At 35.6% G+C, this 115,343-nt stretch carries 107 protein-coding genes, 2 tRNA genes and 1 other RNA gene (1 of these 110 running past the window's edge); 53 read left to right on the forward strand and 57 right to left on the reverse strand.

Features of this window, described 5'->3' with window-relative positions:
* Positions 1 to 2: 2 nt before the first annotated feature.
* The 4 genes from ACMA47_RS19945 to rpsU all read right to left on the reverse strand — a co-directional run bounded on the left by ACMA47_RS19945 (position 3) and on the right by rpsU (position 1,636).
* Positions 3 to 76, reverse strand: a tRNA-Thr gene (locus ACMA47_RS19945).
* A gap of 109 nt (positions 77 to 185) precedes the next feature.
* The gene (locus tag ACMA47_RS19950; protein WP_047435429.1) at positions 186 to 476 is read right to left on the reverse strand and encodes an HPF/RaiA family ribosome-associated protein; all 291 of its coding nucleotides are present in this window, start codon (positions 474 to 476) and stop codon (positions 186 to 188) included.
* The gene (locus ACMA47_RS19955) at positions 473 to 1,360 is read right to left on the reverse strand and encodes a tyrosine-type recombinase/integrase (protein WP_413931310.1); all 888 of its coding nucleotides are present in this window, start codon (positions 1,358 to 1,360) and stop codon (positions 473 to 475) included. Before ACMA47_RS19955 ends, ACMA47_RS19950 begins: the two co-directional genes overlap by 4 nt.
* Before the next feature lie 78 nt (positions 1,361 to 1,438).
* The gene (rpsU, locus tag ACMA47_RS19960; protein ID WP_034693154.1) at positions 1,439 to 1,636 is read right to left on the reverse strand and encodes a 30S ribosomal protein S21; all 198 of its coding nucleotides are present in this window, start codon (positions 1,634 to 1,636) and stop codon (positions 1,439 to 1,441) included.
* 269 nt (positions 1,637 to 1,905) lie between these two features.
* Between rpsU and ssrA the strand changes: the two genes are divergently transcribed.
* The 7 genes from ssrA to pyk all read left to right on the forward strand — a co-directional run bounded on the left by ssrA (position 1,906) and on the right by pyk (position 7,802).
* Positions 1,906 to 2,307: a transfer-messenger RNA gene (ssrA, locus tag ACMA47_RS19965) on the forward strand.
* 369 nt (positions 2,308 to 2,676) lie between these two features.
* Positions 2,677 to 3,132 carry a hypothetical protein gene (locus ACMA47_RS19970; protein WP_413931190.1) on the forward strand — a complete coding sequence of 152 codons (456 nt, stop codon included), beginning with the start codon at positions 2,677 to 2,679 and terminating at the stop codon, positions 3,130 to 3,132.
* Positions 3,133 to 3,620: 488 nt separating this feature from the next.
* Positions 3,621 to 3,860 (forward strand): acyl carrier protein, encoded by a 240-nt coding sequence (locus ACMA47_RS19975; protein ID WP_002976354.1) that lies wholly within the window; start codon positions 3,621 to 3,623, stop codon positions 3,858 to 3,860.
* Between the two features lie 34 nt (positions 3,861 to 3,894).
* The gene (gene fabF / locus ACMA47_RS19980; RefSeq protein ID WP_034693118.1) at positions 3,895 to 5,139 is read left to right on the forward strand and encodes a beta-ketoacyl-ACP synthase II; all 1,245 of its coding nucleotides are present in this window, start codon (positions 3,895 to 3,897) and stop codon (positions 5,137 to 5,139) included.
* Between the two features lie 9 nt (positions 5,140 to 5,148).
* Positions 5,149 to 5,913 (forward strand): ribonuclease III, encoded by a 765-nt coding sequence (rnc, locus tag ACMA47_RS19985; protein ID WP_034693116.1) that lies wholly within the window; start codon positions 5,149 to 5,151, stop codon positions 5,911 to 5,913.
* Positions 5,891 to 6,364: an IPExxxVDY family protein gene (locus tag ACMA47_RS19990; protein WP_413931191.1), complete on the forward strand. Its 474-nt coding sequence runs from the start codon at positions 5,891 to 5,893 to the stop codon at positions 6,362 to 6,364. Before rnc ends, ACMA47_RS19990 begins: the two co-directional genes overlap by 23 nt.
* Entirely contained in the window at positions 6,357 to 7,802 is a 1,446-nt protein-coding gene (pyk, locus tag ACMA47_RS19995; protein ID WP_047435450.1) for a pyruvate kinase, read from the forward strand. Before ACMA47_RS19990 ends, pyk begins: the two co-directional genes overlap by 8 nt.
* Positions 7,803 to 7,989: 187 nt before the next feature.
* On the opposite strand, the gene ACMA47_RS20000 is transcribed toward pyk, so the two are convergent.
* From ACMA47_RS20000 to hutI, 4 genes are all read right to left on the reverse strand, one after another.
* Positions 7,990 to 9,282 carry an aldehyde dehydrogenase family protein gene (locus ACMA47_RS20000; RefSeq protein WP_413931192.1) on the reverse strand — a complete coding sequence of 431 codons (1,293 nt, stop codon included), beginning with the start codon at positions 9,280 to 9,282 and terminating at the stop codon, positions 7,990 to 7,992.
* Positions 9,283 to 9,420: 138 nt separating this feature from the next.
* Entirely contained in the window at positions 9,421 to 10,335 is a 915-nt protein-coding gene (gene hutG, locus ACMA47_RS20005; RefSeq protein ID WP_413931193.1) for a formimidoylglutamase, read from the reverse strand.
* A 10-nt stretch (positions 10,336 to 10,345) separates the two neighbouring features.
* Positions 10,346 to 10,747: a hypothetical protein gene (locus ACMA47_RS20010; RefSeq protein WP_413931194.1), complete on the reverse strand. Its 402-nt coding sequence runs from the start codon at positions 10,745 to 10,747 to the stop codon at positions 10,346 to 10,348.
* Positions 10,748 to 10,761: 14 nt separating this feature from the next.
* On the reverse strand, positions 10,762 to 11,985 hold the full coding sequence (hutI, locus tag ACMA47_RS20015; RefSeq protein ID WP_413931195.1) for an imidazolonepropionase: 1,224 nt from the start codon (positions 11,983 to 11,985) through the stop codon (positions 10,762 to 10,764).
* Between the two features lie 260 nt (positions 11,986 to 12,245).
* On the opposite strand from hutI, the gene ruvB reads away from it, so the two are divergent.
* From ruvB to coaE, 4 genes are all read left to right on the forward strand, one after another.
* A complete protein-coding gene (ruvB, locus tag ACMA47_RS20020) occupies positions 12,246 to 13,268 on the forward strand; it encodes a Holliday junction branch migration DNA helicase RuvB (RefSeq protein ID WP_062675795.1) in 1,023 nt (340 codons plus the stop codon).
* 63 nt (positions 13,269 to 13,331) lie between these two features.
* A complete protein-coding gene (locus tag ACMA47_RS20025) occupies positions 13,332 to 13,943 on the forward strand; it encodes an FMN-binding negative transcriptional regulator (protein WP_413931196.1) in 612 nt (203 codons plus the stop codon).
* Between the two features lie 13 nt (positions 13,944 to 13,956).
* Positions 13,957 to 14,823 carry an MBL fold metallo-hydrolase gene (locus ACMA47_RS20030; RefSeq protein ID WP_413931197.1) on the forward strand — a complete coding sequence of 289 codons (867 nt, stop codon included), beginning with the start codon at positions 13,957 to 13,959 and terminating at the stop codon, positions 14,821 to 14,823.
* Between the two features lie 9 nt (positions 14,824 to 14,832).
* Positions 14,833 to 15,462: a dephospho-CoA kinase gene (gene coaE, locus ACMA47_RS20035; RefSeq protein ID WP_413931198.1), complete on the forward strand. Its 630-nt coding sequence runs from the start codon at positions 14,833 to 14,835 to the stop codon at positions 15,460 to 15,462.
* A gap of 124 nt (positions 15,463 to 15,586) precedes the next feature.
* Here the strand turns inward: coaE and ACMA47_RS20040 are convergent, their stop codons facing one another.
* From ACMA47_RS20040 to lpxB, 13 genes are all read right to left on the reverse strand, one after another.
* On the reverse strand, positions 15,587 to 18,022 hold the full coding sequence (locus ACMA47_RS20040; protein ID WP_413931199.1) for a fibronectin type III domain-containing protein: 2,436 nt from the start codon (positions 18,020 to 18,022) through the stop codon (positions 15,587 to 15,589).
* A 455-nt stretch (positions 18,023 to 18,477) separates the two neighbouring features.
* Complete coding sequence (locus ACMA47_RS20045; RefSeq protein ID WP_413931200.1) at positions 18,478 to 22,908, reverse strand: GEVED domain-containing protein; 4,431 nt, start codon at positions 22,906 to 22,908, stop codon at positions 18,478 to 18,480.
* A 167-nt stretch (positions 22,909 to 23,075) separates the two neighbouring features.
* A complete protein-coding gene (locus tag ACMA47_RS20050; protein ID WP_413931201.1) occupies positions 23,076 to 26,108 on the reverse strand; it encodes a reprolysin-like metallopeptidase in 3,033 nt (1,010 codons plus the stop codon).
* A 277-nt stretch (positions 26,109 to 26,385) separates the two neighbouring features.
* Positions 26,386 to 27,051, reverse strand: a complete 666-nt coding sequence (locus ACMA47_RS20055) for a DUF6048 family protein (protein ID WP_413931202.1) — start codon at positions 27,049 to 27,051, stop codon at positions 26,386 to 26,388.
* Entirely contained in the window at positions 27,017 to 27,493 is a 477-nt protein-coding gene (locus tag ACMA47_RS20060) for a DUF6452 family protein (protein WP_413931203.1), read from the reverse strand. Before ACMA47_RS20060 ends, ACMA47_RS20055 begins: the two co-directional genes overlap by 35 nt.
* A gap of 30 nt (positions 27,494 to 27,523) precedes the next feature.
* Entirely contained in the window at positions 27,524 to 28,936 is a 1,413-nt protein-coding gene (gene rlmD, locus ACMA47_RS20065; RefSeq protein WP_413931204.1) for a 23S rRNA (uracil(1939)-C(5))-methyltransferase RlmD, read from the reverse strand.
* A 108-nt stretch (positions 28,937 to 29,044) separates the two neighbouring features.
* Entirely contained in the window at positions 29,045 to 30,583 is a 1,539-nt protein-coding gene (locus ACMA47_RS20070; protein ID WP_413931205.1) for a TlpA family protein disulfide reductase, read from the reverse strand.
* Between the two features lie 308 nt (positions 30,584 to 30,891).
* Positions 30,892 to 31,659: a succinate dehydrogenase/fumarate reductase iron-sulfur subunit gene (locus tag ACMA47_RS20075; RefSeq protein WP_034693080.1), complete on the reverse strand. Its 768-nt coding sequence runs from the start codon at positions 31,657 to 31,659 to the stop codon at positions 30,892 to 30,894.
* Positions 31,660 to 31,683: 24 nt separating this feature from the next.
* Positions 31,684 to 33,696, reverse strand: a complete 2,013-nt coding sequence (locus ACMA47_RS20080) for a fumarate reductase/succinate dehydrogenase flavoprotein subunit (RefSeq protein ID WP_034693078.1) — start codon at positions 33,694 to 33,696, stop codon at positions 31,684 to 31,686.
* 15 nt (positions 33,697 to 33,711) lie between these two features.
* Positions 33,712 to 34,374 carry a succinate dehydrogenase cytochrome b subunit gene (locus ACMA47_RS20085; RefSeq protein WP_034693075.1) on the reverse strand — a complete coding sequence of 221 codons (663 nt, stop codon included), beginning with the start codon at positions 34,372 to 34,374 and terminating at the stop codon, positions 33,712 to 33,714.
* Positions 34,375 to 34,519: 145 nt separating this feature from the next.
* Complete coding sequence (locus ACMA47_RS20090) at positions 34,520 to 36,292, reverse strand: ComEC/Rec2 family competence protein (RefSeq protein ID WP_413931206.1); 1,773 nt, start codon at positions 36,290 to 36,292, stop codon at positions 34,520 to 34,522.
* 141 nt (positions 36,293 to 36,433) lie between these two features.
* Entirely contained in the window at positions 36,434 to 37,525 is a 1,092-nt protein-coding gene (locus ACMA47_RS20095) for a glycoside hydrolase family 99 protein (protein ID WP_413931207.1), read from the reverse strand.
* 35 nt (positions 37,526 to 37,560) lie between these two features.
* The gene (gene lpxB / locus ACMA47_RS20100) at positions 37,561 to 38,664 is read right to left on the reverse strand and encodes a lipid-A-disaccharide synthase (protein WP_413931208.1); all 1,104 of its coding nucleotides are present in this window, start codon (positions 38,662 to 38,664) and stop codon (positions 37,561 to 37,563) included.
* A 78-nt stretch (positions 38,665 to 38,742) separates the two neighbouring features.
* Here lpxB and ACMA47_RS20105 point away from each other — a divergent pair, with 78 nt between their 5' ends.
* Both ACMA47_RS20105 and ACMA47_RS20110 read left to right on the forward strand, forming a co-directional pair.
* Entirely contained in the window at positions 38,743 to 39,252 is a 510-nt protein-coding gene (locus ACMA47_RS20105) for a DUF2480 family protein (RefSeq protein WP_079243308.1), read from the forward strand.
* Between the two features lie 111 nt (positions 39,253 to 39,363).
* The gene (locus ACMA47_RS20110; RefSeq protein ID WP_034693065.1) at positions 39,364 to 40,023 is read left to right on the forward strand and encodes a DUF937 domain-containing protein; all 660 of its coding nucleotides are present in this window, start codon (positions 39,364 to 39,366) and stop codon (positions 40,021 to 40,023) included.
* 60 nt (positions 40,024 to 40,083) lie between these two features.
* On the opposite strand, the gene ACMA47_RS20115 is transcribed toward ACMA47_RS20110, so the two are convergent.
* Positions 40,084 to 40,203, reverse strand: a complete 120-nt coding sequence (locus tag ACMA47_RS20115; RefSeq protein ID WP_079243310.1) for a 30S ribosomal protein THX — start codon at positions 40,201 to 40,203, stop codon at positions 40,084 to 40,086.
* Between the two features lie 249 nt (positions 40,204 to 40,452).
* Positions 40,453 to 41,847 carry an MATE family efflux transporter gene (locus ACMA47_RS20120; protein WP_413931209.1) on the reverse strand — a complete coding sequence of 465 codons (1,395 nt, stop codon included), beginning with the start codon at positions 41,845 to 41,847 and terminating at the stop codon, positions 40,453 to 40,455.
* A 112-nt stretch (positions 41,848 to 41,959) separates the two neighbouring features.
* On the opposite strand from ACMA47_RS20120, the gene ACMA47_RS20125 reads away from it, so the two are divergent.
* The 3 genes from ACMA47_RS20125 (at position 41,960) to ACMA47_RS20135 (ending at position 46,064) form a co-directional block, all read left to right on the forward strand.
* Positions 41,960 to 42,322, forward strand: coding sequence for a hypothetical protein (locus tag ACMA47_RS20125; RefSeq protein WP_413931210.1), 363 nt, complete (start codon positions 41,960 to 41,962; stop codon positions 42,320 to 42,322).
* A gap of 138 nt (positions 42,323 to 42,460) precedes the next feature.
* On the forward strand, positions 42,461 to 44,215 hold the full coding sequence (gene aspS, locus ACMA47_RS20130; protein ID WP_413931211.1) for an aspartate--tRNA ligase: 1,755 nt from the start codon (positions 42,461 to 42,463) through the stop codon (positions 44,213 to 44,215).
* A gap of 517 nt (positions 44,216 to 44,732) precedes the next feature.
* Positions 44,733 to 46,064 carry a M12 family metallopeptidase gene (locus ACMA47_RS20135; RefSeq protein ID WP_413931212.1) on the forward strand — a complete coding sequence of 444 codons (1,332 nt, stop codon included), beginning with the start codon at positions 44,733 to 44,735 and terminating at the stop codon, positions 46,062 to 46,064.
* A 67-nt stretch (positions 46,065 to 46,131) separates the two neighbouring features.
* Here ACMA47_RS20135 and ACMA47_RS20140 read toward each other — a convergent pair whose 3' ends face one another.
* A complete protein-coding gene (locus tag ACMA47_RS20140) occupies positions 46,132 to 47,400 on the reverse strand; it encodes an adenylosuccinate synthase (protein WP_413931213.1) in 1,269 nt (422 codons plus the stop codon).
* A 160-nt stretch (positions 47,401 to 47,560) separates the two neighbouring features.
* A complete protein-coding gene (locus ACMA47_RS20145; protein WP_034693055.1) occupies positions 47,561 to 48,130 on the reverse strand; it encodes a Crp/Fnr family transcriptional regulator in 570 nt (189 codons plus the stop codon).
* Between the two features lie 170 nt (positions 48,131 to 48,300).
* Between ACMA47_RS20145 and ACMA47_RS20150 the strand changes: the two genes are divergently transcribed.
* Positions 48,301 to 48,828, forward strand: coding sequence for a hypothetical protein (locus ACMA47_RS20150; RefSeq protein WP_413931214.1), 528 nt, complete (start codon positions 48,301 to 48,303; stop codon positions 48,826 to 48,828).
* 80 nt (positions 48,829 to 48,908) lie between these two features.
* On the opposite strand, the gene ACMA47_RS20155 is transcribed toward ACMA47_RS20150, so the two are convergent.
* The 5 genes from ACMA47_RS20155 to ACMA47_RS20175 all read right to left on the reverse strand — a co-directional run bounded on the left by ACMA47_RS20155 (position 48,909) and on the right by ACMA47_RS20175 (position 52,687).
* Positions 48,909 to 49,754 (reverse strand): mechanosensitive ion channel family protein, encoded by an 846-nt coding sequence (locus tag ACMA47_RS20155; protein WP_413931215.1) that lies wholly within the window; start codon positions 49,752 to 49,754, stop codon positions 48,909 to 48,911.
* 272 nt (positions 49,755 to 50,026) lie between these two features.
* Complete coding sequence (locus tag ACMA47_RS20160; RefSeq protein WP_413931216.1) at positions 50,027 to 50,761, reverse strand: SDR family NAD(P)-dependent oxidoreductase; 735 nt, start codon at positions 50,759 to 50,761, stop codon at positions 50,027 to 50,029.
* A gap of 139 nt (positions 50,762 to 50,900) precedes the next feature.
* The gene (gene yajC / locus ACMA47_RS20165; protein WP_413931217.1) at positions 50,901 to 51,263 is read right to left on the reverse strand and encodes a preprotein translocase subunit YajC; all 363 of its coding nucleotides are present in this window, start codon (positions 51,261 to 51,263) and stop codon (positions 50,901 to 50,903) included.
* A 10-nt stretch (positions 51,264 to 51,273) separates the two neighbouring features.
* Positions 51,274 to 51,780 (reverse strand): DUF1573 domain-containing protein, encoded by a 507-nt coding sequence (locus ACMA47_RS20170; RefSeq protein WP_413931218.1) that lies wholly within the window; start codon positions 51,778 to 51,780, stop codon positions 51,274 to 51,276.
* A 1-nt stretch (position 51,781) separates the two neighbouring features.
* Positions 51,782 to 52,687 (reverse strand): transcription antitermination protein NusB, encoded by a 906-nt coding sequence (locus ACMA47_RS20175; RefSeq protein WP_413931219.1) that lies wholly within the window; start codon positions 52,685 to 52,687, stop codon positions 51,782 to 51,784.
* Positions 52,688 to 52,778: 91 nt separating this feature from the next.
* Here ACMA47_RS20175 and ACMA47_RS20180 point away from each other — a divergent pair, with 91 nt between their 5' ends.
* Both ACMA47_RS20180 and ACMA47_RS20185 read left to right on the forward strand, forming a co-directional pair.
* Positions 52,779 to 54,440 (forward strand): ABC transporter ATP-binding protein, encoded by a 1,662-nt coding sequence (locus ACMA47_RS20180; RefSeq protein WP_034693039.1) that lies wholly within the window; start codon positions 52,779 to 52,781, stop codon positions 54,438 to 54,440.
* 99 nt (positions 54,441 to 54,539) lie between these two features.
* Positions 54,540 to 54,875: a DUF3276 family protein gene (locus ACMA47_RS20185; protein ID WP_027375472.1), complete on the forward strand. Its 336-nt coding sequence runs from the start codon at positions 54,540 to 54,542 to the stop codon at positions 54,873 to 54,875.
* A 130-nt stretch (positions 54,876 to 55,005) separates the two neighbouring features.
* On the opposite strand, the gene ACMA47_RS20190 is transcribed toward ACMA47_RS20185, so the two are convergent.
* From ACMA47_RS20190 to ACMA47_RS20245, 12 genes are all read right to left on the reverse strand, one after another.
* Complete coding sequence (locus tag ACMA47_RS20190; RefSeq protein WP_413931220.1) at positions 55,006 to 56,208, reverse strand: hypothetical protein; 1,203 nt, start codon at positions 56,206 to 56,208, stop codon at positions 55,006 to 55,008.
* A 257-nt stretch (positions 56,209 to 56,465) separates the two neighbouring features.
* Positions 56,466 to 56,541, reverse strand: a tRNA-His gene (locus tag ACMA47_RS20195).
* 35 nt (positions 56,542 to 56,576) lie between these two features.
* The gene (bshB1, locus tag ACMA47_RS20200) at positions 56,577 to 57,296 is read right to left on the reverse strand and encodes a bacillithiol biosynthesis deacetylase BshB1 (protein ID WP_413931221.1); all 720 of its coding nucleotides are present in this window, start codon (positions 57,294 to 57,296) and stop codon (positions 56,577 to 56,579) included.
* An 81-nt stretch (positions 57,297 to 57,377) separates the two neighbouring features.
* The gene (locus ACMA47_RS20205; RefSeq protein ID WP_413931222.1) at positions 57,378 to 59,030 is read right to left on the reverse strand and encodes a hypothetical protein; all 1,653 of its coding nucleotides are present in this window, start codon (positions 59,028 to 59,030) and stop codon (positions 57,378 to 57,380) included.
* A 91-nt stretch (positions 59,031 to 59,121) separates the two neighbouring features.
* Positions 59,122 to 59,994, reverse strand: coding sequence for a PstS family phosphate ABC transporter substrate-binding protein (locus ACMA47_RS20210; RefSeq protein WP_413931223.1), 873 nt, complete (start codon positions 59,992 to 59,994; stop codon positions 59,122 to 59,124).
* On the reverse strand, positions 59,984 to 60,181 hold the full coding sequence (locus tag ACMA47_RS20215; RefSeq protein WP_171006307.1) for a DUF308 domain-containing protein: 198 nt from the start codon (positions 60,179 to 60,181) through the stop codon (positions 59,984 to 59,986). Before ACMA47_RS20215 ends, ACMA47_RS20210 begins: the two co-directional genes overlap by 11 nt.
* Before the next feature lie 75 nt (positions 60,182 to 60,256).
* Positions 60,257 to 61,096 carry an energy transducer TonB gene (locus ACMA47_RS20220; protein ID WP_413931225.1) on the reverse strand — a complete coding sequence of 280 codons (840 nt, stop codon included), beginning with the start codon at positions 61,094 to 61,096 and terminating at the stop codon, positions 60,257 to 60,259.
* Between the two features lie 28 nt (positions 61,097 to 61,124).
* The gene (locus tag ACMA47_RS20225; RefSeq protein ID WP_105701203.1) at positions 61,125 to 61,691 is read right to left on the reverse strand and encodes a biopolymer transporter ExbD; all 567 of its coding nucleotides are present in this window, start codon (positions 61,689 to 61,691) and stop codon (positions 61,125 to 61,127) included.
* An 11-nt stretch (positions 61,692 to 61,702) separates the two neighbouring features.
* The gene (locus ACMA47_RS20230; protein ID WP_034693033.1) at positions 61,703 to 62,311 is read right to left on the reverse strand and encodes an ExbD/TolR family protein; all 609 of its coding nucleotides are present in this window, start codon (positions 62,309 to 62,311) and stop codon (positions 61,703 to 61,705) included.
* 61 nt (positions 62,312 to 62,372) lie between these two features.
* Positions 62,373 to 63,236 (reverse strand): MotA/TolQ/ExbB proton channel family protein, encoded by an 864-nt coding sequence (locus tag ACMA47_RS20235; RefSeq protein ID WP_034693032.1) that lies wholly within the window; start codon positions 63,234 to 63,236, stop codon positions 62,373 to 62,375.
* A 240-nt stretch (positions 63,237 to 63,476) separates the two neighbouring features.
* Positions 63,477 to 66,290: a leucine--tRNA ligase gene (leuS, locus tag ACMA47_RS20240; protein WP_413931227.1), complete on the reverse strand. Its 2,814-nt coding sequence runs from the start codon at positions 66,288 to 66,290 to the stop codon at positions 63,477 to 63,479.
* A 172-nt stretch (positions 66,291 to 66,462) separates the two neighbouring features.
* Complete coding sequence (locus ACMA47_RS20245; RefSeq protein WP_034693028.1) at positions 66,463 to 66,939, reverse strand: lipocalin family protein; 477 nt, start codon at positions 66,937 to 66,939, stop codon at positions 66,463 to 66,465.
* 145 nt (positions 66,940 to 67,084) lie between these two features.
* Here ACMA47_RS20245 and ACMA47_RS20250 point away from each other — a divergent pair, with 145 nt between their 5' ends.
* From ACMA47_RS20250 to ACMA47_RS20260, 3 genes are read left to right on the forward strand one after another with little or no spacing between them, the layout of a single operon-like run.
* A complete protein-coding gene (locus ACMA47_RS20250; RefSeq protein WP_413931228.1) occupies positions 67,085 to 68,116 on the forward strand; it encodes an acyltransferase family protein in 1,032 nt (343 codons plus the stop codon).
* Between the two features lie 22 nt (positions 68,117 to 68,138).
* Complete coding sequence (locus ACMA47_RS20255; protein ID WP_413931229.1) at positions 68,139 to 68,894, forward strand: glycosyltransferase family 2 protein; 756 nt, start codon at positions 68,139 to 68,141, stop codon at positions 68,892 to 68,894.
* Complete coding sequence (locus tag ACMA47_RS20260) at positions 68,894 to 69,520, forward strand: deoxyuridine 5'-triphosphate nucleotidohydrolase (RefSeq protein ID WP_413931230.1); 627 nt, start codon at positions 68,894 to 68,896, stop codon at positions 69,518 to 69,520. Before ACMA47_RS20255 ends, ACMA47_RS20260 begins: the two co-directional genes overlap by 1 nt.
* Here the strand turns inward: ACMA47_RS20260 and ACMA47_RS20265 are convergent.
* The 6 genes from ACMA47_RS20265 to ACMA47_RS20290 form a co-directional block, all read right to left on the reverse strand.
* On the reverse strand, positions 69,512 to 70,750 hold the full coding sequence (locus ACMA47_RS20265) for a 3-deoxy-D-manno-octulosonic acid transferase (RefSeq protein WP_413931231.1): 1,239 nt from the start codon (positions 70,748 to 70,750) through the stop codon (positions 69,512 to 69,514). The two genes, ACMA47_RS20260 and ACMA47_RS20265, sit on opposite strands and share 9 nt — an antisense overlap.
* Before the next feature lie 5 nt (positions 70,751 to 70,755).
* Positions 70,756 to 71,100 carry a cupin domain-containing protein gene (locus ACMA47_RS20270; protein ID WP_413931232.1) on the reverse strand — a complete coding sequence of 115 codons (345 nt, stop codon included), beginning with the start codon at positions 71,098 to 71,100 and terminating at the stop codon, positions 70,756 to 70,758.
* Positions 71,097 to 71,564 carry a DUF1648 domain-containing protein gene (locus ACMA47_RS20275; protein WP_413931233.1) on the reverse strand — a complete coding sequence of 156 codons (468 nt, stop codon included), beginning with the start codon at positions 71,562 to 71,564 and terminating at the stop codon, positions 71,097 to 71,099. Before ACMA47_RS20275 ends, ACMA47_RS20270 begins: the two co-directional genes overlap by 4 nt.
* A gap of 22 nt (positions 71,565 to 71,586) precedes the next feature.
* Positions 71,587 to 72,303 carry a C40 family peptidase gene (locus ACMA47_RS20280; protein ID WP_034693014.1) on the reverse strand — a complete coding sequence of 239 codons (717 nt, stop codon included), beginning with the start codon at positions 72,301 to 72,303 and terminating at the stop codon, positions 71,587 to 71,589.
* 88 nt (positions 72,304 to 72,391) lie between these two features.
* Positions 72,392 to 73,039 (reverse strand): O-methyltransferase, encoded by a 648-nt coding sequence (locus ACMA47_RS20285; RefSeq protein ID WP_413931234.1) that lies wholly within the window; start codon positions 73,037 to 73,039, stop codon positions 72,392 to 72,394.
* A 117-nt stretch (positions 73,040 to 73,156) separates the two neighbouring features.
* Entirely contained in the window at positions 73,157 to 73,312 is a 156-nt protein-coding gene (locus tag ACMA47_RS20290; RefSeq protein ID WP_407847683.1) for a CCPGW family putative bacteriocin, read from the reverse strand.
* Positions 73,313 to 74,130: 818 nt separating this feature from the next.
* On the opposite strand from ACMA47_RS20290, the gene ACMA47_RS20295 reads away from it, so the two are divergent.
* The 3 genes from ACMA47_RS20295 to ACMA47_RS20305 are packed head-to-tail and all read left to right on the forward strand — an operon-like array spanning position 74,131 to position 76,319.
* Positions 74,131 to 74,724: a hypothetical protein gene (locus tag ACMA47_RS20295; RefSeq protein WP_413931235.1), complete on the forward strand. Its 594-nt coding sequence runs from the start codon at positions 74,131 to 74,133 to the stop codon at positions 74,722 to 74,724.
* 55 nt (positions 74,725 to 74,779) lie between these two features.
* Positions 74,780 to 75,352 carry a hypothetical protein gene (locus ACMA47_RS20300; protein ID WP_413931236.1) on the forward strand — a complete coding sequence of 191 codons (573 nt, stop codon included), beginning with the start codon at positions 74,780 to 74,782 and terminating at the stop codon, positions 75,350 to 75,352.
* A 4-nt stretch (positions 75,353 to 75,356) separates the two neighbouring features.
* Positions 75,357 to 76,319, forward strand: coding sequence for a hypothetical protein (locus tag ACMA47_RS20305; RefSeq protein ID WP_413931237.1), 963 nt, complete (start codon positions 75,357 to 75,359; stop codon positions 76,317 to 76,319).
* A gap of 48 nt (positions 76,320 to 76,367) precedes the next feature.
* Here ACMA47_RS20305 and ACMA47_RS20310 read toward each other — a convergent pair whose 3' ends face one another.
* The gene (locus ACMA47_RS20310; protein WP_413931238.1) at positions 76,368 to 77,201 is read right to left on the reverse strand and encodes an OmpA family protein; all 834 of its coding nucleotides are present in this window, start codon (positions 77,199 to 77,201) and stop codon (positions 76,368 to 76,370) included.
* Between the two features lie 87 nt (positions 77,202 to 77,288).
* Here ACMA47_RS20310 and tilS point away from each other — a divergent pair, with 87 nt between their 5' ends.
* The 8 genes from tilS to ACMA47_RS20350 all read left to right on the forward strand — a co-directional run bounded on the left by tilS (position 77,289) and on the right by ACMA47_RS20350 (position 86,900).
* Positions 77,289 to 78,641 carry a tRNA lysidine(34) synthetase TilS gene (gene tilS / locus ACMA47_RS20315; protein WP_413931239.1) on the forward strand — a complete coding sequence of 451 codons (1,353 nt, stop codon included), beginning with the start codon at positions 77,289 to 77,291 and terminating at the stop codon, positions 78,639 to 78,641.
* Positions 78,614 to 79,174 (forward strand): RNA polymerase sigma factor, encoded by a 561-nt coding sequence (locus ACMA47_RS20320; protein ID WP_413931240.1) that lies wholly within the window; start codon positions 78,614 to 78,616, stop codon positions 79,172 to 79,174. Before tilS ends, ACMA47_RS20320 begins: the two co-directional genes overlap by 28 nt.
* 80 nt (positions 79,175 to 79,254) lie before the next feature.
* Positions 79,255 to 80,214: a redoxin domain-containing protein gene (locus ACMA47_RS20325; RefSeq protein ID WP_413931241.1), complete on the forward strand. Its 960-nt coding sequence runs from the start codon at positions 79,255 to 79,257 to the stop codon at positions 80,212 to 80,214.
* Between the two features lie 334 nt (positions 80,215 to 80,548).
* On the forward strand, positions 80,549 to 82,618 hold the full coding sequence (locus tag ACMA47_RS20330) for a cytochrome c biogenesis protein CcdA (protein WP_413931242.1): 2,070 nt from the start codon (positions 80,549 to 80,551) through the stop codon (positions 82,616 to 82,618).
* A gap of 134 nt (positions 82,619 to 82,752) precedes the next feature.
* Positions 82,753 to 84,294 (forward strand): T9SS type A sorting domain-containing protein, encoded by a 1,542-nt coding sequence (locus tag ACMA47_RS20335; protein ID WP_413931243.1) that lies wholly within the window; start codon positions 82,753 to 82,755, stop codon positions 84,292 to 84,294.
* Positions 84,295 to 84,601: 307 nt separating this feature from the next.
* Positions 84,602 to 85,129, forward strand: coding sequence for a biopolymer transporter ExbD (locus ACMA47_RS20340; RefSeq protein ID WP_413931244.1), 528 nt, complete (start codon positions 84,602 to 84,604; stop codon positions 85,127 to 85,129).
* A 110-nt stretch (positions 85,130 to 85,239) separates the two neighbouring features.
* Positions 85,240 to 86,022: an alpha/beta fold hydrolase gene (locus tag ACMA47_RS20345; RefSeq protein WP_413931245.1), complete on the forward strand. Its 783-nt coding sequence runs from the start codon at positions 85,240 to 85,242 to the stop codon at positions 86,020 to 86,022.
* A 71-nt stretch (positions 86,023 to 86,093) separates the two neighbouring features.
* Positions 86,094 to 86,900, forward strand: coding sequence for a patatin-like phospholipase family protein (locus ACMA47_RS20350; protein ID WP_413931246.1), 807 nt, complete (start codon positions 86,094 to 86,096; stop codon positions 86,898 to 86,900).
* 36 nt (positions 86,901 to 86,936) lie between these two features.
* Here the strand turns inward: ACMA47_RS20350 and ACMA47_RS20355 are convergent, their stop codons facing one another.
* The gene (locus ACMA47_RS20355) at positions 86,937 to 87,941 is read right to left on the reverse strand and encodes a DHH family phosphoesterase (protein ID WP_034693239.1); all 1,005 of its coding nucleotides are present in this window, start codon (positions 87,939 to 87,941) and stop codon (positions 86,937 to 86,939) included.
* Between the two features lie 235 nt (positions 87,942 to 88,176).
* On the opposite strand from ACMA47_RS20355, the gene rpmH reads away from it, so the two are divergent.
* Both rpmH and ACMA47_RS20365 read left to right on the forward strand, forming a co-directional pair.
* Positions 88,177 to 88,335, forward strand: a complete 159-nt coding sequence (gene rpmH, locus ACMA47_RS20360; RefSeq protein WP_002976260.1) for a 50S ribosomal protein L34 — start codon at positions 88,177 to 88,179, stop codon at positions 88,333 to 88,335.
* 153 nt (positions 88,336 to 88,488) lie between these two features.
* Positions 88,489 to 89,199 carry a cell division ATP-binding protein FtsE gene (locus ACMA47_RS20365; RefSeq protein ID WP_034692990.1) on the forward strand — a complete coding sequence of 237 codons (711 nt, stop codon included), beginning with the start codon at positions 88,489 to 88,491 and terminating at the stop codon, positions 89,197 to 89,199.
* A 58-nt stretch (positions 89,200 to 89,257) separates the two neighbouring features.
* Here ACMA47_RS20365 and ACMA47_RS20370 read toward each other — a convergent pair whose 3' ends face one another.
* From ACMA47_RS20370 to ACMA47_RS20380, 3 genes are read right to left on the reverse strand one after another with little or no spacing between them, the layout of a single operon-like run.
* On the reverse strand, positions 89,258 to 89,950 hold the full coding sequence (locus ACMA47_RS20370; protein WP_413931247.1) for a tRNA1(Val) (adenine(37)-N6)-methyltransferase: 693 nt from the start codon (positions 89,948 to 89,950) through the stop codon (positions 89,258 to 89,260).
* A complete protein-coding gene (locus tag ACMA47_RS20375; protein ID WP_034692985.1) occupies positions 89,950 to 91,404 on the reverse strand; it encodes a sensor histidine kinase in 1,455 nt (484 codons plus the stop codon). The genes ACMA47_RS20370 and ACMA47_RS20375 overlap by 1 nt, the downstream gene beginning before the upstream one ends.
* A 1-nt stretch (position 91,405) precedes the next feature.
* A complete protein-coding gene (locus ACMA47_RS20380; RefSeq protein ID WP_413931248.1) occupies positions 91,406 to 91,990 on the reverse strand; it encodes a riboflavin synthase in 585 nt (194 codons plus the stop codon).
* Between the two features lie 48 nt (positions 91,991 to 92,038).
* Here ACMA47_RS20380 and pdxA point away from each other — a divergent pair, with 48 nt between their 5' ends.
* From pdxA to ACMA47_RS20460, 16 genes are all read left to right on the forward strand, one after another.
* Positions 92,039 to 93,130: a 4-hydroxythreonine-4-phosphate dehydrogenase PdxA gene (gene pdxA, locus ACMA47_RS20385; protein ID WP_413931249.1), complete on the forward strand. Its 1,092-nt coding sequence runs from the start codon at positions 92,039 to 92,041 to the stop codon at positions 93,128 to 93,130.
* Positions 93,131 to 93,214: 84 nt separating this feature from the next.
* On the forward strand, positions 93,215 to 93,745 hold the full coding sequence (locus ACMA47_RS20390) for a YceD family protein (protein WP_114822244.1): 531 nt from the start codon (positions 93,215 to 93,217) through the stop codon (positions 93,743 to 93,745).
* A gap of 67 nt (positions 93,746 to 93,812) precedes the next feature.
* The gene (gene rpmF / locus ACMA47_RS20395; RefSeq protein ID WP_007843326.1) at positions 93,813 to 94,016 is read left to right on the forward strand and encodes a 50S ribosomal protein L32; all 204 of its coding nucleotides are present in this window, start codon (positions 93,813 to 93,815) and stop codon (positions 94,014 to 94,016) included.
* A gap of 127 nt (positions 94,017 to 94,143) precedes the next feature.
* Complete coding sequence (gene accB, locus ACMA47_RS20400) at positions 94,144 to 94,626, forward strand: acetyl-CoA carboxylase biotin carboxyl carrier protein (protein ID WP_413931250.1); 483 nt, start codon at positions 94,144 to 94,146, stop codon at positions 94,624 to 94,626.
* 98 nt (positions 94,627 to 94,724) lie between these two features.
* On the forward strand, positions 94,725 to 96,080 hold the full coding sequence (gene accC / locus ACMA47_RS20405) for an acetyl-CoA carboxylase biotin carboxylase subunit (RefSeq protein ID WP_034692971.1): 1,356 nt from the start codon (positions 94,725 to 94,727) through the stop codon (positions 96,078 to 96,080).
* Between the two features lie 326 nt (positions 96,081 to 96,406).
* Entirely contained in the window at positions 96,407 to 97,654 is a 1,248-nt protein-coding gene (rocD, locus tag ACMA47_RS20410) for an ornithine--oxo-acid transaminase (protein WP_413931251.1), read from the forward strand.
* Complete coding sequence (locus ACMA47_RS20415; protein WP_413931252.1) at positions 97,655 to 98,455, forward strand: glycosyltransferase family 2 protein; 801 nt, start codon at positions 97,655 to 97,657, stop codon at positions 98,453 to 98,455. It abuts the gene before it with no gap.
* Position 98,456: 1 nt separating this feature from the next.
* Positions 98,457 to 99,221: a polysaccharide deacetylase family protein gene (locus tag ACMA47_RS20420; protein ID WP_413931253.1), complete on the forward strand. Its 765-nt coding sequence runs from the start codon at positions 98,457 to 98,459 to the stop codon at positions 99,219 to 99,221.
* A 53-nt stretch (positions 99,222 to 99,274) separates the two neighbouring features.
* A complete protein-coding gene (locus tag ACMA47_RS20425) occupies positions 99,275 to 100,021 on the forward strand; it encodes a glycosyltransferase family 2 protein (RefSeq protein ID WP_413931311.1) in 747 nt (248 codons plus the stop codon).
* A 4-nt stretch (positions 100,022 to 100,025) separates the two neighbouring features.
* The gene (locus ACMA47_RS20430; protein ID WP_413931254.1) at positions 100,026 to 101,012 is read left to right on the forward strand and encodes a hypothetical protein; all 987 of its coding nucleotides are present in this window, start codon (positions 100,026 to 100,028) and stop codon (positions 101,010 to 101,012) included.
* Between the two features lie 3 nt (positions 101,013 to 101,015).
* Positions 101,016 to 102,203 carry a glycosyltransferase family 4 protein gene (locus ACMA47_RS20435; RefSeq protein ID WP_413931255.1) on the forward strand — a complete coding sequence of 396 codons (1,188 nt, stop codon included), beginning with the start codon at positions 101,016 to 101,018 and terminating at the stop codon, positions 102,201 to 102,203.
* Between the two features lie 3 nt (positions 102,204 to 102,206).
* Positions 102,207 to 103,442: a glycosyltransferase gene (locus tag ACMA47_RS20440; RefSeq protein ID WP_413931256.1), complete on the forward strand. Its 1,236-nt coding sequence runs from the start codon at positions 102,207 to 102,209 to the stop codon at positions 103,440 to 103,442.
* 76 nt (positions 103,443 to 103,518) lie between these two features.
* Positions 103,519 to 104,766: a glycosyltransferase family 4 protein gene (locus tag ACMA47_RS20445; protein WP_413931257.1), complete on the forward strand. Its 1,248-nt coding sequence runs from the start codon at positions 103,519 to 103,521 to the stop codon at positions 104,764 to 104,766.
* Positions 104,766 to 105,905 carry a glycosyltransferase family 4 protein gene (locus ACMA47_RS20450; protein ID WP_413931258.1) on the forward strand — a complete coding sequence of 380 codons (1,140 nt, stop codon included), beginning with the start codon at positions 104,766 to 104,768 and terminating at the stop codon, positions 105,903 to 105,905. Before ACMA47_RS20445 ends, ACMA47_RS20450 begins: the two co-directional genes overlap by 1 nt.
* Complete coding sequence (locus ACMA47_RS20455) at positions 105,884 to 106,786, forward strand: glycosyltransferase family 2 protein (protein WP_413931259.1); 903 nt, start codon at positions 105,884 to 105,886, stop codon at positions 106,784 to 106,786. Before ACMA47_RS20450 ends, ACMA47_RS20455 begins: the two co-directional genes overlap by 22 nt.
* The gene (locus tag ACMA47_RS20460) at positions 106,779 to 107,660 is read left to right on the forward strand and encodes a hypothetical protein (RefSeq protein WP_413931260.1); all 882 of its coding nucleotides are present in this window, start codon (positions 106,779 to 106,781) and stop codon (positions 107,658 to 107,660) included. The genes ACMA47_RS20455 and ACMA47_RS20460 overlap by 8 nt, the downstream gene beginning before the upstream one ends.
* Positions 107,661 to 107,712: 52 nt before the next feature.
* Here the strand turns inward: ACMA47_RS20460 and ACMA47_RS20465 are convergent, their stop codons facing one another.
* The 3 genes from ACMA47_RS20465 to ACMA47_RS20475 form a co-directional block, all read right to left on the reverse strand.
* Entirely contained in the window at positions 107,713 to 108,678 is a 966-nt protein-coding gene (locus tag ACMA47_RS20465; protein WP_413931261.1) for a hypothetical protein, read from the reverse strand.
* A 324-nt stretch (positions 108,679 to 109,002) separates the two neighbouring features.
* A complete protein-coding gene (locus ACMA47_RS20470) occupies positions 109,003 to 110,403 on the reverse strand; it encodes an MAC/perforin domain-containing protein (protein WP_413931262.1) in 1,401 nt (466 codons plus the stop codon).
* 278 nt (positions 110,404 to 110,681) lie between these two features.
* Entirely contained in the window at positions 110,682 to 112,112 is a 1,431-nt protein-coding gene (locus ACMA47_RS20475; RefSeq protein WP_413931263.1) for an MAC/perforin domain-containing protein, read from the reverse strand.
* Between the two features lie 439 nt (positions 112,113 to 112,551).
* Between ACMA47_RS20475 and gltX the strand changes: the two genes are divergently transcribed.
* The gene (gene gltX, locus ACMA47_RS20480; RefSeq protein ID WP_413931264.1) at positions 112,552 to 114,060 is read left to right on the forward strand and encodes a glutamate--tRNA ligase; all 1,509 of its coding nucleotides are present in this window, start codon (positions 112,552 to 112,554) and stop codon (positions 114,058 to 114,060) included.
* A 49-nt stretch (positions 114,061 to 114,109) separates the two neighbouring features.
* Positions 114,110 to 115,066, forward strand: coding sequence for an acetyl-CoA carboxylase carboxyltransferase subunit alpha (locus ACMA47_RS20485; RefSeq protein ID WP_047435651.1), 957 nt, complete (start codon positions 114,110 to 114,112; stop codon positions 115,064 to 115,066).
* Between the two features lie 60 nt (positions 115,067 to 115,126).
* On the opposite strand, the gene ACMA47_RS20490 is transcribed toward ACMA47_RS20485, so the two are convergent.
* Positions 115,127 to 115,343, reverse strand: the 3' end of a protein-coding gene (locus ACMA47_RS20490; protein WP_413931265.1) for a DUF6759 domain-containing protein. 554 nt of this gene lie beyond the right edge of the window; only the last 217 of its 771 coding nucleotides appear in the window; the start codon falls outside the window, past its right edge; its stop codon occupies positions 115,127 to 115,129.

Consider the following 115,343-nt stretch of genomic DNA (forward strand, 5'->3'; position numbering starts at 1 on the left):
TGAGCCTCCAGAGGGATTCGAACCCACGACCCCGAGATTACAAATCACGTGCTCTGGCCAACTGAGCTATGGAGGCAAATATAAAAAAGAATTCAAAAGATCGCTGTTCCTTTTTTGCGAGTGCAAATATAGAACGGATTTTTTGAATTCTCAAATATTTTATAAACTTTTTTTAACTTTTTTTTCTATGCCATTTCTTTTTTCTTGATTAATAGCTTTTTAGCAGTATCAACACAAAGGTCCAAACTTTCTTCAAAACTTGTAGATGTCTTCTTTACTACGATATCGTCTCCCGGAACCGCCAAAATAATCTCGGCTGTTTTATTTGCTTTATCAGCATTATTTTCTACTTTCAAAAATACCTTACACTCCTGAATCTTGTCATAGAAGGTATCCAATTTGCTAACTTTTTTGTCGATGTGTGACTCTAGTGGTTCGTGTGGTGTTAAACCGATTGATTGAACTGAAATCTTCATAATTCTTCTTTTTTTGATGCTCGAGGGTGAGCCTGATTAAACACTTTTTTCAATTGTTCAATATTAGCATTCGTATAGACTTGAGTACTGGCAAGACTGGAATGCCCTAATATTTTTTTCACTTTGGAGATCTCCGCCCCATTATCCAAAACGTGAGTAGCAAAGCTATGCCGAAGGATGTGAGGACTTTTTTTTTCTTTCGTTGTTATAAGACTAAGGTACTTATTAACTACCACATAAACAAATTTTTCGTTGAGTTTTTTCCCTTTCTTATTGACAAAAAAATATGATTTAAATTCTGTCTGTGGATTTCTTATTTCCAGATAACTTTTAAGGAGTTCAGACAGTTCATCGGAAATAGGAATTACCCTTGCTTTATTCCCCTTTCCTATTACTTTTAATTCATTTTCATATAAGTCAACATTCTCAAATATCAGGCCACAAAGTTCCGCTTTACGCATTCCTGTCTGATAAAGAACTTCCATAATGCATTTTTCAAGTACATCATGTACCTGTTCGAAAATCCTTTCATTAAGGTCTTCCATTTCCTCTTTAGACATAGGAATCTGTTTTTCAGCGTAAAACTTCAGAGAAGAAACACCTTCGGTAGGAGAAACTTTAATCTCCCCTATTTTTAAAAGAAAAAGATAGAAACTACGGAGCGAGGATAATTTTCTGTTGATACTTCTTTTGGAAATGTCATTTTCACTGAGTTCAACAATAAAATTTCGGATAATCTTTTTGTCTGCCTTGGTTAAATTGCCGGAAGATTCCGTACGGAGAAAGAAATGAGAAAAGTCTTCAAGGTCTTTTTTGTAGCTTGTGACGGTATGAGGAGAATATCTTTTTTCGAATTGTAAGTATTCTAAAAATTTTTCCAGCATCATAGGTATAAAAATAAAAATTCACTCCTCAAATATAAGAATTTAAGAAGTGAATTAATATATGGTTAAGAAAAAATCTTAAGCCTGCTCTTCTTTGCTAAGCGCTCTTTGTTTGTAAGCCGCTTTTAGTCTAGCTTGTCTCAAAGTTACAGAAGGCTTAATAAACTGTTGTCTAGATCTTAATTGACGAACAGTTCCTGTTTTATCAAATTTTCTCTTGTATTTTTTTAAAGCTCTGTCGATGGATTCACCATCTTTTACTGGAATTATTAACATATTTTACATCTCATTTTGGATTGCAAAACTAGACAATTTTTATGAGAACACAAAATATATTGCAACAAACAATCACTCTTCCATTTTAAGTCTGTTAAAAAACCTCGTATTAAAGGCTATTACCAAGCAATAATATTTTATCCACAATAACTAGATATTCAATTCTTAATAACTTCAGGTTACTCATTTTGTTTCCTAATTTCTATTAAAACCACCTACATTAATGAAATGTAAACAAAAAGCATTATCTTTGCATTCACTTTATTCATGGGGTTGACTGGTTTCGACAGCAAGACCAATGGGTAAGTAAGCATGCAGAGAACCGTAGTGCGATCTCTATAATCCCTTGCTACAAAATTTTAACTGGCAACGAAGAGTTCGCTCTTGCAGCTTAATATCGAAGTATAGTAGATCAAGCGTTTTCCCGAAGATTTCAGTAGGGAAGCAAGATATTCCACAAATGCTCTGTTCTGCGGCGTTTGATCCTGGGATATAGGAATGCGGAAATAAGGCTTTAGAAGCTTTGGCTAAAGCTCGAAAACTTCAGAAGATAAGCTGGTAGTTGGGTGTCTATCCTCTGCTTCCAGTCGAAAACCAATGGTAGAATAAGCATGTAGAAAGCTTATGTATTGCTTGTTTGGACGAGGGTTCGAATCCCTCCAACTCCACAAAAAGGGAATCGGTTATAGTCGATTCCCTTTTTTAATCTCCAATTCCGTATTACAATTTTTCTGTTATAAAAAAAGATAAAATCATAATATTCAAATTCATCCACATCATTTTATCTCTTCAACAATAGATATTTGTTGTAAAATTTCCTTACAAAAAGAAACAAACTCAATTTACTTGTTTTTTACAATCTTATCTAATAGATCTTAACATAAAAAATTATAACAAAAAACATATCTTTACGTTATAATTTGGACAATAATAATAAAAACATTCTTAAGTGTGTCTCAAGAAAGCAAATCACAAACCAAATTTTTGATTTTAAACTAATAACATACTCCAAATTTGAGTATCTTTAAAATAACTAAACCATGAGAAATTTATTATTATCTCTTTTATCATTATCATTTTTAACGTTTAACTGTTCCGGGAATGATGATAACTTACCTAATAACGAACCAGAAAACACCACTACTCCACCACCTCCGACACAGCATTTCCATCCGCCAACATGGATACAAGGTGTTTGGGCCTGGAAACAAACTAGTGTTGCATCAGTTCAATACATAAAATTCACACAGGATGATATCATTTTACCTAACAATATAAGTTATAGTAGCTTAATAAATCAATCCCAAAATACAAATCTGGTACTAGCAATTGAAAAAGAAGGATATTCAAGTACATTATATTTTTATACAGAAACCCGCAAACCAGCTACCGGCAATCTGTATAGCGCTGATGAGTTTAGGGTAAAAAAAATAAATGACACATTAATGGTAAGATATCCAGATTTTTCTCCAGCTATCTACTATACAAAGCAATAACCATCATTAAAATCAGGCTGAAACTTAAGTCTTCATCAAAACAGTCTAATTAAGTAGCTAACCATAAATAAAATTCTCAGTTAGTCACAAATATTAATGTTTTGGCATTTCAAATAACATTACAACCAATATGACATAAACTATACAATTCATTGTATAGTCTATGAAGAATTTATAAAAAACTTTATAAGTCTTTGATTTAATAAGCTAGCCAATGGTAATTATACAGAAATAAATAAACTAATTTTCATAAAACACGAAGCTAATAATAGTGAAATTTGCACGATCTATCTTTTATATCTTCTTTTAGTTTTTCATGACAATTTACATCTCTACATTAACAACAATATAACCTCCTGAAAACGAAAAGACTAAAGCTAAACAATCTAAAATGAAAGCTTCTGGTCCACAAAAAAGACTAAAAAAATGTTTTATCGTAAAGAATTTTATATATTTGCACCATCTAACAATTAAAAAAATAATTTACTATGTCAGACATTGCATCAAGAGTAAAAGCTATCATCGCTGATAAGCTTGACGTTGAAGAAACAGAAGTAACTCCTGAAGCTAGCTTCACTAACGATTTAGGAGCTGATTCACTAGATACAGTTGAACTTATCATGGAATTCGAAAAAGAATTTAACATTCAGATCCCTGATGACCAAGCTGAAAAAATTACTACTGTAGGACACGCTATCGCTTACATCGAAGAAGTAGTAAATAAATAATATTCTTCAACAAAAAAGAAATTAAACAAAGTTTATGGAATTAAAAAGAGTAGTTGTAACCGGATTTGGAGCAATAACACCAATAGGAAATAATGCAAAAGAATACTGGGAAAATCTTGTGAAAGGTGAGAGCGGTGCCGCTCCGATTACTCTTTTTGATGCCACAAACTTTAAAACAAAGTTCGCTTGCGAGGTGAAAAATTTCGATCCGTTACAGCATTTCGATAAGAAAGAGGCTAAAAAGATGGACAGAAATACTCAATTGGGACTTGTTGCTGCAAGAGAAGCAGTAGCGCATTCCGGAATTATTGAAGACAATGTAGATAAAAACAGAGTTGGTGTAATCTGGGGTTCTGGAATCGGAGGATTAGAGACTTTTGAAACTGAAGTTTTAGGATGGGCCAATACGGAAATTCCGAGATTCAACCCTTTCTTTATCCCAAAAATGATTGCAGATATCACTCCTGGACATATCTCAATTGAATATGGATTCCACGGACCAAACTATACTACTGTATCTGCATGTGCATCTTCAGCAAATGCTATAATTGATTCCAAAATGCTGATCCAATTAGGAAAAGCAGACGTGATTGTGTGCGGAGGCTCTGAAGCAGCCGTTACAGCAAGTGGTGTCGGTGGATTCAACGCAATGATGGCACTTTCTACAAGAAATGACGATCCTAAAACAGCTTCAAGACCTTTTGACAAAGACAGAGATGGATTTGTATTAGGAGAAGGTGCGGGATGTATCGTTCTTGAAGAATATGAGCACGCTGTAAAACGTGGTGCTACAATTTATGCAGAATTACTGGGAGGAGGTCTGAGTGCTGATGCACATCACATGACTGCTCCACATCCTGAAGGCCTTGGCGCTTATCTGGTAATGAAAAGTTGTCTGGAAGATGCAGGCTTAACTGCTGATGAAGTAGATCATATCAACATGCATGGTACATCTACTCCATTAGGAGACATCGCAGAATCCAATGCAATTTCGAAATTATTAGGCGAGCACGCTTATGACATTCAGATTAATTCTACAAAATCAATGACAGGCCACCTTTTAGGTGCTGCAGGAGTTATTGAAGCTATCGCTGCATTGGGAACTATTATTCATGGTACTGTTCCTCCAACCATCAACCATTTTACTGATGATGAAAATATTGACAGCAGACTCAACTTTACGTTCAATACTGCTGTGAAGAAAGATGTAAAAGTAGCCATGAGCAATACTTTTGGATTTGGCGGGCATAACGCTTGCGTTCTATTTAAGAAAATCTAAATTCAATGAATGGAGTTACAGAAATACTTTTCTAAATTCCTTCTCAAAAAAAGAAAAAGACAATTAACGGAGAGAGAATATTTTCTCAGTACCGAGCTTAGAAAAGTATTGGGTACAGAGGTACAGAATATCGCTCTTTACCGCGAAGCTTTTTCTTTGAAAAATTCTTCTAAAAATCAAGACAGCAATTACGAAAGACTTGAATTTTTGGGAGATTCTGTTTTGGGTACAATTATTTCTTGTCATTTGTTCCAGACTTATCCTCAGGCCAACGAGGGATATCTGACACAAATGAAATCTAAGATTGTTAATAGGAAAAACCTCAATAAATTAGGAGAAGATCTCAAGCTTACCAGCCTTTTGCAAAAGCAAAACAGCTCATCAGCTTTGGGAGAGAATATCTCTGGAAATTTGTTTGAAGCCTTAATCGGTGCTGTTTATTTAGACTTCCATTATGATGCCTGTAAAAGGATTATTTTGGAAAAATTGCTGACCCCTTCTGAGATCAATAAGCTTGAAAACAAAATTGTAAGTTATAAAGGTCTCCTGCTCGAATGGAGCCAAAAGAAGAAGGTCAATATAAAGTACGAAACCTGCGAGGAAATACAGGCTAATAAATCTATCGTATTTAGGTGCCATGTATGGTTGGGAGACGAAAAAATTGCTAACGCAACGGAGACTTCCAAAAAGAAAGCAGAGGAAAAAGCAGCACAGAGAGCATTTTATATTTTAAACAAAAAAGAAAATATACTTGGAAATTCAAAAACTTTATGATCTTGATGATATAGAATTTGAAGATATTGCCATAGGATTGGTAAGATTAGCCAAAGATATACCTGCTCACGAGTTTTTCTACAAAATAAATCAAACCAACAACCTCAATTTTTCAAGAAAGAAGGATCTTGTTTTTCATGGGGGGTATTATGATTATTTTTTTCCAAGATTTGAAGCCTACCACAAGTATTCAAAGACCTGTTTTACCTTCATTTCCAATAAATCTTCTGAAAGTAAGCAAAAAAAAATTCAGACAGAACTCTTTACAGAAGAAGAAAACATTAAATTTTTATTAAATAATCAGGTAGATGTGGAATATATTCTGCATAGTTCGGAACAGTTTCCTGATTTTTCCGTAATTTTGCTCCCTGAAAATCTTGTGTTTCCAATTCAAGATTATACACTGAGTTCTGATGAGGAACTTTATCAAATTATCCAGTATTATGAATAAGTATTTAAAGAAGACAAAAATTATCGCAACACTAGGGCCTGCTTCATCGTCGAAGGAGGTAATGTTAGATTTAATGAAAGCGGGTGTTGATATTTTCAGAATAAATTTTTCCCATGCAGATTACGACTTAGTTCGAAAAAATATTGAAATAATTAGAGAGCTAAACAATGAGTATGGTTATTCTGTAGGAATCCTTGGAGACCTTCAGGGACCTAAGCTGAGAGTGGGAGTTGTAAAGGAGGGATCTTACCTGAACCCAGGTGATATTCTTACCTTCACCAATGAAAAGATGGAGGGAGATTCCACAAAGGTGTACATGACTTACCAACAGTTTCCGCAAGACGTAAAAGTAGGGGAAAGAATCCTTATTGATGATGGGAAACTAATGCTGGAGGTTATCGAAACCAATGAAAAAGATACTGTAAAAGCAAAAACTATTCAGGGAGGTCCGTTAAGTTCTAAAAAAGGAGTTAATCTACCTAATACAAATGTTTCTCTTCCTGCATTGACAGAAAAAGATATTCAGGATGCTAATTTCATGCTTGACATGGAGGTAGACTGGATTGCTTTATCATTTGTTCGTCATGCCCAGGATATTATCGACTTGAAAGAGCTTATTAAAGCGCATCCAAATGGTAAATTCAAGACTCCTATTATTGCGAAGATTGAAAAACCTGAAGGGGTTAAAAATATTGAAGAAATCCTTCTTGAATGTGATGGATTAATGGTTGCACGTGGAGACCTTGGAGTAGAAGTTCCAATGGAGGAAGTTCCTGCCATCCAGAAAAACTTGGTAGAAAAAGCAAGATTCTATTCCAAGCCGGTAATTATTGCTACTCAGATGATGGAAACCATGATCAACAGCTTAACACCAACAAGAGCGGAAGTAAATGACGTTGCCAACTCTGTATTGGATGGAGCTGATGCCGTAATGCTTTCCGGAGAAACTTCTGTAGGGAGATATCCGGTACAGGTTGTGGAAAACATGGCTAAAATTGTAAAGAATATCGAAACTACTCATTTTTACCAACACAAAAATGAACCTATCGAGAAAGATTATAACTGTATCGATGAAAGATTCATTACAAACAGGGTTTGTCTTGCAGCAGTAAGAATTGCTAAAACAACCAACGTTTCTGCTATTGTAACCCTTACTCATTCAGGATATACAGCTTTCCAGCTTGCAGCACACAGACCAAACTCTCACATCATCGTATATAGTGGAAACAGAAGAGTAATTACGATGCTGAACCTTCTTTGGGGTGTACATGCCTATTACTATGATATGAAGAAGTCTACTGACGAAACGATTATTCAGGTAAATATGTTAACGCATAACTATGGTTATATCGAAACCGGAGATTTCGTAATCAACATCAATGCTACTCCATCATATGAAGGTGGAAAAACGAATACATTGAGACTTACGACAGTATAAGCAATAAGCAAAATTACTTTTTGTCAAAGCATAAAAAAACTCCCGGAAATGAACTTTCGGGAGTTTTTATTTATAGCGTAAAGTTTACTGTTACCTTATAAACGGTGATTTGCCATTCTGAACGAAACGGAGTGAAGTGAAAAATCTCTGAGACTCCTGGACTCCTTGGAATGACATCCATACATATTTAATTACCTACAATGGTCTTAGCAGTCACAAATTCTTTTAAAGCTAATAAGGATAGTTCTGTTCCATATCCTGAAGCTTTTGATCCTCCAAATGGAAAACGTGGATCAGAACTTGTCATACGGTTGATATTGACTGTTCCAGATTCAAGGTTTTCAATGAAAAATAGCTGACGGTCTTTATTTTGAGTCCAGACAGAATTGGAAAGTCCGAAAGGAATATCATTCGCCATCTGTAAAGCTTCTTCATCAGTTTTTGCAATCATAACCATACCAAGAGGTCCGAAAAGTTCTTCTTTTAAAATTGGATTTCCTTCCTGAACTCTGATTAAACCTGGTTTAAATTCATTTTCAGAAACTCTTTCCAGAGGAATAATGATTTCAGCACCGTTTTCCAATGCTCTGTTGAACTGAGCTTCCAATTCATCAGCAAGGTCCGGTCTTGCCATCCCTGCCAGTTTGGTTTCTTTATCCAAAGGATCTCCAATCTCATATTTCTTATATTCTTCAATGAATATGGGTAAAAACGCATCTTCAATCTTTTCATCAATGATAAATCTTTTTGCTGCAGTACAGGTTTGTCCACAATTTTGAAGTCTGGATTTTGCTCCTGCTTTTGCTGCAGCTTCAAGATCTGCATCATCAAAAATAATGAAAGCATCACTTCCACCTAATTCAAGTAAAGATTTTTTAATATTTAAACCAGCAATTGAAGCCACTTCACCTCCTGCTTTTCCACTTCCTGTAAGACTTACACCTCTTACAGCATCATGTTCAAGGATTTCTTTTACAGCTTTATGCCCTACTTCAAGATTCTGAAAAATACCTTCAGGAAAACCTGCTTCCAGAAGTACTTCTTCAATGGCATTTCCACTTCCGAAACAAATTGAAGCATGTTTCAAAACGATTGTATTTCCAGCTAAAATTGCAGGAGTAGCAAATCTCAGCACCTGCCAAAAAGGAAAGTTCCAAGGCATTACACCTAAGATTACCCCTTTCGGAGCATAATGAACTTCAGAATAAGCAAATTCTGAATCAACTTTTTCTGGTTTTAATATATTTTCAGCAGTGGCGTAATAATTCATCATTAAAGCACACTTTTCCACTTCAGCAATAGATTCTGAAATGGGCTTATTCATTTCTGTAGTAATTATTTTCCCAAATTTCTCCGAATTATTCTTTAAAATTTCCGCTGCTTTTGCAATTAACTTCTGCCTTTCCTCAAACGGCACTTTTCTCCACACTGAAAACGCTTTATCTGCTTTAATAAGCTTGCTTTCAATTAATTGTTCCATAATATAAATTTCTGTTTTAAATTCAGCTAATGAATTTATGAGCGCTTTTATTTTAAAAGCACGGTGAAATTAGCAAATTCCATTCCTTAAGGGTCAATAAAATAATGATTTTCTCTATCGGAAGAATATAACTTTATCTTACATCATTAGCCATTCATTCACAAGACATGCTGCCAGTCTTGCTGTTCTGTCCTGGATATCAAAAGAAGGGTTAACTTCTGCCACATCCAGCGCCACCAATTTTTTATTTTTTAAGATATGTCTGTAAAAATGCATAAAGGCTGCATCTGCAAAGATACCATTATAGGCTGCAGCCGAAACTCCGGGAGCCACAGATGCATTAAAGACGTCCATACAAATGGTAAGATAGGCATAATCTACGCTATCCAGCAACTCATCAATACGCTGATAGATAGACGTAAGATTTTCAAAAAATAATTCGTCTGCCAGGATATATTTCATCCCATACTGATGGGCCGTATCAAAAAGTTTCAACGTATTGGAGTTTCTTTGAATTCCAATATGCAAAGAATTGATAGGACCTTCCTGAGCAATCTGCCAGAATCCGGTTCCTGAGCTTGGTCCTACTCCATTTTCCGGCTGTCGGTTATCAAAATGAGCATCAATATTAATAATGCCTATCTTTTGTTCCGGGAAGGCTGTTCTAACGCCTAAATAATGAGCATAAGTCACCTCATGACCTCCACCCAAAACAAGAGATTTTCCTCCTTTCAAAAGTACTTTTGAGACATTTTTGGCAAGATTATTCTGAGTATTTTCAAGATTACCATCCTCACAGGTAACATTCCCAAAGTCAAGCATTGAAAAGTCGGGAAGAATTACCGGAAAATTAGACATATTTTTCCTGATCACATCCGGAGCATCTTTCGCTCCCTGACGGCCTTTATTTCTCCTGACTCCTTCATCTACAGCAAAACCATGCAATGCAAAATCTCCTGTAGAAATATTGTCGTAATTACGTTCTTCTCTTACTCTTTGAAATAATCTGTGATAGAGAAGTTCTTCTCCGTCCAATCTGCCTTGCCAAATCATAATCTAAAAATTATTCTCTAAACCTGCCTCTTATTGTAGGTATAAATGTTCTAAAAAATAAAACTATAAATAGTATTAAAGCACCTCCAAATTTAAATTGCATACTTCTATTTTCCTTGCTAAAATAAAAAGTCACAATGCCTAAAGCAACAATAGCTATTAAGTAAAATGTAGAATAAAGATAACCTCCTCTATTCTCATGCTTAAATTCCCCGCCATTTGCAGCAAACATTTCATCCAACATATTATTGGCTGTAATAAACTCCACCTTTCTAATATCTGAAGTCAAATTCTTTATAATAAAGTCTTTCTTAGTTCCTGATTTTACAGCATTCAATGCATATTCAACATTTTTTTCAGGAACACCAAGAGATATATATTTTTCTTTAATCTCTTCTAATTTAATTTTCATGGTTGTGTTTTTATTTACTTTTTAATACCATCAATGTACACATGTTCTGCGTTCAAGCTTCCCTGATTGTAAAGTACATTCTGGAAATTGTTGGTTTTGAAAGTGACAAAATCTGCCTTTTTTCCTGCTTCTAATTGTCCTCTATCTTCAAGATTCAATGCATAGGCAGCACGGAAAGTTATTCCAGCCAAAACTTCAGCGGTAGTTAGTTTCTGGAAAGTAGCTAAAATTGATGCCTGGGTAATTAAATTTCCCATTGGGGCAGATCCCGGATTCCAGTCACTTGCTATGGCAACAATAGCGCCTGCATCTAATAATTTTCTTGCCGGAGTAAATTTCTCACCTAGTCCAAGGCTCGCTCCCGGAAGAGCTGTTGCCACCGTATCAGATTCTGCCAGAAACTGAATATCTTCATCTATTGTTGCTTCCAAATGATCTGCAGACTTCGCTCCTACTTCTACGGCAATTCTTGAGCTTCCAGGGGTAAACTGATCTGCGTGAACCGTAATTTCAAAGCCTAATTCTTTTGCTTTAAGTAAGAATTCTTTACTTTCTTCCGGCTGAAAAGCAGACTTTTCGATAAAGATATCTACTCTATTCGCTAAGCTTTCTTCTTTTACTTTTGGTAAAATTTCGGTAATGATATATTCCAGATATTCGGGATTGCTTCCTTCAAAATCTCTTGGTTTTAGGTGGGCTGAAAGACAGGTTGGAACTAAAGTGGCTTTGGTTTCATTCTGTGCTTTTTTAATAATTCTAAGCATCTTCAACTCGTTTTCCACATCCAGACCGTATCCACTCTTCACTTCAATGGTGGTAATTCCCAGATCAATCAAAAAGTTGATTCTTTCTCCTAAAGTTTTTAACAATTCTTCTTCTGAAGCATTTCTTGTATGCTGCACAGAACTCCAGATTCCACCACCGCTTTCCGCAATCTCCAGATAGGTTTTTCCTGCATTACGCATGGCAAAGTCATTCGCACGGTTTCCTCCGAAACAAATGTGAGTATGTGAATCTACAAAAGCAGGAAGAACAATCTGTTCTCCTTCAATCTGTTCGATTTCTATGGTAGGATTTTCTGTTTTTAATGTTTCAAAATTTCCAACTTTCTGGATGGTATTCTGATCTACTACAATTCCTCCGTCTACAATAATTTCCAGCTGCTCATCGGAAAGTTTTCCTCTTAATGGTAAGTTAGCAAGTGTTACCACCTGCTTAAATGGTCCTATTAATTTCATTAGTTTAAAGTTAATGCGTTGTTTAGCTTCAAGCTGATTCATTTTTATATCAGTACTCTTTTTCTAAACGTTGAAAATTTTATTAATTTTTATTAATAATTTCTCCTCTCAAAAATACTTAAAATATCCCAATTATTTAAATCTTAGCTGTTCTCATTTTCAACCCTGGCTTAAACCTCTCTATCAATCTCAACGTTTTCTCAATCTGCCCTTCAACCTTTGTCTAAATTTGCTATCTTTGAAGTAAATGAAATGAATTAATGCCAGATTTTTTACATCCAGATAAGGAAAACTACTCACGAGAGGAGCTGATGCAGGAAGAACAGATCCGTCCCCAGAGCTTTAAAGATTTTGCGGGGCAGAGAAAGACGCTGGAGAACCTTGAGGTTTTTGTTACCGCTGCGAAAAGACGTGGCGGAGCACTGGATCATGTTTTATTACATGGTCCACCGGGGCTTGGTAAAACGACTTTAGCCAATATTATCGCTAATGAACTTGGGGTAAACTGTAAGGTTACTTCGGGTCCTGTATTGGATAAACCCGGAAGCTTAGCTGGTTTACTGACCAATCTGGAAGAAAATGATGTTCTTTTCATTGATGAGATTCACCGTCTTTCTCCTGTAGTAGAGGAATACCTTTATTCTGCAATGGAAGATTACAAGATTGATATCATGCTGGAAACAGGTCCTAATGCAAGAAGTGTACAGATAGGACTGAATCCTTTTACTCTCGTAGGTGCTACGACAAGAAGTGGTATGCTTACGAAGCCAATGCTTGCCCGATTTGGAATTCAAAGTAGGCTGGAATACTACTCTATTGAACTTCTGTCTATGATTATTCAGAGAAGTGCAAGGGTTTTAGGTGTAGTTATTTATGAAGACGCAGCGATCGAAATTGCGAGAAGAAGCCGTGGAACGCCAAGGATTGCGAATGCATTATTAAGAAGAGTACGTGATTTTGCTGAGATCAAAGGAAATGGTGAAATTGAAATCAAGATTACAAAATATGCTTTGGACTCTTTAAATGTGGATGAATTTGGTCTGGATGAAATGGATAATAAAATCATGCGTGTCATGATTGAAAACTTTAAAGGAAAACCGGTTGGTATTTCCGCTCTGGCAACATCTATTGCTGAGAACCCGGAAACACTGGAAGAAGTGTATGAACCGTTTCTGATTCAGGAAGGGTTTATTATCCGTACTCCAAGAGGGCGAGAAGTTACTGATAAAGCTTACAAACATTTGAATATTACAAGACCTAAAAACCCGGGAGAGCTATTTTAATTCAAAGTTTTGAGTTCAAGGTTCAAAGTTTAAGGTTTAAGGTTAATGAGAATTGATTAGTTTATGTTTATACCCAAATTATATAGAAGCGAAGATTTTGATGTGATGCGAAAGATCATCAAAGAAAATTCTTTTGCTTTACTGATTTCTTCCGTAGATAAGATACGGGCGACTCATTCTATGATGATGCTCAATGAAGATGATCCTGAAAATATTTATGTTGAAACGCATATTTCAAGAGCTAACCCACAGGCGAAAACCTTAAAGAATGGTGATGAAGTTCTTTGTGACTTCTTAGGGGCTCATACTTATATATCCAGCAGCTGGTATGATCATATCAATGTTTCTACCTGGAATTATGAGGCAGTACAGATTCACGGAAAAGTTGAAATAATGAATCATGATGAGCTGTATGCTCATTTGGATAAATTAACGTCTAAATATGAAAGTTTTCAACAATGTCCAATGATGGTGAAAGACATGGGAAGGGAATTTGTGGAAAAAGAAATGAAGGGCGCTTTTGGGATTAAAGTTATTCCAACCGAAATATTTATCAAACAAAAACTTTCTCAGAACAGAAAAGAGAATGATTTTAACAACATCATTACTCAACTTGAACAATCTGATGATAATGCGAGAAAGATTGCTGAGAAAATGAAATTAATAAAGAAATAATCAAAATATACATATGAAGTTATATCCAATACAATGTGGAAAATTTAAACTGGACGGCGGTGCTATGTTCGGAGTCGTCCCGAAGAGTCTGTGGGAAAAAACAAACCCAGCAGACGAAAAAAACCTGATCGAGCTGGGGACACGTTCTCTGCTTATTGAAGATGGAAAAAAACTGATCCTTGTAGACTGTGGTCTAGGTAACAAACAGGATGATAAATTCTTCGGCCACTACTCTCTTTGGGGAGATGATACTCTTGATAAAAATCTTAAAAAATATGGCTTTATAAAGGAGGATATTACGGATGTATTCCTTACTCACCTTCACTTCGATCACTGTGGTGGAGCTATAGAATGGAATGACGATAAAACCGGATACAGACCGGCCTTTAAAAATGCCAACTTCTGGACGAATGAAAATCACTGGCAATGGGCAACAGAGCCCAATGCAAGAGAAAAAGCAAGCTTCCTGAAGGAAAACATTATGCCAATGCAGGAAAGCGGGCAACTTAACTATTTGCCACTTCCTACTACCGGAAACTACGGTTTCGCTCCTGATCTTAAAATGGACGTTATCTTCGTAGATGGACATACAGAAAAACAAATGCTTCCGGTAATTCAGTATCAGGAAAAAACTGTTGTTTTTGCGGCAGACCTTATTCCTACAGCAGGACATATCAACCCGGTGTATGTGATGGGATATGATACCAGACCTCTTTTAACAATGGAAGAGAAAGCAAAGTTCCTGAAGCAGTGTGTAGACAACGAATATTTACTGTTCTTTGAACATGATGCCCATAACGAGCTTGCAAGTCTTAAAATGACAGATAAAGGGGTAAGACTTGATGAAACGTTTAGCTTTAATGATGTTTTTGGATATTAATTTTTAATCATGGAAGAATTACATTCAGAAACACAGCAGACAGAGCCGGAACCAGCACCCAAGATCATTGGTTTAACAGGAGGAATAGGTTCTGGAAAAACCACAGTAGCACGTTTTATAGAGGAATTCGGTTTTCCGGTTTATTATTCCGATGACAGAGCTAAAGCCATTGTCAATGAAAGTGAAGACCTGAAAATAAAAATCAAGGAACTTCTTGGCGAAGAATCTTATGATGAAAATGGGTTATATGACAGAAAATTTGTGGCTGATCAGGTTTTTAATAACAGAGATCTTCTTCAGCAATTGAATGAGATCATCCACCCCGCCGTAAGAATAGATTTTGAAAACTGGGTTAAGAAACAAAGCAAATATTTAGTTTTTAAAGAAACAGCTTTATTGTTTGAATTGAAACTTAACAGACAATGTTACAAATCTCTTTTAGTAACTGCTGAGGATAATATCAGAATTAAAAGAGTAATGGACAGGGATAACAAAACCTATCGCGAGGTAGAAGCTGTCATGGAAAAACAGATGCCTGAAAGGGACAAAATTAAAATGGCAGATTGCATTATCTATAACAATACCAATCTGGAAGAACTAAAAGAACAAACTGAAAAAGTAGTTTTCAGTATTGAATAAATAAGAACTCGTTAGAAGCTTTTCTAACGAGTTTTTTTCTGCAAAAAAATTATTCCAATGAGATTCTAATAAAAAAAATAAGCCTCCATTTCTGGAGGCTTATTCTATTTGAAATTTAAATGACTTATTCTTTGATAAATTTCTTTTGGGTAGTATTACCGTTATCTTCAATATATATTACATATACACTGTTGATCAATTTACTCATATCAATTTTATTATTTAGTATAACTCCGCCTGATATGAATTGGCCGGAAATGTTGTATAACTTATAATTAGCCTTTCTACTAATATTTTTTACATATAGCAAAGTGCTTACCGGATTCGGATAAATCAGAATTTCATTCTGATCAAGTAGATTAAGAACTTGTTTCTTTTGAATTACCACTTTATAATCCTCTATTTCACCGTTTTTGAAATCTGTACAGTTTACAGGAATACCGTCTCTAGACATAGCTACTCTCATCGCTACATATTTATAATCTGTCATACTTACAAAAGCATCTGCAGGTACATTGAATTTACCTGAAACTGGGCTGTTTGAATTGGGTGAAGAAGTAAATACTTTTTCGTTGATATCAAACTCTCCGTTTCTGTTGAAGTCAATCCAAACTGCAATTCCTTCGTTGTAAGTAGTTCCTGTCCATTTCTTCTCGATGATAATTTCATTGTCAGTTGATCCCTGGATCATCTCGATGAATGTCTTAGGAACTCCGGTATAATCTATATAAGTAGATGCTCCGGATTCATTCTCCATTGTTTTCTTACCTGTAGGCTTCACAGTAACTTTAGAGATATGCTCTCCTGCAGAGTTTTCAGCCTTCATCTTACAGTAGATTACTGTAGGAGTTGTAAAATAGTAAGGAGGAGTATAATTTCCTGGCGTACCATTACAGATATTCACTACCTGCATTTCATATTTCGTTAATTCTGTAAGACCTGTTAATACAAGGTTATTAACTAATGACGGTACTTCTGTCCAACTTGGAATACCTACTTTTCTATATCTAAGAACATACGTTGCTCCCGGGAACGGATCCCACTGGATTGCCGCTGAAGTAGGAAGCAATTGAGTAATTGTTAATCCCGGAGGTGGATTTTCACATATCCTTTCTGTGGTAAATACTTTAGGATTTGAATATGGATTTAGAACTGTACTTCCAATACATTGATTCGCAATTTGTACTTCGTATGTTTTATTGATACCTAAACCTGTAAGATTAAACGTATTGGCAGGAGGTACTGGCAGCGGTACCGGATTCCATACTGCCGTTCCTACTTCTCTCCATCTCATTACATAAGTAGACAATGATGAAACCGGCAACCATTCAATCAAAGCAGATGTTGATGTAATATTACTTACTATTACATTTGGAGGAGCGGGATCACATCTGGTTACAAACTCATTATGAGAATAAGCTCCTGCTGTTCCATTACACATTGCTGCAATTTCAACTTCATAGGGTGTACCGGGCAATAAATTAGCCATGTTAAAAGTATTCATTACCTGTGGAGGTAAAGCAGCAGCCTGATTATTCGTTATCCAGTTTAAAGTTCCAACAGGTCTGTATCTTATCTGATAGCTTCCTACACCATTATTACGAGGCCATCGAACAGAAGCAGAATTATGAGTTATCCCAGCCACAGTAACTATTGGAACAGTAGCATTACATGCTAATGTTGTAAAACTTCCTCCCGAAACCCATAGGCTTTGATTAGTACCACATACAGAACGTATCCACCAGTAATAAGTAGTACTTGGCAACAACTGAGATAAGTTTGCCGAAATAGTATTGGAAGAACCGGTAGATGCTATATTTTGATTAGGGGGAGTATTTGTTGTTGTCAGATAATATTCATATCCATTAGCAGGAGGTAAAGCCGGAGCGGTCCAATTAAGTTGGGCTGTAGTAGACGTTATTAAAGTTACAGGGGTAGGTGTAGGGAGAAAACATCTTCCAAGATAAATATTATCCACCGCAGCAGGTGGTTGAGCTCCGCTATTATTATTATTTCTCCATTCAAATACTAAACGAAGGTTTGATCCTGCAAAACTGCTTACATTCAAATTTGCATTAGTGTAGGTCTGCCATGTTGATTGTGTATTAAAGTCAGAGCCTACTTTTATTCTTCCTGCTCCTGCGGTGATACTTGTCCCTGCTGCCGGAGTAAAAGAAGTTGGCACAAGCCATACTGTAAGATAATCTTTATTATTCTCTCCTGCAGCTCTCCAATTGAAAGATAAAACAGTAATAGCTGTTCCTGCAGGAATAACAATATCTCTATAAGTATGAACAATACTGGTAGAACCCACATTATAGGTATTGGTACCTCCATTTGTATTGGAAATATAAATTGCGTCAGAAGGATTTCCTGCTGCATTTCCATGCTCCCATTTATTTGATTGAGCATCATTCACAAAAGTAAAATCCCCATCATCAACACTGAAGTCTTGTTTATAAGGAAAAGGAGCAGGAGCAATCACATTACAGGATGCAAGTACTAAAGCAACAGTAAGAATACTTAATAACTTAAACACAATAGATTGTCTTGTTCCCATCTAAGAAAAATTTACTTTGTTTTGACAAATTATTTTTGCTTTTACAATATTTCGATTGAACCCATCCAGATAAGCTACCTGATCAGAATCAGCAATATCAATTTCCCTTTTTTGAATGTTTAACAGACAGAAATGTGCATCAATTAAAAAGAATAGAACTTCACTCATTTTGGTATAAATTGTTTTGATTAATATTAACATTTGAAAAAATGACAAGTTACTTTAGCGCTCAAAACTATTATTAATTTCGCAAAATAAAAACCAAATAAACTTCATTTTATCACAACAAGTAGCTAATACGTATTAAATAAAATATATTTTACCGCATTTAAGTTTTTAATATTAAAACTAATCCAAAACTTTTTTATCGTTCAAAAAATACTTAACATGAATCTTATAAACAAAAAAATAAGCCCCCATTTCTGGAGGCTTATTCTATTTGAAATTTAAATGACTTATTCTTTGATAAATTTCTTTTGGGTAGTATTACCGTTATCGTCGATATCAATAACATAAACACCGTTAATCAATCTGCTTACGTTGATCTGGTTGTTTAGTAAGATACCGTCAGCAATTACCTGCCCAGCAGCATTGTAGATCTTATATTTAGCTCTCTTGCTAACATTTTTCACAAACAATACTGAGCTTACCGGGTTAGGATAAATCATAACACTTGTCTGATCAATTGGATTAGCAACAGTCGGTTTAGAGATTCTTACCGTGTAATCCTCTACTTCTCCGTTTTTGAAGTCAGCACAGTTCACAGGGATACCGTCTCTAGACATAGCTACTCTCATCACTACATACTTATAATCTGTCATACTTACAAAAGCATCTGCAGGTACATTGAATTTACCTGAAACAGGGCTGTTTGAATTGGGTGAAGAAGTAAATACTCTTTCGTTGATGTCAAACTCTCCGTTTCTGTTGAAGTCAATCCAAACTGCGATTCCTTCGTTATAAGTATTTCCTGTCCATTTCTTCTCGATGATGATCTCATTGTCAGTTGATCCCTGGATCATTTCGATGAATGTTTTAGGAACTCCGGTATAATCTGTATAAGTAGATGCTCCGGATTCATTCTCCATTGTTTTCTTACCTGTAGGCTTCACAGTAACTTTAGAGATATGTTCTCCTGTAGAGTTTTCAGCCTTCATCTTACAGTAAATTACTGTAGGGGTTGTAAAGTAGTAAGGAGGAGTATAGTTTCCTGGCGTACCATTACAGATATTTACTACCTGCATTTCATATTTTGTTAATTCTGTAAGACCAGTCAATACAAGGTTATTAACTAATGAAGGTACTTCTGTCCAACTTGGAATACCTACTTTTCTATATCTAAGAACATACGTTGCTCCTGGGAACGGATCCCACTGGATTGCCGCTGATGTAGGAAGCAATTGAGTAATTGTTAATCCTGGAGGCGGGATCTGGCATATTCTTTCTGTAGTAAATACTTTAGGATTAGAATATGGATTTAATGTAGTCTCACCATTACATTGGTTAGCAATCTGTACTTCATAAGTTGTATATGGCTCTAAAGGAGTTACACTTCCTAATACATAAGTATTTGCAGGAGCTGCCGGTAAACTTATAGTAGCCCATGCAGTAGTACCAACTTTTCTCCATCTCATTGTATACGTAGAACTTGCCGCAAGCGGAGACCATGTAATTAATGCTGTTGTTGGAGTAATGTTACTTACTGTTACATTTGGAGGAGTAGGATCACATCTTGTAGTGAATGTCTTGATTGGAGTTGCTGTTCCAACGATATCTCCACAAATTGCTGCTACCTCTACTTCATAAGTAGTAGCTGGTGTCAATCCGGTGATTACTAACGGAAGGTTACCCAATTGTGCTGAAGCATATACTTGCGTCCAAGCTGTTGTTCCCTGAACTCTGTATCTCACCACATAGCTTACTCCTGCTCCTGTGATTGTTACCGTAGCTGTTGTATGCGTTGTTGTAAATGTTGGTGCATTAGGAGTTGCATTGCTACAAGGTCTGATTCTTACTCTATAATCTTCCACTTCTCCATCTACTGCATTCTGACACATTGTAGGAGCACTTGTACGTTTCAGTACAACTCTCATAGTAGTTGTCAATGGTCCTGTGTAAGCAGTTGAAGGAACAGCAAAAGTAGCTGTAACCGGAGTCGTTGTATTAGCTGGAGAAATTAAAATTCTCTCGGCATCTGTAAACTGTCCGTTTCTATCAAAGTCAATCCAAGCTGTTACAGCATCGTTACCTGTTGCGCCAGTCCAACCTTTTGCAACAGAGATTTTGTTATTTTGAGAATTTACATCTAAAGTAACAAGAGTCTCAGCTGTAGTATAGCTTGTATAGTTTGTCTGTACTGAAGTATTATTCATTGGTGGAACTCCAAGATTCGAAGAGGTAACTGTTACATTCGAAATATGGTCATTCGTTCCGGTACCTGTCATTGGACAGTAAGACAATGGAGGTGTTGTAAATGCTACTGATGATGAGTAAGAGCCTGTAGAACCGTTACAAGTTGTAGAAATCTGAACTTCATAATTGGTTTGCTCTGTAAGACCAGTAATTCCGTAGAAGTTCTGACCAGCAGGAACTGTAGCTGTTTGCCAAGCTCCACTTGGAGCAACTCTCCATCTTATATTATATGTAGCACCCGCAGTAGCAACCCATGATACCGTTGCTGTAGTAGCACCAATATTATTCACGGTAATATTTGTTGGAGCAGCTGTTGAACAAGGCTGAGCATCTACAAATTTTACTGCATAATCTTCTACTTCTCCCTGGCTGTAAGTACCACAAGGATTAGCATTATCAAAATATCTCATTACTACACGCATACGGGTAGGAAGAGTTCCTGTATATACGTTACCACTTGCCACTGTAGGTACTGCGAAAGTAGCCGTTACAGGGGTAGTTGTGTTATAGGTAGTATTAAGAATTCTTTCACTTGTTTCAAATGTTCCGTTTCTGTTAAAATCTACCCATGCTGAAACTCCATAAGATGTAGGAGAACCTGGCCAGTATTTGTTTACAGAAATTTTATTATTTGCTGAACCTCTTTCAAAGATCACTACTCTTGTAGCATCTGTTGTATAATCTTTATAATTGTCAGATCCTGAATTACTCATCATAATAGGAGTATTCGTAGGAGTAACAGTTACATTATTAATATATCCGCTTGTCGCAGTATTACTTGTAGGACCTGCTGTACAATAAGTAAGAGTTGGTGTTGTAAAGGTAACACTTGGTGAGAATGCACCTGTTGTTCCTCCACAAACAGTAGCCACCTGTACTTCATAGGTAGTCTGCTCCAATAATCCGGTAAGTAGTTGGTTACTGATTAATGGTGTATTTACTGCAATCTGCTGCCAAGCACCAGAAGGAGAAACTCTGTATCGTACTATATAAGTAGCTCCTGTAGTAGATGTCCAAGTAACATTCGCTGAAGAAGGAGTTACATTGTTTACCTGAATGTCAGAAGGTGGAGCTGTAGTACACGCTGATAAATCTATTAGTTTAACAGCATAATCTTCAGTTTCACCATAAGAATACGTTCCACAAGCATTAATAGGACTATATTCATTCATTACAACACGCATTCTGGTCGTTAGGTTTCCTGTATACGCACCAGCTGCTGCAGTTGGTATATTGAAAGTGCCTGTAACCGGCGTTGTTGTATTACTTGGAGAAGTCAATACTCTTTCAGTAGCTTCAAAAATACCATTACGGTTAAAGTCAATCCAAACTCCTGTTAAGAAGCTATATTGAGTACCCGGCCATGTTTTTACTACAGAAACAGAAGCTGTGCCGCCTCTTACCAAAGTAACCAGTCTTGTAGGATCTGTACTATAATCTGTATATCCACTTTGACTAGAGTTACTGTTCATTGAAGGAGCGCCTTGCGCATTGACTGTCACCTGGCTTATGTACCCATCAATAAAAGTACTCGTAGCTGCTGAATTACAATAGCTGAGCGCCGGGGTTGTAAAGTTTACACTGGAAGAAAATGCTCCCTGAGTTCCTCCACAGACCGTAGCTACCTGAACTTCATACTGGGTTTGTTCTGTTAGCCCAGGAATTGTAGCACTCCCTGAAAGAGGAGCGGTAACATTAATCTGCTGCCATGCACCTGAAGGTAAACTTCTGTATCTTACTACATAAGTAGAACCTGTAGCCGTATACCAGTTAACAACTGCTGACACCGTGGTTATGTTACTCACAGTAATATTCGTTGGCGGAGCAGTAGTACATGGAGTCAACTGATGACTTACCAACTGTATTCTGGGAATATCAGAATATCTGTCTGATGCAGAAGGTGGTGAAGCCGGATTTGGGTTTGTAGTATCTTCATAATAAAGAATACCTCTGTTAGCCCCAGCATTATAAGTTCCCCAGGCTGTACCCGGAGAAGATGAATAACCTGGCGTTTTTTCATTAACAGCAATCGCAAGATTGTCTGTTCCATTCCAAATAAACGGGCTATTCAGCTGAAGAGTAACCCAGTTTCCATTTGTTATGGCAGGTAAATCTCCTGCAAATACCTGAGTTAAGGAACCTAATGGTATCCAGTTTGTGTTGGACGTAAAGTTATTTTGGGTAGTGTTCCCCATGTAAACAACCCAATCCTTGTAGGAATCCGGAGAATTGGATACGGTGTTTACATAAAACTTTATGGCTGTGATATAGGTCGACGTACCAATGGCAGCCGTAAGTTCCGCAGCTGTATAGATCTGCTGGGAATAACTATACCCATAGTAGGAACGTATGGGGAGATACACAGAGGTACCCGTTCCTGTCCCGATCTGTCCTGCCTGAGCCGAGACTTTGGATACAAAGCCTGTACAAATCAAACAGAGAAACAGAATTAAAGAGGTAAAGAATTTCTTCATAATGTTTTCATTATAATATTAATCACACAAATCTAATCATTTTTTATTATTAATTTATAAGTGCATTTATGTTTTTTTTATAAAAAAATAACAAATTCACCACTTATGCTCTAAATAAAGAAATCCCCGGGAACTCCCGGGGATTTACTAATATTTAAAGGTTATCTTTATTTTTTGATAAATTTAGATTTGAATTGTTCAATTCCTTTATCATCTATTGTAATAATGTAACCACCTTTAACTAAAGCTGAAACATTCACCTTTCCATTATTGATATTTCCTCTATCTACTAATTGTCCGGCAGCACTATAGATTTTATAAGTTGCTTTATCTGAAACTTTAGTAATGTTTAGAACATCAGTTGCAGGGTTTGGATAAATCTGAATACCATTATTTTTAACAGCATTTTCAGAAGTAGCAAGGTTACCTGTAATAACTACGTTATAATCCTCAACCTCACCATCGAAAAGTTCTCCACAAACATAATCTGAAGGTAATGATAAACCAATGTTACCACCGCCAGTTCCAGCACCTACATAGAATGCTACAACTCTCATTCTTAATGGCTGTCCTTCTACTGCATTCGCTGGAATTGTAACGTTTCCGCTTACTACAGTTGATGGCTGCGTTAATGTTACAGGATAATTCAATACTCTTTCTGAATCACTGAAAACACCATCCTTGTTAAAGTCTATAAATGCAGCTACCGTATCATAATCTGCACTACCGGAGTTCCCTACGGTAACAGAAATAGGATAAGTAGTTCCTTTTACCAGGTTAACTTGAAGTGCTGTATTTGTTGTATAGTTTGTATATGTACTATTTACAGAAGTGTTATTTACATTCGCAAGTGTCACATTGGCAATATACTCATAGTCTGAACTTGTTGAAGCAGCTGCACAATATGCAAGTGCAGGTGTACTGAAGTTTACAGATGCAGAATATGTTCCTACTGTAGTACCACAAACTAAAGCTACCTGAACTTCATACGTTGTACCATCAATTAAATTACTTAAGTTTATTGAAGGAACTGCTGTATCAGCTTCAGTCCATACAGTTGTACCTACTTTTCTGTAACGTACTTTATAAGTTGCCCCTGTATAAGACATCCAAGATACACTTCCTGAAGACACTGTAATATTGCTTACAACAACGTTAGTTGGTGCAGCACTGCTACAAGCAGATAGAGGTGCAATACTTACAGGTCCTACTGCATAGAAAACATTTCCTATTGAAGAAACTCTTACTTTAATAGTCTGACCGTTCAATGAAGAAGGGAAAGTGAAGTTTTCAGATCCGTCATTAGGTGTTGATGCTGATAATACCGTCCAGGTTGTTCCGTTATCTGTAGTATAATCAATTTTTACATTAGCAACATTATAAGGAGCTGCATTGGTATTGGCAACAATCCATTGAACTGGAGTTGGCGTATTCACATCAGCATATTGGTTCGCTAATCTGAAAGGACCATTATCTCCTACAACAATAGTCTGAACTTTAAAAGCAGATTGTTGTTGAGCTATATTGGAATTATTATCTCTTACCGTTAATGCAAAGTTTGTAGTTCTTGCCGTAGTAGATACTGCTTCCCAAGTATTGTTTGCATTATTTAATACGCCGTTCATTACAGACGTAAATTTCGGGAAATATCTTGTTGGGCTTGCGTTTGGAGCAGCAGATCTGAATGAAGCTCCTGACATTGTATTTCCTAAGTTATATTTATCAATAGAAACTAAGGCATCATCTACCTCTTCCCAAGAATAAGTCATTGGATCATTTTCAGGATCTGTAGCACTACCCGTCAAAGCAAAAGCAGTACCTTTTGGTATAGTATATGTTGGCAGATCAGCAATTACCGGTGGGTTATTGGTAATTGTAGTTTCTACATCACAAGTTTTTGCAATTAAGTTAGCTTGTACCTGACCGATACTTGCTTTATGGAAATAAGGATCAGAGTTTTGCTGAACATCTGTATCAGGACCTGTAATACCAGCATATCCCATAATAGTAGTTCCTGAACCAGGTTCCATATTTACTCCACTTCCTTCAAGATTATGAGAGAAAGTATGATTAGCTCCTAACTGGTGACCCATCTCATGGGCTACATAGTCGATATCGAAGCTATCGCCTGATGGAATTCCATTCGCAGGAGAAGTAAATCCTGAACCTTTTCCTTTAGGAACTGAAGTTGTAGGATTAATACATACACATCCGATACATCCTGCGTTTCCTCCACCTCCAGATTTACCGAATAAGTGTCCGATATCATAGTTGGTATTTCCTACATTATTTGTCAAAGCTGTTTGAAGCTGTGCATTCCATGCTCCACCCGCTCCCGTTGCAGCAGCGGCATATGGATCTGTAGCAGGATCAATATAAATTACGTTGGGAAAGTTCTGTAAATTCAAATGCAAAGCAAAATCTTTCTCAAAAACTCCATTTACTCTGGTTAGAGTATTATTGATAGCAACAAGTGCAGGAGCTCTTTTCTGATCATCCGTAGCAGTAGCAGGTACACCAGCAAGTCCCATAAAGTATTGCGTGTACTCACCTGTAACGGACATTGCCAGTCTCATTGTTCTGTATTTCTTATCAGAACTTTTGTTAAAAGTTGTTGGCTGATTAGTGAACGACTGTCCATTTTTTAATAAAGCATCTATTTCCTTCTTAGCAGCAGGAGATTCTTCTGTAGAACACAAGAAACCGTTCTTTTCCTTTTTTGTTTTAGGATGAACAGCATACACCGTCTTGTCTGTTGAAGCAGGGTCAATAAATTCATATTTATCTCCATGGATGATCATTGACTGAAAATCATTAGGAGCGATACTGAATCTTAAATATTTGGTAGGGTCATCGACACTTGTTCCAACATAAGATCCTAATTCATACTTGTCTGCCAGTTCTTTTACAACTACTGGAAAACTATATACATTAAACCTTTCAATCTTCCCGCTCATCGTAGGAAGAGAAATTACTACAGGAGTGGAATTTGCTCCCATTTCCTGTGCATTCTTCAGCTGAGATCTCAGTAAGTTCAGGTCCAGTTTATAGTACCCGTTACTTCTTACATTAGATTGATCTACTCTAAATCCTGTACTTCTTTTGTTGTCGTCTCCTTTTTTAAGAGAAGTTGGTGTCCATTGGCCGAACACTGCCCCTCCTATACAAGTAAACATTAAAGCAGTAAATACTCTTTTCATAAATTAAAACACAATTATAATTTCCGCCAAATATAGCTATTTTATAACTCACACAAATAAAATAACTTAATATTTTTTAATATTATACATCTAAAAAACACATTCGTTAAAAAAAATACAAATCAAATAATACAATCAATTTTATTTTCTATATATTATATAAGTCAAGGATTTTCATTTTTATAAATTATAAGTAGTATTCATTAAAAAAAAACACAACCTTTAGAATATTCTAAAGGTTGTGTTTTTTTATTTTAAACGGTAAGAGTTGTTGTTTCTAGAACTTATAAGCAATATTCCATGCAAATCCCATATTAAACTTTGAAGAGCTTTTTCCAAACCCGGGAACAATCATTGGAGTGATGTCATCCTGTTTAGAAGTATATACCATATATCTTGGCTGAAGATTTACATCTATATAAAAATTGGAACTGAATAACTGTACTCTACCTCCAATAGTTCCTTCCAACCAAAAAGAAGACTGTGAGGATGAAGGAAATGTTTCAGAAGAATTACTTCCCCCAAATCCACGAACGGGAATCGCCATATATTCCTGATTATAGAAAGATCCTGCCACTTTTCCACCGGCATAAAATCCGTTGAATTCATTTTCAGCATCTTTTGCCAGCATATAGAAAGCCCCTAACTTAACGAAAGGTCCGTTTGCCTTAGCATCATAACCATTTTTCTGATATACGTTTTTCTCAAAACCTGCTTCTGCAATAGCGTGAACATTTCCTCTGATCTTTGAGGAAATAAATCCCTGATACAGTTTTCTATCTGAAAAAAATCCGGCTCCTGTATTCAATACATCAAGGCCAACCATAAAATTAGGTTCATATTTTTCCTGAACCTTCTTCTCTGCTTCCTTTTTTTTGTCTTGCGCCCAGCTTATTATTCCAAATAAACTAAAAAGAAAGGTAAAGATTAGTCTTGTCTTCATTCTCTATTTGATTTTGTCCGGCCTCCACTTTCTGAACGGGATCCGGAGTTACTAATTCTGAAGTTAAATTCTCGTAATACTTTTTGATTCCGCATCCCGGAGATACATAGGTTGACTTCGTTGTATAATTAATTCTTACTTTAGATTCTGCCCCTTTTTTCGTAAGTTTAAAATAAACGTCTGTATAAGGTGAACTGTCTACCCGTAGAGGAATTAACCTGGAATCAGTCTTTACAGCTACCCCCAGATCTACCTTTCCTGCACCATAGTCTACTGCGACATACAATGAATCCAGAGTCGTCTCTTTTCCACTATCAATATCTCTGAAGGTCACCTTCATTCTGGGAGTTCCTTCTCCGCTTTCACAAATATCATCGTCGCCTCCACAGGAAAAAAGCATTCCTAAAAAGCAGATTGCTATGAGAAATTTAAAATACTTCATATTAAGATTTGAAATTCAAATTTAAATAATTTATTTTTTAATCAACAACGCAATGTTCTCAACATGGTGTGTTTGTGGGAACATATCTACCGGTAAGATCTTTACTAAAGTATAATGTTCTTTCATTAAAGCAAGATCTCTCGCCTGTGTAGCAGAATTACAGCTTACATAAACTACTTTTTCCGGTGAAAGCTTAAGAATCTGTTCTACAACCTTCTGATGCATTCCATCTCTTGGTGGATCTGTGATTAATACATCTGCTTTAGGGTGGTTAGCCATGAATTCATCATTAAAAATGTCTTTCATATCTCCACAATAGAACGTTGTATTTGTTAAGCCGTTCAATGCAGCATGTTCTATTGCCGCATCTATTGCTTCCTGTACAGATTCTATTCCGATTACCTGTTTTGCATTTCTCGCTACATACTGAGCAATTGTTCCTGTTCCTGTATAAAGGTCATACACTACTTCATCACCCTTTAAATCTGCAAACTCCAATGTTTTTCTGTATAGTTCCAACGCCTGTTTGTAGTTGGTCTGGAAGAATGATTTTGGTCCAATTTTAAACTTCAGCCCATCCATTTCCTCCATAAGATACCCTTCTCCGAAATATACATTGATATTTAAATCATAGATAGAGTCATTCTGCTTAGGATTGATGGCATATACCAACGTTTTAATCTGCGGGAATTTTTCTAATAAGAACTCAAAAAGCTTTTCTCTGTTTTCTTTTTCTTCTCTGTAAAGTTGGAAAAGAACCATCCATTCTCCATGAGAGTTCTGTCTCATCATTAAGGTTCTTAAGAATCCTTCCTGATTTCTCACATCAAAGAAATCCAGGCCAGTATTAACGCCATATTCTTTTACAGCCAATCTAATAGCATTGGAAGGATCTTCCTGAAGGAAACACTCTTTCAAATCAAGAATTTTGCTCCACATTCCGGGAATATGAAAACCTAAAGCATCTTTGCTCCCGAAATTTTCTTCAGAACTGATTTCGTACTGAGTAAGCCATCTTGCATTGGAGAATGAAAACTCCATTTTATTTCTATAAAAATATTGTTCTTCAGATCCTAGAATTGGAACGGTTTCAAACTCATCAATTCCTCCGATTCTTTTAATATTATTATAGACTTCTTCCTGTTTAAAATCAAGCTGTTTTTCATAGCTCATATTCTGCCACTTGCATCCTCCGCAAGTACCAAAATGGATACATTTAGGCTCAACTCTGTACGGTGATTTTTCAAGTACTTCAATCGCTTCGCCTTCATAATATTTCGACTTTGCTTTTTTCACTCTCACATTCACAATATCTCCTGGAATTGCGCCTGTTACCATTACCGTTTTACCTTCCTCTGTTTTTCCTATTGCTACGCCTTTTGCTCCGGCAGTCAACAATTTTATATTTTCAAGAGTTAGATCTCTTTTTTTCTTCCTACTCATTCTAAAATTTTCTATTTTCCTAATTGAAACTTTTACGTTCCAGTTTGCAAAAATACAATAAAAAAAACCTTATCCGAAGATAAGGTTTCTATACTGTGTTAAAGTTTATTATTTTGTTGGAGCCGGCTGTGGATTTGCTGGCTGTGGTGCTTGCTGCATTGCAGATGGATCAAGCTGTAATTGTGGCTGCATTTGCGCTGGATCTACCTTCGGAGCTGAAAGACCAGTTTGTTTATCCAAAATAGTCACTAATTCCTGCTCACCAAGGTTTACGAAAGATCTGCTGGCAATTTTACCATCTTTATCGATAATGACAAAGCAAGGTAACTTGAACCCATATACTCCATATTTCTTAGCGATGTCAGAGTTCAATCCTCCTTCTCCATAAACATTCACTCCCTGAATTCCTTTTAATAAAGAATTGCTTGTCTTAATGAATTGATCTTTTGTATCATCAACGTTTACAAATACAAAATTCATTTTAGATTTATAAAAGTTTACCACTTCTTTTAATACAGGTACTGTAGCTTCGCTGATGTAAGGATTCCATGAAGCATAGAAGAATAACATATAAGGTTTTCCTTTGTTTTCAGAAAGTTGATATGCTTTTCCGTCTTGTTTTGCTAGCGCTGCTTCAGGAGCTGCCTCTCCGATTTTAAGTCCTGTAATAGCTACCTGCATTTTTAAAAGGTCACTTTTAATGGTAGCATCTTTAATATCTGAATCGATGATCTTTTTAATCTTGTCAATATTGGCAGCTGGAGTTGTTGGATGAATATCAGCCTGAGCCATTACAAATGCAAGAAGATAATCTTTTGCAGTTTGAGATAAATCTTTTTTTGTTTTTAAATACTGAGCGAACATCTCAGAAGTTGTAATCCCTGTTTTTCCTTTGCTGTTTGCTTCAGCATATTTCTGGAAATCCGGAGTCATTTTTACAAGAAGATATTGTCTGTAAAGAGGAATAGTTTTTACCATTCCATCTTTGTCTGTTTCCAACTGAGTTTCGTAATCTTTGAAAGCCTTAGAAGCTTTGAAAGAAGGATTTCCAGACATTGGACCGTGAGACATTTCATAGTTCGCAAGCAAGTTAAGAATGGTTACTTTCACATCGTTTTTCTTCCATTCCAATAATCCTTTGCTTGGATTATTTTTCTTGGCAAGGTCATCAACATTTTTATTAATATCTGCTTCAATTTTATGCATACCTTTCAAAAATGCAGCTTCGTCTCCACCCATTAATACAGGTAAATTAACTTTACCTCCATAGTCTGCCAAGAACTTCATGCTTGCCGTAAGGAAGTCATTATTCTTTTTAGCATCTCCGGTAATCACATATTCATTTGGGAAAGTAGCTCCGTTTCCTGAGATATTCACTTTTTGTCCACCTTCAAGATAGATCAGGCTTTGTCTGCCAGCGTAATTGATTACGTACATTCCATCTTTAGGAGCGTCAAAATTTCCTGAAAAGTTTCCGTCTTTATCAAGACCTATATTAATCAAAGGCAGTGTTCCTACTCCTGAAGCTTCTACAAATTCAATTCTTTCTAATGGTGAGCTTCCAGTAATTTTTCCTTTTACTTCTACTTTTTTTGAACAAGACATCACAAAGAATGTGATGATAAACAATAAAAGATATTTTTTCATTTCAATTTTTAATATTACACAAAAATACGCTTTTTAGGGCTTGCTAATTCACACTAATTATTTTTTTTAAAAATTTTATTATTACCACTCAAAAGGGATATTCCAATTATTGGAGGTTGTCTTTTTGAAGGTAAAAAGTATTTGAAAGTTTTTTCAGAAAACGATTCAATTACCTTCCAAATATATACTTAATAAATAAAGAATAACGAAGATCAGTCAATAAGTTAACAAACTTTAACAGGGTTATCTTTTCCATAAAAAAATCGCCTCCAAAAATGAAGGCGATTTTTTATGTATTTGAATCAATTCTATCCTTGATCTGCAAGAGCAGCCATGTACTCTCTATTCATTCTTGCGATGTTTTCAAGAGAAATACCTTTAGGGCATTCTACTTCACATGCTCCGGTGTTTGAACAGTTTCCGAAACCTTCTTCGTCCATAGCTTTCACCATGTTCAGAACTCTTCTCTTAGCTTCTACTCTACCTTGTGGAAGTAATGCATACTGAGAAACTTTTGCTCCAACGAATAACATTGCAGATCCGTTTTTACATGTAGCTACACACGCTCCACATCCGATACAAGCTGCAGCATCCATTGCTTTATCTGCATCTTCTTTAGGAACAGGGATTGCATTAGCATCCAGTGTATTACCGGAAGTGTTCACAGAAATGAACCCTCCTGCTGCCATTACTCTGTCGAATGCGCTTCTATCTACCATCAAATCTTTGATTACAGGGAAAGCAGCACTTCTCCAAGGTTCAATAACGATCGTCTCACCATCTTTGAACATTCTCATGTGAAGCTGACAAGTTGTAATCCCTGTATCAGGTCCGTGAGCTCTACCATTGATGTAAAGAGAACACATACCGCAAATTCCTTCACGACAGTCGTGGTCGAAAGCGATAGGTTCTTTTCCTTCGTTAATTAAGTTTTCGTTCAGGATATCCAACATCTCCAAAAATGAAGAGTCTGTAGATACATCTGATATTTTATAGGTCTCAAACTGACCTTTAGTTTTACTATTTTTTTGTCTCCAAATTTTCAGCGTAAGATGTAAGCCTTTTTTTGCACTCATAATGTTATATTTATAGGTTGGAGATTATTTATAACTTCTAGTTTTAACCTCGATGTTGTCGTATATCAATTCTTCTTTATGCAACACTTCTGTGTTGATATCGTTTCCTTGATATTCCCAAGCTCCGACGTATTTGTAGTTTACGTCATCTCTTTCCGCTTCTCCATCCGGAGTTGAATGGTCTTCACGGAAATGTCCACCACAAGATTCATTTCTGTGTAGTGCATCGATAGCCATTAATTGTCCAAGTTCAAGGAAGTCTGCTACTCTGAATGCTTTTTCAAGCTCAGTGTTCATTCCTTCTCCTTCTCCTGGTACTTTTACGTTTTTCCAGAAATCGTTTCTTACTTCTTCAATTTCTTTGATTGCTTCTCTTAATCCTTCAGGAGTTCTTCCCATTCCAACTTTATTCCACATAATGTTTCCTAATTGTTTGTGGAAGTGGTCTACAGAGTGAGTTCCTTTATTGTTTAAGAAGAAATCAATTTTTTCTTTAATTCCTTTTTCAGCTTCGTCAAACGCTCCTGAGTTCGTAGGAATAGCTCCTGTTCTGATATCCGCAGAAAGGTAATCTGCAATCGTGTAAGGAAGTACGAAATATCCGTCAGCAAGACCCTGCATCAATGCAGAAGCACCCAATCTGTTTGCTCCGTGATCTGAGAAGTTAGCCTCACCGATTACGAAACAACCTGGGATTGTAGACTGAAGGTTATAATCAACCCATACACCACCCATTGTATAGTGAACTGCAGGATAGATCTTCATAGGAGTTTTGTAAGGATCATCAGCAGTAATTTTTTCGTACATTACGAATAAGTTACCGTATTTCTCCTCTACCCAGCTCTTACCTAAATCATAGATCTGCTGATCTGTTGGATTATGAATATGTTTTTCGATAGCGGATTCTTTACCTTTTTTCATGATCTCTGTAGAGAAATCAAGGTAAACACCTTCCTGAGTATCATTATTTTCAATTCCGAATCCAGCATCACATCTTTCCTTAGCAGCTCTGGACGCAACGTCTCTAGGTACAAGGTTACCGAATGCAGGGTATCTTCTTTCCAAATAATAATCTCTATCTTCTTCTTTAATATTTTCAGGTCTTAATTTACCTTCTCTGATCGCTACTGAATCTTCATGTTTTTTAGGAACCCAGATTCTTCCTGAGTTTCTTAATGATTCAGACATCAAAGTCAGTTTAGACTGCTGTGTTCCGTGAACAGGAATACAAGTCGGGTGAATCTGTACGTAGCAAGGGTTTGCGAAGTAAGCTCCTTTTTTGTGAATTTTCCATGCAGCAGAAACGTTTGATCCCATTGCATTAGTAGAAAGGAAATATACGTTTCCGTATCCTCCAGAAGCGATTACTACAGCGTGAGCAGAGTGTCTTTCAATTTCACCTGTTACAAGGTTTCTTGCGATAATCCCTCTTGCTTTTCCGTCAACAATAACAAGATCTAACATCTCATGACGGTTATACATTTTGATTCTTCCTTTACCGATCTGACGGCTCATTGAAGAATAAGCACCTAATAATAACTGCTGTCCTGTTTGTCCTTTTGCGTAGAAAGTTCTTTTTACCTGAACCCCACCAAATGAACGGTTATCCAGCTGACCGCCGTAATCTCTCCCGAAAGGAACCCCCTGGGAAACACACTGGTCAATAATATTTGCAGAAACTTCAGCTAATCTGTAAACGTTGGCCTCTCTTGCTCTATAGTCACCACCTTTAATGGTATCATAGAATAATCTGTAAGTAGAGTCACCGTCTCCCTGGTAATTCTTAGCTGCGTTGATCCCTCCCTGAGCTGCAATAGAGTGCGCTCTTCTTGGAGAATCCTGGTAGCAGAATGCTTTCACATTATATCCTTGCTCAGCCAATGTAGCTGCAGCAGAACCTCCTGCCAAACCTGTACCTACAACAATAATATCAATCTTATCTCTGTTGTTTGGTGCAACAAGGTTCATATGGTCTTTATGATTTTTCCACTTGTCTTTAAGAGGACCCGCTGGAATTCTTGAATCTAATTTACTCATACTAGTATATTGATATTATTGAGTTATAAAATGGAAAACTGCAACGATGATAAATCCTGCAGGGATAAGGATTGAATACCATGTCCCGAAAGCTTTGATCACCGGTGTATATTTTGGATGTCTCGCACCGATAGACTGGAATGAAGACTGGAATCCGTGCGCTAAGTGTAATCCTAGTAGAACAAAAGAGATTACATACAAAGCCACTCTCCAAAGATCAGCAAACTTTTCATGAAGTTCCGGCCAGAAACGTTCTGCATCAGGAGTCAATCCTTCTACATACTTGTAATTAATTTCATGTAGCCAGAAATCATATAAGTGAAGCGCCAAGAAAGCTAAAATAACAGCTCCTGAAATAATCATATTTCTGGACATCCATGAAGAATTCACTGATGCGTTGTTAGCTGCATACTTTACCGGACGCGCTTTATTATTCTTGATCTCAAGCACAAATCCCATTACAAAATGGAAAATTACTGCAAAACCAAGAATAGGCTGCATTAAGAACTGCACAAAAGGATTATAGCCCATAAAGTCAGATGCTGTATTGAATGCATCCTTGTTTAGAACTGATAACAAATTGGTTGTCAAATGCAGTATAAGAAAAATCAGCAAAAACATAGCTGATAATGCCATAGCGTATTTTCTACCTATCGTAGAACTCGTTAAACCTGCCATATAAGTTTAAATTTGAATTTCCACAAAATTAAGAAAGTTTAACAATATCGAAAAGTGAGAAATCTCACAAATAGACAGTTTGTAATCTTTCTAAATAAGATTTTCACCCATTATAAATACAGGAAAATGGCTAAATTCAGAACCATCATTTCAGATCATAAATCTTATTCCTGAAAACCACTTTTTGAATGGAGGGTGACAAGGTTTTTATCTCAAAATGATCTACTCTCCTGGAAGCACAATATGGATTGATTATATACTGTAAAATCTTCGTCTTATTTTTCATATCCGAAATCCAGAAACAGACTCTGGCCCCATTTTTCACTGAAAAAATTTTGTTTCTGTTAAAATGGTAAACCAATATCTCTTCCTTCCGATTTTCAAAAGCCGTGATTCCGCTTCTTATCATTAGAAATAGTAATGCTGCCATCATCAATCTCATCGTATTTTTCATATTGAATTTCAATATAGCTGCTCTTAGTAAATAGACAAACACTGATAATGACATCACTTCTATCCCATTCATTGGAATATTTTCAAAAAACAGTACATCAACCTCAGCAAACCAATGAATCAACCCCAGTAAAAACTGAATAATCCCGTCATATAGACCATTTATAAGTTCAAAATCAATCCCAAAAGAAATAAGAACCGTTATTAAAAAAGAGAAAATAATAATTAATTCAGAAAAAGGAACGATAACAAAATTGGCAATGATTGATATCAATGAAAACTGATGAAAATAGTACAACACCAGAGGAAGTGTTGCCAACTGTGCAGATAAAGATATTGTAATCGTGTTAAACAAGAGTTTTTTAATATAATTATCCTGTTTTGGGAAGTATTTCAACAGAGGCTGATTCAGCCAATAAATCCCCAAAACAGCCGAAAAGCTAAGCTGAAAACCTACATCAAAAAGCTGTTGTGTATCTCCGAATAGAATAAAAAAAGCAGACAAGGCTAGTGAGTGAAGCAGATCCGGCTTTCGCTGAAGCAAAACAAAAATGAAATAAACACTCAGCATGATGCAAGACCGCAATACTGAATTACCAAATCCAATAAAAGCCGCGAACAACCAGATAAAAATCAAACTGAAAATAACAGCATATTTTCTGAATTGTAAAGGAGCAAACCGAATCAGAAAAAAGTAGAACATCCCAAAAACAACCACAATATGAGTTCCGGAAATAGCCAGAAAATGAACCAGCCCTGACTTGTTGAAATCCCTGACAGTGTCTGCATCAATTTTTGTCCGATCTGCCAGAATAATACCTTTCAGAAATTCTTTAGTTTTTTCTGAAATTTCTGTTTTATCTATTTTGTTAAGAACCTCAAACCTATATTGCCTAAGCTGATCTGCCCACGTTAAGTCATTCCGTTCTGCAGATATAATTTCTTTTGAAAGATAAACCTGGTAATCAATATGTTTTCTCTTCAGATATTGAGCATAATCAAATTGAAAATCATATGATGGAACCTGAGGTTTTGTAATGTAAGCCTCAGCTTTGTAGTAGTGAATAAAATCTAACTCTTTTCTATCTTTTGGAACATAAAAAATTGAATTGAAACATGCATTACCTGCCTGTGCAATGCCCTCATATTTTCTATATTTTTCAGAAGAATTTAATTTCTGAGAGATCTTAAATGAAACTATTTCATGTTTCTTGATCAGAAGTTTATCAACTGGTGAAGAAGTATTATAGAAATGAAGAACAATTCCTGCTCCAAACAACAGAAGCATCAGGAAAACTGTTTTGGTTTTATGCAGAAGATAAGAATGAAAACAGATTAAAATCAACAATATTGAGCAGATTACTCCCACTCCATCAACAATGGTCTCTGACAATACCACTTTATCCTGAAAAAGAATTCCAAGAATAAAGCACACTGCCAGAATAAGAAGAGGTTGTTTGTTCAATATCCATTAATTATCCTTTTAAAATAGGCAAAGAATGGAAAATTCATGATCTCTTTAAAAACTAAATAAGCGCTCTGTCTTCATTAAAAATGTTAACAGAACGCTTAATTTTTTTTCCTAAAAATTACGTTTAAAAGTATACTACCTCTTTTTCAAAAATTTATCCGTCAAACGCTTCGTTTCTTTGATATAAAATAAAGGATCTTTTCCGTAATCTTCATATTTGAAATCACCTGCTTTTTTAGGAACAGCAGGCTCTATTTGCGTTCCTTCATGCCATTCATTGAATGATGTAATACCAATGAACTCCGGATTTACTTTACTGGCAGCATCAAACATTTTCTCATAATATTTTCCATGATCTCTGCTTTTGAAATTTGCTTCATTCCACGGACGGATTCTTGTATCGGAATAACCAGGACCTACACATGGAATAAAAATCAGATGATGATCTTTAGCAAAGTTGGCCATAAAATCCCAATTAGCCGTTGTACTTCCGTATACAAATCCTTCGCTGGCAAAATAGGTATAGAAACCATCAAAGCCTGCCGAATCAAAAAATTTAGCATCATCTTTCTCAACCCAAAGCCCAATATAAAGTGCATCTAAATCTGTGTTTCTGACTGTTCCCGCTCCATCTTTGGATAATATTTTCATCCATTCTTCTTTAGGAATTTTATAACTGTCATACACATAAAACAGGGGTTTTCCTTCTTTTTTATAGAATGCATGATGATTGGAATACGTTTTTACCAGGTAAGAAAGCTGCTCTTTTAATTCTGAAGTATTTTTATAAAAGGGCTCAATGTGGAAAGCTATTTTTAAATCAAACCGATCTGCAATATCTAAATATTTGATAAGACTTTTATCCGTAAACGAATCTTTCCCCAACCAGCTTACGACAACGACTCCTACTCCGGAGTCTTTGATCATTTTCATATGCTGCTCGATGGTTTTCGGATCATTGGAACTGTAGTTGCCGAGAGCCGGATAAAAATTAGCTCCGATATCATCACCTCCTTTATGATGCCCCAGATTATTCCATTTTGGATTACTCCAGTGAGGAAGGATCTCATGATTCCAGTGCTGATAATCTCCGTCTGTTGCCGGATTAGCATACCAGCCGTAATAAAATATCTGAACTTTATCTCTTGCACTGCTCTGCTGGGCAAAACTGTTTGAGAAAAATAATGTAAAAGTCAGTAATAAAAGAAAACGGTTACAATAATTCATAGTTAAAAATTAAATAATCAGAAACTCAGCACAAACTATACTTTTAATATCACCTCAGCAGCATGATCGCTGGCTCCTTTCCCACCAAGCTTTTCTCTCAGAAGACTATAGTCATTCAGAACCTGTTCCCTTTTTTCTCCTGACAAAATTTTATTGAGTTCTTCTACCAGATTCTTAGTATTCAGATCATTTTGAATCAATTCTTTCACCACTTCTCTGTCCATAATCAGATTAACCAGAGAAATATAATTGATATTTTTCACCAATCTTTTAGCAATAGCATAGGAAATTTTACTTCCACGATAGCAAACCACTTCAGGGATATTCAACAAAGCAGTTTCCAACGTAGCTGTTCCGGAAGTCACCAAAGCTGCTTTTGAACATCTTAGCAGATCATAGGTTTTATTGGATACAAAATGAACATTATCATCTACATATTTCTGATAAAATTCTTTTGGAAGACTTGGCGCTCCGGCAATCACAAACTGATAGTTTTGGAAGTGCGGTCTTACGGAAAGCATTATTTCCAGCATCTTTTCTACTTCCTGTTCTCTGGAACCCGGAAGCAATGCAATGATTTCTTTTTCATTCAAGCCATGCTCTGATTTGAATTTTTCAATGCTTATTTCCTGAAGATCCGAAATAGCATCCAGCAACGGATGACCTACAAAATGAGAATGTACTCCATGTTTTCTGTAAAAGCCTTCTTCAAATGGAAGAATAACCATCATTTCATCCACATATTTTTTGATAATCTCTACGCGGCCTTCTTTCCATGCCCAAAGCTGTGGAGAAATATAGTAAACAACTTTGATTCCCAATTCTTTGGCAAATCTGGCAATTCTCAGATTGAACCCCGGATAATCCACCAGGATCAAAACATCAGGTCTGTTCTTCTGAATATCCTCTTTACAGAATTTAATATTATTCAGAATGGTACGGAGGTTCATCACCACTTCCAGGAATCCCATAAAAGCAAGATCACGGTAATGTTTCACCAACGTTCCGCCCTGAGCTTTCATCAGGTCGCCACCCCAAAATCTGAATTCCGCATGGGGATCCTTTTGTTTTAAGGCTTTCATCAGGTTGCTTCCATGCAAGTCACCGGAAGCTTCTCCTGCAATAATATAATACTTCATTTCTATAGTAAGGATAGAGAACAAATTAAGATAGATATGATCTTAATTCGTAAATTTGTTCAAAGATAATGATAAAAAATGTCAGAAGAATTTGAAATCCGGAATAAAGTTGCAGAAAGCGGCCTTATCAATTTTGACCTTACCACTTTACTGCCAAAAGGGGAAAGAAAAGGTATTGACCTTAAAGATTTCCTTTTTCAGGAAATGATCCTGAAAGAAAAAGATTTCCGCGAAAAGGTAGATGCTATCGATACGGAACAATATAAAGACGCTTATATATACATTTACAATTCTGTTGACACTATTATTCCTCTTTGGGCTTATTTTGTTTTAACAGCAAAAATTACTGATGTAGCAAAGAAAGTAGTTTTTGGAAGCCGCGAGGATCTGGAAGTTATTTTAATGCATAATGCCATCCAGACTCATGATTTTGAGGAAATGAGAGGAAAAAGAGTGCTTGTAAAAGGATGTTCAGATAAAGAAATTCCTGAAAATGCTTATATTGAATTGGTAGAACAACTGAAACCTATTGTAAAATCTCTGATGTTCGGAGAAGCGTGTTCAAACGTTCCTATCATTAAAAACTAAGGTCTTCTGAAACGCTCTCAGAAACTTTAACAATAATTATGAAAGGTGGTCAATTTGTGAGGCATATTTTTTGATAACTTTGGTGTACTTAATACTAAATAAACACAAAAAATGAGTTTAATTGACCTACTTACAGGGAACACTGGCAACCAGGTTGCTGAACAGGCTGAAAACAAATTCGGAATCAGTAAAAACCAGGTAATCGCCCTATTAGCTGTTGCTACCCCTCTTATTATTTCTTATCTTAGAAATAAATCTCAGGATGCTAAAGAAGCAGAAGCTTTAAATAATGCTTTAGATAAAGACCACAACGGAAGTATTTTAAATGATGCTTCACAAATTGAAGCAAGACAGGCTGAAGGAGGATCTATTCTTGATCATATCTTCGGTGGGCAAAAAAGTACTGTTGAAAACCAACTGTCTCAGAACACTGGAATTTCAATAGATAAAATAGGTCCTATCCTTGCGATGCTTGCACCTGTAGTAATGGGTTATATCGGACAGCAGAAACAACAGAGCAATGTAGGAGCAGGAGGTTTAGGAGATCTTTTAGGAGGAATCCTTGGAAATGCTTCCAATCAGGCACAAGCTCAGCAGTCTAATCCTTTGAATGATATTCTTGGAAGTGTTTTAGGAGGTGGCGGACAATCTCAATCATCAGGAAATCCTTTGAATGATATCCTGGGAAGTGTATTGGGCGGTGGTGGAAACCAACAACAAGGTGGCGGCGGATTAGGCAGCATCCTTGGAAATATTTTAGGAGGTAAATAATTAATTTAATTTTCATAAAAAAAGACCGGAGATATGATCTTCGGTCTTTTTTATTTTTAATTACTTTTTAGATTTTTCTGCAGAAGCAGGAAATGATTTTGAAGCTTTTTTAGGTCTTCTTTTACCATAACTTCCGGAATTAATTTTTCCTCTTCTTGATTTTTTGTCTCCTTTTCCCATAGTATTATGTATTTGTTGTTCTACGAATTTAGAAAATACAATACTAAAATCCAATTAATGAAGCTGTTAAAGTTTTATAAATTAGGGAGGGAAGCTGGAGGATGGATGTTCGAAGTTACTATCAGGTTACTATTTTTGACTATCTGTTATCAAATTAGTTCTATTTTCTTCATCTTGTTGATAAAAGACCAGCTTAAATATTTAAGGCTGCCTGTACTCCCCTCTTCAAGCTTCCATCATCCTTACATTCTACACTTTTATCGTCTTCCATTTTCCTTTTTTAAATAAGATGAAAGCAACAATAGTAATCAATGTTTCTGCGGCTGGAATTGATATAAAAACTCCTTTGGGTCCCATGTCAAGATATTTTGATAAGAAATAGGCCAGCGGAATCTGAAACAGCCAGAAACCAAAAAGATTAACCCAGGTAGGAGTCCATGTATCACCAGCTCCATTGAAGGCATTAATCATCACCATCCCGATTCCATAGAAAATAAATCCTATACTCATAATCTGAAGCGCATTTTTAGCAAAATCTTTAATGGCCATTTCCTGAGTAAAAAAACTAACTAAAAAGTTCCCCATAAAAAGGAAAATAAGACTTACCACCAGCATAAAAATGACATTATATTTCACGGTTTTCATCACCGACTGTTCTGCTCTCAGCATTTCATTCGCTCCCATATTCTGTCCTACCAACGTAGAGGCAGCATTACTCAATCCCCAGGCTGGAAGCATAAAGAACATCATCAGCCTTAAAGCAGTCTGATAACCTGCCGATGCATTCTCTCCTCCTGTAGTTGCCACAAGTTCTGCAAGGAAAATCCAACTGCATGAGGCAATGACAAACTGAAAAATTCCGGGAGTTGCAATTTTTATAATGGATTTGATTAATGCATAATTCGGTTTAAAATAAGGAAGCTTAATTCTTATCTGAGTATCGGCTACCAAAAGATGATACAGCTGATAAATAACACCAATGCTACGTCCTATTGTTGTTGCCAAAGCAGCTCCCGTTAGTCCCAAAGCAGGAACAGGTCCTAAGCCTTTTATCAGAATCGGACAGAGAATGATATTAGCAATATTCGCGATCCATAAGCTTTTCATAGCAATCATAGCATTTCCAGCTCCTCTGAAAATCCCATTAATTAAAAACAAAAGCATAATAATCGTGCTGCTTCCCATCATAATTCTGGTAAAATTCTTTCCATAAGCAGCTGCTTCAGGTTTTGAACCCATCAGGATTAAAATTTCTTCTGCAAAGATCACCCCCAACAAGCTTAAAATAAAAGTAATCGCAAAGGAAACGAGTAATACCTGTGCCGCACTTCTGGAAGCCTGTTCCGGATTTTTCTCACCAATTCTTCTCGCTACCAAAGCTGTGGCCGCCATACTCATCCCAATGGCAATAGAATACATTATCGAAAGTACAGATTCGGTAAGCCCCACCGTCTGGATAGCAAAACCGCTTTCTTTCAGATGGCCGACAAAATAGAGATCCACAAGCGCAAATACGGATTCCATAGCCATTTCAAGCATCATGGGAATCGCTAAAAGCAACACAGCACTTCTGATATTCACTTTTGTAAAATCAGTTTCTTCACCGCTGAATGCTTTTTTCAAAAATTCAATATATTTTGTCATTTCACAATTAATATTTTATGTAATCCCAAAAATACAAATCCAATTATTAGAAAAACTTAGCAATTGGTAATAAAATTTAATTTAGATTTGTATATTCTTAAAAATTATCCTTATGAAAAAAATAATCTCTACTACTTTTCTATTTGGAATGTTACTGTCCGGCAGCATGTTCTCTGCCCAGAAGATGAGTCAGGAAAAGATGAAAGCCATTTATTCTGATGATATAGCAACATTCAAAAAACAGTTTGCTCCGGGAGATTACAACAAATGTTTCCTTGTGGGAGATCTACTTTATTCACCCCTTGGCTTCAGTGTAATGTCTGACAGAAAGAATATTATCAACTTCCTTTTGGATAACAAAGCGAATGTGAATAAAAAATGTCAGAATAAAACTCCTCTTGAAGTAGCTGATGAAACAAAAGGCAGTGAGGATGTAAAGAGAATTCTGATCGCAAAAGGTGGTAACAGAATTTAAAAAAATCTAAAAACAATATATGAAACTTCCGAAAGGGAGTTTTTTTTATTTATAAAACCTGCAAAAATCTTATCTTTGCCAACGAAAAATTCAAGGTTCGGAATTGAACCTTAAACATTGAACTTTAAACAAATAATTATGTTTCGATCACACACCAACGGAGAGCTATCTCTGAAAAATCTGAATGAAGAAGTTACACTATCAGGATGGGTACAGACTATCCGTGATAAAGGATTTATGATTTGGGTAGATCTTCGAGATCGTTACGGAATTACCCAGCTGGTTTTTGACCAGGACCGCTCTTCTGCTCAATTGATGGAAGAAGCTAAAAAACTGGGCCGTGAATTTGTGATTCAGGCTACCGGAAGAGTTATTGAAAGAGTAAGCAAAAACCCTAATATTCCAACCGGGGAAATTGAAATTCTGGTAGAAAAACTGACAATTCTGAACGATTCTCAGCTTCCACCTTTCACTATTGAGGATGAAACAGATGGCGGTGAAGAATTAAGAATGAAATACCGTTACCTGGATATCAGAAGAAATCCGGTAAAAGATAAACTGATCTTCCGCCACAAGATGGCACAGAAAGTAAGAAATTATTTATCTGACGAAGGTTTCATTGAAGTGGAAACTCCTGTTTTGATCAAGTCTACTCCGGAAGGAGCAAGAGACTTCGTGGTACCAAGCAGAATGAACCCTGGACAGTTTTATGCATTACCACAGTCTCCACAGACCTTCAAACAGCTTCTGATGGTAGGTGGAATGGATAAATACTTCCAGATTGTAAAATGTTTCCGTGATGAGGATTTAAGAGCTGACAGACAGCCGGAGTTTACACAAATCGACTGTGAAATGGCTTTCGTAGAGCAGGAAGACGTGATGAACGTATTCGAAGGAATGACCAAAACGCTTATAAAAGATATTACAGGTCAGGAATTCGGAGCTTTCCCAAGAATGACTTTCGCAGATGCGATGAGAAAATACGGAAATGACAAACCGGATATCCGTTTCGGAATGGAGTTCGTAGAACTGAATGAACTGGTAAAAGGAAAAGACTTTAAAATATTTGATGATGCTGAATTAGTAGTCGGGATCAATGTAGAAGGATGTGCAGACTATACAAGAAAGCAGATCGATGAACTTGTGGATTGGGTAAAACGTCCTCAGATTGGTGCTTCAGGAATGGTTTGGGCAAAATTCCAGAATGACGGAGTGAAAACCTCATCGGTAAATAAGTTCTACAACGAAGAAGATTTAGCAAAAATAATCGAAAAATTCGGAGCAAAAGAAGGTGACTTAATGTTGATTCTTTCCGGAAACGAAAATAAAGTAAGAGCTCAGCTTTCAGCATTGAGAATGGAGCTTGGAAACCGTTTGGGACTAAGAAAAGGAAATGTATTTGCACCACTTTGGGTTGTTGACTTCCCTCTATTGGAATGGGATGAAGATACTGAAAGATACCATGCAATGCACCACCCTTTCACGTCTCCAAAACCGGAAGATATCCACTTATTGGAAACTGATCCTGGAAAAGCAAGAGCCAACGCTTATGATATGGTTCTGAACGGAAACGAAATCGGAGGAGGATCTATCAGAATTTTTGACAGAGATCTTCAGTCTAAAATGTTTGATTTATTAGGATTTACCAGAGAGGAAGCAGAAGCTCAGTTTGGATTCCTGATGAATGCCTTCAAATATGGTGCTCCGCCACACGGAGGTTTAGCATTCGGATTTGACCGTTTGGTAGCGATTCTTGACGGGAACGAAGTGATCAGAGATTATATTGCTTTCCCTAAGAACAATTCAGGACGAGATGTAATGATCGACGCACCTGCTCCGATTGCTGATGCACAGCTCGACGAATTAGAATTACAATTGAATTTAAAAGCATAAATATAAAGCGGGGTATTTGCCCCGCTTTTTTTATATTCTCATTACAGGAGTCTTAAGTTCACCCTGAACTTCCTGGTGTTTTATATTGACAATACTATTTTTGAAAAATAAATAATAATAAAGTAGCATTATTTAGAATCAAAAAACATTACAAATCCTAACATAATTTATCAATTTGCTAACAAAACAAACTTTACACTAGTAGAATATGCATTTTTACACACTATGTCAAATATTCGTGAAATAACTTGAATTAAAATTTAATAGTAAAAATTAAATTAAAACAATTAAATCAACGAAATAAATACCTTTTTCAAATAAAAAACCAACAAAACAATCATTATATTATGTTATATGTAAATATGATTTTTATTAATATATTTACGTTACACAGCTGAATTATAATGAAGACTTAATCAAAACTTAGGAATTGATGTATTTTTATAATCTCATGCGTATGATAATAATATAGCTGTTCATATTTTAAACCTTGATCACCAAACCAATATTAAATAATATGAAAAGCAAACTATTACTATTATCAGGATGCCTTGTGTTGGCACTGAACTCATGTAGGTCGGACATTGAAAATCCTCAAACTGATTCCATCGATCCTGCAACCACAAAGCTAGACAATGCGAAGATTCACAAATTATCAATTGACGGAAAATTCACGTATGTTAATGAAGTCAATGGAGAATATTTTTATGCAGAAGATATTACGATTAGCCCCGAACAGTTTAATGTATTACAAAAGCAGGCCAACCCCGGAACATCAACAGCAGAGAAAAGCACCATTGTAAGCTCTTTTATTAAGACATGGCCGAATGCAACTGTCTATTATACATTACCCAGCCAGGGAAGTCTGAGTACTCAGAATTACAATACGTTCCTGACGAATATCAACAAAGCGTTTGATATGATTTCTTCACAAACAAGTATGCAGTTTGTAGAACGAACCAACCAAACGGAATATATCACTTTTACTTATACAACATCCAACAGTTCTCCGCTTGGATGGCAAAAAAACAGAGTTAATGGTATTAAAATTTATAATATTACTTATCCCGCTATTATCGCCCACGAAATCATGCATTCTATGGGAATCATGCATGAGCAGTGCCGCCCGGATAGAGATCAGTACATCATTGTAGATGTTAACAAAGCTGTAGAAGGAAGCCGTCATAACTTCAATCTTTACAATGATTATGCAGGACATGGCGCATTTGATTTCGGTTCAGTCATGATGTATCAGTCTACAGACTTTGCAATAGACTCAAGTCAGCCTGTAATGACTAAGCTGGATGGATCTACATTCACCAAGCAAAGAACAGGATTGTCTGCAGGTGATTATGCTGGTATCAATCATTTGTATGGACCCGTTAATGCTACTTCTGCCATCAACGGAACGTATACAATGAGAACAGCTTTAGCGAGTGATAAAAATATAGATATTTCAGGAAGCTCTACTACAGACGGCACCAGCATCATTCTGTATACAGCCTCTACCGGAAATAACCAGCGATTTACTTTCACCAAATCAGATCATGGTTACTATACCATCAAATCTATATTAGACCCTACAAAGGTATTAACCGTGAAAAGTAACGGGACAACGAATGGAACAGCTGTTGAATTAAGAACTAATGCTAATACAGATTCTCAAAAATGGTTATTATTCAATTTAGGAAATAATGGATTTGGATTTGCTCCTAAGAACGCACCAGCATTGAGATTAGAGGTAAAAAATGGCACAACAACCAATCTTACCCCTATTGTAATCGGTACGACTGATCAAACAGTTCAGCCTTCTACAAAGCAACGCTTCATCCTTACAAAAGTTAACTAAATTTCTTCATACAAAAAAGAGGTTAGGAAATAAACTCCCTAACCTCTTTCTATTCTATAACTATCTATTATATTAATTTCAACATCTCATTTCTTCCAGGCCCGGTTGAAAGATAAGCAACAGGAATTCCCAATTCTTGTTCCAAGAATGACAGAAACTCGATGACTTCTTTTGGTAATTCTGAAGGACTTTTCATTGCAGAAAACTCAGCTTCCCAACCATTCATCCATTTTAGTATAGGTTTTCCGTTTTCAGGGAGTAAACCTGAAGCAGTTACGATCTCTCCATTTTCCAGTTCATAATGGGTACAAACTGCTACGGATTTCAGTCCACTTAAAACATCAGCCTTTGTCAGCACCAGCTGAGTCACTCCATTGATCATTACTGCATACTTTAAGGCAGGAAGATCCAGCCATCCTGTTCTTCTCGGACGTCCGGTATTGGAACCAAACTCATTCCCTTTTGTTCTGATCTCTTCACCTAATTCATCAAATAATTCAGTTGGAAAAACACCGTTTCCTACTCTTGTACAGTAAGCTTTTGCAATTCCGAATATCTCACCGATCTTTTTCGGTGAAACACCAAGTCCACTGCTCGCTCCTGAAGCAGTAGTTGAAGAAGAAGTAACATAAGGATATGTTCCGTGGTCAATATCCAGCATGGCAGCCTGAGATCCTTCAGCTAAGATTGTTTTACCTTCTGCCAGAGCATTGTTCAAATATATTTCAGTTTCTGTGCATTTAAATCTTTTCAGAAAATCTACCGCTTCAAAAAATTCATTACTTATTTCCTCCAGAGAAGGAAGTGCCATACCTCCTGCAGTCAGCATCTTATAATCTCTTTCTAAAATGTGTTGTACTCTGCTTTTAAAGTCAGGAGCAAACATATCCCCTATTCTTACATTCTGTCTTAAGATTTTATTTGAATAAGCCTGTGCAATCCCGTTTTTGGTGGTTCCGATGGTTGTATAATCAGAACTTTCCTCCATAAAAACATCCAGAAGCTTATGGGTAGGCAGTACAAAGTGAGCTTTCAATGAAATAATCACATTAGTTTCCGGCTGAACCGTTTCATCAAATACCTGAAGATTTGCAATTTCTTTTTTAAAGCTTACAGGATCAAGAACAGTTCCTGTACCAATTACATTCTGCACTCCTTTCATAAAGATCCCCGAAGGAATCATTTTAAGCGTAATTCTTCGTCCGTTTCTCTCTATGCTGTGCCCAGCATTCGATCCACCATTAAAACGCGCTGTAATGTCATAATTTTCACTGATCAGATCAATAAACTTTCCTTTTCCTTCATCACCCCATTGTAATCCTAATACAATATCCATATTCGTACTTTAAATTTTATGAAGCAAAGCTATGACAGTCAGACAGAAAGACCATTGTCATTTGACAAAAAGAGATTTATTGAGAAATTAGAAGCTAGATGTTAGAAGTTAGTAATAACTGTCAAACACTATTATTCTCCAACTCTCCAACCCACAATTCTTAAACGATATTTCTCCTGATACGGCTCAGTGAAGAAGGAGTAACCCCAAGATAGGAAGCCAGCATAGATTGCGGAACTCTGTTGGCAAGCCCCGGATAATGATTTAAAAAATGAATGTAACGGGATTTCGCATCCTGATTGAGCATGATACTGGCAACCTTTAATTTATTCTCAACAACAAACGCATGGATTCTTGCAAACAAAACCGGCCATACAGCAATTTTCTCTTCCAGAAGTTTAAAATGCTTAAGATCAATCACCAGCAGTACAGCATCTGTAATAGCTTCAATATCTTCATGAGCAGGCAGCTGATCGGTAAAGCCCTGAAAATCTCCTATAAATCGACCTTCATAGATGAAATACCGGGTAAAATCATCACCCTGTTTGTTATAATACAAAGAGCGGAAAACCCCTTCCTTCACAAAAGCAATTCTTTGACTTACTTTCCCGGCTTCTACAAAAGGTTCTCCCTTTTTTACCTTGATTTCCTGAATTCCTTCAGCAATCAAAAGTTCTTCCTGAGGATTCAGTATTCCGAATTTTTTGATATAAGTAAAAAGCTCTTCCATATTTCTGTTCTACCCACGGATTGCGGTAAGATAAAGGTATAAAACTGACTGATAAAAACAATTGTCATTTGGTAAAAATCTTAAAAAAAGGGACAAAAAGGTTTATTAGCGTGAAAAGTACTTTCAACACTGAATAATTTCAATATTTTTGCACCCGAAAAACTGTAACCATGGAAGAAAAAAAAATACATATTGATTTTAACGAGAATATTGTCCGCAAGCAACTGTGGCAGTATTTTTATTACTCATGGAAAAAGAAACTCCCAACTCTTTTGCGGAATTTATTTTATACCTTATTCGTCATCTTCGTTTTCGATAGTCTTATCGGCAATAAAAGCAGATATGACTTTATACGATTTACTTTAATATTCTCAGGACTTGCCAGTATTTTCTGCCTGATCAATTTTTATTATCAGAAAGCTAATTATTCTGATAAAATGAACAAGCATATTGATGAATTAAAAGGCTATCATCCTATAACAGAATTTATTCTCGATGAAAGCAGTATTCATATCAAATGTGAACAATATGAAATGAAGTGTATCTGGAAAAAAATCACCTATGAGGTTTCTAACAAACTTATTCTAATTTCTATGGATATGGGCACAGCATTCACTTACCTGATCAGTGAAGATGAAACTGATCAATATACTGAAATTCTTGACATTCTGCAGAGAAAGGCAAAACAAAAAAAGTAAATAATTTTCTGTTATTCTATAAAAAATAAAAACTCCCACATTACAATAATGCGGGAGCTTCTTAAAAAAATTAAATATAATTATTGATTGTAAACATGAATATCTCTCTGTGGAAAAGGAATTCCGATTCCAGCTTTATCGAGAGCTTCTTTACAACCGATGATTAGTTCTTCGTTCATCGTCCAGAAATTTTCTGTGGAAGTACTTACTCTTACAGATACATTGACAGCACTGTCTCCCAATTCAGTAACCACCACTTGTGGAGCAGGTGTTGCAAGAGCATATTGATTATTCTTAATGACATTCATTAAAATATCCTTGGTCTGTCTAAGATCTGCATCATAGGCAATTCCGATATCCAGTGATGTTCTTCTTGTTCCCAGTTGGGTAAAATTGGTAATACTGTTATTGGAAACGACTCCGTTAGGAATAATAATCAGTTGATTTTGTGGAGTGATCAGTTTTGTATGAAAAATATCAATAGCATCTACCGTCCCTGAAACCCCTGAATTGGTAGAAATAAAATCACCAATCTTAAAAGGTTTTAATAGTAGAATTAAGATTCCACCTGCAAAATTTGTTAAGGATCCCTGTAAAGCTAAACCAACTGCTAAACCTGCGGCACCAATCATGGCGACAAATGCAGAGGTTTGTACTCCAAGTTGCGTCACAACAACAATAAACAGCAGAATATTAAGTCCCCAGTTGATAATATTTAAAAGAAAATGCTGCAACGAAGCTTCCATATTTCTTTTTTTGAAACCTTTTTCAACCAGTTTTTTAATCATTCTGATCATCCATGATCCGATAAGATAAATCAATAATGCAGAAATGATTGCAGTAAAAATTCTCGGTGCCCATGAGATTGCTGAAGAAATTAAGGTGTCCCAGTGTTGTTGAATCTTGTTCAGTTCTAAATCGTCCATTTTATACTATGTGTTTTACTATTTATATCAATGAAGCATTGACATCTTCTGCAGGATTGGAAAAAAAGAAATTCACCTTGCACTGTAGAGTGAAAGTAAATTATATTTTATCCTTAAAAATAGATTGACAGCAGAAAAGAATATTTCTGCTTTACTCAATAATCATTCAGAAATTGAATCTTGCAGGAAGAAATAATTTTTGGGTCATAGAATTACAAAAACAATACCGAAGTGGAGCATTGATCAAAGAAAAAAATGTTAAGAAACTTTCCTTAAGGCAATTTTGCAGCCAAACTTTCCGGTAAAAGCCTAAGAATATGGTAGATAATTTTCCACTTAAAATTCGGAACAATGGTAAAGGAATTTCCGGCATTGACAATAAATTTCGCCACATAATCAGGCTCCATGATCAGAGATTCATTCAGTTCCAGTCCTTCGTTGATTTTTGTTCTGATATAGCCAATAACCAAGGCATTCACAATTATTTTCCGGGAATCTAGTTCCTGTCTCAATCCTGCCAGAAACTGGGTAAATGCAGCCTTTGTGCTTCCATAGACAAAATTACTTTTTCTCCCTCTCACTCCGGACAAGGAAGAGAGCCCGATTATTCTTTCCAGGTTGGTATTGCCTTTATCCATTGCAATAATACTCAGGATAGAAACTCCACCCATATAATTGACTTCCATCATTTGTCTGGCTCCTTTGAAATCAGTCAGCGCTTTTTGATTGTCTACTAAAAAACCGGCAGCATAAACCACAATATGAGGTTTGATGGAAAGATCAGAATAAAATTTTTGATGAGAATCAAAATCTGCAGCATCAAAATACAAAACAGAGACTTTTGAGCCGTCAAGATTGTTTGAATCAATAAAATCATTCAAAGAGGTTGTATTCCTGGAAGCTGCGATTACGGAAAATCCTTTCTCCACATATTGTTTTATGCATTGCTTTGCAACATCAGAATTGGCTCCCAGAATAAGAACCGTTTTGTTTGTGTTTTGATTCATGGGACAAAGATAATTTTTTATTAAACACTAATTTCACAAATTGTTTTTCACTAATGGACACAATTTTTCAAACCAGTATAAAAAAATTGCGGCGGGTGAACTTTGTTCACCCGCCGCAGCTAAATATTTTCAGACTGAATTATTTCTTTTCTTCAGTTGCTGTTTCTTTTTTGTCTTCTGCCTTCTCAGCAGCTTTTGCTTTATCTCCAAAACGAGATTCTGTCATTTCTCTTGAAACTGCAGCCTTTTCGAACTTCAGTTTTCCTGATAACGTTTCGATAACAAAACCGTCATCCTGAACCTGAGCAATTCTTCCGTGAAGACCTGATGTAAGAACTACTCTTGTTCCCACTTTAAGGTTTTCCTGAAAGTTTTTCTCCTGCTTTTGCTTTTTCATCTGAGGTCTGATCATCAGGAAATAAAACCCTACAAACATTACCCCCATCATGATCAGCATCATAGGTGAAGACCCACCCTGTGCCTGTAAAAATACTGTCAACATATTGTAAATATTATGGTTGAATGTTCGCTGTGAACGTTAATCTGATTGGAGCTTTTTCTACATTAGCAAAAACGTCTGCATACTTCTGAACGTTTCCGTCGAAGCTTGAAGAATCAAAGTGTAATGTAACTTTTCCTTTTTTACCAGGCATGATAGGCTCTTTTGTAAAATCAGGAGCTGTACATCCGCATCCTGGCTTCACTTCAGAAATGATTAATGGGTTCTTACCTGTGTTGGTAATTTCATATACGTGCTCTACTTTATCTCCTTTTTTGATTTTTCCAAAATCAAAGCTGTTTTCAGATAAAGCTACAGAAGTAGATGGTTCGTTAGAAACCGGAGCAACTGTTTCACCTGCTACAGGTGCTGCTGCAGAATCAGTAGTTAGCGGAGCCACAACAGCTGCAGAATCAGTAGTTGCAGTTTCAGCACTTTGAGTTTCTTTGTTTTCTTTTTTACATGAAACTAACCCAAAGCCTATAATTGACAAGGCGATAATTGATAACGTCTTTTTCATTTTATATTCTATTTTGATCTTTACAATATTTATCTAAAATACCATTGATGAAGATATTGGAACGGTCTGTAGCAAATACTTTTGCAATTTCAATATATTCATTAATGATCACTCTTGAAGGTGTGAAAGCAAAGTTATCAAGTTCTGCAATTGCTGTAGATAAAATTACTTTATCCATTAGAGAAACTCTTTCCAAATCCCAGTTTTCCAGTCTTTCTTCCAGTTTCTTTTCATTGTTTTCCCAGTTGTTCAGGGTATCTTTTAACAATTTTGCAGCGAATGTTTTATCTTCTTCATCTTTAATCATTTTGATCAAAGTTCTGCTTTCTTCATCTTCTCTCAGGAAACCGATTGTTTTTTGTACCATTGAATTGGCAATATGGATATCATCGTACCATGAAAGTTCCTTATCTCCTAAGTAATCATGAAAATCTTCATTTTCAGCAATATATCTTAGAAATAATTTACCTATAAATTTCTGATCTTCTTCAAAAGAGTATCCTTCTTCTTTCATGAAATCCTGATAACGTTTCCCGGCAGTAATTCTCTGGAAAGTTTTTACCAATAAATCATCATGCATATCCCATTTCAGTTGCTTGTGCTGCCCTGTAAAAAATAATCTTTCAGGATTTTCTTCCAGCTTAAGCAATACCTGGTTGTTGATGAATTTTTGGTTAGGATTAATATCAGCATCAGTTTTAAGAAATTTATTCTTACCAATTTCGATCTGATTTTCTGCCAAATCTTTCAAACCCACCAAAAAGTTGAGCTGATAGATGTATAGATAATAGATTTTCTCTATCCCGGCAAACATGTTTTTCTCTAAAACATCAAATTTTACAGGATTTTGGTAGTAAGAATACACGGTCTGTACTACTTTTTCACGGATTTGTCGTCTTCCTAACATTCAAAGAGCTTTTTTATGGGTGCAAAGATACAAAATTTAAAATTGATGAAATTCGTAGTGTGATGACATTTTTGTAATTTTGTGCAACTATATGAAAGCGCTTAAAACCTTAAACCCCTATTTTTGGAAACACAAAATATTGCTGTTTTGGGGGGTACTATTTATCATTGCCAGTAATTTCTTTAATATATATAAGGTTCAGTTTGTAGGAAAATCGGTGGATGAACTTACAAAAAGTGGGAATCTTGGCTTTAACAATCAGGTTCTGATTTATGTTGGAATTATTGTAGGATGTTCTCTCTTAACCGGATTCTTCACCTTTATGATGAGACAGACGATCATCGTTGCCTCCCGAAGGATAGAATATGAACTTAAAAATAAAATCTACAGACATTATCAGGATTTATCTTTAACGGATTATAAACAAACTACCATCGGAGACTTAATGAACAGATTAAGTGAAGATGTGGTGGCAGTAAGGATGTATCTTGGTCCCGGGGTGATGTATGTAGCCAACCTGATTGTACTGGTGCTGATTACAGCTATTTACATGGTAAAAACGGATGCTTCCATGACGATGTGGACTTTACTTCCACTTCCTATTTTATCTTTTGCTATTTATAAGGTAAGTTCTATTATCAACAAAAAATCGAAGATCATGCAAAAAAGCCAGTCTGCGATTTCAACTTTTGTACAGGACAGCTTTTCCGGAATCCGTGTGGTAAAATTTTTCGCCAGAGAAAAATATATTGAAAAAAACTACGGAATTAAAGTCACCGATTATCAGAATAAAGCCTTGGATCTTGCCAAAACAGAAGCCTATTTCTTCACCATTATTCTTTTTGTCATCGGATTATTAAATGTTGCCATTATCTGGATTGGAGGTACCAAATATATTGCAGGAGAATTAAGCATCGGTAAGATTGCCGATTTCTTTATGTATATCAACACCCTGATTTTCCCTTTCTCTATGGTAGGATGGGTAACTTCTGTCAACCAGAGAGCTGAAGCATCTATGCAGAGGATCAATGAATTTATGGATAAAAAATCTGAGATCATTAATACTAATTTTGAAAACTATCCGATTAAAGGAGATATAGAATTCAGAAATGTTTCTTATGTGTACCCTAATACAGGAATTAAAGCTCTGGACAATCTAAGTTTCAAAGTAAAAGCCGGGGAATCATTGGCTATTATGGGGAAAACCGGTAGTGGAAAATCGACAATTGCCTTACTATTATGCCGATTAATAGATCCTACAGAAGGAGAAATTTTAATTGATGGTAAAAACCTGAAGGACCATAATCTGGAGAACTACAGAAACTTTATCGGATATATTCCTCAGGAGAGCTACTTATTCTCTGATTCTATTGAAAATAATATTGGTTTTGCCATTGATCATCCTTCTCACGAGAAAGTAGTAGAGTATTCCAATATTGCAGATGTTCACAAAAATATTGTAGAGTTTAAAGACCAATATAAAACACTTGTTGGTGAACGCGGAGTCATGCTTTCGGGGGGACAAAAACAAAGAATTTGTATCGCAAGAGCCTTAATTAAGGACCCCAATATCATTATTTTTGACGATTCTCTGTCCGCTTTAGACACTGAAACGGAGCAGAATATTCTGGAAAATATTGATAAAAAAATCAGTAACGCAACTTCCATAATTATCACACACAGAGAGTCTAGCGCACAAAAAGCCCATCAAATTATCAACCTGACCGAAATTGCCAATTCTGTAACCGCATAGCCATTTCATTCTCAATTGTTAAATAAATCATAAAAAAAATTTTGTGATTAAAAGAATTCTTTTATATTTGTTCTTAACAAGATTAAAAAATATCTAACAATGAGTGAATACAAGGAACGCCATGAAAATGAGATTTTCACGAAGGTGTTAAAAGCAGGGAGAAGAACTTATTTCTTTGATGTGCGCGAGACGAAAGCAGGAGATTATTATCTTACAATCACTGAGAGTAAGAAGAATTTCGGAGAGAATGGGGAAGCTACATTCGAGAAGCATAAAATTTACCTTTACAAGGAAGATTTTAAGAGTTTCCAGGAGATGTTTAATGAGTCCACAGATTTCATCATTAATGAAAAGGGTGAGGATGTAATTTCAGAAAAACATGACAAAGACTTCAAGAGCAGATCTTTCACTATTGATTCTGACGACGAAGTTTAAAAAAGAATATCTAAAAACACAAGCATCTGAAAAAGATGCTTTTTTTATGCAGTAAAAGCAATGTTATTTAATTAGAAAAAGAAAAATGGCTTCTTTTTCTTTGGTGAAAAAACTCATGTAATAAATCGGATTAAATCTCATTAAAAGCCAAAAGTGCTATTGTTAAAGGATCAGTTGTAGATAATTTTGTATAATAATTTTTATTTTTTTGTATCTCAACAATTAATGAATATATTCCTTTGTCATATTCTGATAAACATAACCATCTATTACAGATATAACTATCATATGTAAGACTTCCAACTTTCGTATTAGACTTAAGATCCCAATATTGAGTATTATCATTCACATTACCATTCATTAATAAGGCAGATTTTACAAGATCTTTCTTAAAAGTGTTAATATATCTTTGAATGTCAGAAAACGAATAAATAGACTTTTTATTATATAATATTTTGTATTTATAGCATTCATATGGAAAACTTATTGTCAGACCTGCATGAGAAACATCCTCGGGCAGGTCATTTTTTTTCCAATAACTCCATTTATTAGACCGCAATTCATTATTATAGAATGTATTTGATTTTATAAAATTTGCTATTTGATACGCCTGTGTAAGATAAGAATACTGAGAAGTTGCCCTGTACATTTGGATCAGAACTCTTCCAGCAGCACTTTGCATATTAAGAGGTAAAATTACTCCTGGATGCGCCAACGGAGAATTACTACTCCCCCATTCCTTATAATAACCTATACTCTTAGATTCAGTATGCCATTGTCCTTTATGATAATCAAGAGTTTCTTTTACTTTTTGAAGAATATCTTCTACAATCTGAATATAAGTTTGGTTACCATAACGACCTCCAGGATCCGAAATTAACCGTTGAGTAGACTTATTAAGCTTAACTATTGCCGCAAACTTAGCCATTGGATAAACAATATTAGCACTATGGACTAAATGTGAATAAGGCTCTCCTTCATCTGTAATAATATTATAATGGTTAGTTGACCAAGCCGCTCCAGAAACTTTCCTGTAATCAGAAATCTTATTCAGACCTTTTGCCTGGCTTCTAAGATCATCTCTTCTATCTATTGCATTCCCCATAAACTTTATTAAAGTTTCAGCATACTTTTTTTCTTTCGTTTTTTCATACATCAGTACCAATGCTTCCATATGAGCAGAAACACCCCATGAAAACTCAAGTTGATTAGCACTTTCCGAGTAACCTATTGATACATCATATCCTTTGCTATCAAATAATTCTTTATAGTAAGATTGAGCATAAGATTTTAGAGTAAATAGTACAGCAAAGATTATGAGAATTCTTTTCATAGTAATAGCTTTGATTTTGAGATCATTTTAAAGAGAATTATCTTCTCCTAATTCTGGTTAAACAAATATAAAAGTTTCAATCCTCAATCCACGAATTTATTTTACAGAATTAAAGACTACCATTTTTATATGCTGGCTCAAGATTATAAACGTAATACGTGAAAAAATTTTAAAAAAAAGTAGAAAAAGAAACTTTCAGAGGATAGTGAAATGGGTACAAAATAAAAAAGTACACTTTCAAAAAGTGTACTTTCTTTGGGTGAATGATGGGTCTCGAACCCACGACCTTCGGAACCACAATCCGACGCTCTAACCAACTGAGCTACAATCACCGTTTTCTGAGTGCAAATATAGGACAATTTCCTCAACTACCAAACAATTCCATCAAAATTTTTCAAAGAAATTAATCTTTCAGACGTAAAGCCCTCAGCATAAGTCACTCCCGATAATCGCCCTAAATCCTGAGCGCGGTAAGTTAAGCTCTCATAAAAGTCTTTTGTGGTAATTGGAGTCTCAGGTTCTTTAGAAGTCGGGTCATAAAACTGAGTTTTGTATGCCATACAAGCTTCCAATTTTGTATTAAGATGCTCCGAAATATCAATAACAAATTCCGGTTTGATATCTTTCCACTGAATATAATGAAAAACATGTTTTGGTCTCCATACTTCCTGAGATTCTCCATCCAATACAGTTTCAATTTTTCTCAGCCCGGACAAAAAGCACGCATCCGACACTAATTTCGCTCCTTTTGCGTGATCTGGATGTCTATCATCAATGGCATTCGCTAAGACGATTTCTGGCCTGTATTTACGAATCATTTTTACGATCCTCATTTGGTATTCTTCGGAATTCATCAAAAAACCATCTTTCATTCCAAGATTCTCTCTTGCGGAAAGCCCTAAGATTTTGGCAGCATCTGCAGCTTCAACTTTTCTGGTTTCATCTGTACCTCTTGTTCCGAGCTCTCCTCTTGTAAGATCTACAACTACACATTTTTTACCCTCTGAAACCATTTTAGCGATAGTTCCTCCACACCCCAATTCTACATCATCAGGATGTGCTCCAAAAGCAAGTATATCAGTTTTCATAAAATCAAAGATAAGTTTAAAATAAAAACTTCCCAAACATTACGAATGGGAAGTTTTAATATCTATAATTTAAATTTTAAATTACTTATTGATCTCTGCATTTAATTTTACAGCATCCTGATAAGTGGGATCTAACTGTAAAGACTTCGCTACATAATCTTTTGCTTTTGCAGCATCAGAATCTTTGCTCATATATGCTACGGCAAAATAAGCATAAGCAAGAGTCTGTTTATTAGCTTCCTGATCAGCTGGTTTTACTGTACTGATGAATTTCTCATAAGCCATTTTTGCTGCATCATTGTTTCCTGCCTGCTGGTAAGAATACCCCTGGCTGTAATATGCCGGTGCCCAATCTGGAAGAAGAGCCGACATTTTTTGCCATGTAAGGATAGCTCCATTCCAGTTTTTAACATCCTGGTAAGCTGTAGCTAGCTTAAATAATGAATCAGAATCCTGGTTATTAGCAGCAACTTTCTGTTTCAATGCTTCAATTTCAGGGTTAGTAGGTCCTTTGTCAACTTCTGACTGAGATACACCACCACCTCCAGCGATGTTAGCCAATTCAAGATCCCACTTCATTGTTTCATCTTTAGCAGCCTTTGCGATAGCAACTTTCTGCTGAGATTCTGTCATTAAAGCTGTTTTTTTAGCAGCATCTTTTTCATCTTTTGCTAAACCTGCCGCAATAAGACCTTGTAAACCTTGGTCAGCAGGCTGTACTCTTGTTTTTTCAACTTGAGAAACGAAAGTATCCATGTTTTGCTTAGCATCTGCATAGTTTTTATCTGCATATGCATTATAAGCTCTTAATTTGAACTTGATAGGATCTTCAATTTTATCAAAAATCTTGTCTAATACCATTTTAGAGTTTGCATAATCTTCGTTTGTGAAGTATAGTTTTGCAATTTCTAATTGAGTATATGGATCTTCATCAGCATACTTGGTATAGTTGATAAGGTCTTGTGTAGCCTTTGCATTCTGTTGGTATCTGATATCATAACCAGCTAATGCCTTATATGCAGGTGCGTAAGTAGCATCTACACCAATAGCTTTATCAATGTTTTGCTTAGCTTGTTGCCATTGTTGTGCAGCCATCCATAAAGTTGCCATTCTTGTATAAACGGAAGCTTTATTTTTAGCAGTAGGTAATGCTTTATCATAAGCAGACATAGCCTCTCCCGGCATTCTCTTTAATCTGTAAGCATCTCCTAATGTATAATAATAGTGTGCAGGAACACCTTTTTTCTCAGCTTTTTCGATAGCTTTAGTCAAAAACTGAATAGCAAGATCAGGTGAACTGTTTTTCTCGAATAGAGTTAAAGCTTCTGCTGCTCTGAAAAGAACTTCAGCATCTTTTTCTCTTGAATCAGTAACTACTTTCTGAATTTCAGCAACGGCATTTTTATCACCTTTACCTAATTTAACAGCAGCTAAACCAATTTTGTTCAGATAGCTTTTACCATCAGCCGCTAAGCCTTTATTGAAATTTTCAGTTGCTTTAGCGTAATCTGGCTCTCCTTGTCTTAAGAAAGTATTTCCTAAATAGAAGTAGTTATCAGCTGTGGGTTCTTTAGCGATCATTTCAGTGAAATTTGTTTTTGCCTGCGCAAATTTATCACTGTCTATACTGTTGATACCATCCTGCAATGTCTGTGCAGAGGCAAAACCGGTAAAAAATACCACGGCTGCTCCAAAAGCAATCTTCTTTACATTCATATTCATTATATCTTTCATTTTATATTTTCAAATAATTGAGTTTTATTGTACACAATTTTCAGACCAAATCAAAATTTTTAATGAGGATTAATTGTGAATTTAATATTTTTTAACGCATCTGCACTTCTCTCTTATAAATATTATAAGGTTGCAACCCTTCTTTCTGCACAATTTTTTGGCCTAAATGGGTACATGAAAATCTTATAAACCCATTGGCAATATTAAAATTACCTTCGTTAATCAGGAAATAAAGCACTCTTGTAAACGGATATTCCATTGTACGAAGTCCTTCGAAATCCGCATTGTACGATTTTCCTTTCTCTACCACAGGAAGAACCTTCACCATCTCTCTCAATTTTTCTGACGTTTTATCATAAGGACGGCTAAAAGTATTCAATCCAATAACGCCTATTTTATCGGGATATTTTCCTAATTCCTCTATAATCTTCTGATTTCCCGGAATAATGGAAAATTTTAGGTCTTTTGGCTGTTTCTTTAATTTCTCAGCAACAAAATTCAGGTTACTTGAGTTGGTTCCGTCAAAAATAAATTCCTTTTTATCAGACATCAAACCGCTGTTGATTTCTTCTATTGAAATACTTTCTTTTGGAGAATCTTTAGGAACAACAAAAACCACTGCATCTGCAGCAAATTTAGCAGGAAGAAACTTTAAATCAGTTCTATCCTCATATGTTTTTATTTCTTCAGGATTAAGATTTCTGGACATTACTACCACTTTAGCACTTCCTTTCAATAGATCAAGAAGTCCTAAATCTTCTTTCTTGGTTTCTACTTTGATGTGTGTCTCAGGATAGTTGATCATATAGCCGTCAGCTAATGCTTCTGTAACGCTTTGAAAAGATTCGTCAGTAAAAATTGTAAGATTACCTTTGTGATAAGAAGGAGCGTTTTTCTCCTTTTTGCAGCTTGCAAGCATCATACTCAACACAAAAATTACTGCAAGCTTGAAACTATTCTTCATTTCTCGATTTTTTAATTCTTGAGATCGCCCTGTAAATTCTAAAAATACCATAAATAATAAGCACCACTCCTAATGCATAAGCAACGGCGGGCTCTAAGATAGTAAAGAAGAATTTGTAGACAATCACTACAATTCCTAAAACGATATAAAACAATCCCGTAACCAGGGATAACCAATTGAACATCATGTAACAAAAATACCAAAAAAAATAAAAAGAGAAGCATATGCTTCTCTTTTTATTTATATTTTGAATAAATAAGTCTTATTCAAAGTTCATAGTAAATGGTACGCTATAGTAAGATCTAACGCTCTCCCCGTTTCTCTTCGCAGGAGTCCATTTTTTAAGTTTCTTAACTACACGCATTGCTTCACTGTTGAAGTCGCCATTTGGAGATTTCTCTTCAATAGTAACATTCGAAACAGTTCCGTCTTTTTCTACAACGAACTTAAGCTTCGCTTTAAGTGTTCCTTCACCTCCTTCCATCAAAGATGTATCGAAGTTATCTCCCAAGAACTTTCTTAATGCTCCCATACCTCCAGGATATTCTGCAGACTGGTCAACATCTTTATAGATCTCGTTAGGGTTGTTCGCTTTCACTTCTACTGTACTAGCTTTAGTACCTGTAGATGGTGGTGGCGGTGGTGGTGTATAAGCCGGAGCTTTTACCCCCTCCTGATTCTGTAAACCAGTTGTAGTTTCCAACTGCTTAGAAATCGGTGGTGGTGGAGTTTCAATTTTCGGAGCTTTTACAGGCTCTGGAACCACGTTCTGAATTACTTCAATTTTCTCTTCCTCTTTTGGAGGCGGAGGTGGTGGTGGTTCTTCTTCTTTAGGCTGCTCGATAATCGGATCTTCCTCGATAATATCTACTAGATCTGCCTTAACTTCTTGCTTAGGCGGAGCTGTAAGATTTTTAATCGTAAGATAGATGAACGGAGACAAAGCTGCCAAAAGGAATAATGCTGTTCCGATGATAAAAGACTTTGTTAAAAGTCTCGGATACTGATGTCTAAGATCATAGGCACCATATTCCTTGTTTCTATTTTCAAATACGATCTCATCTAAAGTAAGATTCTGACCGTATACATTTTCATCTGCCATAGATTAGATATACAATTTTATGGTTAAATTACTTTGTAGCAGCTGGTGCAGCAGCACCTCCTACTTTCTTCTCATAAATAGCTTTTTCCCAAGGTTTGATATCAGTAACTCCGTACTGCTCACTTTTGGTAATTGCCATTTCGTCAAGAATATCAACAAAGTTCTTATATATAGCATCGTCAGTTGGCTTGATGATCACGGTAAATTTCGTTTGATCTGCAGCTCTAGATTTTGCCTGCTGAATTACTTTTCTAATTCCTTCTCTGTCAAGAGTAGTTTCCATAAGAGTTTGGTCATTTAAGGATGTAGCATCCTGCTGGTGCCAAAAAACTCTATTGTTTTTTCCTAATAAGATAGAAATTGAGTTAGAAAGTTTAATTTCTGTTGGAGGTGGTTTTTTTGTTTCATCTTTCGGTTTAGCCGGAAGACCCAAATCCATAACGTTCGGTTTACTGAACGTAGTTGTGAACATAAAGAAGGTAATCAATAGAAAACCCAAGTCCACCATCGGAGTCATATCGACTCTGGTGTTTTGCTTCTTGGAACGGACCTTGCCGCCCTTGCCGCCTTTTTCTTGTACTTGTACTTCTGCCATTTCTATCGATATTATTCGTTAGGTTTACCTTCTTGTGATGTAATCAACCAAAATTTAAGAAAATCAATATCTCTTAAACCTTCAAATAAGCTTTTCACTTTAGGGTATTGTGTTGTAACGTCACCTTTAATCGCTAACTTGTAGTCAGGGTTAACGCTCAAACTTTCTTTTACCCAATCAATTAATTGCTTATTTGTACTGTCCATAGGAATTCCTGACGGACTTCTATAATTTTTCTGCTCATCTGCAGGCATATCCAAGTAACCTTTAAGCTGGTTCATTGGAACTCCAATTGCCTGAACTTTCTGGAAAGCAGCTTTTTGGTTGTTGTCAAAAGTAATACCATACTTTTGTCCCATTTTATCCAAAAGAGCAATTCTTTCTGATGCATTTTCTACTGGCTGGAAATAGAATTTTCCGTCCGGAGTAGCGTTGATAGTCATTAAACTAGCATCAGGAAGCAATTTTTCCGAAATTGAAGATGGCGGTTTGATCTGCTCCACGTCAGGTTTTTTAAACTGAGTGGTCAAGATAAAGAACGTAAGAAGTAGGAACGCAACGTCACACATTGCGGTCATGTCCGTTACGACTCCATGTCTTTTAGGTTTGACTCTCGCCATTATTATAAAATATTTTTAATTAAACTTCTTTTAATTGCTAATGCAAATATCTTGCTAATTCTTAGTTGAATTCAGCGAAAGATTGTTGGATACTCATAGAGATCTCGTCGATCTTGTAAGTTAATCCGTCAATTTTAGATGTAAAGAAGTTATAAAGGATAATAGCGATTGCTGAAGTACCAATACCTAATGCCGTGTTGATCAAGGCTTCAGAGATACCTGTAGATAGAGCAGCAGCATCTGGAGTACCACCTCCTGAACCTAATGCAAAGAACGCCTTGATCATCCCGATTACTGTTCCAAGTAGTGCGATTAGGGTTGCAACTGTACCTAGAGTAGAAAGGATCATCATGTTTTTCTCAAGCATTGGCATCTCAAGAGTAGTAGCTTCTTCGATAGCTTTGTTAAGAGCTACCATTTTCTGCTCTTTATTTAATGTAGTATCGTGAGAAAGTGCTTTGTAAGTAGTAAGACCTTCTTTTACTACGTTACCAACAGAACCTTGTTGTCTGTCACACTCTTCGATAGCTTCGTCAATTTTGTTTTGGTTTAGTAAGCTTCTTACTTGAACAACGAAGTTGTCTAAGTTTCCTTTTCCAGCAGCTTTACCAAGAACGAAATATCTTTCAAAAGAGAAAACGATTACAGTAATCATGAAAGTAATCAAGATTGGTACGATAACCCCTCCTTTGTAGATAATACCTAAAAACGATTCTGGGTGAATGTCTTTTCCTTCAACACTTGAAAAAGCTACAGAACCACTTCCTAGTTTTTCTGCATCCTTAAAGTTTCCTGGGCTACCAAGAACGAATAAATAAATACATACTCCTATAGCAAATAGAATAGGAATAATAACAGCTGGATTTAAACCTCCTGCCTTTCTAGCAACTACTTGCTCATCATTTTTTGAAACATTCATTTCCATATTTAACTAAATTATATTGTTTTAAAATTTTACAGGGTGTAAATTAAAGGCAAAATTAATTAAAATGCAAGAGTCTTAATTAAACATTTTGCTTTTTTTTGATAAAGAAATTTTAATACGATTTCGAAATAGTAATTATTTTAAATTATTTTATTTATTTTTTCCAAATTTAACATTTCAGTTAAAAAATCAAAAAAATAAGACACCCATTTTTTTTAATTTCCCAATGTTAATTTTTTTTTAAATTACGATATTCACAATACGGTGAGGGACTACAATGATTTTTTTAGGGGTTTTACCCTCCAAAATCTGTTGCATTTTCTCGTTCGAAATCACCAAATCTTCCACTTCCTTGGCAGATAATTGAGCTGAAAGCGAAATTTTGAACTTCATTTTACCATTTACACTTACCGGATACTCAATTTCGTCTTCAACCAGATAATCCTCATTCAATGCCGGGAATTGTTCAAATTCTATCGATGTACCGTGTCCTAGTAAACTCCACAATTCTTCGCAGATGTGAGGAGCATACGGAGAAATGATAATGGCAAGCGGTTCTAAAATATTGCGCTTGTTGCATTTTATTTTCTGAAGCTCGTTTACAGCAATCATAAATGATGATACTGAAGTATTGAAAGAGAAGTTTTCAATATCGTATACTACCTTCTTTATTAAGGTATGTAAAACTTTGTATTCTGCTTTTGTAGGTTCTTCGTCTGAAACTTCAAATACGTCTCCGTTGAAATACAGGTTCCAGAATTTTTTAAGGAAACCATATACTCCACTTAACCCTTGAGTATTCCAAGGCTTGGATTGTTCTAATGGTCCCAAGAACATTTCATATAATCTTAAGCCGTCTGCTCCATACTCTCCACAGATGTCATCAGGATTGACTACGTTATATTTTGACTTGGACATTTTTTCTACTTCACGGTCTGTGATGTATTTTCCGTCTTCCAGAATAAATTCTGCCTCGGCATAATCCGGTCTCCATGCTTTGAAGGCTTCAGTATCCAATTCGTCAGAGGTTCCTTTTAATAAGGATACGTCTACGTGAATCTGCTGAGTCTGGTAATCTTTAGCTAAATTTTTAGATACATATTGATTCGTACCGTCAATTCTGTATACAAATGCACTCATCCCTAAGATCATTCCCTGGTTGATCAATTTCTGGAATGGTTCATCATGGCTGATGTAGCCTCTGTCTTTTAAGAACATGTTCCAGAAACGGGAATATAATAAGTGGCCGGTAGCGTGTTCGCTTCCTCCTATATATAGGTCTACCTGGCCCCAATAATCTGCTAGTTCTTTTTTAACAAAAGTTTCTTCATCATTAGGATCCATATATCTAAGGAAGTACCATGAGCTTCCTGCCCAACCTGGCATCGTAGATAGTTCTAACGGGAAAATAGTTTTGTCATCAATAAGATCTGTAGCAACTACTTTCTGGTTAGCTTCATCCCATGCAAATTCTTTTGCATTTCCTAATGGTGGATCTCCATCTTCTGTAGGTAAGTATTTTTCAACTTCAGGAAGTTCCAAAGGTAAAGCAGAAGTTGGCAACGTGTAAGGCATCCCATCCTTATAATATATAGGAACTGGTTCTCCCCAATAACGCTGTCTTGAGAAAATAGCATCACGCTGTCTGTAGTTTGTAGTTCCATGACCGATACCTTTCGTTTCGATCTCGGAAATCATTTTTGCTTTCGCTTCATTATAATGTAATCCGTTTAAGAAATCAGAGTTTACACAAACGGAATCTTTGGAATCAAAAGATTTTTCCTGAACGTCTTCTTCCGTTTCTACCACTTTCTTGATTTCAAGATTAAATTTCTTAGCAAATCTGTGGTCACGCTCATCGTGTGCCGGAACTGCCATCACAGCTCCTGTTCCATAACCCATCAACACATAGTCTGAAATATAGATCGGCATTTTTTCATTGCTGAATGGATTGATCGCATAACTTCCTGTGAAAGCTCCGCTCACGTTTTTCACGTCAGACATTCTGTCTCTCTCCGTTTTTTTGGAAGTTTCTTCAATATAATTATCTACTTCTACTTTTTGAGCATCTGTAGTAATGGTTTCCACTAAAGGATTTTCCGGAGCCAATACCATAAAGGTTGCTCCAAAGATGGTGTCAGGTCTTGTGGTAAATACCTCAACGGTTTCATCATGACCTTCTACATTGAACTGCACCTGAGCTCCCTGAGATTTTCCGATCCAGTATTCCTGAGAATCTTTCAACGGTTGCGGCCAGTCTAATGTATTTAATCCCTGTAATAATCTTTCAGAGTACGAAGAAATTCTCATACTCCACTGCATCATTTTCTTCTGGAATACCGGGAATCCTCCTCTTTCGGATTTTCCATCCTTCACCTCATCATTCGCCAGTACGGTTCCTAATGCAGGGCACCAGTTTACTGTCGTTTCTGCTCTGTAAGCAAGACGATAGTTTAAAAGGATATCTTCTTTATCAATTTCAGAAGCATTCTTCCATTCTTCTGCAGTGAAATTTAATTCGTCGTTCTGATTAGCATTTAATCCTTCTGTTCCTTTTTCTTCAAAATGGTGAATCAAAGAATCAATAGATTCAGCCTTGTCAGTATTTTTGTTATACCACGAGTGATACAATTGGATAAAAATCCATTGGGTCCATTTATAATAAGAAGCGTCTGAAGTTCTTACTTCTCTGCTCCAGTCGAATGAGAAGCCAATTTTTTTCAACTGCTCTTCGTATCTGTTGATATTCTGTTCTGTAGTAATAGCCGGATGCTGTCCTGTCTGGATCGCATATTGCTCAGCTGGAAGTCCAAAGCTGTCATATCCTACCGGGTGGAGTACATTAAACCCTTGGTGTCTTTTGTATCTCGCATAGATATCCGATGCAATATATCCCAGCGGGTGACCTACGTGAAGTCCTGCTCCTGAAGGGTACGGGAACATATCGAGTACATAAAACTTAGGTTTGTCTGTGTTATTAGAGGTTTTATAGGTTTGATTTTCCTCCCAGTATTTCTGCCACTTTTTTTCTATCTGCTGATGATCGTAAAACACTTTGTATGTATGTTATATGTTAGACTGAATTATTTTTCTTTTTGACAAGATTCACAAAATTAGTGATTTTAAAGTAAATAGAAATTGAATTTATAATGAATTGCAATTCTACCCTCAACAAAAAAATCCCATCCGGAGATGAGATCTGTTTTATATCCTGAAGTATATACTATTATTGAGTAACTCTTTTGAAGGTATATGTTCTTGTCTGGAATATTTTTGGATCCTGAGTCTCCTCTCTTACAGCAAGATTGAGCGTTGTAGCATCCAGCGTAATAACCTTTGCATTCTGCGGCTCTACGATTCCCTGAATTTTCATCTGAACGTCTTTCCCTTCCTTATTATAAGTATAATTGAATTTTATATCTGAAAGAATAGCACACTGACCAGGTGTAGCAGTATCTCCCCAGTTCGTTTTCCCTCCTTTAGAGTCAACGCTGAACCACCATCTTGTCTGTTTCTGACAATCTGTATAAGTAATCGTGTTAGAAACCGGGTCTTCACCAACTTCTACAGTGGTAACTACTTCTTTTAACGGTTGCCATGTCCCAACAAGAGGAGCTTCCAGAACAGTATCATTGTCACTACTACAGCCTGTAGCTGCAGCAAACAAAGATAAACCTGCAAATAGTAATGCTAATTTCTTCATAGATCAATTTTTTCAAGCGCTAAAATTATAATTTTTTTGATTTATATTACTATTTTTTATGAAAAATTATTTCATCGACGATTATTTATATATATTTAAAAATAGGGACACCCCATTTTCCCTTTATTTAACAAATAATGAATACATGAGCATCGTTCATTCTATTAAAAAAGTTATTTTTGCAGGAAACAAAATACAAATGCAGGATATTACGAGAAACAATTTTGATTTTATACGTGTTCTCCTTGCCTTTATTGTCTTTCTGGGACATCTTGGCACACTCAGCGCTTCTCCTGATCTCAAGATTTTTGAGCACAGCCCTATAGAAATTGCTGTTTTCGGTTTTTTTGCAGTGAGCGGATTTCTTATTGCAAGGAGCTATGAGAGGTCTTCAAGCCTGAAAAGCTATTTAAAAAAGAGAATCAAAAGAATTGTTCCTGCCTACTTATTGGTTATTTTTTTATGCGCGATTTTATTAAGCCTGGTAAGTACTTATTCTTTCACCGAATATTTCAGCAATACACAAGTTTACAAATACCTATTTTGGAATTCATTATTTTTAAATTTTAAAGCACCCTGGCTTCCCGGAGTTTTTGGAAATCAAGCAGTGAATGGAGCCCTATGGACGTTGAAAATAGAAATGTGCTACTATTTTGCGGTTCCTTTGTTGTTTTTGCTTTTCGGAAAAAATAATAAATACAGAAATACAAGTTTGATTATTCTATACTTCTTATCACTTATTTATCTCAATTATTTTGAATCTTTAAATAAAATTTCACTTGCCAAACAGCTTCCAGGAACATTATCCTATTTTATCCCTGGAATGTTGATTTACTTTAATTTTGATAAATTCATCCAACATAAAAATATCATTTTCATCATTGCATTCGTTACGGTGTGGATTGACTTATTTTTAAAAGTTCAGCTTTTTTCTCCAATGATGATCGGGGTTATTGTAATGTACATTGCCTATTCATTCAAATTCTTAAATAACTTCGGAAAATATGGAGATTTCACCTATGGAATTTACATTTTCCACTTCCCTATTATCAGAACTTTCCAGACTTTAGGATTGTTTGAAGATTACAATCCATTTGTAATGGCTTTGGTATGTATGTTGGTGGTTATTGCGGTAGGTGTAAGCTCCTGGCATCTTTATGAAAAAAGATTTTTATAATTTTGCAGTATAGAAAACATAAATGAAAGATCTAGTCTCCATTATTACTCCCTGTTATAATTCAGCAGAATTCATCGAGGAAACCATACAGTCTGTCCTTAACCAAACCTATGAAAACTGGGAATGGCTGATTACTGATGACCTTTCCAAAGATAATACCGTTGAGATCATCCGAAAATATAATGATCCCAGAATAAAACTGCAGGTACTGGAGAAAAACGGAGGCGCAGGAAATGCCAGAAACAACAGTCTGGAAAGAGCTCAGGGAAGGTATATTGCCTTTCTGGATTCTGACGACTATTGGTATCCTGAGTATCTGGAAACGATGACGGATTATATGCAGGAGCACAAAGCAGAACTTGTTTATTGTAATTATTCAAGATGTAATGAACAGCTTCAGCCCATACTGAAAGATTTCCTGGCGGACAAAGTGGTTACATTCTCCAATCTACTAAAAACATGCCGTCTGGCACCGGTTTCTACGATGTATGACACTCAAAGAGTCGGCAAGTTTTTATTCCCTGTAAAAAGTAAACGCGAAGATCATGTAATGTGGCTGAATCTTTTAAAAGTAATTCCGGAAGGGATTCCTGTAAAAAAGACTCTGGCCAAATACAGGATGCGTGAAAACAGCGTTTCAAGAAATAAAAAAAACATCATCAAAGATCAATATCTTGTCTATAAAGATTTCATGGGATTCTCCACAGTAAAATCGTTGTATTATACAGCTAACTGGGCATTAAACGGATTCCTGAAATATTCGAAAATTTTCAATTAATGGAGTATTCAAAAGAGTTCAAAGCCGCTCTGAGTGCTTTTTCCGGAACGGAGAAGGACAAACTTATTTTCAGACTCCTGAGAAAGGATAAATTATTATCTAAAAAACTCTACTTTGAACTGATTGATCCGGAAACCACGGATGATAAAAGAAATGCCATGGAAGAGCATGTGGAGGAACAACTTCTTCTGGCTTCAAAATATGTGGGAAATGCTAAATATTTCCTGTCCACAGTTCGAAAAATAAGTGCAGAAATCACGGAACACGTTAAAATCACCACTGATAAATTCGGGGAAGTTTCTCTGAATCTTCTTCTCGTGAATAAAATATTGGAAAATAATGGTGATCTCAGCAGACAAAGGTTTGACAATGTTTACAAGCTTTATATTTATATCATCAACAAAATTTTCAAGTCATTGATTCTTGTAAAAAAGCTGGATGAAGATTACTGGATGGAAATTGATGAATATCTTCGTGATACTCAAAAGAAAATATCAGAAAACCATTATCTTCAAAAGCTGTGTACCAATAATGGTCTTGACCTCAACTGGCTGGAATGCGACAGGATTCCTGAAAACATTGATCAGATTATGAAGGAAATGAAAAGTCAGGGGTATCTACGCTAAGATTTTCTGAAGGATCATTCTGGTAGAATCAGGTTTATTATCCACGAATTTCTCTGCATTTTGAGACATTTCAGTAAGCTCTTCTCTGTTATCCTCATTCGTAAGAAATAAAACGAATTCTGAGGCTGTATATTCGTCAGGGAAAGACTTTCCGCCATTGGCCGAGATCAGGTCATCAGCTTCCGGATTCTTTTTGTAATGATTTCCAAAGATCACCGGAACACCAAAAGTAGCAGCTTCCAGAATATTATGAAGTCCGGCATCATGAAATCCTCCTCCTACAACAGCTACATCTGCATAAGAATATAATTTTGATAATAAACCAATGCTGTCTATGATCAGAATTGAAGTATTGAAAGTTGAAGGTTGAGTATTTTGTATTTCGCTGTACAGTAAAGCATCCGGGAATATATTTTTCAGATGTTCCACTCTTTTCAGATCGTGAGGTGCTATAATGAGTTTTACTGTATTATTTTTGCGGGAAACTACTTCTGCTATTTTCTCTTCTGCCTGCCATGAACTTCCGAAAACAACAGCTTTACTTTCCCCTTTGAAATCTGCAATGAAATCTACATGATTATTTCTTTCGCGGAGCTGTTTTACCCTGTCAAATCTGGTATCTCCCGTTACGGAAGACTTCGTTAATCCAACACTTTTCGCCAAAGCCAATGAAAACTGGGTCTGGTGGAAAAACCAATCTACATTTTTCTGAAGCTGCTTCACAAACCATTTTCCATAGGAAGTAAAGAAAGACTGTCTTTCATAGAACAGGGCAGAAATGACATAAATCTTTGTCCCTTTATTTTTCAATTCAGCAAGGAGATTATACCAATAATCGTATTTAACCGTAAAAAATAGTTCAGTATTAAATTGGCCTATAAATTCTTTTACAGTACTTTTTTTATCGAAAGGCAAATAACAAATAACGTCTGCAATATGTTTCTTCTTAACCACATTTTCATATCCTGATGGAGAAAAGAAGGTCACCAGTATTTTGTGTTGAGGAAAATTCTCTTTCAATTTCTCCAGAACAGGTAAGCCTTGCTCATATTCACCCAGACTTGCAGCATGCATCCAGATTACCTGGTCTGTTTTTGAAAATGCAGACTTTACTTTATTCAAAGACTGGCTTCTTCCTTCAACGCCTTTTTTAGTTTTATCATTAATTAACGCGAAAACCTTCATACCAAAGGCAAGAAGAGTGATAAATATATTGTACAGAAATGTCATTTTACTTATTCTTTAATTTCAATTCTGTCATGATCCGTGGGTGGATTGGATATGACTAAAAACTCAATTTCTTCATCTGATTCATTGGAGATAAAATGCTTTGCTTCCGGCTCAATGGATATAGATTCACCCTGTCCAACCAGGAATTTTTCTTCATTGATGTAGAATACTGCTTCCCCTTTCAGAATATAAAAAAACTGTTCTGCCACTTTATGAAAGTGCAGTTTCTCTGAAGTTCCTGCAGGCATTTTCTCCTGCTTTACGGATAAGCTTTGGGTATTTTTAAGAATCCAGCTGTCACATTGGTTTCCCCAGATATAATGTTCTGAATTATCTTTAGAATGTATCATTTGAATAGATGGGCAATAAAAAGCAATGCAGGAGTAAATAACACGACAGATAAAAAGATGGTTGCGAATGTAATTCTCGGTTTAGCCTGATCATCTATGGCATATCTGAACATATAGTCCTGAATATTCATAAAAATAACAGCCAAAAACAAAAAAAGAATTCTCAAACCAATCTTCATAATTAAAAACTGAGCATTCATATTCTGCGCTGTAATTTCTACCGGGAAATTAGTGTCTTCGGGATGTCTCATACCGTACACAAACAGAGCATATAATCCCAGAGCCAATACAGGCATCAGAAAGGCATACATTCTCCCACCAAATCCATCCGCTTTCCCTTCCATATCAAAATGTACAGGAATTCTCTCTGGCAACGTATTATAATTTTTCAGGGTAAACCACCATAGAAAAACTACCAGTCCAAAATTAAAAATATCAAAAGTTGTAAAAAGAATATTTTCCATTTCAGACGAGATTGAATTAGGATTAGATTACACTTTTCAGCACTCTCAGTTTATGAGTATGCTTATTCATTTCTTTATTGAAAATCCCTGTGGAATCCAGTGTGTCTATTCTTACTTTTCCGGAGGCATGGATGATCTTTTGATTTTCCAGCATAATTCCTACATGAATAATTTTCCCTTCTGCATTTTCAAAGAATGCAAGATCTCCAGGCTGCGTTTCTTCTATAAAAGTAAGTGCTTCACCTACCTCAGCCTGTTGTGATGCATCTCTGGGTATTTTTATATTGTGAATTTTGTAAACCAATTGGGTAAATCCGGAGCAGTCAACCGCGAAAAAACTTTTTCCTCCCCACAGATAGGGTACGTTTAGGAACTCTTTTGCTGTCAGGGCAATACTTTCACGCACATCATGACTTCTTCTTGAAGCCACCACCGGAAACTCCACTTCGGAACCCATAGAAAGTAAAGTTTTACCATCGTTCATTAATACGGAAGAAAAATCTTCGGTAACGACAGTCACTTTTCTTTTGGCCAGCTCTTCATCTGTTATAGGCTTCAGCTGCTTGGTATCCATCCATCCTTCATAGCCATCATAATGCATTTTTATTTTGGTCCAGTTTTTATCTACTTCCAAAATATCTGCACTTTCCCCAAACAATATTTCCGTAACAATTTCAGCTCTGTCAGAATTTTCTGCACGAACCGGCGCTACTGTAACAATACAAACTCCTTTATTCATTAACTCTCAATTTAAAGATTGAATAATTTAAAGATTAAAAAATACGATCTGTATCCTCTTTAAATGTTTTAATCTCTGGATATTTTAATTACTTTCTGCGAAGAAAGTTGACTCCATCACGCAAAGGTAAAATAAGATTTTCAAAATCTTCGTCTTTTGCTGCCAAATCATTTAATTCCTGGATAGACTGGGTAGATTTCAGCTTCGGATTTTCTTCCAAAACTTTACCATACCACAAGACATTATCAAAAAGGATCACTGTTCCGGATTTTGTATGCGGTTTGATCAGTCTGAAATATTCAGCATAGTTTTCTTTATCGGCATCTACAAAAATCAGATCAAAAAATTCATCTGTTTCTTTTAAATATTCCTTGGCATCCTGGAGTTTAAAATCAATCTGACCGGCATATTCGCTAGACTCAAAATATTTTTTAGGAAGATAGGCAAGATCTTCATTTACATCCAATGTTGTAATTTTTCCATCTTTCGCCAGTCCTGCTGCCAGACATAAGGTGGCATATCCGGTGAATGTTCCTATTTCAAGAATACTTTTCGGCTGCATCATCTGGGAAATAATCGTCAACAATCTTCCTTGCTGATATCCGGAAATCATATGAGGCTGTGTGGTTTTCTGATACGTCTCTCTCCTCAGCTTTTTCAGAATTTCGGATTCCGAAGAAGCGTGTGCCTCCAAATATCTGTCCATTTCAGGATTCTTTTCTTCAAAAAAACTCATACCATTTTAATTTAAACAAATTTAAGGATTTTAAAGCTAGTTTTTAAACCCAATAATAAGATACAAAAAAAGAGAGAAATTAATCCCTCTCTTTTTCTTAGCCAGATCTAAATTTTATTATACAGCTATACAATATTGTCTTATACCAGCACAAACCCATCCTGGGCAACACTTTGTTTGTGGACTAGTACAAAATATCTGTGGATTACACCCATTAATAGCACCTTGTACAGTCTTCATTTCTCCTCTTGAAAGTTTTTTTAAATTTTTCATAATGATTTTAGTTTAGTATTAGTTTCCTACTCTTTAGATTTTCGGACACCTCTTTTATTATTTCCTTTAATGGAGATTTAAATATACATATTCTTTTATTATTCAACTAATTATACACACTAAAATCACTTATTTAATAAATAAAAACCTAAACTTCAGTGAAAACCCCATATAAAATACCGTGAAAACACGGGTGTTATTTTTGTGGTATTAGTTATAAGTTTGCAATAAGAATAAGGGGTAAAAACACTAAGAGAAAACAAGATGATTGCAGGAGAGACACAAACTAACCATGAGAATCACAAAAAAGTTGTACTGAAAAGTAGAACTGATTCTTCTGCAGCAAAAAGTAAGACAGAAATATCCACTTCATTTTTGCAACGAATTATTTCACTCCTGAAAAAGGAAGAATTAATTTGATTAAAAAATAAATCCCGGCCACCTTCGGGATTTATTTTTGCTTTATACTCAGATATTCCCTCTCAGGTTATTTCAGATTAAAAACCTCATACTCATTTTTCCCAACATCTGTTCAACAGAACTTCACTACGTTCATTGTCTAGTTCATTCTCAGAACTCATATTGTAAGCCACAATACAGCAACTTAAAATATCCAAGAATAGCTATTACTATTCAAAAACGCTGATTCATATTTCAGTTCACAAGTCAAAATCCTCATAAAAAAACAGGAAAAACACCTGTATTTGACCGCTCATATGCCTCTACCTTTGATATAAGTTTTCCAACCATGAAACATTCAAATAAAGGAGGCACCCGAAAATCCTAAAAAAGAGTAGGGATATTTTAAAAACAACCACATGAAAACAAAGACTTTATTATTAATCGGAGCAATAGTGGGACTTGTTATGATATTTTCCCAGCTAAAACCTCAGGAAATGTCTTTTTATAAAGAAAAAGGCAATTACATTGTAGACCATAATTACATCCTGAAAGATGTGAAAAAAATTTCTGACGAAGACATGAAAAGTTTATTAAGTCTTCAGAAACTTCATCAGAACAGTTTGGGTACCAATTTCATTATCTATAAAATCAACAGACAGTATGTAATCCGCGGATGCTTAATGAAAGCAAATATCGACTGGAAAAAGTATGGAGATCTAAGAGAAAAAGTAGAAGGAATTCTAAAAAAATATGGAGCTAAAGAATTGGGAGCAGATTATTATGCTATTCAAAACAACCAGGTTGCAACCAATGCAGCTTTGCTAAGCCAGAAAGATATTGCCTCTTTAGGCAGGTTAACAGTTAGAGGAGCAGAAGAATACACCATCTGTCCGCCAACGATGGGAAGAAGAAATCTTACCAATGTGATTATAAAATCTTACAAAGTTAATACAGCCATTGATCCAAGAATCAATGTAAAACTGAACAGCGTATTGATGAATTACAAATAACCTAAAAAGGCTGTTTTTAGTCCGAAAACAGCCTTTTTTTTTTAAATCTTTTGCCATGAAAAGAAAGCTTCAGTTATCCGGAATTTTTATGATCCTGCTGGTGGTTTTCACCATTGGTCTGAAAGGAACATTTGATGGATATTATGGTTTTTATTATGAAAATAAAGACTATAAAAAACCGCTGGTATATACTATTTCCGAAGACATTGCCCAGTCAAAACCCGTCAATATATTTACTTCTTACACAGGTTTTGATACAGGATATGGTTTCTACGCACCCAATGTTGCCAGTGACTTTGTCATGAGCTTTGAATTAAAAGATCAGAATGGTAATATCCTTGAACAAAAAAATCTACCTTATTTTAAGAACAAAGAGAGCAGAGTGAGATACACAACTGTTTTTAACATGTTTCTTGATAAAATTTCCGATAAAAATAAATACGACAAAAAGTATTATCAGTATCTGGATATCATTATCAGACAGATCGCTGCCCACGTAATGAAAGAAAATCCGTTAGCATCCAGTGTAACGACAAAGCTTTATCTGTACAACTACCCTACTATTGCAGATTTCAAAAAAGGAAAAACGAATGAAAATCTTATTCTTATTGATGAATTCAAATACTAAAGTGATGAAAAATCTGAATACATTCTATACCAAAATTGAAAATTTCTTTTTCAAACAAGATAATCAAACGGAATTCTTAAGTTTCTTTCGGATTGCCATAGGAATTGTAATCCTTCTACAATTTACTGCGGTGCTGCCGGATTTTGAAAAATTATTTTCAAGCAGCAGTATTATTCCACAGGATATTATGAGTGTTTTTACACCAGACTGGCTGATTACCTTCTCAAAAATAGTAAGCTTCTTACAAACTTTCGGGATTGAAGAAAGTACAACAATAGCAATAACCAAGGTATCATTTATAACCTTGTGTATTTTAATCATCACCGGATTTTATTCAAGAATTTCTGCATTATTGTTACTTATCCTGCAGATTGCTTTGCTTAAGGGAAGTTCTTTTTTTGCCTATGGTGCAGATTTTTTCACAAGCATGTCCTTATTTTATCTGATTCTTTTTCCTGCTGACCAGCATTTTTCACTGAGAAACTGCATTTTCAGAAGAAAACCTGGAAATACCAATATTACTCCAGTTAAAAGATTATTTCAGATCCATATCTCTATTGCTTACTTTTTTTCCGGGCTTGACAAAGCGTTAGGGTTCAACTGGTGGAATGGTGAATCTATCTGGAAAGCCATTCATCTGCCCTATTCCAACAGAGACCTGAATATTGATTTCAGCTGGCTGATAGAACATTCTTATATTCTGAGCTTGATTGGATGGAGTACCATTATTATTGAGATGTGTTATCCTTTCTTTATCTGGTACAAACCCACACAGAAAACATGGCTTTTCCTCACCATCTCCATGCATATAGGAATTGCACTGGTTTTGAATTTATATTATTTTTCAGCCATTATGATCGTCTGGAATATCACCAATTTTTATTTTGAACAGTCTGCTAAAAAGACAGTCACTTCTTCAAAGAAAAAAATACAGGCAGATTATATTCCCAAACAGGTTGGGTCATAAAAAAATCCCAAATTGCTTCGGGATTTATGATGATATAGGGTTTAGTCATTATTTCTTAGGAGCGATATCCATCAGTTTCATAAACTCATCAAGTTTAGGCATAATGATGATTTCCGTTCTTCTGTTTTCTCCTCTACCTGAAACGCTCATGTTAGTCGCTTTCGGGTTGTATTCAGAACGTCCACCAGCTGTAATTCTTGCCGGATCTACTCCAAACTGAGTCTGAAGAACTTTAGCAACCGAAGTACCTCTTAATGCAGAAAGATCCCAGTTGTCTCTTGGAAGATTCGGAGAGTTCAACGGAGCGTTATCCGTGTTACCTTCGATCAATACAGAATATTTGTCGTAATCGTTGATTACTTTTGCTACTTTACCTAACACTTCCTGAGCAGCAGGCAAGATATTGTAATCTCCTGTTTTGTATAACATTTTATCAGAAAGAGAGATCATTACTACTCCTTTCAATACTTTTACCTGTACATCTTCATCAGATACATTATCCAAAGATCTCTTCAGTTTATTAGATAATGCCAGGTTCAGGCTGTCATTTTTAGCATTACTGGAGATCAATTGCTTGATATAAGAATTGGAAGCATTGATTTCGCCTACCAGTTTATCAATGTTAGCAGAACTTTTTCCTGTATTGGACAGACATGCATCAAGTGATGATTTTAAAGCATCGTGCTGGCTTTTCAACAAGTTGTTTTCACCTGCCAATGCAGAGTTCTGAGATTTCAAATCCTGAATTTCTCTCTGTCTTTCTCCAATATTTTCAATACACTGCTTATAGTTTGTGCTCAAAGCATCATACTGCTTTTTGCTGACACAAGATGTCATCCCCAGCGCCATTGCAGAAACTGCTAAAATTTTTAAAATCTTCATAAATAATCATTTTTAGACTACTCAAAGTTAGGAAAATTCAATTGAATTATATCGGTTATCTTTGCATAAAAGAAATTCTCAACATCTATGTTGGATCAATTAGCCTTCACCAATCAATTAAAAAATCTCGTTCACGAACCGGAAAATCACACCTATCTGCTGGCTGTAAGCGGAGGAGCAGATTCTATGGTTCTCGCCTCTTTGTTCAGGGATTTAGTGCAGAAAATTCAGGATTCCAGGTTCCGGTTTCAGGTAGCTCATATCAATTATAAACTTCGTGGTAATGATTCGGATCTGGATCAGAAAACAGTGCAGGATTTTTGTGAGAAAAATCATATAAAATTTCATTTGTATGAAGTTTCGGAAAAAGATCATAAACCCGAAAATTCTATTCAGCTTTGGGCAAGAGAACTTCGATACGCTTTTTTTAAAGAAATTCAGGAAAAAGAAAAGCTGGAATTTCTCGTTACCGCCCATCATCTCAATGATCAGCTGGAAACTTTCATCATTAATCTTTCCAAAGCTGCCGGCATTAATGGATTGAGTGGAATTCCATCGAATGATAATAATATCCTTCGTCCTCTTTTAAATGTTTCAAAAAAAGAAATTTATCAGTTTGCTGAGCAGAATACTATTGAATTTCGCGAAGATCTTTCTAATAAAAAGAGTGATTATCTGAGGAATAAGATCAGGAATGAGATTGTTCCGATGCTGATGGAAACCAACGATCATTTTCTGGAAAACTTCAGAAAAAGTTCTTTATATCTCAATCAGACTAAGGATTTTGTTCAGAAACAGATTCAGGAGATAGAAAATAATCTTACAGTATTTAACCAAAACTATAAAATCTTATCAAAGGAAAAGCTGGATCAGGAAAGTGATTTCGTCAAATTTGAAATCTTAAAAAAATACGGATTCAATCAGGAGGAAGAAATACCGAAAATTTTTAAAGCAGAAAACAACAGCTCTTTCTTTTCAAAAGAATATCAGTTGATTGTCAACCGTGATGAACTTATTTTTATTGATAAAAGCGAAGAAAAGGAAACTCCGGAAGAAATAGTACTGATCAAAAATTTTGATTTTTCCAAAAACCAGATCAGCATCAATCTCGTAGATGATATTGAAAACAATGAAGAAATCCTCAAAGAATTTGAATGGGATTTCGATGCTGAAAAGCTTCAGTTTCCACTCCTTTTGAGAAAACAACAGGATGGAGATGAATTTTATCCAACAGGGTTTTCAGGGAAAAAGAAGGTTTCTAAATTTTTTAGGGACGAAAAATTATCTGCTTTGATCAAGGAAAAGATCTGGTTATTGTGTGACTCCGGAAACCATATTTTGGGGGTCATCCCTCTCAGACAGGATCGCAGGTATCAGGCAGACAGAACTACTCAAAAAAAGATAACTGTAACGTGGACAGAAAAACAACTAATTCGTTAGCTGTTGATGATTTTAAGAAAGACAGCAATATAGCTTTTGGAATTTTATACCAACAGTATTTTGGTTATACTCAGAAATTTATTCTGAACAATAAAGGTAATCTGGAAGATGCAGAAGATATTTTCCAGGATGCATTACTCATTCTTTACGAAAAACTGAATGCTGATGACTTCAAAGTTCAAACCTGTCTGGGAAATTATATTATCGGAATTGTAAAAAATCTGTGGTTTAAAAAACTAAAAAACAGAAACTTTTATATAGAGTCTCCTGAAAACTATTTCATGGAACATCAGCAGGAAATAAGTACGGCCATTGAAAATGAAAGGTATTATTGGGAAAAACTGATGGGTTATATCAAATCGATCTCTTCACACTGTCAGAATCTCATCCATGATATTTTTATTGAAAATAAAAGTATGGAAGAAATCCAGAATAAATACCAGTATTCAAGCAAACATAATGCTCAGAACCAAAAATACAAATGTGTAGAGCAGATCAAAAAGATTAAAAACAACAGCACTTTTTCTACCTGAAAATCAATCCATTAAATAAAATACGTTTATGTATGGGTGATTTTTTTATGAATCAGGGAACATAATAAGAAAAGAAATATATGTTCAAAAAAATCGTATTGAGCCTTCTTATACTAGTAGGAATTTCATTTAACGCACAAAGCGCAGGCATCAATTTTCAAAAAATTGATTTGGAAGCCGCGAAAAAAATCGCAGCAAAAGAGAATAAACTGATCTTCATTGATCTGTTCACCACATGGTGCGGACCTTGCAAGCTCATGGCAAAAAACACCTTCACTGACCCAAGAATCGGAGAGATGTTCAACAAAAATTTTGTAAACCTTGCCATAGATGCAGAAAAAGAAGGGCTAAGCCTGGCCAAAGAATTTAAAGTGGTAAACTATCCTTCCTTTTTATTTCTGGATTCAAAAGGAAAACTGGTTCAATATGATTTCGGATACTATAATCCTGAACAGTTTTTGGAAGTAGGAGCATCTGTCCTGAAAAAAAAGATGTCTCAACCCGGCAAAACTTTAGATCAGGTAAAAGGAAAAATGATAGGTGATAAAATTGATAATTTCAATGCAAAAGATCATTTAGGAAATACATTTTCATCATCAAAGGAAAACAAAAAACTGGTGATCGTTTTTATCCGTGGACAATGGTGTCCGTATTGTAACAAATATATTGAAACATTACAAAATCTGGCTCCGGAGCTGAAATCGAAAAACGCAAGACTTGTTATTATTTCTCCCGAAAAACCGGAATTTATAGAGAAGACGATCAGCAAAACAAAGACAGACTATACTGTTTTATATGACGAAGGATATAAAATCGCAGAAGCATTTGATGTTCTTTATACTCCAGACAGTGAAACACTTAATTTCTACAACTCAAAATTAAAGGAGGATTTCGCTAACAGCAGATCAGATCATTCCGGAAGGCTTCCTGTATCGGCAACCTTCATCCTTAATGAGGGGAATGAAATTACATGGAGACATTTTGATCCGGACTATAAAAACAGAGCATCCGTAGAAGATATTTTAAAAAATCTGAATTGATTTTCTCAGAGATTTTTTGCTCTTGAAAAGATCCTCATCATCATACCAAGTTGGCAAAATTGAAAAAATCTATAATCATTTTGAATGATAAAATAAGTAACTCTTCTATTGCGATTAGGGCAGAAGACAAAATATTTTAGGGATCAGGCTTAAAAAAAGAAAGTTTCTAAATTTTTTAGGGACGAAAAATTATCTATTTTAGCGAGGCAAAAAATCTGGACACAGACTCATTAGGAATAATACTGTATTTGACAGCTTTCCTTTCAGGTAAGACAGAAGATTTGCAAAGAATGAGAAAACGAAATGGAGTCTCAAAACTTTAATGAAATGAACAATGAAATTTAGAAATTGGTTTTTATTAATTCTACTATTTTTAGCGACAGGAATTAATGCGCAGATAAAAAATCCTGTAAAGTTTAAATTCACCATCAACGATCTGGGGAACAATCAATACGAAGCGGTATTGAATGCTACCATGGAAAGCGGATGGCATATTTACTCAAAAGACTTACCGGAAGATACCGGAATTCCGACGGAGTATAAAGTAACAGGAAAGAATATTGAGTTGATCGGAAAATTTACCGAAGTAGGTAAAAAACATGAAGAGTTTTCTGAAGCATTTGGAGGAACAATTGTTTTCTATTCGAATTCTGCTGGATTTAAGCAAAAATTTAAATTAAAAGATCCGACAAAACCCGCAGATGTCACTTCTGAGATTACGTATCAGACCTGTGACGACAGAGTTTGTCTGGCTCCCAATACATTAGAATTTAATCAAAAGGTTACGCCAAAAGGGGCAACGGAAGAGGCTACGACCGAGGAAACTGCAGGTCCTGCAAAAGACTCTGTAAAAATAACTGAGACGGTTACTGAAAATCCTGCAAAAACAGAAGCTACGATCACAGAAACTTCAAAACTGGATCCTAAGCAGCTGAAAATTGAAAGTATTGATTTCAAAAACCCATTGACGGATTGCGGTACTGCCTCTACCAAAGTGGATGAAAACTACTGGACGTATCTATTCCTTGGATTTATCGGAGGATTAATTGCTTTGCTTACGCCATGCGTTTTCCCAATGATTCCACTAACGGTTTCATTCTTTACAAAAGGAAGTAAAGACAAAGCAAAAGGAAAAAGAGATGCGCTTATTTATGGGTTTTTCATTCTTCTTATCTTCGTTTTATTGAGTATTCCTTTCCATATTATTGATGGAATTGCCGGAAATATTTTCAACGAGATTTCTACCAGCGTATGGTTGAATATTGCTTTCTTTATTATATTCATCTTCTTTGCCGGAAGTTTCTTCGGGTATTATGATATCACTCTACCAAGTTCTATTGCCAACAAATCTTCTAAAGCGGAAGAAGCAGGTGGAATTATCGGTATTTTCTTCATGGCTTTGACCCTGGTGATTGTTTCTTTCTCTTGTACAGGACCTATTTTAGGAAGTTTACTGGGAAGTGCAGTAACGGGTTCTACAAACGTTCCTATGCTGTTGACATTTGCGTTGGCAGGATTCGGGCTGGCATGGGCGATTATTTTTGGATTGCTGGCATTATTCCCGCAGGCATTACAAAGTCTTCCTAAGTCAGGAGGATGGATGAATACGGTAAAAGTTGTTTTAGGATTCGTAGAGCTTGCATTAGCATTGAAATTCTTATCTAAAGCAGATCTTGTATCCAAAACATTCTTCTTAAAAAGAGAACTTTTCATTGCGATCTGGATTATTATCGCATTAGGGTTAGCAATCTATTTATTAGGATTGATCAGATTCCCTCATGATGATAAAAAGCCTAAAATCTCTATCACCAGAAAAATATTAGGGGTATTGGGAATTGGTTTTGTGATCTATCTGGTTCAGGGGTTAATCCCATCTGACCGTCCGAAACTTCAGTTATTAAGCGGAATTTTGCCTCCATTGAACGTAAGCTATTTCCATGATGAAAAAGACGGAATTTTAGGAATGCATCCGGAACACGACTTCTTCAAAGCAATAGAACTGGCTAAAAAAGAAGACAAACCTATATTGATCGACTTCACAGGATACGGATGTGAAAACTGTAGAAAAATGGAGGAGTTTGTATGGAGCGAACCGGACATCTTGCCAATCTTACAGAATGATGTTGTATTAGCTTCTCTATATGTAGACGACAAAGAAGAACTTCCTGAGGATCAGAAAACCAAAATTGACCTTGGAGACGGACAGATCAAAAAGGTAAAAACAATTGGGGACAGATGGAGTTTATTCCAACAGGTAAATTTCAACAACAACTCTCAGCCTCACTATGTTTTAATCACTCCTGACGGAAAGGTTATCAACACACCTGTTTCAGGATATATGCCTAAAGAGGATTTCAAAAAATTCCTTGAATGCGGGGTCAATTTCTACAAAAAGAATAAATAAATTATTTACATATCATTTAAAACTCACACTTTATCGTGTGAGTTTTTTGTTTTCATGAATTAAATAAATAATAAAACACCAAACGTAGTGTAAAATTAATTACATTTGAATAACCATCACTTATTCAAATACATATGAGATATTTAACATCTACTTTTTTATTTTTTACTTTTTCAATACTCACAGCACAGACTGCTCCTTCCATAGAATGGCAAAAAGCACTAGGAGGCACTCAGGGCGAATCTGCCAATGCAATTCAACAAACCGCTGACGGAGGGTATATTGTAGCGGGAAACTCAATGTCAAATGATGGAAATATTACGAACCACGGAGATTCTGATTACTGGATTATAAAGTTAAATGCCTCAGGAACTATACAATGGCAGAAATCATTAGGGGGAAGTCTCTATGACAGTGCCAATTCTATTCAACAGACAACTGACGGAGGATATATTGTGGCAGGAGAATCCTCCTCTACCAACGGAGATGTGACAGGGAATCATGGAAATGTCGATTACTGGATTGTAAAATTAGATTCCTCAGGAACTCTACAATGGCAAAAATCATTAGGTGGAACTAATGAAGACAGAGCAAAATCTGTCAGGCAAACCTCTGACGGCGGATATATTGTAGCCGGAGAATCTGACTCTACGGATGGAGACGTGACAGGAAATCATGGAAATCCCGATTATTGGATCGTAAAATTAGATCCCTCAGGAACTCTACAATGGCAAAAATCATTGGGTGGAAGTTCTTATGAAAGGTGCAATTCTATCCAACAAACATCAGACGGTGGATATATTATTGCAGGAGCATCTGCCTCTACTAATGGAGACATTACAGAAAATCATGGAAACGAAGATTTTTGGATTGTAAAATTAAATTCCTCAGGAGCTCTGCAATGGCAAAAAACATTGGCAGGAAATCTTGCTGACTCTGCAGAATCTATCCAGCAAACATCAGATGGTGGATATATTGTGGCCGGTGGATCTACCTCTGCAAACTCTGAAATTCCAACAGTTTTTGGAATTTCCAATTATTGTGTGGCAAAATTAGACGCTGCCGGAAATACGATATGGCAAAAATACTTTGGCGGTGCTGGTAACGATTATGCCTATTCTGTAAAGCAAACTTCTGATGGCGGATATATAGTGGCCGGCGGAACTTCTTCTGTAAACGGAGATGTAACAGGAAATCATGGAAGTAATGATTACTGGATAATAAAGTTAGACCCTTCAGGAGTTTCACAATGGCAAAAGCCGCTGGGAGGAACCGCTTTTGATGATGCCTACTCTATTCAAAAAACAACTGACGGAGGATATATAGTCGCAGGCCAAACTTTTTCCACCGACGGGGATGTGACAGGACATCATGGTTCAATAGATGCCTGGGTAGTTAAATTAAGTGCGGAACAATTAGGCATCTCCGAAAGTCAGAAAATGAATCAGCCTAACCTCTACCCTAATCCGGCAAAAGATTTCTTTTATGCAGATAACCTACCTCAGGAAAGCAATATTGATATTATCGATATGTCGGGAAGAAAAATTTTCTCACAAAAGTATCATGAGAAAAAAATAAAAATCAATACTTCCGCATTCTCAGAAGGAATCTATATTGTACAGATAAAAAGCAAAGAGGAAATCATTCTCTCAAAGAAAATAACAGTCAGCAGATAATTTATTGCCCCATACTTTAATCATTCGGGAGAAATAACGTCAATAGATTATTTTTTCAGCCTAAAAAACTCACCCATTACTGCGTGAGTTTTTTTGTTTACTTCTTCAGCTGATTAGGTTACTTGCCCAAACCATAAAGTCATGACTTTCATTTTCAAACAAAATGAAAATAAATGGGAATGCTTGAAAATAAATCACAAAAACAATCAATAGATTCATGAATCTATTGATTATTCCGCAAACAAGGCACGCTTGTTGTAAGAATTTTTCAAAAAAAACACCGTTTAACATTTAAAAATTTTTAATCATGGCAGAAGTAATTGCACAAGAGAAACAAGGCGGAAAGCAAAAGAAAAAAATGATCCGCGTGGACATGACTCCTATGGTAGATCTGGGATTCCTACTCATCACCTTCTTTATGTTCACCACTAATTTTACAAAACCTAACGTAATGGATTTAGGATTACCGGCAAAAGATCATAATCCCAACCCACTCCCAACTGATCATGTTATCGGAGATCAAAATCAGATTACCTTTATCCTTGGAAAAGACAACCGGGTATTTTATCATCAGAGCAATCAGAAAGACCTTAATACAGGAAACCTGAAAGAAACAGATTTCAGTGGAATAAAAATTTCAAAGATCATTGCTGAAGCGTATAAAAATGCTCCTGTACCCAACAATTTCACAGTGATTGTAAAACCAACGGATGAGGCCAATTACAAAAATTTTGTAGACATGCTGGACAACCTTGCTATTTCTAAAAAAGAAAGATATGGCGTAACAGACATCAAGCCTTGGGAAACAAAGGTTTATAAGGAATTAACTCAATAAAAGACAAGGGCATTTTTTAAATGCTCTTTTTTTGACTAAATTTGAAAGGAGAAACAGATCTGCAGCATGCAACCTGCTGTATTATTTTTAACCTTCTAAATTTTGGAATCATGCTGAACTTTGAAAGAAAAGGAAACGGAAAAGAAACGTTGGTACTTCTTCACGGATTTATGGAAAACCTATCCATCTGGAGCGATATGGAACATCATCTTTCCAAAGATTTTTCACTGCTCAAAATTGACCTTCCCGGCCATGGACAGTCTGAAATTCTGGCTGAAGTCCACACCATGGAACTGATGGCTGAAGAAGTAAAAAAAGTATTGGATGACCAGCATTTAGAAAAAATACATCTTCTGGGACATTCTATGGGAGGATATACGTCTCTTGCTTTTGCAGAGAAGTATCCCAACTCTTTAAAAAGTCTCACTTTATTTTTCTCTACGTATTTCCCGGATGATGAAGAGAAAAAACAACAGCGTATCAAAAGCTACAGAATCATCAAGGATGCGTTTGCCCATTATGCAAGAGCCGGAGTACCCAATTTATTCAATCCGAATGAAAGAGACATTCTGGAAGGAAAAATTGAAATCGCTCTTGAGACAGCCCTTTCCACCAACAATTTAGGCGCGCTTGCCTGTGTGAAGGGTATGGTAGAAAGAACCGATAAAAAGCATGTTCTGGAAAACCTTGAAGCTAAAATCTTAGTATTGGCGGGTAAACATGACAATGCTGTAAAAACCGATATGATGATTAAACATCTTCCGGACAGAACAAATATCAAATCTTATATCCTGGACTGCGGCCACAACGGCCACTGGGAAAAGCCAGGAATCTGCGCAGAAATCATCAATACGGAACTTCTTCACAATCTTCCTAAAAAACTGGTTTTATAAAACAGGCAACATGACAAATTAAGCTGTGCATAACAAAAAATCCTGTATATTAGTAGAGGATAATTTTGGTAATGGCTTTATTTTCATTCAAAAAAAAGAAACCACCGGCACCACCGGTTATCGGACTTACACTTTCAGGCGGAGGAATGCGTGGGATTGCTCATATTGCCGTACTGAAAGCGCTGGAAGAATATAATCTGAAACCACACATCATCTCCGGAACCAGTGCAGGTTCTATCATTGGTGCTTTTTATTCTTTTGGAAAAACACCGGACGAGATGATGGAAATTGTAAGACAGACTTCTTTTTTCTCAAGATCATCTTTAAAATTATCCAAAAACGGAATTTTCAGTTCCAATTTTATTTTAAAACTATTCAAAGATTATTTCCCGGAAGACAATTTCAGTATTTTAGGAATTCCGATGTATGTAGCTGCCACGGAAATGACACATGGCATTGTAGACTTTTTTTCTGAAGGAGAACTTTTTGGACCATTGCTGGCATCTTCCAGTGTTCCTTTTATTCTTCCTCCAGTAAGAATCGGCGAGAAAATTTATGTGGATGGTGGCGTTCTGGATAATCTCCCTATTGAACCCATCATGGATAAATGCAATTTTCTGATTGCTTCTCATGTCAACTCCATCAGCTATGATGAATTAAGCAAGATGAGCCTGATGAAAGAATTTGACAGAATTCTCCACTTAGCGATTGCAAAGTCGGTCTATTCTAAAGCAAAATACTGCAATATCTTTTTGGATCCGCCCAAAATGACGAAATACAGTCTTTTCAACAAAAGATATATGGATGAAATGTTTCAGCAGGTGTACGATTATACCTGCCAGGAGCTTGAAGAAAAGGGGTTTCGTAAAAGTATTTAGAAGTTTTTACCAGAAAAATTTACAGGTTTTTTGTTCTTATAAACCTTCTTCTTTCACTTTTTCTTTGAAGTTGACTATAGTTCCCGCTAAAGAATCTAAAGATTTCCCTCCGGCTGCATTAATGTGTCCGCCACCGTTGAAATATTTTCTTGAGAATTGGTTCACGTCCACATCATCTTTACTTCTGAAAGAAATTTTAACGAAGTCTTCGTACAGATCTTCCATAAAGAATGCAGACATTTTCACTCCGGCAATACTCAAACCATAATTCACAAAACCTTCTGTATCTCCTTTCTGGAAACCAAATTCCTTAAGTTCATTTCTGGTAAGGCTTAAAACGGCTACTGTTCCGTCATTCACTACTTCTATTCTTCCAAGAACCAAAGCAAGCAAATGCAGTCTGGATACCGTATTGGTATCCCATGTATTGGATGTGATCATGGCAGGATCTGCACCATGTTCAATAAGATTAGCAATAATACGGTGAGTAGTGGCACTGGTAGAACGAAAACGGAAACCACCTGTATCCGTCATAATTCCGGTATAAAGACATTCTGCCATATCCTGATTCACCAGCTTTTCATCATTCATTGCTTCAATGAAATGATAAATCATCTGTGAAGTAGCAGGAATTACCGTATCAGAATACACAAAATCAAATTGTTCCGGTTGTTGGTGGTGATCGATAAGAATTTTCTTTCCCGGAGCTTTTACCAACCAGTCTCCCAATAACCCTATTCTTGATGGAGAATTAAAATCCAGGCAGAAAATAACATCTGCTCCCGCAATCATATCAGAAGCCAGCTTTCTTTTATATTCTGCAATAATAACTTTCTTAGATTCCGGCATCCATTTCAGAAATTTCGGAAAATCATTAGGTACGATAACCTCTGCATGAATTCCTTTTGCTTTCAGATAATGTTTTAATCCCAAGCTTGAACCAATAGCATCTCCATCCGGGTTATAATGGGTAAGGATCACTATTCTGCTATCCTGGGTAAGTAATGTATTGATATCTAAAAGTTCTGCTGGTGTAAACATCCGGTGTTTATTTTTCGTTAAAATTAAAGTTTTCAAAGATAGAGCTTTTATATAAATCATTTAAATATTATTTTTGTACCCGAAAATGGTTTTCCCATGAGGGTTTATAAATGCCTGGCGGAAAAACATTACATTTAATTTTAAAAAAAGATAATTAAAGTTTGTAACTTATATTTTTTTATATATCTTTGCAACCTGAAAATTAATAGATTAATTACGATTTAAACATATAGTAATGAGTAAAAGAACATTCCAGCCATCAGAAAGAAAGAGAAGAAACAAACACGGTTTCAGAGAAAGAATGTCTACGCCAAATGGAAGAAGAGTTTTGGCTGCGAGAAGAGCTAAAGGCAGAAAGAGATTAACTGTAAGTGCTGCACGCGCTAAGAGATAATTTCTAATTATCATATACAAAACATGCTTGAGAAGTTCCTTTTCAGGCATTTTTTGTTGTTAAAATTTACTAAAATTTAGGCTACATCAACATCTTTTTTCTATTTTTAGAAGTTGAAATATTTTTATAAGAAATAGCCTTTAAAATTAAATTATGCCACATACAAATATCGCCGGAGACAATATTATAAGTTTACAAAACGCAAAGATTGCGCAAAAAAACTTTACTGTACTTTCTGATGTAAATCTTAATATAAAGAAAGGTAGATTCTGCTACCTTATCGGAAAAACAGGTTCCGGAAAAAGTTCCCTACTGAAAACGCTTTACGGACACATTCCATTAGCATCAGGACACGGAGCTGTTGTAGGATTTGACCTGGCAAAACTAAAGCCGTCTGACATCCCTAACTTAAGAAGAAAACTAGGTATCGTATTCCAGGATTTCCAGTTACTTTCTGACAGAACGGTTGAAAAGAATCTGAAATTCGTTCTTGAAGCAACAGGATGGAATGACAAAGTAAAAATAGAAGACCGTATCAACGAGGTTTTAGGAAGCGTGAACATGAAGAGCAAGAAGCACAAAATGCCTCACGAACTTTCCGGAGGAGAACAACAGCGTATTGCCATCGCAAGAGCCCTTCTTAACCACCCGGATCTTATCTTAGCGGATGAGCCGACAGGAAACCTTGACCCTGAAACTTCCAACGAAATTATGACGCTATTAAAACAGGTTGCCCTTGAAAATGGCGCTGCTGTAGTAATGGCAACACACGATTATCACATGATTCAGAACTTCCCTGGTGAAGCCATCAGATGTGAAGACGGAAAAGTTTCTGTATTGGATACTTCAGAATTATTCGAATAAGAATAAAAAATAAGAAGGTCAGAAATAACTAACTTCTAAAATCTTATTTCTAGCTTCTTTACTTAAAAACATGAAACTCTTTGGTGAGTTCAAGATATTGGTCCGAGTATTGTCTCGGACTTTTTTCTATAATAAAATCAGATTCCTTGATTTCTTTTTCTTGTAACGAAAACTCCAGAATCAATCTTTTTGCCTTTGAATTTTCAATCCCCTTGATATTCACTTTTCTGTTCAGATACAGATTATTTTCTTTACCGATGGAAACAAAAACCTCTCCTGCTTCCACAGGTATGATCACAGAAAATATTCCGTTTTCGGACAATAATTCTGCAGCCTTACTAATTAACTGCCTGAAGTTTAATTCTACAGTCTGACGCGCAATCTTATCTTTTTCAGATCCTGATTCTTCAAAATACGGAGGATTGGATACAATAAGATCAAAACGATCTTCCGTTTCAAAAGTTTTAAAATCCTGAAACTTATTTTTCAACCTTGCATAAAAAGGAGAATGTTCAAAATTGAGCTGGGTAAGCTTTGCAGCATCCTCATTAATATCCAGCCCTAAAAAGGCCGCATGTGGATTTCTTTGTGCCAGCATAAGAGAAATCAACCCCGTGCCTGTTCCTACTTCCAAAACACTGAAAGCATGTTTAACATCCGCCAAAGCGCCAAGCAGAACACCGTCTGTTCCTACACGGAAGACGTCTTTAGACTGCTGAATTTGAAATTGTTTAAATGTAAAAGGCTTCACTATAAATTAGTAGGCAGTGTAATAATGAATGTAGATCCCTTTCCTACTTCTGATTTCACAGAGATCTCCCCTTTATAATCCTCGATCATTTTTCTTACCATGGATAGGCCTAGTCCCATTCCACTACTTTTAGAGGTGAAATTCGGTTCAAAAATTCTTTCATACATGTTTTCAGGAATCCCTACTCCGTTATCCTGAACAGAGATAATCACCCTTCTCTGATGCTGTTCCACATCCACATTGATAATGAGTTTTCTCTGGTCACTTTCTGCCTGTTTTGCATTAGTTACAAGGTTTGTAATGATTCTGGAAAGATAAATTCTATCCATATTGATCATAATATTGGTCTTGTTGGCATGCATGAAAATACTGTCATCATTGAATACGCGGAGAATATCCTCAACTTCCGTATTCAGATTGATCACTTCATTATTTTTTTCAGGAAGTTTGGCAAATTCTGAGAATGCTGAGGCTACTGTAGCAATCAGATCAATCTGATCAACAATAGTTTTACTCATTTGCTTCACTCTTTCTCTGATATTCGGATCTTCAGGATCAAATTTTCTTTCAAAATTCTGAATGGTCAGCTTCATGGGAGTCAATGGATTTTTCACCTCATGAGCCACCTGCTTGGCCATTTCTCTCCACGCTTCTTCAGAGGCCTTAAACCTAAGTCTTTCTTTCTGGTCCTGAATCTGTAGAATCATTCTGTTATAGGCTCTTGCCAACGCATTAAGCTCATCATTCTTATAATATCTGATAGGACGCATTTCATTTTCAAACAAAGTAATACGGGTAATCATATCAGAGAATTTCGTAATGGTTTTCGCCAGGCTATTAGAAGTCACCCAACTAATCCATATACTGAAAAGGATAAGGAATATATCAACTAAAAGAATATATTTTACATATTGATGAAGAACCTCAAGGTAAGCAGATTCATTGTGGTATAAAGGGATATAAACAATTCCGATAGGCTCAAGTTCATTGTTTTTCAACAAAAGATAGGAAGAAGTAAGCTTAGCATCCTTAGCAGCATCATAATTCACCATATCTACCCTTGCATCGGTAGACAGAATCTTATTGATAATTTCTATAGGAATTGTTTTCTGCTCAACTAAACCTTCATCTTTGTTGGAAAGCAAATAGTTTCCTTTCAGATCATAAATAAAAATATCATGCTGGTTGATATCCGCTATTTCAAAGATTTTATTCCCTAAAACTTCCGGAAGATCTTTTGTTTCTATAAGGGTCTGGCTTACTGCATAGTCCAGATATCGCATGACAGCATTGGTTTTATCCTGCATGTCAATATTACTCTGCTGCAAAGAATGATTTCTCAATACAAAGTAAGGAACAAGTGATGTAGCAACGACACTTAAAAAACATACCAGCAAGAAACCGAAAAACACCCGGTTTCTTAAGCTATATCCTTTATACTTATTTATTGACATTCTACTTTTTAATTAACCTAGCAATATACTTACCAATAATATCAAATTCCAGGTTTACTTGATCACCAATTTTCAAATGTTTCATATTCGTGAATTCCCAGGTGTAAGGAATAATCGCTACGGAAAACTGACTGTCTTCACTTTTGGCAACAGTAAGACTGATCCCATTTACTGTAATTGATCCCTGAGGTACTGTTACAAAAGTCCCGTCATTTTCATACTTCATCGTAATAAAATAACTTCCGTCTTTATTTTCGATACTCACCACTTCACCGGTTTTATCAACATGTCCCTGAACAATGTGACCATCCAGTCTTCCATCCATTTTCATACAACGCTCAAGGTTCACAACAGTTCCCAATTCCCATTTTCCCAGGTTGGTTTTTTCCAATGTCTCGTTAATCGCTGTAACCACATAATGATTGTCTTTTATCTCAACAACTGTAAGACAACAGCCGTTGTGAGCAAGGCTTTGATCAATTTTCAGTTCGTTCGTAAAAGGGCAAGTCAGGGTAAAATCTATATTGCTTCCTTTTTCTTCAATCTTCTCAATAACACCAACTGCTTCAATAATTCCTGTGAACATATTATTTTTTGCTAAATTTGTAAATTATAATCTTCAAAGATAATCAAAATGAGCCCAAAAAACCATAAAGTACGAGTAGGAATTTCAATCGGTGATTTCAACGGCATCGGTCCGGAGATCATTATGAAGTCTCTGAAAGACAAAACTATTACAGATTTTTTCACTCCTGTAATTTTTGGTTCGGGAAAATTATTCACTTATCAGAAAAACATTTTTAAGCTGAATCTTAATTTCAACTATGTTAACGAGCCTTCACAGACACAGGCAGGGAAACTTAATATGGTTAACCTTACCAAAGAAAACGTGAATGTAGAATTGGGAGTTCCTACTGAAGAATCCACGAAAATGGCGATTGATTCTTTAGAAGCAGCTACTGAAGCTTTGATGAAAGGAGATATTGATGTATTGGTAACCGCTCCGATCAACAAGGATGAAATGGTAAAAATGGGATTCAAACATGCCGGACATACAGGATATTTTGAAGAGAAATTCAACAAAAAAGGATTAATGTTCCTTGTTACTGAAGATCTTAAAGTAGCTGTTTCCACGCATCATATTCCTATTGCACAGGTAGCTGAAAATATTTCCAAGGAAAAAATAAAGAAACAGATCAGAGTATTAAATCAGACGCTTATAGAAGATTTCTGTATTCAAAAGCCAAAAATTGCCGTATTGGGACTAAATCCTCACGCAGGTGACGGAGGTGTTATCGGAAGCGAAGAAATTGAAATCATCAGCCCGGCTATTAAAGAACTTTCTGACAACGGAATACTGGCATTCGGACCTTTCCCTGCAGACAGCTTTTTCCAGCCGAGTAAATACAAAAATTTCGATGCTGTTTTAGCGATGTATCATGACCAGGGACTGGCTCCTTTCAAAACATTAGCCTATGAGGAAGGAGTAAATTATACAGCCGGACTTCCTTTTATCAGAACATCTCCTGACCATGGAGTTGCTTACGATATTGCAGGAAAAAATGTGGCCGATGAGCAGAGTTTTACAGAAGCGATCTTCACAGCAATCCAGGTTTTCAAGAACAGAAGTGAATACCGCGAACTGATGAATGACCGCCTTCAGCCTAGAAAAATGGCTGTAGACAACGAAATAGATGAAGATCTACCGGAGGAAACTGAAGCATAAATCTTTAAAACAAATTTTAAATTAATTTGTTTCAGATTTTATTTGTTATTATAAAAAAAATGCATATTTTTGCACACTCATTTTATGGACAAGTTAAGAAACTATGACGTAAGCTTTTCCGGACTTAAAAACGGAAGACACGAGTTCAAGTTTGAGATAGATAAAACGTTCTTTCAATTATTTGACACTGAGCAGGAATTTACAAATCCTAGAATAGAAGTGAATGTATCACTTGATAAACACACTACTTTTTTAGAATTTGAGATTAAAATTAATGGATTGGTCGAGTTGGTTTGTGACATCACAAATGAAGATTTCGACTATCCTATTGAGAATGAAATCAAAATTTTGGTGAATTTCGGGGAAGAATATGATGACAGCAATGAAGATGTCATTACCATTCCTACTGCAGAGCATGCTTTCAATGTAGCACATTTGATTTATGAAAATGTAATGCTTTCTATCCCGATGAAAAAGATTTCACCGAATGTAAGTGATGACGATCTTAAAATTCTTGACCAGTTCAGTCCTAAAGATATTGAGGTAACTGAAGAAGAAGAACATGAAAGTGACCCTAGATGGGATGCTTTAAGAAAATTAAAAGACAATAATTAAATAGAATAATTTAAATATGATGAGATGATGAATCTCATCGCTCATCAATTAAAAAAGTTATTAGAAAATGGCACATCCAAAGAGAAGACAGTCGTCCACAAGAAGAGATAAGAGAAGAACTCACTACAAAGCTGTAGTTCCTCAATTAGCTAAAGATGCAACAACAGGAGAGCTTCACCTATACCACAGAGCTCACTGGCATGAAGGAAAACTTTACTACAGAGGTAAAGTAGTATTGGAAAAAGAAGTAGCTACTACTGAAGAAAACTAAGAGTCGCTTTTCACTGAAAAAGCCTCATTTTAATACAAAAACCGCCCAATTTTGATAAAATTTGGCGGTTTTTTGTTGTTTTTTACGTTTTTTTGGTATCTTTGGCATCAAATCAAATATCAAATTTATGGACATTAAAGACATACAAAATCTTATCAAGTTTGTATCTAAGGCTGAAGTATCAGAAGTGAAGTACAAAACTAAAGATTTCGAAATCACTATTAAAACTCCATTAGCTGGAAGCGATGCTGTTTATGCACAACCTGCAGTATACCACACTGCTCCACAAGCGGTAGCTGCTCCGGCACCTGTTGCAACTCAGGCTGCTCCTGTTGCTGAAAAAGCTGAAGCTGCATCTGATGACAGCAAATATGTAACAATCAAATCTCCAATGATTGGTACTTTCTATAGAAAACCATCTCCTGATAAAGATGTATTTGTTAATGTAGGTGACGAAGTTTCTGTTGGTAAAGTAGTTTGCGTTATTGAAGCAATGAAACTATTCAACCAGATTGAATCTGAAATCAGCGGAAAAATCGTTAAAATTTTAGTTGACGATGCTACTCCTGTAGAATATGACCAACCTTTATTCTTAGTAGATCCATCTTAATTTAGAGGTTAGATGTTAGACATTAGATGTTAGATTAAATTCTACATTAAAATAACATTATCTAATTTTCAAATTATCTAATTTTCAAATTGAAGAAGATGTTCAAAAAAATATTAATAGCCAATCGTGGCGAAATTGCAATGCGTATTTTACGTACTTGTAAAGAAATGGGGATCAAAACCGTTGCGGTATACTCTACTGCTGATAAAGACAGTCTTCACGTAAGATTTGCTGATGAAGCGGTATGTATTGGTCCTGCAATGAGTAAAGACTCATATCTTAAAATCCCTAACATTATTGCTGCTGCGGAAATTACCAATGCTGATGCGATTCACCCAGGTTACGGATTCTTATCTGAAAATGCTAACTTCTCAAGAATCTGCCAGAAGAACGGTATCAAATTCATTGGTGCTTCTCCTGAACAGATTGAAAAAATGGGAGACAAAGCAAATGCTAAGGCTACCATGAAAGCAGCAGGCGTACCATGTGTACCAGGTTCTGACGGATTGATCGAATCTTATGAGCACGCTGTAAAAGTAGCTGAAGAAACAGGTTACCCTGTAATGATCAAAGCTACTGCCGGTGGTGGTGGTAAAGGGATGAGAGCTGTTTGGAAAGCTGAAGACCTTAAAGATCACTGGGAATCTGCAATTCAGGAAGCTGTAGCTGCCTTTGGAAACGGAGGTATGTATATGGAAAAACTGATTGAAGAACCTAGACACATCGAAATTCAGGTTGCAGGTGACCAATTCGGTAAAGCTTGCCACCTTTCTGAAAGAGACTGTTCTGTACAGAGAAGAAATCAGAAATTAACTGAAGAAACACCTTCTCCTTTCATGACAGACGAACTTCGTGAGAAAATGGGTGACGCTGCTGTAAAAGCTGCTGAATTCATTGGATATGAAGGTGTAGGAACTATCGAATTCCTTGTAGACAAACACAGAAATTTCTATTTCATGGAAATGAATACAAGAATCCAGGTAGAGCACCCTATCACTGAGCAGGTAATTGATTATGACCTGATCAGAGAACAAATTCTTCTTGCGGCAGGAACTCCTATTTCAGGAATCAACTATTACCCTAAATTACATTCAATCGAGTGTAGAATCAACGCAGAAGATCCTTACGCAGACTTCAGACCATCTCCGGGAAAAATCACAGGATTAAACATCCCTGGAGGACACGGAATCAGAGTAGATACTCACGTGTATTCCGGATATACAATCCCTTCTAACTACGACTCTATGATCGCTAAGCTTATCACTACGGCTCAAACCCGTGAGGAAGCTATCGCAAAAATGAGACGTGCTCTTGAAGAATTCTATATTGAAGGCGTAAAAACAACAATTCCTTTCCACAGACAACTGATGGATAATGAAGATTATCTTTCAGGAAACTACACCACAAAATTCATGGAGGATTTTGTAATGGACAGAAAATATGATAATCACTAAGATTATTTTATCATAAAAATGAAACTGCCTCTTTTTGAGGCAGTTTTTATTTTAACCTTTAAATTTGAAATTTTCAATGCAAAGTGTTAAGCAGTTGTTACCGTGTTTTATGGCTGAGGCATGAATAAAAATTAATAAACAGACAGAAAATAAAATTCCGTCCTTATAAAGATAGAATACCTACAACAGTCTGTCAACAGGGAAAATATTTTCTAATCCTCCATTATTCCGCCCTAAAATCTACTTCAATTATACCCTCAAACGTCACTTGGTAATTGTTTATACATATCATTAATATTGCGTAAATTTGTTGAAAACCAAAATATATGTCAACAGCAGAACAAACAAAAAACTCGCAGTATTTTATTGACCTTGAAGACAAACATGGAGCACACAACTATCACCCACTTCCAGTGGTTCTGGACCGCGGAGAAGGTGTTTTCGTTTGGGACGTGGAAGGTAAAAGGTACTATGATTTTCTTTCAGCATATTCTGCTGTGAACCAAGGACATTCTCATCCTAAAATTGTAGGCGCTTTGGTAGAGCAGGCACAAAAGCTGGCTTTAACTTCAAGAGCTTTCTACAACTCTAAATTAGGAGAATACGAGCAGAAAATAACAACTCTTTTTGGATTTGACAAAGTTTTACCAATGAATTCCGGAGCTGAAGCTGTGGAAACTGCTGTAAAATTAGCCAGAAAGTGGAGTTATGAAGTAAAAGGAATTGCTGAAAACGCAGCGAAAATTATTGTTTGCGAAAACAACTTCCATGGAAGAACAACAACTATTGTTTCTTTCTCTAACGATCCGGATGCCAACCAAAACTACGGACCTTTTACCCCAGGATTTATTAAAATTCCTTATAACGATATTGCAGCCTTAGAAGAAGTTCTTAGCAGAGAAGCAGCAAATATTGCAGCTTTCCTTGTAGAACCTATTCAGGGAGAAGCAGGAGTATATGTTCCGGATGAAAATTTCCTTAAAAATGCTTCTGAATTATGTAAAAAATACAATGTTCTTTTCATCGCCGATGAAGTTCAGACGGGTATCGCAAGAACAGGAAAACTGATTGCATGCCACCACGAAAATGTACAGCCGGATATTTTGATTTTAGGAAAGGCACTTTCCGGAGGAATGTATCCTGTATCTGCTGTTTTAGCAAATGACAACATCATGAATGTTATCAAACCTGGACAACACGGTTCTACTTTCGGAGGAAACCCTATTGCCTGTGCAGTAGCAGTAGCAGCATTGGATGTGGTAGCTGATGAAAAACTGTCTGAAAGAGCGGAAGAATTAGGAAAGCTTTTCAGAGCTGAAATAGAGAAGCTTATTGAAAAGACAGACCTTATTACCAAAGTAAGAGGAAAAGGCCTTTTAAATGCTATCCTGATCAATGATACCCCTGATAGTTCTACTGCATGGAACCTTTGCTTACAATTAAAAGAAAACGGATTGCTGGCAAAACCTACACATGGTAATATCATCAGACTTGCACCGCCGTTGGTAATTACTGAAGAGCAATTGCTGGATTGTGTGAAGATTATTGAGAAGACAATTCTTGAGCATAAATAAATGGCTCTTTCCCTTGCAATCATTACTTATAATGAAGAAGAGAACATCGTAAGACTTTTAGATTCATTAGCAGATATTGTGGATGAAATCGTTATTGTCGATAGCTTTTCTACAGATAAGACCAAAGAGATTTGCACTCAAAAATATCCTCAGGTAAAATTCTTTGAGAAAAAATTTAATGGGTATGGTGAACAAAAAAACCATGCCCTTCATTTATGTTCCCATGAATGGGTTTTGTTTCTGGATGCTGATGAAGTTCCTGACCAAAATCTGAAAAAATCTATACAAAACATTGTTTCTTCAGAAAATACTGAATTCAATGTGTATAAAGCAAAATTCAACAATCACCTGGGGATTCACCTGATCCGATTTGGTGGTTGGGGAAATGTATGCCGCGAAAGACTGTTCAGAAAAAAATATGCACAGTATTCTGATGATAAAGTCCATGAATTTTTGATTACTGATCAGAAAGTGGGCCTTATGGAAGGAAAACTGGATCATTATACTTACAAAAGCATTCATCATCATGTTTCGAAAATCAATAAATATTCGGATATGATGGCTGAAAAGATGTTTGAGCGAGGAAAAAGAATCAATAGATTTAAAATCATTGTAAGCCCAATGTTTGAGTTTATTAAGGTTTTTATTTTCAAACTTGGTTTTCTGGATGGATTTCCAGGATTTTACATTGCCAAAACAATGTCTTATTACACCTTCCTGAAATACATTAAACTGCATGAAAAAACACGACTGTACGAAAAAATACGACTGCAGGAAATTGAAAAAAATACAGTAAAATAGTATGATTCTGTATCTTATTCCTCTTTTATTGGCGGTATTTATCGTTGTATATTTCCGTCTCTATTTATTTGCCTTTCCTTACAACAGACTGGTCATTCTTATGTACCACCAGGTTGAAAAAGAAAGTCATGAAGATCTTACCGTCAGTTTAAAAAATCTTGAACAGCAGTTTTCATATCTGAATTCGAAAAAGTATACTTCCTATTTTTTTTCGGAACTTACTCTTTCAGCGAAAAGAAACATTATCATCACCTTTGATGACGGATATAGAAACAACCTCGAATATCTCCCCTCTTTACTGGAAAAATATAATCTGAAGGCGACAATTTTTATTCCAACAGGATTTATTGAAAAGGGATATAACAATTATTCAATGATGACCTTTGATGAAATCAGAAGTCTGGATAAAAATTATTTTGAGATTGCCCTTCATAGCCATGCCCATGAAAATGTAAGAAACGTTTCTTTAGACTTTATAGAAAAAGATCTAAAAAAAAACATGGAGATCCTCGATGCCCAAAATATCGGATATTCAAAGGTTTTGGCATATCCTTATGGAAAATATCCACAAAAAAAACATGATAAATTCGCATTTTTTTCTATTTTGAAAGAATTAGGAATTGATTTTGCAGTAAGAATTGGAAATAAAGTGAATTATTACCCTACCCAGCGCCCATACGAACTGTGTAGAATTGATATAAAAGGCAAAGATTCGCTTATAAAATTCAAATTAAAACTTATCTTTGGCAGACTAAAACTATTTTAAAAAACAATTTTAGGGAAGTATTCACTTACTTCTCTGTCAAACAAAGCGTTGTGATGAATATAAGTGGTTTGATCATAACATATAATGAAGAAAAAAATATACAGGATGTCCTGGAATCTTTTGATTTCTGTGATGAAATAATAGTAGTAGATTCTTTTAGTACGGATAACACTGTAGAAATTGCAAAGAAATTCCCCAATGTAAAGGTGATTCAGAATAAATTTGAAGACTTTACAAAGCAAAGAAATTTGGCTCTGGATACTGCAACCAACGACTGGGTTTTATTTTTGGATGGTGATGAGAGAATTACACCAGCCCTGAAGCAGGAAATTATTGATGAGCTGAATAAACCCGGGCAAAAGGATGCCTATTATTTTTACAGGAAATTCTTTTTTGCCCAGAAACCAATTCATTTTTCAGGAACACAGTCTGATAAAAATTTCAGGCTATTCAGAAAATCGAAGGCCAGATATATGGCAGGAAAAAAGGTACATGAAACTCTGGAGGTTAATGGAACTATTGGGGTTTTAAAAAATAAATTACTCCATTACTCCGTTTCAGATTATGAATCTTACCGAAAAAAAATGATTCATTACGGAGTTTTAAAGGGGAAAGAACTGGCTGCTAAAGGAAAAAAGTACAGTGTTTGGATTCAATATCTTAAAACTGCTTTTAAATTCTTTAAAGCCTATATAATGAGACTTGGTATTTTAGACGGAAAAGAAGGTTATCAGCTATCTTATCTGCAATCTTTAAGCGTTTATGAAACCTATGAATCATTAAAAAAAGAGCAAAATTAGTTGAATGAAGGTTTGTATCATTAGTTATGATTTTTGGGATTATGATAAGTATATTGTTGAAACATTATGCCAGCGTGGTATTGATGCTCATCATATAAAGATCAGTACCGTTACTCATTCCAACTTCAACGAAAGAGCTGTAAATGCTTTAAGCAAAACTTTTTTAAACAAAAATCTTAAGACTGAAAAAAGACAGAAATATGTTCTGGATTCTCTGGAGAAATTAGGGCATCAGGATCAGATCCTGGTGATGAATCCGGATACATTTGATCTTTCTACCCTTAAAAAAATCCGAAAATCTACAGACCGTCTGGTAACCTATCTTTATGATAATCTTGAAAGAGTTCCTGTGGAAGACAAACTGTATCTTTTTGACAAAATCTTTTCCTTTGATTATATTGATGTTAAAAAACACGGCTTTGAAAAATTAACCAATTACATTTACCTTCCGCATTGTGCAAAAGAGTCTCAAAAGCCAGAAATGGATCTGTTCTACATCACGTCATACGATAACAGAAGAGTTTCACTCATAAAATTACTGGCTAAAAAGTTGATTGAACAGGGATTGAAGTTCCAGATTATGATCATTGGAAAAAAATCCTGGAAACATCAGCTCACCAACATTTTCATGACAGTCCCTAAGAATCTTTTCCTGGTTTTCAGCATCAAGAAGATTCCACATAACGATCTTCCAAAATATTATAAGAACTCAAAAGTTCTACTGGATCTGATGCGTGAAGGGCAATATGGACTCAGCTTCAGAGTTTTTGAAGCCATGTCTCTGGAAAAGAAAATCATAACTGATAATGAAGCCATTAAAACCTATGATTTTTACAATCCCAATAATATTTTGATTTTAAACAAAAATATTAGTAATCTTGACAAATCTTTTTTTGAAAAACCTTACGAGAAAATTCCGGAAGAAATCTACTACAGATACACTTTGGATAGTTGGGTAAATAAAGTTTTTGAACTCGATACTAAAAACTGACAAATGGGAATCTTAAAAAAAATAAAAAAACACTTCGAAAGAAAAGAAAAACTTAAATACCTTCAGTCTAAGGATATAGTCAACATTAATCTGTATGACGCTTCCCAAAAAACGATCCTGTTTGCATCAAGAGATTTTCCTGCCCACGATAAAGAATCCGGGGCTAACAGACTGAAAGAACTTATATTTATTTACAAAGAATTAGGATACAACTGCATTTTATTTGCTCCCCATATGTTTGAAGACGATTCTTATGTGAAGTTTTATCAGCAGCATAATGTTATCGTTTACATAGAGAACAATAAGTACAGGAATATTTATGATTTCCTGTCTTCTTTTAAAAAGATAGATTACGTTTGGTTCAATGGCCCTTTGGCACTGAATCTTTTTTATAAAAAAATGAAAGCCATTTTACCCTCTGCCAAATTCATTTATGATATGGTGGATATTCATTTCTTAAGGTTTAAAAGAGCGATCGAACTGGAACCGACCCGTATTTCATTAAAGAAGAATTATAAACATTTTTTCCGCCTGGAAACTGTTGTTGCCCCACAACTGAATTATATCATCGCCATCTCTGATAAGGAGAAAGAAATTATGAGCCAGTATGCGGACAAAGATAAGATCATTACGGTATCTAATATTCATTATCCTAAAATTGATATTTCTGAAAGAAAAAGCTTCAGTGAAAGTAAGGGAATTACCTTTATAGGTTCTATCCACGAACCGAATATTGATGCAGTAAAGTTTCTCTATGAAAAAATAATGCCTATTGTCTGGAAAACCAATCCTGAGCTGGAAGTAAGCATCATCGGGAATGTTGCAGAAAAACTTGATCTTAAACTATTTCCTAAGTTTAAATTTTTAGGTTTTGTGGAAAGCATTGAAGAGCACTTTATGAATTCGAAAATTATGGTGGCTCCTCTAAGATTCGGTGCCGGCGTAAAAGGAAAAATCGGACAGGCTTTTGAATACTTTTTCCCTGTGGTTACGACAGATATAGGAGCTGAAGGAATGAAACTTACCGATCAAAAGCATGTATTGATTGCCAATGACGAAAACAGTTTTGCAGAGGCTATTATTCAGCTGAATAACGATGAAGAGCTTTGGAATACTTTAAGCAGAAATTCTGTGGACAGTCTGAGAGCATTTTCACCTGAAGAAGTAAAAGAAAAACTTAAAACATTATAATCCATGTCATTAAGTGTAAATTACCACGGTTTTTTTGATGGAAATTTTGGAATTTCCGAAGCTACCAGATTAAATGCTTTAGCATTAGAAGCAATTGGTATCAAAGTAAACCGGATTAATTATTCCAGTGAAACTTTTGAAAGAATTGATTCGGACTCCGAATCATCATCTTCCATTAATGTTTTCCATATTAACATCAATTTCATCAACAATTTCTTTTCTAAGAATCAGGATCTGAATCTTAAGGATCATTATAATATTATTTACTGGGCCTGGGAATTTCCTGAAGTTTCTGAGAAGGTTGTTGAGATATTAAATGTCTTTGATGAGCTGTGGGTACCAAGTGATTTCTGTGTGAATATCTTTACAAAGTATACCGGAATTCCTGTGATCAGATTTTCTCATCCGATCCAAAAAATGACAGAGTCTAAGGATTTTGAGCTTAGCCAATATAATATTTCTCCGGATTCAAAGATCTATCTAACGATTTTCGATTCTCTGAGTACCACTATCAGAAAAAATCCGGAAGCTACGCTGGAAGCTTTCACAACAGTTTTCAAAGAAGATAAAAACAGTGTTCTTATCGTGAAAACGCATAATCTTGAAAGAAGCAAAGATGCTCAAAAAGCCCTGGAAGCTTACCAAAATATTCCGAACGTTATCATCATTAACGAGCATTTTTCAAAGGAAAAACTACATTCTCTGATTCAGCAGTCTGATGTTCTGATTTCTCTCCACGGTTCAGAAGGTTTCGGCCTGACGATGGCAGAAGCCATGGCCTATGGAAAAATTGTTGTCGGAACAGGTTATTCCGGGAATCTGGATTTTATGAATGTAAATAACAGCTTTCTTATTCAGTATGATTTCATCAAAACATCCAATACAAAAGGACTGATTGACGAAGGTTTAACACTTGCCAAGCCTAGCCTGAAAGATGCTGTTGAAAAACTCCAGTATATCAAAAACAATTTTGACAGCCTGACTTCGATGAGAGAAAAGGCAAAATCACAAATTGCTGAGAATTTTTCTATTCAATCTATCGGAGAGCTATTCAAAATCAGATTGAATTTCATTGATGGTTTTGGTAAAAAAGAAAGCACCGGAGGTAGTGATGTCAATAATGTTTTCTATTTAAGCGAAATCGAAAGATTAAATTCCAGAGTTCATTATCTTGAGCGAACTCTTTATAATAAAATCAGAAAGAAAGTCAATGCTTTCTTCAAAAAAGGCAGAAAATAATTTTATTGGTTAATGTTCTGGTTCGTCAGCTTATGGACGAATCGTTATATTTACAAATGAGCTTATCATATTTCAGATGAAAGACAAAATTGCAATAGTAGTCCAAAGATATGGGCTGGAGATCAACGGAGGTGCGGAACTTCACGCAAGATTATTAGCTGAAAAATTGTCTGCTCTCTATGATATTGAAATTATTACAACCTGTGCTATAGAATTCGAACGTTGGGATAACCACTATCCGGAAGGCGTTGAAATCATCAATGATATTAAAGTAAGAAGATTTAAAACTTTAAAAAAGGATTTAAAAAGATTTAGTGAGCTAAGTAAAACAGCTCGGAACTTATATAAATATTATAGCAGAAAGCTAAGCTTTTTAAACTTCCCTTATTTGCTTTATAAAAGATTCAAATACAACAAAAAAGACTTTAATTTCAATGAATGGTTAGAAGTACAGGGACCATTTTCCCCGGATTTAATTCAGTTTATAAAAGAGAAAAAAGAAGATTATAAGGCTTTTATTTTCTTTACCTATTTATATCACCCAACCAACATAGGAATCAGAGAAGTTGCTGACAAAAGTATTCTCATTCCAACGGCCCACGATGAGCCTCAGTTTTATCTTGATGGCTATTCTCAATTGTTTTCTCTTCCAAAATTCATCATGTACAATACACAGATTGAAAAAGATTTTGTAGAAAGCGTTTATCCTCCCGCACAAAAGTTAAAATCAGAAATTGCAGGAATTGGTTTTGATGATTATGATGCAGCATCGGGTGAACTACCTAAGGATCTTTATCAGACCAAATACTTTATTTATATTGGAAGAATTGTTGAAGACAAAGGTTGTGTCATGATGATTGAATATTTTAAAGATTTCAAAGAAAAACATCCTGAATATCGAGATGTAAAGCTCGTTTTGGTAGGCAAAAATTCTCTTGAGGAAAAAATAACTCAGGGAGATGACATTATCCTGACCGGATTTGTAGACCACGACCTCAAAAATGCTTTACTGGAGAATGCCAGCGCACTTATAATGCCCTCATTCTATGAAAGTCTGTCATTGATTACCTTAGAGGCTATGTTACTGAAAATCCCTATCATTGTAAATAAAAACTGTGAGGTTTTGTATTCTCATATTGAAAAGAGTAAAACCGGAAAAAGCTTTACAAACAGTACAGAATTTTCCCAGGCATTAACGTTTTACATGCAACAGTCACAGGATGATCTTGTTTCTGAAGGCATCAAAGCAAGAGATTATGTTTTAAAAAACTATTCATGGGATACCATCATCAACAAATTTAATTCCGCCATTACATCTTTATAATGACCAAAAAAATTCTATTTTTTTTTCCTGAAAATCCATTTTCAAACAGAGCAGGAAATACAACGAGAGCAAAAACAATCCTTACTGTTTTAAAGAAAATGGGATATCACATTGATCTGGTAGGATCTGCTGAGATTTATAAGAGCCAAAACGATACTACAGATATTGATCAGAATATTGTTGATAATCTGTTCTTAATCAAACACAGACCATTAAAAGTAAAAACATCTTCCGCGTATTGGAAGCACAAAATATCAAAATTTTATAAAAAGCCTAATGAGTATAATCACTTATTGACAGATTTTGCCAAGCAGGAATTTTCTGATATCTTCAATAAGGAAAAATATGATGCCATCATCATCAATTATGAATTCTGGGCAGGATTAGTTGATCATGAATCTATGAAAAATACTTTAAAAATCATAGATACCCATGATTGGATTACCCTCAATGAGTTCTACAAAAACAAATCATTAGATATTGGAAAACGTTTCAATGAGGAAATCAATAATCTTTCAAAGTTTGATAAAGTAATCACCATATCAGAAGATGAAAACCTTGTTTTTAAAAGATTTTTAGGTGAAAAAGTAATCAATATACCTCCTTCTTTCCCATCTCATTTCGAAAAAAGTGATGGTGGCAAAAAATATGATCTGATTTTCGTAGGGTCTGAAAACATTTTCAATATACAATCCATCCAGTGGTTTTTTGATCATGTATATCCATTGCTTCCTCCCAATATCAACATTGTAATTATCGGGAGAATTTGCAAGCATATTAAAGAAAGAGAAGGTGTTACCTTAATAGAATTTATAGAAAGTCTGGAAGAATATTACCACCACTCAAAAATTGCAATTTGTCCAATGCTGGAGGGTACCGGTATCAAAATTAAAGTCATAGAAGCGCTATCTTACGGACTTCCTATTGTGGGAACAGAAAGAGCAATCGACGGCTTCCCTGCAAAAACATCAAATGGTTGCCTGGTAAGTGATCATCCTGAAATTTTTAAAGATCAGATCATGTCTTTGCTGCAAGATCAATCTTATTATCAGGATATGAAAATACAGGCTGAGGAATATTTTAAAAATAATTTTTCTGAAGAAAAAGCAATTGAAAAATGGAAAAAGATTTTACACTAATGGATGACCTGGCCATTATCATACTGAATTACAATTCTTTTGAGGATACCCAGCGAGAGGTTAATTCATTATTAAACGAAGGCATTTCGCAACAATCTATTTATGTCGTAGATAATCATTCAAAAGACAGAAAAGAAATAGAGAAACTTGGCACACAAAAGCAAATCAACTATATTTTAAGTGATTATAATGGTGGCTATGCTTTCGGTAATAATTTAGCCATTAAAAAAGCAATTGAAGATGGTAAGAATTATTTTTTATTATTAAATCCGGACATTGAAATATCCCGTAGCACAATCAGTCAGTTATATAATGATTTAAAAGAATTTCCAGATATTGGAATCATTGGCCCAAGAATCTGCTACAGAAATATTCGGGACAGAATATTCTCAGACGGTGGGCTGTTATTCCCTGAAGAAGGTTTTCAGGGAGGACACACCAATTCTGAACAGGATAAAAACCATGTAAATGCTCCTCATTATAACTACAATATAAAATATGTAGATGGAAGCGCCTTGATGTTCAGAAAAGAAATATTGGATGATGTAGGCTTAATGAACACCAGCTTTTTCATGTATTATGAAGAGTCTGAATGGTGCCTGCGTCTTCTTAAAAACACCCAATGGAAAATTGCGGTCAATACACAATGTGAAGCTTTCAATCTTGCCAGCGACAAAGGCAGTTTTTATGAGTATTATATCACCAGAAACAGAATCTGGATGTGCAGGCTGTATGGCGGGAATTTAAAATATGTGACCAAAGAACGATGGAAGTTCGCAAGGAAAGCACTTAAAAAAAGAAAATTTTCCATGGCGAAAGCTTACATAAAAGGTATATTAGACGGTCTTTATTCCAATTTAGATAAAATAAAAAATGAGTAAAAAAAATATTATTAAAGTAGGATATCTTCTATCTTATGATTACTGTTACATCTTTACATCTCTTAAACATATTTATGAGCATGCGGACTGTATCGTCATAAGCTATGATGCCAATAATAAGACATGGGCAGGAAATGATATTCATATTCCAGAAAGTGTTTTCAGTGATATCAAAAAATTGGATACTCAGAATAAAATCATCTTTTATAAAGACACTTTTTTCATTGATGGGATGCAGCCAATGGAGCTGGAGACCAGACAAAGAAACATGATGGCGGAAAAAATGGGCTCTGGCGGATGGCATATCCAAATGGATGGAGATGAATATGCTTATGACTTCGGAGTATTAGCAAAGTTTTTGAAAGGGAATAAATTTTTACTAAAGAATCCGGCTAAAAATCCTTTTAATTTTCAGGTAAATTTTGTGACATTATTCAAACATAATACTGAAGGTTTTTTTGTGATTACTCCTTTTGATGAAAAATGTATGCTTATTACAAACTATCCTCACTATGAATATGCAAGAAATACAAATAAAGGTAGAATTCTTCCTTTGGATTTTTATTTAATACATCAGTCATGGGCACGGGAAGAAAGTGAAATTTCAGAAAAGATCAATAACTGGGGGCATAAAAATGATTTTGACACCTCAACGTTTTTAAATTCCTGGAAAACGGTGAATGCTGACAATTATAAGTCATTTATAGACTTTCACCCTTTATATAAGGGCATTTGGAAAGAGCTTTCCTTTTTCCCTGCAAAAAACATTGATGAATTTATTCTTTCCTTTTCAAAGAAATATCCTCAGCAAAAACTCAATCTGAATTTATCTTTCACAAAAAAAATAAAGATGAGAATTAGAAGTCTTTTTTAATTCTTTCAGACCAAAATAAAAGGCTAATGTAACAACATTAGCCTTTACTATTTTATTTGATAAAAACATTTTCAAATTTCTCCATAACTACACGTGGATTGAAAAGTTCTGAGTAACAATCCCAGTTTTTACCTGCATCCGGTTGAAAGTTCTTCAGGATTTGCATGATATCCTGTTTGTCTTTGTACACAATAGCTTTATCTCCCAGAATCTCAAGATGTGATTTCTCATCAGAACCGGACCATGTTAGAATAGGTTTATTTTTAATAGAAAACTCACCTACAGCCATTCCGAAACTCTCTCCTTGCGTTCGGGCATGTAAGAATGCATCAGAAGTATTAATAAATTTCACCTTTCTTTCTACATCAGTTGTCGGTGGAAGGAAAATAATATTTTTGTAAGATCTGAAAAAATTTCTCTTTACAAATTCATCAGTTCCCATAAAAACAAAGTATATATTTTTATTCTTCAGAGCTGTTTTCTTTACGGCTTCCATTACAAAACCAATATCAAAAGTTTCAGTTCCTCCATATCTTGCAAATACCACTGCATCTTTCGGAATATTCAACTCAGCACGAAGATCACCACTCACCTCAGGAAGATCTACAATGTGGGGAACAAAAGGAAGCTTTCCACCACTCATCGTTTTGGCCAGCCACTCAGAAACATAAGCATAAACATCTCCATAGGGTTCGTTATATTTAAAAACCGCATGAATAGCTGTTTTAATAAGATCATGAGGAGTATCTGTTTCTCTTTCTCCTGATTTTATCGCATAGAAAAGATCTGCATTCGCCTTTTTAATGATTTCATCCCTTTCCTTGATATCACTATATCCAACAACGTTAAACCTTTTTTTAAAACGTTCAATAGCTTCTTCAGCATTATTCGGACTATTTTTAGGATAAAGAATCATCGACTCGTTACCAAGCATTTCCTCATTATAATAAGCATAATCAAAAAGAGCATTGGAAGTCCCCCTATAGCATAATTGATTTTCGTGGAAAATAATTTTCATTTGTTAGTAAGTTAAATTATTTAGTTTCAACCCTTCTCAATGACAGTGACAAAAGTATTATGATCTTATTTCTGTAGTTTCTGAGACAGGTTTCTGATAAAAACAAAGTGCTTTTTCATTGATAAACTAAACTAATACGCTACAAAAATACATTTTTAACTAGAAGAAAGTAGTTTTTTAACTACAAGAACCTAGAAAACATTAGTCTCAAATTAATATTGCTAATAAAATTTTTCACAATTGATATCTTTTTCTTTATCATATAAAAGAAACCGTCTCAAAATTGAGACGGTTTCTTTGTTGTAAAATATTAATATTATTTAGTTAATAAGCGTAAAAAGGAATTCCTTCAGCAACATAGTTATTAGGTGTTCCCGGATAAGTACTGTAGTAATGATCTCTGTCACTACCACTGTAGAATTGATAAATAGGTCTTTTTGTGCTATCCATTGTTGCATAGAAAGCAATTCCTTCATAGGCATAATTCCATGGTGTTCCCTGATGCGTGGAATAATAATGATCCCTGTCATTTGCACTATAGAACTGATAAACAGGAACTGTATTGGGTGCTTTATAGCTATACGCTTTAAACTGCTCCCCTTCCGCCTGATAATTATTAGGAGTTCCAGCCCATGTAGAAAGCAGATGATCTCTATCTGAACCACTATAAAAACCATAAATTGGAACCGGAATATAATCCAGCATTACTTTATTATCGATAAGGTATTGGATAACGTAAGATTTAAGTTCTGCTTTTTTAGCAGGATCTTTTACCAGATCAAAAATAAATACTAACCCGTTATTTCCAAAATCTACCAATACAGAATTATTGGGTGTAGAACTGTTCTGCCAGTTTGCTATATTGATCTTCGGAGTGTTCTGATCAAGATTAAGTTCCCCAATCAGACCTTTTGAAGGATCTCCTCCTCTTGTTCTGTAAGATAATTTTTTAGAATAGTTCATAGATGATTCCGAAGTATTCACATCATTGGTTACATCTACATCAAAGATAGACTTCACCCCTACTTTCACTCCAATTCTGGCAGCACGGTCACGACTTTCATTTCTTGTTTCAGACTGGAATAAGATATCCATTTTTGCCCCGGTATAAATATCAACCATTACGTGAGTCCCATAATCCTGTACAATTTGTTGTGGTGATTTTACCTGTAAATCCTGAGCGAATTCAGGTGTAATATAATCAGCCAACATGTCTGTTGTAGCATTAAATCTTACTCTTTTCTGCTTGATCAAAAGATTGTAACTGCCATAAATATACTTGGCATCAAATTTATGATTGGTAGTAACGGCAGAATTAAATCCTACTGAAACTGTTTTTTTAAATAGAGGGATTCCAGCAGTCACATCTACTTTTGTAGATACCATTTTTGAATAAGTTTCTGCATTCTCTCCATATTCTTCAACATACTCCTGAGTGTTGGTATTTTCAGAAACCAGTCTTGCCGCCTGCTCTACTTTGAAACGATCGATATCAACTACTTTAAATCCTGCAGAATTAGCATTAGCATATTCTCCTGAAGCATTAAAGCCATGTCCTAAGACATCATAAATTCCGTCACCTGCAAATTTGGCTGCAGACATTCTATTATTAGCCTTTGCCGCCGGGCTTTCAGGCGTTACCTCTGAGTTAAGATCTTCAGAAGAACATGAACTCATAAAAAGCATCAGTAGACTACTGAAGCAAAATACAATTTGTTTTTTCATAGATTATTAAAAAGTTTCTGCAAATATAATATTCAACGCTAAGTGAAAAAACAATATCAGAATGACATATATCATTAATCAGTGAATTTAATAATCGTTTAAAACTCTATTAATAAAAAGTTGAAACATCACGAATTAGAGAAATAAAACAATAATCAATTATAACTACTATTCTCACACCAAACCCAATCGCTCTTTATTGATAAGTAAAAAGTGGAGCCAGAATTACCGACTCCACTCATAATGTATAACCAAATTGATTTATATAAATCCAAAAATTAATTAGCTGGAATATAGAAAGCAATACCTTCTCTGATACTCCAATAGTTCACAGGACCTAAATTAGGTGACACTGAAAGATAATGATCAGATCCGTTTTTAGCTTTATAGCTGTAAACAGGAATTCTTCCAGCTCCCGGAGTTTTATAAGCATAGAATGCTACCCCCATATAAACATTCCAATAAGAAGATGGTTGTAACGTACTAGCCTGTGTAAAGTAATGATCTGCTCCTGAAGTACTTTTATAGCAGTAAATAGGAACTGTATCCGGTGCTTTGTACTGAAAAACTTTAAATGTTGGTCCTTCATTAGTCCAGTAAGAAGATGGCTGAAGGTTTGTATTGAAAGTGAAATAATGATTACTGTCTGCCTGATTTTGGTAGCCATATAGCATTGTAGTATTATACTCCAATGAAATTTGGTTATCAATTAAATACTGATCTACATAGGCCTTAAGCTGAGCTTTTTTTGTCACATCTTTTACCAGATTATAGATAGGAACAAGGCCGTTATTTCCAAATTCTACCAATACAGAATTGCTAGGTGTAGAACTGCTTTGCCAGTTTGCAATATTAATTTTTGGAGTATTCTGATCAAGATTCAGTTCTCCAACCAAACCTTTTGAAGGATCTCCTCCTCTTGTTCTGTAGGATAATTTCTTAGAGTAATTCATAGATGATTCCGAAGTATTCACATCATTGGTTACATCTACATCAAAGATAGATTTCACCCCCACTTTTACTCCAATTCTGGCAGCACGGTCACGGCTTTCGTTACTTGTTTCAGACTGGAACATGATATCCATTTTAGCTCCGGTATAAATATCAATCATAACGTGGGTTCCATAATCCTCTACAATCTGCTGCGGAGTTTTCGTTTGCAGATCCTGGGTAAATTCCGGAGTTACATAATCTGCTAACATATCTGTGGTAGCATTGAATCTTAATCTTTTTTGCTTAATAATAAGGTTGTAACTGCCATAAATGTATTTGGCATCAAATTTATGGTTGGTTGTAACAGCAGAATTAAACCCTACAGATACTGTTTTTTTAAACAAAGGAATTCCTGCAGTAACATCTACTTTTGTAGAAACCATTTTAGAATAGGTTTCTGCATTTTCTCCATATTCTTCAAGATACTGCTGTGTATTTGTATTTTCAGAGAGCAATCTTGCAGCCTGTTCAGATTTGAAACGATCAATATCAATTACTTTAAACCCTGCAGAATTAGCATTGGCATATTCCCCAGCAGCATTAAAACCGTGTCCTAAGACATCATAAACACCGTCACCTGCAAATTTCGCCGCTGACAAACGATTAGTTTTTGCCGGACTATCAAGAGTAGATTCGTTATTCAGATCATCTGAAGAACATGACCCCATGAAAAGCAACAGCGCTGCACTGAAGCTAAATAAAATTTGTTTTTTCATAGTATTATTCTAAAATTTTCAACAAATATAAACTTCAATATCAGGTGAAATATAAAAACAACAACTGACATATATCATTAATTAGTGATTTTAATATATCCTTAAAACACCATGAATAAAAGACCAAACAATCCCTTAATTGTGATTTAATTAAACAATACAAATTATAAAAACAAACGTACAAACATTCACAAAAGAATGTCTGCATTAAACACAACGCTTATTGTTTATGAATTCATTTTTCACAACTACATTTTATAGGTTATAATCATGAGTAAAAAAAATATTATAAGAAATATAAGATTGGGAGTTTTAAAACCGCATTTATAGAAAATCTATAGAAATAAATAAAAAAGTCGGGATCAAAAAATCAATACACGGTCAGAAATCATCTCTTAAACGCATAATTTTAAGTAAATTTGCAAAAATTAAAATTGAAATGGAGAAAGTAAGAGTACGTTTTGCTCCAAGTCCTACAGGACCATTACATTTGGGAGGCGTAAGAACCGCATTATATGATTATCTTTTTGCTAAAAATCAAGGGGGAGAATTTGTATTGAGAATTGAAGATACAGATACAGCCAGATATGTAGAGGGAGCTGAAGAATATATTGAAGAAGCTTTAGAATGGTGCGGAATCATTCCTGATGAAAGTCCTAAAAAAGGAGGAAAATTTGCTCCTTACAGACAGTCTGAAAGAAGAGACATCTACGACAGATATACAGAACAGATCCTAAAAACAGATTATGCATACATTGCTTTTGATACAGCAGAAGAACTGGATGCAATACGTTCTGAGTACGAAGCGAAAGGTGATGTTTTCTCTTATGATAATAAAACAAGAAACCGTTTAAGAAACAGTCTTGCCCTTTCTGAAGAAGAAGTCCAAAAATTATTGGATGAAAAAACGCCTTATGTCGTAAGATTTAAAATGCCTGTTGACAGAGTATTAAACCTTGAAGACATTATTCGTGGAAAATTTTCAGTCAATACCAATACTTTAGATGATAAAGTTCTGGTAAAGAATGACGGAATGCCGACTTACCATTTTGCGAATATCATTGATGATCATGAAATGGAAATCTCACACGTCATCCGTGGTGAAGAATGGCTTCCATCTTTGGGGCTTCATACATTATTATATGAAGCAATGCAGTGGGAAGCACCACAGTTTGCACACCTTTCTTTAATTTTAAAACCAGAAGGAAAAGGAAAATTAAGCAAAAGAGATGGAGATAAATTCGGATTCCCGGTATTCCCTCTTGACTTCAAAGATCCTGCTACAGGTGTAATTTCTAAAGGATACAGAGAAAACGGATATCTTCCTGATGCTTTCATCAACATGGTGGCATTATTAGGCTGGTCTCCTGCAGATGATAAAGAAATACTTCCTTTGGATGAAATGATCAAGGAATTCGATCTTCATAAAGTACATAAAGCAGGGGCAAGATTCAGCAAAGAAAAATCTGAATGGTTCAACCATCAATATATTCAGATGAAGTCTGATGAAGAACTTCTTCAGATCCTTAAGAATACAGATCTTGATCTTTCCGGTGCTTCTGATGAAAAGCTATTGAAAGTAATTCAACTGATGAAAGAAAGAGCCACTTTCCCGAAAGACATCTATGAGAGTGGAAAATTCTTCTTTGAAGCTCCTACTTCATATGATGAAAAGGCCTCAAAAAAAGCATGGAATGAAGAAACATCAGCAATTTTAGGAGAATTGGCTGCTGCATTTGAAGCGACAGACTTCGTGGCTGAAACATTAAAGCAAACCATGCATGATTTTGCTGAAAACAAAGGATTAGGAATGGGTAAAGTAATGATGCCGTTACGATTATCTTTAGTAGGAGAACTGAAAGGACCAGATGTTCCAGACATTCTGGAAACCCTTGGTAAAGAGGAAAGTACCTCCAGAATAAACAATGCTATAAATAATTTTAAATAGAATAACCATAATTTTTCATACATTTGAAAGATTTAATTTACTTCAAGAAATGGAATATTTAAGTTTCGAACTTCCTATCAAAGAATTGATGGACCAATACCAGACGTGTTCTTTAGTAGGAGAAGAAAGTGGTGTTGATGTAAAATTAGCATGCAGCCAGATTGAGGATAAGATTCTAGAAAAGAAAAAAGAAATCTATTCAAATCTTACACCTTGGCAAAGAGTACAACTGTCCCGTCACCCGGATCGTCCTTATACACTGGACTACATCAACGGAATGGCAGACAAAGGCAGTTTCTTAGAACTTCATGGAGACAGAAATTTCGCTGATGATCCGGCAATGATTGGAGGATTGATTACCCTTGATGGTCAGAAAGTAATGATCATAGGGACTCAAAAAGGAAGAACGACTAAAGAAAGACAGCACAGAAGATTTGGAATGCCAAATCCGGAAGGATACAGAAAAGCTTTAAGATTAATGAAGCTTGCTGAAAAGTTTAATATCCCTGTAGTAACTTTAGTAGATACACCGGGAGCTTATCCTGGATTGGAAGCTGAAGAAAGAGGACAAGGAGAAGCTATTGCAAGAAATATTTTTGAAATGGTTCAGCTGAAAACTCCAATCTTCACTTACATCATCGGAGAAGGTGCCAGTGGTGGAGCATTAGGAATAGGTGTTGGAAATAAAGTATATATGTTGGAAAACACGTGGTATACAGTAATTGCACCAGAAAGCTGTTCTTCTATCTTATGGAGAAACTGGGATCACAAAGAAGATGCAGCCAATGCATTGAATCTTACTCCGGCAGATGCTTTAAGAGAAAAGTTCATTGACGGAATCATTGAGGAACCACTTGGAGGTGCTCATTATGATCAGGAAACAACTTATTTGAACTTGAAAAATTCAATTTTACAAAATATCAAGGCTTTTTCCAAATTTACAGGACAGGAGCTTGAAACCCAAAGACAGGACAAATTCATTGCAATGGGTCAGTTTAAAGGATAAAAAATAAAAGGTTAAGAATTTCCTCTTAACCTTTTTTCTTTAGTTTTCTTCTTTCTTATTCTATTCCGCAACATTCAGGGCAATTTCAATATCCTGAGTAATTTTCTTCAAAGCAGAATACTTGGCATCGCATACTGAGGTAGTCATTACATATTCTCCTTTATCTACGAGAATAAAATTTTCCCCTTTTGCCGGAACCGTTAGATTATAATATTTTTTTCCACTGATCTTAACAATAAGATTACAGGCTGATCTGTTCTTGATATTGATATAAGCT

The organism is Chryseobacterium sp. T20 (genome assembly GCF_047345655.1).
Classification (GTDB): domain Bacteria; phylum Bacteroidota; class Bacteroidia; order Flavobacteriales; family Weeksellaceae; genus Chryseobacterium.

Excerpts from the sequence above, each read along its gene's own strand:
- ACMA47_RS20335 (WP_413931243.1), top strand. The coding sequence starts at position 82,753 with ATGAGATATTTAACATCTACTTTTTTATTTTTTACTTTTTCAATACTC.
- accC (WP_034692971.1), top strand. The coding sequence starts at position 94,725 with ATGTTCAAAAAAATATTAATAGCCAATCGTGGCGAAATTGCAATGCGT.
- pdxA (WP_413931249.1), top strand. The coding sequence starts at position 92,039 with ATGAGCCCAAAAAACCATAAAGTACGAGTAGGAATTTCAATCGGTGAT.
- ACMA47_RS20290 (WP_407847683.1), bottom strand. The coding sequence starts at position 73,312 with ATGAAAAATTTAAAAAAACTTTCAAGAGGAGAAATGAAGACTGTACAA.
- ACMA47_RS20125 (WP_413931210.1), top strand. The coding sequence starts at position 41,960 with ATGAAAAAAATAATCTCTACTACTTTTCTATTTGGAATGTTACTGTCC.
- ACMA47_RS20105 (WP_079243308.1), top strand. The coding sequence starts at position 38,743 with ATGTCAGAAGAATTTGAAATCCGGAATAAAGTTGCAGAAAGCGGCCTT.
- ACMA47_RS20485 (WP_047435651.1), top strand. The coding sequence starts at position 114,110 with ATGGAATATTTAAGTTTCGAACTTCCTATCAAAGAATTGATGGACCAA.
- aspS (WP_413931211.1), top strand. The coding sequence starts at position 42,461 with ATGTTTCGATCACACACCAACGGAGAGCTATCTCTGAAAAATCTGAAT.
- ACMA47_RS20075 (WP_034693080.1), bottom strand. The coding sequence starts at position 31,659 with ATGAGTGCAAAAAAAGGCTTACATCTTACGCTGAAAATTTGGAGACAA.
- ACMA47_RS20285 (WP_413931234.1), bottom strand. The coding sequence starts at position 73,039 with ATGAGTTTTTTTGAAGAAAAGAATCCTGAAATGGACAGATATTTGGAG.
- ACMA47_RS20425 (WP_413931311.1), top strand. The coding sequence starts at position 99,275 with ATGAATATAAGTGGTTTGATCATAACATATAATGAAGAAAAAAATATA.
- ACMA47_RS20420 (WP_413931253.1), top strand. The coding sequence starts at position 98,457 with ATGATTCTGTATCTTATTCCTCTTTTATTGGCGGTATTTATCGTTGTA.
- ACMA47_RS20175 (WP_413931219.1), bottom strand. The coding sequence starts at position 52,687 with ATGTTAGGAAGACGACAAATCCGTGAAAAAGTAGTACAGACCGTGTAT.
- ACMA47_RS20150 (WP_413931214.1), top strand. The coding sequence starts at position 48,301 with ATGGAAGAAAAAAAAATACATATTGATTTTAACGAGAATATTGTCCGC.
- ACMA47_RS20140 (WP_413931213.1), bottom strand. The coding sequence starts at position 47,400 with ATGGATATTGTATTAGGATTACAATGGGGTGATGAAGGAAAAGGAAAG.
- ACMA47_RS20345 (WP_413931245.1), top strand. The coding sequence starts at position 85,240 with ATGCTGAACTTTGAAAGAAAAGGAAACGGAAAAGAAACGTTGGTACTT.
- ACMA47_RS20465 (WP_413931261.1), bottom strand. The coding sequence starts at position 108,678 with ATGAAAATTATTTTCCACGAAAATCAATTATGCTATAGGGGGACTTCC.
- ACMA47_RS20455 (WP_413931259.1), top strand. The coding sequence starts at position 105,884 with ATGGAAAAAGATTTTACACTAATGGATGACCTGGCCATTATCATACTG.
- ACMA47_RS20270 (WP_413931232.1), bottom strand. The coding sequence starts at position 71,100 with ATGATACATTCTAAAGATAATTCAGAACATTATATCTGGGGAAACCAA.
- ACMA47_RS20190 (WP_413931220.1), bottom strand. The coding sequence starts at position 56,208 with ATGAAAAGAATTCTCATAATCTTTGCTGTACTATTTACTCTAAAATCT.
- ACMA47_RS20255 (WP_413931229.1), top strand. The coding sequence starts at position 68,139 with ATGAAAGATCTAGTCTCCATTATTACTCCCTGTTATAATTCAGCAGAA.
- ACMA47_RS20080 (WP_034693078.1), bottom strand. The coding sequence starts at position 33,696 with ATGAGTAAATTAGATTCAAGAATTCCAGCGGGTCCTCTTAAAGACAAG.
- ACMA47_RS20060 (WP_413931203.1), bottom strand. The coding sequence starts at position 27,493 with ATGAAGTATTTTAAATTTCTCATAGCAATCTGCTTTTTAGGAATGCTT.
- ACMA47_RS20275 (WP_413931233.1), bottom strand. The coding sequence starts at position 71,564 with ATGGAAAATATTCTTTTTACAACTTTTGATATTTTTAATTTTGGACTG.
- rpmH (WP_002976260.1), top strand. The coding sequence starts at position 88,177 with ATGAGTAAAAGAACATTCCAGCCATCAGAAAGAAAGAGAAGAAACAAA.
- ACMA47_RS20340 (WP_413931244.1), top strand. The coding sequence starts at position 84,602 with ATGGCAGAAGTAATTGCACAAGAGAAACAAGGCGGAAAGCAAAAGAAA.
- gltX (WP_413931264.1), top strand. The coding sequence starts at position 112,552 with ATGGAGAAAGTAAGAGTACGTTTTGCTCCAAGTCCTACAGGACCATTA.
- ruvB (WP_062675795.1), top strand. The coding sequence starts at position 12,246 with ATGCCAGATTTTTTACATCCAGATAAGGAAAACTACTCACGAGAGGAG.
- ACMA47_RS20350 (WP_413931246.1), top strand. The coding sequence starts at position 86,094 with ATGGCTTTATTTTCATTCAAAAAAAAGAAACCACCGGCACCACCGGTT.
- ACMA47_RS20040 (WP_413931199.1), bottom strand. The coding sequence starts at position 18,022 with ATGGGAACAAGACAATCTATTGTGTTTAAGTTATTAAGTATTCTTACT.
- ACMA47_RS20225 (WP_105701203.1), bottom strand. The coding sequence starts at position 61,691 with ATGGCAGAAGTACAAGTACAAGAAAAAGGCGGCAAGGGCGGCAAGGTC.
- ACMA47_RS20440 (WP_413931256.1), top strand. The coding sequence starts at position 102,207 with ATGTCATTAAGTGTAAATTACCACGGTTTTTTTGATGGAAATTTTGGA.
- ACMA47_RS20085 (WP_034693075.1), bottom strand. The coding sequence starts at position 34,374 with ATGGCAGGTTTAACGAGTTCTACGATAGGTAGAAAATACGCTATGGCA.
- rocD (WP_413931251.1), top strand. The coding sequence starts at position 96,407 with ATGTCAACAGCAGAACAAACAAAAAACTCGCAGTATTTTATTGACCTT.
- ACMA47_RS20000 (WP_413931192.1), bottom strand. The coding sequence starts at position 9,282 with ATGGAACAATTAATTGAAAGCAAGCTTATTAAAGCAGATAAAGCGTTT.
- ACMA47_RS20310 (WP_413931238.1), bottom strand. The coding sequence starts at position 77,201 with ATGAAGATTTTAAAAATTTTAGCAGTTTCTGCAATGGCGCTGGGGATG.
- rpsU (WP_034693154.1), bottom strand. The coding sequence starts at position 1,636 with ATGTTAATAATTCCAGTAAAAGATGGTGAATCCATCGACAGAGCTTTA.
- ACMA47_RS20430 (WP_413931254.1), top strand. The coding sequence starts at position 100,026 with ATGAAGGTTTGTATCATTAGTTATGATTTTTGGGATTATGATAAGTAT.
- ACMA47_RS19970 (WP_413931190.1), top strand. The coding sequence starts at position 2,677 with ATGAGAAATTTATTATTATCTCTTTTATCATTATCATTTTTAACGTTT.
- ACMA47_RS20235 (WP_034693032.1), bottom strand. The coding sequence starts at position 63,236 with ATGGAAATGAATGTTTCAAAAAATGATGAGCAAGTAGTTGCTAGAAAG.
- ACMA47_RS20415 (WP_413931252.1), top strand. The coding sequence starts at position 97,655 with ATGGCTCTTTCCCTTGCAATCATTACTTATAATGAAGAAGAGAACATC.
- ACMA47_RS20205 (WP_413931222.1), bottom strand. The coding sequence starts at position 59,030 with ATGAAAGATATAATGAATATGAATGTAAAGAAGATTGCTTTTGGAGCA.
- ACMA47_RS20180 (WP_034693039.1), top strand. The coding sequence starts at position 52,779 with ATGAAAGCGCTTAAAACCTTAAACCCCTATTTTTGGAAACACAAAATA.
- ACMA47_RS20265 (WP_413931231.1), bottom strand. The coding sequence starts at position 70,750 with ATGACATTTCTGTACAATATATTTATCACTCTTCTTGCCTTTGGTATG.
- ACMA47_RS20450 (WP_413931258.1), top strand. The coding sequence starts at position 104,766 with ATGACCAAAAAAATTCTATTTTTTTTTCCTGAAAATCCATTTTCAAAC.
- ACMA47_RS20145 (WP_034693055.1), bottom strand. The coding sequence starts at position 48,130 with ATGGAAGAGCTTTTTACTTATATCAAAAAATTCGGAATACTGAATCCT.
- ACMA47_RS20070 (WP_413931205.1), bottom strand. The coding sequence starts at position 30,583 with ATGAAAAAATATCTTTTATTGTTTATCATCACATTCTTTGTGATGTCT.
- yajC (WP_413931217.1), bottom strand. The coding sequence starts at position 51,263 with ATGTTGACAGTATTTTTACAGGCACAGGGTGGGTCTTCACCTATGATG.
- ACMA47_RS20355 (WP_034693239.1), bottom strand. The coding sequence starts at position 87,941 with ATGTTTACACCAGCAGAACTTTTAGATATCAATACATTACTTACCCAG.
- ACMA47_RS20155 (WP_413931215.1), bottom strand. The coding sequence starts at position 49,754 with ATGGACGATTTAGAACTGAACAAGATTCAACAACACTGGGACACCTTA.
- ACMA47_RS20435 (WP_413931255.1), top strand. The coding sequence starts at position 101,016 with ATGGGAATCTTAAAAAAAATAAAAAAACACTTCGAAAGAAAAGAAAAA.
- ACMA47_RS20295 (WP_413931235.1), top strand. The coding sequence starts at position 74,131 with ATGAAAACAAAGACTTTATTATTAATCGGAGCAATAGTGGGACTTGTT.
- ACMA47_RS20115 (WP_079243310.1), bottom strand. The coding sequence starts at position 40,203 with ATGGGAAAAGGAGACAAAAAATCAAGAAGAGGAAAAATTAATTCCGGA.
- pyk (WP_047435450.1), top strand. The coding sequence starts at position 6,357 with ATGAATAAGTATTTAAAGAAGACAAAAATTATCGCAACACTAGGGCCT.
- ACMA47_RS19975 (WP_002976354.1), top strand. The coding sequence starts at position 3,621 with ATGTCAGACATTGCATCAAGAGTAAAAGCTATCATCGCTGATAAGCTT.
- rnc (WP_034693116.1), top strand. The coding sequence starts at position 5,149 with ATGGAGTTACAGAAATACTTTTCTAAATTCCTTCTCAAAAAAAGAAAA.
- ACMA47_RS20110 (WP_034693065.1), top strand. The coding sequence starts at position 39,364 with ATGAGTTTAATTGACCTACTTACAGGGAACACTGGCAACCAGGTTGCT.
- hutI (WP_413931195.1), bottom strand. The coding sequence starts at position 11,985 with ATGAAATTAATAGGACCATTTAAGCAGGTGGTAACACTTGCTAACTTA.
- ACMA47_RS20250 (WP_413931228.1), top strand. The coding sequence starts at position 67,085 with ATGAGCATCGTTCATTCTATTAAAAAAGTTATTTTTGCAGGAAACAAA.
- ACMA47_RS20095 (WP_413931207.1), bottom strand. The coding sequence starts at position 37,525 with ATGAATTATTGTAACCGTTTTCTTTTATTACTGACTTTTACATTATTT.
- coaE (WP_413931198.1), top strand. The coding sequence starts at position 14,833 with ATGGAAGAATTACATTCAGAAACACAGCAGACAGAGCCGGAACCAGCA.
- ACMA47_RS20305 (WP_413931237.1), top strand. The coding sequence starts at position 75,357 with ATGAAAAATCTGAATACATTCTATACCAAAATTGAAAATTTCTTTTTC.
- rpmF (WP_007843326.1), top strand. The coding sequence starts at position 93,813 with ATGGCACATCCAAAGAGAAGACAGTCGTCCACAAGAAGAGATAAGAGA.
- ACMA47_RS20365 (WP_034692990.1), top strand. The coding sequence starts at position 88,489 with ATGCCACATACAAATATCGCCGGAGACAATATTATAAGTTTACAAAAC.
- ACMA47_RS20325 (WP_413931241.1), top strand. The coding sequence starts at position 79,255 with ATGTTCAAAAAAATCGTATTGAGCCTTCTTATACTAGTAGGAATTTCA.
- ACMA47_RS20245 (WP_034693028.1), bottom strand. The coding sequence starts at position 66,939 with ATGAAGAAATTAGCATTACTATTTGCAGGTTTATCTTTGTTTGCTGCA.
- fabF (WP_034693118.1), top strand. The coding sequence starts at position 3,895 with ATGGAATTAAAAAGAGTAGTTGTAACCGGATTTGGAGCAATAACACCA.
- ACMA47_RS20280 (WP_034693014.1), bottom strand. The coding sequence starts at position 72,303 with ATGAATAAAGGAGTTTGTATTGTTACAGTAGCGCCGGTTCGTGCAGAA.
- ACMA47_RS20390 (WP_114822244.1), top strand. The coding sequence starts at position 93,215 with ATGGACAAGTTAAGAAACTATGACGTAAGCTTTTCCGGACTTAAAAAC.
- ACMA47_RS20445 (WP_413931257.1), top strand. The coding sequence starts at position 103,519 with ATGAAAGACAAAATTGCAATAGTAGTCCAAAGATATGGGCTGGAGATC.
- ACMA47_RS20160 (WP_413931216.1), bottom strand. The coding sequence starts at position 50,761 with ATGAATCAAAACACAAACAAAACGGTTCTTATTCTGGGAGCCAATTCT.
- ACMA47_RS20120 (WP_413931209.1), bottom strand. The coding sequence starts at position 41,847 with ATGACAAAATATATTGAATTTTTGAAAAAAGCATTCAGCGGTGAAGAA.
- ACMA47_RS19950 (WP_047435429.1), bottom strand. The coding sequence starts at position 476 with ATGAAGATTTCAGTTCAATCAATCGGTTTAACACCACACGAACCACTA.
- ACMA47_RS20460 (WP_413931260.1), top strand. The coding sequence starts at position 106,779 with ATGAGTAAAAAAAATATTATTAAAGTAGGATATCTTCTATCTTATGAT.
- ACMA47_RS20215 (WP_171006307.1), bottom strand. The coding sequence starts at position 60,181 with ATGATGTTCAATTGGTTATCCCTGGTTACGGGATTGTTTTATATCGTT.
- accB (WP_413931250.1), top strand. The coding sequence starts at position 94,144 with ATGGACATTAAAGACATACAAAATCTTATCAAGTTTGTATCTAAGGCT.
- ACMA47_RS20330 (WP_413931242.1), top strand. The coding sequence starts at position 80,549 with ATGAAATTTAGAAATTGGTTTTTATTAATTCTACTATTTTTAGCGACA.
- ACMA47_RS20030 (WP_413931197.1), top strand. The coding sequence starts at position 13,957 with ATGAAGTTATATCCAATACAATGTGGAAAATTTAAACTGGACGGCGGT.
- ACMA47_RS20230 (WP_034693033.1), bottom strand. The coding sequence starts at position 62,311 with ATGGCGAGAGTCAAACCTAAAAGACATGGAGTCGTAACGGACATGACC.
- ACMA47_RS20010 (WP_413931194.1), bottom strand. The coding sequence starts at position 10,747 with ATGAAAATTAAATTAGAAGAGATTAAAGAAAAATATATATCTCTTGGT.
- ACMA47_RS20045 (WP_413931200.1), bottom strand. The coding sequence starts at position 22,908 with ATGAAGAAATTCTTTACCTCTTTAATTCTGTTTCTCTGTTTGATTTGT.
- hutG (WP_413931193.1), bottom strand. The coding sequence starts at position 10,335 with ATGATTTGGCAAGGCAGATTGGACGGAGAAGAACTTCTCTATCACAGA.
- ACMA47_RS20055 (WP_413931202.1), bottom strand. The coding sequence starts at position 27,051 with ATGAAGACAAGACTAATCTTTACCTTTCTTTTTAGTTTATTTGGAATA.
- ACMA47_RS20025 (WP_413931196.1), top strand. The coding sequence starts at position 13,332 with ATGTTTATACCCAAATTATATAGAAGCGAAGATTTTGATGTGATGCGA.
- ACMA47_RS20170 (WP_413931218.1), bottom strand. The coding sequence starts at position 51,780 with ATGAAAAAGACGTTATCAATTATCGCCTTGTCAATTATAGGCTTTGGG.
- ACMA47_RS20475 (WP_413931263.1), bottom strand. The coding sequence starts at position 112,112 with ATGAAAAAACAAATTTTATTTAGCTTCAGTGCAGCGCTGTTGCTTTTC.
- ACMA47_RS20300 (WP_413931236.1), top strand. The coding sequence starts at position 74,780 with ATGAAAAGAAAGCTTCAGTTATCCGGAATTTTTATGATCCTGCTGGTG.
- ACMA47_RS19955 (WP_413931310.1), bottom strand. The coding sequence starts at position 1,360 with ATGCTGGAAAAATTTTTAGAATACTTACAATTCGAAAAAAGATATTCT.
- rlmD (WP_413931204.1), bottom strand. The coding sequence starts at position 28,936 with ATGAGTAGGAAGAAAAAAAGAGATCTAACTCTTGAAAATATAAAATTG.
- tilS (WP_413931239.1), top strand. The coding sequence starts at position 77,289 with ATGTTGGATCAATTAGCCTTCACCAATCAATTAAAAAATCTCGTTCAC.
- ACMA47_RS20210 (WP_413931223.1), bottom strand. The coding sequence starts at position 59,994 with ATGAAGAATAGTTTCAAGCTTGCAGTAATTTTTGTGTTGAGTATGATG.
- bshB1 (WP_413931221.1), bottom strand. The coding sequence starts at position 57,296 with ATGAAAACTGATATACTTGCTTTTGGAGCACATCCTGATGATGTAGAA.
- ACMA47_RS20185 (WP_027375472.1), top strand. The coding sequence starts at position 54,540 with ATGAGTGAATACAAGGAACGCCATGAAAATGAGATTTTCACGAAGGTG.
- ACMA47_RS20220 (WP_413931225.1), bottom strand. The coding sequence starts at position 61,096 with ATGGCAGATGAAAATGTATACGGTCAGAATCTTACTTTAGATGAGATC.
- ACMA47_RS20375 (WP_034692985.1), bottom strand. The coding sequence starts at position 91,404 with ATGTCAATAAATAAGTATAAAGGATATAGCTTAAGAAACCGGGTGTTT.
- ACMA47_RS20135 (WP_413931212.1), top strand. The coding sequence starts at position 44,733 with ATGAAAAGCAAACTATTACTATTATCAGGATGCCTTGTGTTGGCACTG.
- ACMA47_RS20470 (WP_413931262.1), bottom strand. The coding sequence starts at position 110,403 with ATGAAAAAACAAATTGTATTTTGCTTCAGTAGTCTACTGATGCTTTTT.
- ACMA47_RS20050 (WP_413931201.1), bottom strand. The coding sequence starts at position 26,108 with ATGAAAAGAGTATTTACTGCTTTAATGTTTACTTGTATAGGAGGGGCA.
- ACMA47_RS20380 (WP_413931248.1), bottom strand. The coding sequence starts at position 91,990 with ATGTTCACAGGAATTATTGAAGCAGTTGGTGTTATTGAGAAGATTGAA.
- lpxB (WP_413931208.1), bottom strand. The coding sequence starts at position 38,664 with ATGAAGTATTATATTATTGCAGGAGAAGCTTCCGGTGACTTGCATGGA.
- ACMA47_RS20260 (WP_413931230.1), top strand. The coding sequence starts at position 68,894 with ATGGAGTATTCAAAAGAGTTCAAAGCCGCTCTGAGTGCTTTTTCCGGA.